This window comes from Streptomyces sp. NPDC046261, assembly GCF_040646235.1.
GTDB lineage: Bacteria > Actinomycetota > Actinomycetes > Streptomycetales > Streptomycetaceae > Streptomyces.
The window spans coordinates 122,307-236,141 of sequence record NZ_JBEYZU010000006.1; the positions used below are offsets into that span (position 1 = coordinate 122,307).

The window sequence follows — 113,835 nt, forward strand, 5'->3', positions numbered from 1 at the left end:
GCGCGCTGACGCAGCCGCGCCTGTCCGAGCGCCGCCGAGACCAGCTCCGCCGGGTGCTCGCGGCGCAGCCGGGTCGCCGTGGCCAGCTCCTGGGCGGGGTCGTAGTCGCGCAGCCCGTCGAGGAGGGCGCGGCCCTCGTCGGTGAGGAGGGCGGCGAAGGCGTCGAGGGGGGTGATCGGTGCGGGCACGTGTCTCATTCTCTCTTGCGGGCCCCTGCCGCACGCGGTGGACTGCCCTGGTGACGACGACCACGAAGCGCACCCTTTACCTGGTCTGCTGCGCCGCCGAGCCGGCCGTCCGGGCCGTCGACGGAGTCCGCGCCGCGCAGGCCGCCGGCTGGGAGGTGTGCCTGATCCTCACCCCCTACGCCCGGCGCTGGCTGGAAGCGGACGTCCCCGCCCTGGCCGCGCTGACGGGTCACCCCGTACGCCATGAGTACAAGCTGCCCGGGGAGCCCGACGTGCTGCCGCCGCCGGACGCGATCCTGGTCGCGCCCGCCACCTTCAACACGATCGGCAAGTGGGCCGCCGGCATCTCCGACACCCTCGCGCTCGGCCTGATCACCGAGGCGATCGGCCTCGGGCTGCCCGTCGTCGCGCTGCCGCACCTGGCCGACGCACAGGCCGCGCACCCCGCCTTCCCCAAGAACGTGGCGTTCCTGCGCGAGGCGGGCGTGACCGTGCTGCTCGGCGAGGACGGCCGCGACCCCGGGCAGGGCGACAGCGCGGAGTCGTACCCATGGGCCGCGGCGGTGGCGGCGCTGCCCGCGCCCTGAGGCCCGTCCGGGGGGCCATCCGGCCGTCACCCCGCGCCCACAGCGGCATCGAACGCATGCACAACAATCGTGCGCGTGAGCCCGTCTGTTTCCGGCCGCCTCCGCGCCGCCGCCCTCGCCTCCGCCGCCGTGCTGCTGACCGGCGTTCTCGCCGGGTGCTCGAACTCGTCCTCCGGCGCTCCGAAGGCCTCGCAGAAGCCCGGCCGCTCCGGCCCCTCTGGCACGGCCGCGCCCGTCACGCCCACCGCACCCGACGACGCGTACCGCCGCTGGGGGCTGGACAAGCCGCTCGCCGCGCCGCCAGCGCCCCCCGCCACGAAACTGCTGCAGGGCGTCAAGCCGGGCGCGACGCCCCAGATCGTGCGGCGCATACCGACCAAGGACAAGGTCGTCTTCGTGACGATCGACGACGGGGCGGAGAAGGACCCCGAGTTCCTGAAGATGGCCAGGGAGCTGAAGCTGCCCTTCACGATGTTCCTGACGGATGGCATCTCCCGCGCGGGCAGCGGCTACGGCTACTTCGACCAGCTGCGCGCCCTCGGCAACGGCGTCGACAACCACACCCTGACCCACCCCAACCTGCGCACCCTGTCCCCCGACGCCCAGCGGCGCGAGATATGCGGGCAGCAGGACGCCCTGGAGAAGCGTTTCGGCACCCGGCCCGCGCTCTTCCGGCCGCCGTACGGCAACTACAACGACGCCACCCTCGCCGCGGCGGGCACCTGCGGGGTGCGGGCCCTCGTGCTGTGGGAGGTGACGATGCAGATCAACGACATGCGCTACGCCCAGGGCGGCGGGCTGCGCCCCGGCGACATCGTCCTGGCCCACTTCCGCGGGCCGGGGGAGCTCAAGGGCACGACGATGACGCGGATGGTCACCAACATGCTGCGCAGCATCCAGCGGCAGGGCTACACGGTGGCGCGCCTGGAGGACTACCTGTAACCCACTGTCTGTATCCCCTCCGGGGTCGGCCGCTGGGCTCGGGTGAAGTCCCAGGAGTACCTCCCCGGCACAGGGGGTAGCCAAAGCTCGCCGCACGGCGAATTGGCACTCCGCTTGACCGAGTGCTAACCGCGTCATAGTCTCGGCTCCGTTGGCACTCTCCACCGGCGAGTGCCAAACACAGCGACGGGCAGATCCGGCACCCGCGACGACGGATCTACCAGGTCGCCACCTCAGACAGTTAACCCCGTGAGATCTCCGAAGGGGGAGGTCGGATCGTGACGACCGCCAGCTCCAAGGTTGCCATCAAGCCGCTTGAGGACCGCATCGTGGTCCAGCCGCTCGACGCCGAGCAGACCACGGCCTCCGGCCTGGTCATCCCGGACACCGCGAAGGAGAAGCCCCAGGAGGGCGCTGTCCTGGCCGTGGGCCCGGGCCGCTTCGAGAACGGCGAGCGCCTGCCGCTCGACGTGAAGGTCGGCGACGTCGTGCTCTACAGCAAGTACGGCGGCACCGAGGTGAAGTACAACGGCGACGAGTACCTCGTCCTCTCGGCCCGCGACGTCCTCGCGGTCATCGAGAAGTAGTTCACCCAGGCTTTCGAAGCTTTTGATCTGCGCCCCTGGTTCCCGTGCCTGCTAGCCGGGCGCCCGGGGCGCAGGTCGTTTGAGAGATACGGCGAAGGATACGTAACCCATGGCCAAGACCCTGAAGTTCGACGAGGACGCCCGTCGCGCCCTTGAGCGCGGCGTCAACAAGCTCGCCGACACCGTGAAGGTGACGATCGGCCCCAAGGGCCGCAACGTCGTCATCGACAAGAAGTTCGGCGCCCCCACCATCACCAACGACGGTGTGACCATCGCGCGCGAGGTCGAGCTCGACGACGCGTACGAGAACCTCGGCGCCCAGCTCGTCAAGGAGGTGGCGACCAAGACCAACGACATCGCGGGTGACGGCACCACCACCGCGACCGTGCTGGCCCAGGCGCTGGTCCGCGAGGGTCTGCGCAACGTCGCCGCGGGTGCCTCCCCGGCCGCCCTGAAGAAGGGCATCGACGCCGCGGTCAAGGCCGTCTCCGAGGAGCTGCTCGCGACCTCGCGTCCGATCGACTCCAAGTCCGACATCGCCGCCGTCGCCGCGCTCTCCGCGCAGGACAAGCAGGTCGGCGAGCTCATCGCCGAGGCGATGGACAAGGTCGGCAAGGACGGTGTCATCACCGTCGAGGAGTCCAACACCTTCGGCCTGGAGCTCGACTTCACCGAGGGCATGGCCTTCGACAAGGGTTACCTCTCGCCGTACATGGTCACCGACCAGGAGCGTATGGAGGCCGTCCTCGACGACCCGTACATCCTGATCCACCAGGGCAAGATCTCCTCGATCCAGGACCTGCTGCCGCTGCTGGAGAAGATCATCCAGGGCGGTGGCTCCAAGCCGCTGCTGATCATCGCCGAGGACGTCGAGGGCGAGGCGCTCTCCACCCTCGTCGTCAACAAGATCCGCGGCACGTTCAACGCCGTGGCCGTCAAGGCCCCCGGCTTCGGCGACCGCCGCAAGGCGATGCTCGGCGACATGGCCACCCTCACCGGTGCCACCGTCATCGCCGAGGAGGTCGGCCTCAAGCTCGACCAGGCCGGTCTGGACGTGCTGGGCTCCGCCCGCCGCGTGACGATCACCAAGGACGACACCACCATCGTCGACGGTGGCGGCAACTCCGAGGACGTCGCGGGCCGCGTCGCCCAGATCAAGGCCGAGATCGAGACCACGGACTCGGACTGGGACCGCGAGAAGCTCCAGGAGCGCCTCGCCAAGCTCGCCGGTGGCGTCTGCGTCATCCGCGTGGGCGCGGCCACCGAGGTCGAGCTCAAGGAGAAGAAGCACCGTCTGGAGGACGCCATCTCCGCGACCCGCGCCGCGGTCGAGGAGGGCATCGTCTCCGGTGGTGGCTCCGCCCTCGTCCACGCCGCCAAGGTGCTGGAGGGTGGCCTGGGCAAGGACGGCGACGAGGCCACCGGTGTCGCGGTCGTCCGCCGCGCCGTCGTCGAGCCGCTGCGCTGGATCGCCGAGAACGCGGGCCTCGAGGGCTACGTCATCACCTCGAAGGTCGCCGAGCTCGACAAGGGCCAGGGCTTCAACGCCGCGACCGGCGAGTACGGCGACCTGGTGAAGGCCGGCGTCATCGACCCGGTCAAGGTCACCCGCTCCGCCCTGGAGAACGCCGCGTCCATCGCCTCCCTGCTGCTCACGACCGAGACCCTGGTCGTCGAGAAGAAGGAAGAGGAGCCCGCCGAGGCCGGTCACGGCCACGGTCACGGCCACGCGCACTGACGCACCCCGTACGACGGTCCGGCCCGGTCTCCCCTCGCGGGGAGGCCGGGCCGCGGCCGTTCATGGGGGCCATGCGCCCGCCGCGGGGTCATGGGGGCCATGGGCCCTCCGCGGGGTCCGCTACGAACTCACCGCGCCCAGCTGGCGCAGCAGCCCCAGCAGGTCGTAGGTCCACCAGCCCTCACAGATCTTCCCGTCGTCGAAGCGCCAGACGGTCGTGCCCCTCATCGAGACCTCCTGGCCCGTCGGCTGCAGGCCCATGAAGTCGCCCTGATGGGTGCCCCGCCACGTCCACAGGGCGCAGACCTGGTCGCCCTCGGCCAGCTCGCTCTCGAGGGTGAACGTGAAGTCGAAGGCGTCGCGCCAGCCGGCGACGTCCTGCTTGATGACGTCGGAACCGACCGTGGTCTCCTCCGCCTTGACGATGTCGTGGTCGCGGTAGTCGGCGGTGAAGAGCTCGTCGACGAGGTCCAGGTCGCCGCCCATCGCCACCTCTTCGTAGAAGCGGCGGGCCGTCGCCTTGTTCAGCTGCTCGTCGCGGACCACGTCCAGGTCGGTGAAGGTCGGCATCCCGTCGCAGAGCGCGACCATCTCCTCGAAGATCCTGTTGGTCTCCGGAAGGTTCGAGTTCTCCATCGCCTTGGCGTAGGAGGGGAACTCGATGATCTCCACATAGTGGTCGTTGTCGGTGTGGTCGCGGCCGACGATCGAGTGGGTGGCGGTGCGCTTGCCCTCGGTGGCGGCGACCCAGTCGTCCATGAGCCGGTTCATGTCGTCGTACCGGCGCGTCTTGCAGTCGATTACTTGTACGAAAGTCATGGCGCCTCCCGGGTGATATGTCCAGGCTAGTCCTGGATCAGCCCACCCGAGAGGCCCGCTGTCGCATCGGTCCGGGTCGGTCCGGGTCAGTTCGGCCCGTACCTGCGGCCCGTCGTCGCGCTCGCCCGCGAGACCGCCCGGCGCGGGGCCAGCTTCATCAGGCCCGTCAGCGCCTTGTACCGGGGGTCCGGGATCGACAGCGACTTGCCGCGCGCCAGGTCCTTGAGCGCCGCCTCCACCAGCTTGTCCGCGTCCAGCCACATCCAGGCGGGCACGTTGTCCACCCCCATGCCGGCCCGCTGGTGGAACTCGGTCCGTACGAAGCCGGGGCACAGCGCCATCAGCCGCACCCCGCTTCCCGCCAGGTCCCGCGCGGCCCCCTGGGTGAACTGCACCACCCACGCCTTGCTCGCCCCGTACGTCCCACGGGGGACGAACGCGGCCACCGACGCGACGTTGACCACGCCGCCGCGCCTGCGCTCGCGCATGCTCGCCGTCGCGGCCGAGGTCAGCCGCAGCACCGCCTCGCAGTGCACCTTGAGCATCATCAGCTCATCGGCCATCGGAACCTCGAGATAACGGCCCTTGTTGCCGAAGCCCGCGTTGTTGACCAGCAGGTCCACCGGGTTCTTGCGGTCCGAGAGCCGGGCCTCGACCGTGGCGATGCCGCTCTCCTCGGAGAGGTCCGCGCGGAGCACCTCCACCTCCACCCCGTGGCGGTCGTGGAGTTCGGTCGCCTGCTCGCTCAGCCGCTTCTCGTCGCGGGCCACGATGACCAGATTGTGTCCATCGGCCGCCAGCCGCCGTGCGAAGGCCGCGCCGATGCCGGCCGTGGCTCCCGTGATCAGTGCAGTCGTCATACAGGAACGTTAGTGCTCCGCACCCCGTCCTGACTGCCTTCCCCCTCCTCTCATCGCCCCTGTGGGCGCCCCGCGGACTCCTCCTGACGCTCCCTGTACGCCAGCGCCTTCGCCCGCGTCTCCGGATGCAGCGCGTCACCGGCGGCCAGCACGCCGGGCAGCAGGGCCCGTTCACCCGTCAGGGCGCGGAAGACATAGGAGACGCTCACGTCGTGGGCGGGGCGGTGGACGACGGCGACGGCATCGCCCGCGCGGATCCGCCCGGGCTCGATGACACGCAGATACGCGCCGGGCGCCGCCTCCTGGGTGAACCGGCGCATCCAGCCCGTCTCGCCCAGCCAGGTGGCGAACGTACGGCAGGGGATGCGCGGCGCGCTGACCTCCAGCACCAGATCCGTACCTATGCGCCAACGCTCTCCGATGCGCGCGCCGTTGACGTCGACACCGCTCGTGGTGAGGTTCTCCCCGAACGCGCCGTCCGGCAGCCGGCGGCCCAGCTTCCGCTCCCAGCCGTCGAGGTCCTCGCGCGCGAACGCGTACACCGCCTGGTCGTCCCCGCCGTGGTGACGGAGGGAGACCACCGCGTCCCCGGCCAGTCCGCTGCCCGCCGTGCCCTTCGGGCCCGGGGCGGCCACCGCGACGGGCCCCTCGACCGGGCGCTTGTCGATGCCGCTCTCCAGGCCCTCCGCGAAGGCGCCGGGCAGGCCCGGGCGGTCGTCGGCGGTGCGGGGGAGGCCCACGTTCACGGAGATCAGGTGCATGGGCACCAGGGTAGGCGGGCCTGGCTCAAAGCAGCCAGTGAATATTTAGCGATCGCCCCAAGGTGGGCTTATGCTCGGTTCTATGATCGAGGCTCGTCATCTGAGGGTGCTGCGCGCGGTGGCCGCCACCGGTTCGTTCTCCGCCGCGGCGCGCGACCTGGGCTGCACCCAGCCCGCCGTCAGCCAGCAGATGAAGGCCCTGGAGCAGTCGACGGGCACGCCCCTGCTGATCCGTACGGGCCGCGAGATGCGCCTGACCGAGGCGGGCGAGGCCCTCGTGCGGCACGCCACGGGCATCCTGGCCGGCCTGACCGCCGCCGAGGAGGAGATCGCGGCGATCGCGGGGCTGCGGGCGGGGCGGGTGCGGCTGGTGTCCTTCCCCAGCGGCAGTTCCACCCTGGTGCCGTCCGCGCTCGCCGAGATGCGGGCCGCGTACCCGGGCACCCGCGTCTCCCTCGTCGAGGCGGAGCCGCCGCGCTCGGTGGAGATGCTCCGCGAGGGCGACTGCGAGATCGCGCTGGCCTTCCGCTACCCCGACGTGCGCGGCGCCGACCCCGCCGCGGGCGCCGAGTGGGACGACCTCGTCGTACGGCCGCTGCTGACCGACCGCCTCATCGGCGTGGTGCCCGAGGGACACCGGCTCGCCGGGGCGGAGCGGATCGGGATCGCCGAGCTGGAGCGCGAGCCGTGGATCGCGGGCTGTCCGCGTTGCCGGCGGCACTTGGTGGAGGTCTGCGAGAGCGCGGGCTTCACCCCGCGCATCGACTTCGCGACGGACGACTACCCGGCCGTGTTCGGGCTCGTCGGGGCGGGGCTCGGGGTGGCCGTGATGCCCGAGCTGGCGCTGGAGTCGGTGCGCCCGAAGGGGGCCCGCACGGTGCCCGTCGAGCCGGTGGTGCAGCGCGAGATCGTGGCCCTCACGCTGCCGGATCTGGCCCGGGTGCCGGCGGTCGCGGCGATGCTGGACCGGCTGGTGGAGGCGGGGCGCCGCTGAGTGCCGCCGGCTGAGCGGGCCCCGCTCAGCTGAAACGTTTCGTCACTCCTGGGGTGCGCCCCGGGCGTTCAGGCGGTCATCGCGCCGGCGCCCGCGCCGCTCGCCGTGATGGACCGATGCCGCGCGCGCCCCATGAGCTCCTCGCGCTCGTCCTCGGTCAGGCCGCCCCACACGCCGTAGGGCTCCCGTACCGCCAGCGCGTGCGCGGCGCACTCGGCGCGCACCGGGCAGCGCATGCACACCTCCTTCGCGGAGGTCTCGCGGGCGCTGCGGGCCGCGCCCCGCTCGCCCTCGGGATGGAAGAACAGCGAACTGTCGACCCCTCGGCATGCCGCCAGGAGCTGCCAGTCCCACAGGTCGGCGTTGGGACCGGGAAGGCGGGAGAAATCTGCCATTGCTTATCCCCTCGAGGCGATCTGTCGAAGCGATGTGTCGATGTGACCTGTCGAAGCAATCTGCCGGAGTGCCCGGATCGATCCGATCCGGAGTGATCCGTTGCAGTACCCGTCCATACCTCTGCCATGCATCTGTCGTGTGAGCAGATGAAAATATGACTCATTGCGAATCTAGCCACAGACACCAGCAAATGGGAAGAAAAACAGGCCCGACTGGGCAAATGGGGCATAGCTTGGCTGGTGAACAGGGCGCCCCCTGTGCGCCCTGCTCCGTGTCCGCGCCCTCACGTAGAGTGCCGAACACGGCCGACCGAGCCCGTAACTCTTTCGGGTGACCGTCGTTGAGAGTGCGGAGGCGGTTGACGCGTGAAGCAGTCGGGCGGGTGGCAGGTGCCCGGGCTCGTCAATCGCACAGGTGACGATCAGTACCAGCCTCTGGAGGCTCAAGGTGACGCGCATCAGCTGCGGAGGGCGGCCATGACATCCGTCCTCGTCTGCGACGACTCCCCGCTTGCCCGAGAAGCGCTCCGTCGCGCGGTGGCGACCGTGCCCGGCGTCGAGCGCGTGACCACGGCGGCCAACGGCGAGGAAGTCCTCCGCCGCTGGGGCGCCGATCGTTCGGACCTCATTCTGATGGACGTACGCATGCCCGGACTGGGCGGCGTGGAGACGGTCCGCCGGCTGCTCTCCGCGGACCCCGGCGCCCGCATCATCATGCTCACGGTGGCCGAGGACCTCGACGGGGTCGCGCTCGCGGTCGCCGCCGGGGCGCGCGGCTATCTCCACAAAGACGCCTCGCGCGCCGAGCTGCGCGCCACCGTGACCCAGGCGCTCGCCGACCCGACGTGGCGGCTCGCCCCGCGGCGGCTGCGCTCGGCGGAGATGGGCGCCGCGCCCACGCTCACCGCGCGCGAGATCCAGGTGCTCGAGGGCATGAGCCACGGCCGCTCCAACGCCGAGATCGGCCGTGAGCTGTTCCTCTCCGAGGACACGGTCAAGACCCACGCCCGCCGGCTGTTCAAGAAGCTGGGCGCCTCGGACCGGGCGCACGCGGTGGCGCTCGGCTTCCGCTGGGGCCTGGTCCGCTAGGGCGGCGGCGGGCAGTTCCGGACGGTACGTGCCGTGCGTCGACGCGGGGGACTGACGTACCCCGCCCGCTGGGGAGCGGGCGGGGCGGGCTGCTGTGGCCGCCCGTCCGGGAGGCGCCGTTTCCCGGCCCGCTGCACGTTTCCCGCGCGCTGCCGCATCCTTGGAGTATGGAGTTCCTCGGGGACGGCTCGGGCAGGCGTGATGGGAAGGTGCGGGAGATGACCGCCGGCGCACCCGCTCATAACGCTTCGGTGCACAACTACGGATGCGGTGCCACGGACAATCCGGCGTCAAGGCACCATGGACCGATGCGCGACGACGACACCACGGCCATTGGCGCGCTCGTCGCCCGCGCGGTGGAGGGTGACCGGCAGGCCACCCACGACCTGCTCGCCCTGGTGCACCCGCTCGCGCTGCGCTACTGCCGCACGCGTCTGTCGCGGCTGCCGGGCGACGCCCGGCACTTCGTGGACGACCTCGCGCAGGAGGTCTGCCTCGCGGTGCTCTGCGCCCTGCCGCGCTACCGCGACACCGGGCGCCCCTTCGAGGCCTTCGTCGTGGCCATCGCCGCGCACAAGGTCGCCGATCTCCAGCGGGCCGCCATGCGGCACCCGGGGAGCACGGCCGTGCCCTCCGACCAGATGCCGGAGCAGCCGGACGACTCCCTCGGACCGGAGGAGCGGGCGCTGCTCAGCAGCGACGCGGAGTGGGCCAAGAAGCTGCTCGCCAACCTCCCGGAGAACCAGCGCGAGCTGGTCCTGCTGCGGGTCGCCGTGGGGCTGACGGCCGAGGAGACGGGACAGATGCTCGGCATGTCGCCGGGCGCCGTCCGCGTCGCCCAGCACCGCGCGCTCAGCAGGCTCCGCGCCCTCGCGGAGCAGTGAGGGAGCGGCTCGCGGGCGGCTCCGGGCGGCGACCTTCAGCTGTATTCGTACGAATCTCCAAGTGACGCGAGCCTCAGTGCTCGTGGAATGGGACACCCATAACGGCCGTTAGCATGGGAGTCCTCGCTGGGGCAAGACCATTTGGGAAGGTGTCATGACTGACAACGTCGACGGAATGCCCGGGAAATTCGCGATGCTCGGTCTGACATACGACGACGTCCTGCTGCTGCCGGGCGCCTCCGAGGTCCTGCCGAACGCCGTGGACACCTCCTCCCGGGTCTCGCGGAACGTACGGGTCAACATCCCGCTGCTGTCCGCCGCCATGGACAAGGTCACCGAGGCGCGCATGGCCATCGCCATGGCCCGTCAGGGCGGCGCGGGCGTGCTGCACCGCAACCTCTCCATCGAGGACCAGGCCAACCAGGTCGACCTGGTCAAGCGCTCCGAGTCCGGCATGGTCTCGGACCCGATCACGGTCCGCCCGGACGCCACGCTGGCCGAGGCGGACGCCCTGTGCGCCAAGTTCCGCATCAGCGGCGTGCCGGTCACCGACCCCGCGGGCAAGCTGCTCGGCATCGTCACCAACCGTGACATGGCCTTCGAGCTGGACCGCAGCCGCCAGGTGCGCGAGATCATGACCCCGATGCCGCTGGTCACGGGCAAGGTCGGCATCTCCGGCGAGGACGCCATCGAGCTGCTGCGCCGCCACAAGATCGAGAAGCTGCCGCTGGTGGACGACGCCGGCGTGCTCAAGGGCCTCATCACGGTCAAGGACTTCGTCAAGGCCGAGAAGTACCCCAACGCCGCGAAGGACGCCGAGGGCCGCCTGGTCGTCGGCGCCGCGGTGGGCGTCGGCGCCGAGGCCTTCGAGCGCGCCCAGGCGCTCGTCGAGGCCGGTGCGGACTTCCTGGTCGTCGACAGCGCCCACGGCCACAGCCGCGGCATCCTCGACATGATCTCCAAGGTGAAGTCCAACATCAGCGTCGACGTCGTCGGTGGCAACGTCGCCACCCGTGAGGGCGCCCAGGCCCTGATCGACGCGGGCGTGGACGGCGTCAAGGTCGGTGTCGGCCCCGGCTCGATCTGCACCACCCGCGTCGTCGCCGGCATCGGCGTCCCGCAGGTCACCGCGATCTACGAGGCCGCCCAGGCCTGCCACGCCGCCGGCGTGCCGCTCATCGGCGACGGTGGTCTGCAGTACTCCGGCGACATCGCCAAGGCGATCGCCGCCGGCGCCGACACGGTGATGCTCGGCTCGCTGCTCGCGGGCTGCGAGGAGTCGCCGGGCGAGATGGTCTTCATCAACGGCAAGCAGTTCAAGTCGTACCGTGGCATGGGCTCGCTGGGCGCCATGCAGTCCCGCGGTCAGGCGCGCTCCTTCTCCAAGGACCGCTACTTCCAGGACAACGTCCTCTCCGAGGACAAGCTCGTGCCCGAGGGCATCGAGGGCCAGGTGCCCTACCGCGGCCCGCTGGCCTCGGTCGCCCACCAGCTCATCGGCGGTCTGCGGGCCTCCATGGGCTACGTCGGCTCGGCGGACGTCCAGGAGCTCAAGGACAAGGGCCGCTTCGTGCGGATCACGTCGGCGGGTCTCAAGGAGAGCCACCCGCACGACATTCAGATGACGGTCGAAGCGCCGAACTACTCCCGCCGGTAGTAGTCGGAGCTTCGCACAGCGCCGTAGGAGCCCGCGACCGATAGGCCGCGGGCTCCGCCGCGTCGGGGATACTGGATGCGGCAGACGGAGCGCCAAGGAAAGTGAAAGGCCACACACGTGACTGAGATCGAGATCGGGCGCGGCAAGCGCGGCCGCCGGGCGTACGCCTTCGACGACATCGCCGTCGTCCCGAGTCGCCGTACCCGCGACCCGAAGGAGGTCTCGATCGCCTGGCAGATCGACGCCTACCGCTTCGAGCTGCCGTTCCTGGCCGCCCCGATGGACTCGGTCGTCTCGCCCGAGACCGCCATCCGCATCGGTGAGCTGGGCGGCCTCGGCGTGCTCAACCTCGAGGGTCTGTGGACCCGCTACGAGGACCCGGAGCCGCTGCTCGCCGAGATCGCCGAGCTGGACGAGACCGCCGCGACCAAGCGTCTGCAGGAGGTCTACGCCGAGCCGATCAAGGAAGAGCTGATCGGTCAGCGCATCAAGGAGGTCCGCGACTCCGGTGTCGTGACCGCCGCCGCGCTCTCCCCGCAGCGCACCGCGCAGTTCTCCAAGGCCGTCGTCGACGCCGGCGTGGACATCTTCGTGATCCGCGGCACGACCGTCTCCGCCGAGCACGTCTCGGGCGCCGCCGAGCCGCTGAACCTCAAGCAGTTCATCTACGAGCTCGACGTGCCGGTCATCGTCGGTGGCTGCGCCACGTACACGGCCGCCCTGCACCTGATGCGCACGGGCGCCGCCGGTGTCCTCGTCGGCTTCGGCGGTGGCGCCGCGCACACCACCCGCAACGTCCTGGGCATCCAGGTCCCGATGGCGACCGCCGTCGCCGACGTCGCCGCCGCCCGCCGTGACTACATGGACGAGTCCGGCGGCCGCTACGTCCACGTCATCGCCGACGGTGGCGTGGGCTGGTCCGGCGACCTGCCGAAGGCCATCGCCTGCGGTGCCGACGCCGTGATGATGGGCTCCCCGCTCGCCCGCGCCACCGACGCGCCGGGCCGCGGTTTCCACTGGGGCATGGAGGCCGTTCACGAGGACGTGCCGCGCGGCAAGCGCATGAACCTGGGCACGGTCGGCTCCACCGAGGAGATCCTCACCGGTCCCTCGCACACCCCGGACGGCTCGATGAACATGTTCGGCGCCCTGCGCCGTGCGATGGCCACCACGGGCTACAGCGACCTGAAGGAGTTCCAGCGGGTCGAGGTGACGGTCGCGCCGTCGCAGCACGACAACCGCTGACCTCGCGTCGGCTTCGGGCCCGGACCGCCACGGCGGTCCGGGCCTTTCGCGTTACCTGTCAGCCTGTGAGCGCCGTATAAACATTCGATCATAGGGAATACTGGCGACTTATGGCGCAAAGCAAGTCGTTCAGCGGCAGGGACATGGGTATCGACCTCGGCACCGCGAACACGCTGGTGTACGTACGGGGGAAGGGAGTGGTGCTCAACGAGCCCTCGGTCGTCGCCGTCAACGCCGAGGACGGCAGCGTGCTGTCGGTCGGCTTCGAGGCCAAGGAGACCATCGGGCGCACCCCCTCGACCATCGTCGCCATCCGCCCCCTGCGCGATGGCGTCATAGCCGACTTCGAGATAGCCGAGCGGATGCTGCGGCACTTCATCAAGAAGGTGATGGGCAACCGTCTCTTCTCCCGGCCGCGCGTCGTGGTGTGTGTGCCGTCCGGCATCACGGGCGTCGAGCGACGTGCCGTCATCGAGGCCGCGTCCCAGGCCGGTGCCCGGCAGGTGCACCTGGTCGAGGAGCCCATGGCGGCGGCGATCGGCGCGGGGCTGCCGGTCAGCGAGCCCACCGGCTGCATGGTCGTCGACATCGGCGGCGGCACCACCGAGGTCGCGGTGATCTCGCTGGGCGGCATCGTCACCGCCCGCTCGGTGCGGACGGCGGGCGACGCGATGGACGCGGCGATCATGTCGTACATCAAGAAGGAGTACGCCCTCGCGATCGGTGAACGCACCGCCGAGGAGATCAAGATGAGCATCGGCTCGGCCTCGCCCACGGGCTACTGGTCGGAGGCGGGGCTCGCGGCCCTCGCCCGCCGGGTCAAGAACGGGCAGGACGAGGCGGGCGGCGATCCGGAGGAGACCCAGGGGCTGCGGCCCGGCGACCGCTGCACCATCCGCGGCCGGGACCAGGTCAGCGGGCTGCCCAAGACGCTGGAGCTGACGGCCGACGAGATCCGGCACGCGCTGTCGGAGCCGGTGGACGCGATCGTCATGGCCGTGCGGCAGACCCTGGACGAGACCCCGCCGGAGCTGTCGGGCGACATCATGGACCGCGGCATCGTGCTGACCGGCGGTGGCGCGCTGCTGCGCGGCCTGGATGTGCGGCTGAGCTCGGAGCTCGACATTCCGGTGATCATCGCGGACGACCCGCTGGACTGCGTGGCCGTCGGTACCGGGCGCTGTGTGGAGAACTTCGCCTCCCTGCGGACCGTGCTGGACGCACAGCCGCGGCTGCTGTCGACCGGGCGGCTCTAGGCCGGCACTCGCCGGCTTCTTGTGCCCTCCCGGCTGCCGGGAGGGCCGGGGTGGGGGCCGACGCCGGAGCGGCGCTAGAGGCGGTGTGCCGCTCCCGCCGGGCTCGCGCCGCGGGTGTCCAGCAGCAGCTGGGCCTTGACCGAGAGCCCCTGCAGGTCGTACTTGCGGTGGTGCTGGAGAAGGACCGTCAGATCCGCGGCGGCCGCGGCCTCGTGGGGGCAGTCGGCTCGGGGCACGGGGTGGCCCAGGACGCGCCACTGCGGAACGTAGGGGTCGTGGTAGGTGAGCTGGGCGCCCATCTCCATCAGCCGGGAGGCGATCTCGCGGGCCGGTGAGCCCTCCTGGTCGCCGACGTCGGGCTTGTAGCTGACGCCCAGCAGCAGCACGCGGGCGCCGCGCGCCGACTTGCCGTGTTCGTTGAGGAGCGCCGCGCAGCGCTGGATGACGTAGCGCGGCATCCGCCCGTTGACCTCCTGGGCCAGTTCCACCATGCGCAGCGGGTAGCCGAGGCTGCGGCCCTTGTAGGAGAGGTAATTGGGGTCGATGGGCACGCCGTGGCCGCCCACCCCCGGTCCCGGGCGGAAGGCCTGGAAGCCGAACGGCTTGGTCTCGGCGCAGCGCACGACGTCCCAGAGGTCGACGCCGATGTCGTGACAGAAGACCGCCATCTCGTTGGCGAGCGCGATGTTGACGTGCCGGTAGTTGGTCTCCAGGACCTTGACCGCCTCCGCCTCGCGGGGGCCCCGGGCGCGGACGACCCGCTCGCACACGCGCCCGTAGAAGGCGGCCGCGGCCTCGGTGCAGGCGGGGGTGAGGCCGCCGATGACCTTCGGGGTGTTGGCGTAGGCGTGCTGGCGGTTGCCGGGGTCGAAGCGGCTGGGGGAGTAGGCGAGGTGGAAGTCCTGCCCGGCGCGCAGCCCGGAGCCCGTTTCGAGGAGGGGGCGCAGGAAGTCCTCCGTGGTGCCGGGGTAGACGGCGGATTCCAGCAGCACGGTGGTGTGCGGGCGGAGCCGGGGCGCGAGGGTGCGGGCCGCCTCGGCGATGGCGCTCAGGTCCAGGGCCCGGTCCTCGCCCAGCCGGGTGGGGGCGCAGATCACGGCCGTACGGACCCGGCCGAGCTCGGCGTCCTCGGTCGTGGCGCGGAAGCCGGCGGAGAGCATGCGGCGGATCCCGGCGGCGGTCAGGCAGCCGTCGGCGCCCTCGGAGGGCAGCCGCCCGGCGCGCAGGTCGGCGACGGTGCGCGGGTCGGGGTCGTAGCCGACGGTGGGGATGGCGGCGGCGGTGGCGGCCTGGGCGAGGGGGAGCCCGAGGTGGCCGAGGCCGATGACGGCGAGATCTGCGGGCATGTCGGGATGCGGTCCTTCCCGGAGGGGATTTCCGGCGGGGATCGGCCGTTACATCAGGTTAGGCGGATATATGACTGTTATCCGGTATTGCCGCGGCGTGGCATGCCGTCCGGGGCCGCCCCGGCGTGGTTCCGGTGGGCTCCGGCGCGGCCGAAGCGGCGGATCTGGGGCAGCATCGAAGGAGAACGGGTGCCCGCCCGGCGCGGCGCGGCCGTGGCGCGGGCGCGGCGCCGGTACGGCGTAGGGCGTCGCGCGGACGCGATCGCGGGTGCGGTGCGGGCACGGCAGGGCGTGACGGGACCAGCGGCACACCGGCGGCAGCGGTTCACCGGCAACGGCGGCGAGAGCGGCCAGGCGGGAGGCAGTGGTGAGGACAGCGACACTCGGGCCGGCCGAGCGCGGACAGGCGCTCGCCCGGATGGCGGAGCGGGAACTGGACATCCTGGTCGTCGGCGGCGGCGTGGTCGGCGCCGGCACCGCGTTGGACGCGGCCACGCGCGGCCTGGCGACCGGGCTCGTCGAGGCGCGGGACTGGGCGGCCGGCACGTCCAGCCGGTCCAGCAAGCTCATCCACGGCGGCCTGCGCTATCTGGAGATGCTCGACTTCGCCCTGGTGCGCGAGGCCCTCAAGGAACGCGGGCTGCTGCTGGAGCGGCTCGCCCCGCACCTGGTCAAGCCGGTGCCCTTCCTCTATCCGCTGCAGCACAGAGGCTGGGAGCGCCTCTACGCCGGCTCCGGTGTGGCCCTCTACGACGCCATGTCCGTCTCCTCCGGCCACGGCCGCGGCCTGCCCACCCACCGTCACCTCACCCGTAAGAAGGCGCTGCGGGTCGCGCCCTGCCTGCGCAAGGACGCGCTGATCGGCGCCCTGCAGTACTACGACGCCCAGATGGACGACGCCCGCTACGTCACCACCCTGGTACGCACCGCCGCCGCCTATGGCGCGGACGCCGCCAACCGGGCCCGCGTCGTGGGCTTCCTGCGCGAGGGCGAGCGCGTGGTCGGCGCCCGGGTGCGCGACCTGGAGCAGGGCGGCGAATTCGAGATCCGGGCCCGGCAGGTCGTCAACGCCACCGGGGTGTGGACGGACGACACGCAGCAGCTCATCGCCGAGCGCGGCCAGTTCCACGTGCGGGCCTCGAAGGGCATCCACCTGGTCGTACCGAAGGACCGCATCCACTCCACGACCGGGCTGATCCTGCGCACCGAGAAGAGCGTGCTCTTCGTCATTCCATGGGGCAGGCACTGGATCATCGGCACCACGGACACGGACTGGGACCTGGACAAGGCCCACCCCGCCGCGTCCAGCGCGGACATCGACTATCTGCTGGAGCACGTCAATTCCGTGCTCGCGGTGCCGCTCACCCGCGACGACGTCCAGGGCGTGTACGCCGGGCTGCGCCCCCTGCTGGCCGGCGAGTCGGACGCCACCAGCAAGCTCTCCCGCGAGCACACCGTGGCGCACCCGGTGCCGGGGCTGGTGGTCGTGGCGGGCGGCAAGTACACCACGTACCGGGTGATGGCGAAGGACGCGGTGGACGAGGCGGTGCACGGCCTCTCCCAGCGGGTGGCGGAGTGCGTGACGGAGGACGTGCCGCTGGTGGGCGCGGAGGGCTACCGCGCGCTGTGGAACGGTCGGGCACAGATCGCCCTCCGCACGGGACTGCACGTGGCGCGCGTCGAACACCTGCTCAACCGGTACGGCTCGGTGGTGGACGAGGTGCTCTCCTACGTCACCGCCGATCCGGCGATGGGCGAGCCGCTGGCCGGTGCGGAGGACTATCTGCGGGCGGAGGTCGTCTATGCCGCCTCGCACGAGGGAGCGCGCCATCTGGACGACGTGCTCACGCGGCGCACCCGGATCTCCATCGAGACCTTCGACCGGGGCACGCGCTGCGCCCGTGAGGTCGCCGGGCTGATCGCGCCCGTACTGGGCTGGGACGCGGCGCAGGTCGACAAGGAGGTCGAGCACTACGAGAAGCGCGTGGAGGCGGAGCGCGAGTCCCAGCGGCAGCCGGACGACCTGACGGCGGACGCGGCGCGGCTGGGGGCCCCGGAGATCCAGCCGATCTGACCGGACGGGCGCTCAGTCGCAGAACTCCTGCCGCAGAAGTCTGGCTTCTGTCTTCTGCGGCAGGCGGGAGTCGCTGTTGACGCGGTAGCTGACCAGGTGCCGCCCGTCGGCGGTGGCCAGCGTCTGGACGTACGAACCGTTGATCTCGCCGTTGTGGCCCCACACCGTGCGCCGGCAGGGCAGCCGGACGGGGAACACGCCCATGCCGTAGCAGCCTCCGGTGGCCCGGGTGTCCAGCATGGCGCGGAGCTGGGACGGGGGCAGCAGCGCGCCGCCGAGCAGGGCCTGGAAGAAGCGGTTGAGGTCGGGGAGGGTGGAGACCATCTCGCCGGCGGCGCCCGCCGCGGACGGGTTGAGTTCGGTGACGTCGTGGGCGGTCCCCGGCCCTGACGCGCTGTAGGCCCGGCCGTGCGGGGAGGGCAGCGTGGCCCGGGTGCCCGGAAAACTGGTGCCGGACAGGCGCAAGGGGGCGATGACGCGGCGGCGGGCCTCGGCGGCGTAGGAGCGGCCCGTGACCTGACGGATGACCATGCCGAGCAGGAGGTAGTCGGTGTTGGAGTAGCGGTAGCGCGTCCCGGGCGGCGCGTACGGGGGATGCGCGAGCGCGGTCCGTACCAGCGTGTCCGGGGAGTGGGACACGAAGCGGTGGGCGGCGAAGCCCCGGCCGAAGAAGTCGCGGTGGAAGCCCCGGTCGTCGGTGTAAGAGAACAGGCCGCTGGTGTGGGTGAGGAGTTGGCGGACCGTGACGTAACGGCCGTACCGGGCGCCGGCCAGGGCGTTCGCGGTCGCCGGAGGCAGGTGTCCGATGACCGGATCGTCCACGTTCAGCCGGCGTTCGGCCGCCAGCTGGAGGGTGACCGTGGCGATGACCGTCTTGGTGACGCTCCCGGCGCGGAACCGGTCCGTGAGCCGGATGCCGCGTCCGGTCCGCACGTCCGCCACGCCCGCCGTACCGAACCGGACCACCCCATGAGCATCCTGTGACAGCTCGGCGGCACCGGGAACCGTCCGCTGCGAAACCAGGTCCTGTAGAGGGGAGCGGGCGACGACGCCGCCGCGTCCCGTCGTCACCGACGCCGTCACGGCGCAGCACAGCGCGGCCATGGTCGCGGTGAGGCGCGGGAAGGCGGAGCACGTCGGCATGCGCCCATCATCCATGGCCTCTCGGACCCTGGCCTTCCACTGGTCTGCGGATGAGAGACAATGGTCGCTCTGCCAGGGTCGGTTGGTCGCAGAGCTGATTGCCAGAGGGGACGCATGTCGGAGGCGGAGCAGACGCAGGGCACGACAGGGCGCCTCCTCGCCGGGCGTTACCGCCTCGGGGACGTCCTCGGGCGCGGTGGCATGGGCACGGTCCACCGGGCGACGGACGAGACGCTGGGCCGTGTGGTCGCGGTGAAGGAGCTGCGTTTCCCGGCCAACATCGACGAGGACGAGAAGCGCCGGCTGATCACCCGGACGCTGCGTGAGGCGAAGGCCATCGCCCGCATCCGCAGCGCTGGCGCGGTCACCGTCTACGACGTCGTGCACGAGGACGACCGTCCGTGGATCGTCATGGAGCTCATCGAGGGCCGCTCGCTGGCCGAGGTCATCCGCGAGGACGGCCCGCTGAAGTGGCGTAGAGCCGCCGAGGTCGGCCTGGCCGTCCTCGACGTCCTGAGCGCCGCGCACCGCGAGGGCATCCTGCACCGCGACGTGAAGCCGTCCAACGTGCTCATCGCGGACGACGGCCGCGTCGTCCTGACCGACTTCGGCATCGCTCAGGTCGAGGGCGACCCGTCGGTCACCTCGACGGGCATGCTCGTCGGCGCCCCCTCCTACATATCCCCCGAGCGCGCGCGGGGCCAGAAGCCCGGCCCTCCGGCCGACCTGTGGTCCCTGGGCGGCCTGCTCTACGCCGCCGTAGAGGGCGCCCCTCCGTACGACAAGGGGTCGGCCATAGCGACCCTCACGGCCGTCATGACCGAACCTCTCGGGCCGCCGCGCAACGCCGGTCCCCTGGAGGGCGTCATGTACGGGCTGCTCGCCAAGGACCCGCAGAAACGACTCGACGAGGCAGGTGCGCGCGCCCTGCTGACGGACGCCGTCAACGCCCCGGACGAGCGCCTGCCCAAGCCGCCCGCGCCCACCCCGGACCTGGACGCCACCCAGGCGCTCGCCATCCCGTCCATACCCGAGAAGCCCTCCCGCCCGGCGCCGACTTCCCCGCCGTCGTCGTCTTCTGCTTCCTCCTCTTCTTCGTCCAGGGCGAAGAAGAGCGGCTACGGCTATGGCGACCGGTCGTCGTCCTCACAGGCTCCCGCCTCCTCCCGCTCCACCTCCTCCGCTTCCGCGCCGGCCCCGGCCAGGAGCTCGCGTGCGGGCGAGGGGCGCGCGGCCACGCAGCGGACGCCGGGCGCCTTCAGGCCCCTGCGGGACGACACTCCGGCGAGCTCGTCGGCCGCGCAGGCGGACGGGTCCGCGCAGCAGGTGAAGCTGCGGGTGGGCAGTGTCGCCGCCAGTGCCCGGGGTCGCGTCGGCTCACGGACCGGCACCTACGGCCGGGCGTCCCTGACGGACGTCGTGCCGCGCCGCGTGCTGCTCATCGCGGCGGTCGTCGTCGTCCTGGCCGTCATCGGCACCGTGCTCGCCCTCAACCTGGGCGGCGGCGAGGAGAAGGACGGCAAGGGCGGCCCCTCGCACAAGAAGGCCGAGGTCGTGACCACGTCGGTCTTCGACGCCCCCGACGGCTTTCCCCGCGCACGCTGACACGACCGGCGCGCGCCGACCCGGCCCGCGCTCCACCTCAGACGCATAACGGGCGGCGTGCTGGGGACGTACTGAGCCGTACGGGCCCGAAGGGGCGGCTTCGGCACGTATCGTGAGTCATCGTGGACGGTAAGCAACCGCAATAAGCAGCCGAACGACCGGCTTTGGTAGTTGTTCGGGGCAATGGTGCTGCATCCCACGATGGGTCGGATCGCACGATTGGGGAGGCGTCGTGGACGACTACGCGGGCCGGGTGCTCGCCGACCGTTACCGCCTGCCGTTGCCCCCCTCCGACGCCTTCGAGCTCGCGGAGACCCGGGCCTTCGACACCTACAGCGGCCAGGAAGTCCTGGTCCGTCAGATTCCGCTGCCCGAGGTCGTGGACGCCGAGGTCCTCGGCGACGAGACCTCGCGAGCCGCCGGCCCCGCATACGGGGCGGGGCCAGGGGCCGGGAGCGCGTCCGGCAGCGGGGCAGCGGGCGCGTCCGGTGCGGGCGGCAGAGCCATGGGCGGAGGCGCGGGGCGTACGGGCCAGGGCGCGGGCGACCCCGCGGTGCGGCGTGCGCTGGCGGCCGCGACCGCCGCTGCCCAGGTCCCCGACCACCCCCGGCTCGACCAGGTCTTCCACGTCTTCGCCGAGGCGGGCAGCCTCTGGATCGTCAGCGAACTCGTCTCCGCCCGCCCGCTCGCCGCGCTCCTCGCCGAGCGCACCCTCTCCCCGCACCGTGCCGCCGAGGTGGCCGCGGACGTCCTCACCGCCCTGCGGGCCCTGCACTCCCAAGGCTGGACCCACCGCAACATCACCGCCCGCACGGTCCTCATCTGCGACGACGGCCGCGCCATCCTCACGGGCCTGGCCGCCGGCGCGGCGGAGGAAGCACTGTGCGGTTACGACCCCGTTCCCGCGACGCAGGCGGCGCCGGGGGCTTCGGGAGCCGGTGCCCAGACCTACGGTGCGGGCGCCGCCGGCGGCTCTGCCGCACGGTCGGGCGGTGTACCGGCGCAGGGCAGGCCCGCCTCTCGCGACCAGGGCTCCGGGGGCGGGTTCGTCCGCCCGAACACCACCGACGCCGCCGAACAGGGCGGTGCGCGGAACCCACGAGCGGTGCGGTCCGGTGCCATCGCCGCGTACCACGCGGCCGCCCGTGCCGCCGCCGCGCGCGCGGCGGCCGACGCCGGCCCCCGCCCCCCGGCCGGGGCGTCCACCTGGGGTGGCGGCAGCGCCGCCAGCGGCACCGCCCCCGCGCCCGGCTCCACTCCGCCGTGGAGCGCGGAGACCCTGATGACCGGCGCCACCCCGGGCCGTGCGGCGGAGCCGAGCGCCGCCGCACCGCACAGCACACCCCCGGCCCAGGGCGGACAGAAGACCGCCGCCGCGACAGCGCCCCCGCCCGGGCGCCCCTCGGGCAGCTGGGCGCACACGGGCGGCCCCGGCAGCGCCCTCGCCGCCGAACGGGCCCGGCAGGCCCGCATGGTCGTGGTGGGCGCCGTCACCGAACGCTGGGCGCCCGAGCAAGCCTGGCCCGTCCAGGAGAACTGGCAGCTCGCACCCCCCGTGGGCCCCGCGGCCGACCTGTGGGCGCTGGGTGCGCTGCTCTTCCGCGTCGTGCAGGGCCACGCCCCCTACCCCGAGGACAACACGGCCGAGCTGGTCCAGGTCGTCTGCGCCGAACCGCCCGCGTACGCCGAGGAGTGCGGCGCGCTGCGGCCCGTCGTCGAGTCGCTGATGCGCAAGGACCCGACCGAACGCCCGGAATTCGAGGAGCTCCGGGGCTGGCTGCGTTCGCTGATCCGCTCCGCCCCGGAGCCGGACATCGGCAGCCGCACGGTCACCGTGCCCTCGATCGGGACCCCGGCCCCCGCCGACCCGCGCCGGCTGCCCGTCATCCGCCGGCGCGGCGAACTGGTCCGCCGACGCCGCGCCCGTGCCTCCGCCTCCTCCGCGGAGCCGGCCGCCGCGCACGGGCGGCACAAGAAGACGGTCAAGGAGCGCGGCAGGACGCCCCAGGCCCACGAACAGGCCGGCTTCCACAGCACGGGACATCTGCGGGAGACGCGCGTACACACGGCTCCCGCACCGCAGCGCCTGGGCCGACTGCTCCTCGGCCTGATCCTGCTCGCCCTGGTCGGGGCCGTGCTCTATGCCCTGCTGTTCATGCCGAGCGCGGAGGAGAGCGCCGGCCAGAGTCCGGCCGACCGCACCGGCTCCGCCGGAGCGCTGAGCGCGGCACCCAACAACCCCGGCTCCAACGGCAGGATGGGCCAGACCGCCGCCGCCGGTGCGCAGACCGACCGGGCCGAGGAGACTGCCGACACCCAGGGGTTCACCTCCCGCAAGGACCCCAAGGGCTTCACCGTCGCCGTCGCCAAGGACTGGCAGCGGCGCGGTGAGAACGAGCGCGGCCAGGTCGTCTACGTCGGCGGCGACTACGAGCTGGTCGTGGTGCCGGGCCGCGACAAGACCTCGGAGTTCGGCAGCGACCCGATGGCCTACCAGCAGGACAAGGAGCCCGAGCTGGCCCCGTACCGCTCCTCCTCCTGGTCGGGCGCCTCCGGCCTGCGGCGCAGCGATGTCGGCGGCAGGGCGACGGCGGAGGGCACGTTCCACTGGAACGACAGCAGCGGACGCCAGGTGTATGCCCGCAACGCGGCGATGATCCTCGGCGGTCGCTACCACCTCGTCCAGGTGCGCGGCCCGATGAACGAACAGCGCTCGGTCGACCGCTTCTTCGAGCAGGCCATCTCCACCTACCGGACGCACGGCTGAGCGACGGCCGCGCTTCGCCTGCCGAGCCCGGTGTTCAGTCGGAGAAGCGCTCGCGCAGCTTGTACTTCAGTACCTTGCGGAGCGTGTCGTTGCGCGGCAGCTCTTCGACGATCTCCAGCTGCTCGGGCAGTTTGTGCACGGCCAGGCCCGCGCCGCGCAGATGGGCCGTCACGGCGTCGAGGGTCAGGGGCATGGCACCGGCTGGCTGCTGGACCACCGCGCACACGCGCTCGCCGCGTGTGACGTCGGGGAGGCCGATGACGGCCGCGTCCTCGACACCGGGGTGTCCGTAGAGGAGCTGTTCGATCTCCTGCGCGGAGATGTTCTCGCCCTTGCGGATGATGACGTCTTTCGCGCGGCCGGTGAGGACCAGGTAGCCGTCCTCGGTGAGGTGGCCGAGGTCGCCGGTGATGAGGAAGCCGTCCCTGTCGAACGCCTCGGCGTTCTGGGCCGCGTCGAGGTAGCCCCGGCAGACCGCTTCGCCGCGCAGTCGTATCTCCCCGTCCGTACCGGCGGGCACCGGCCTGCCGTCCGCGCCCACGACGCGTATCTCCATCCCCTCCGGTGGTCTGCCTTCCGTGCAGGCCAGCCTCTCCCCGGGATCGTCCGGAGACCCCATGGTGATCATCGGTGCCTCGGTCATGCCGTAGCCGTGGGTGAGCCGGCATCCCAGTTCGCGGACGACCTCTTCGTAGAGCTCGGGCGGCTTGGGCGCCCCGCCGCCCGCCATGAGCCGCAGCGTGGGGAGAAGCCTGCGGGTGGGGTCTTTGCGCTGCTCGGCGAGGAACATCGCGTAAAAGGCGGTGGATCCGCCCGCCACGGTGACGCCGTGACGCCGGTAGGCATCGAGTGAACCCGGCAGCGCGAAGTGCTCCAGGAGCACCGCCGGGAAGCCGCGCAGCAGGGCCATCACGGTGTAGTCGGGCCCGGCCACGTGCGCGTACGGGAAGGCCATGGAGCCGACGTCGTCGGGAGTCAGGCCGAGCGCGTCGGCGAGAGCGGTCCCGGCGGCGATGAGGCCGCGGTCGGTGTGCAGGGCGCCCTTGGGGTCGGATGTCGTGCCGGACGTCCAGTAGATCCAGCGCACGGTCGTCCCGTCGGCCGGTGGGGGCGGAAGCCGGGCGGGATCCGCCTCGGGGAGGGCGTCGTAGGCCGGGAACACCAGGGGCGGGTGGGGCAGGGTCCTGGCGAGGCGGTGAGCCATCGCGGTGTGGTCGAAGCCCCGCCAGACGCCCGGTACGGCGAGGAACCCGGCCTCGGTGGCCCGCAACGCATGCCCGACCTCGCGGTCGCGGTAGTGGGGGATCAGGGGGGTCTGGACGGCGCCCAGGCGGGCCAGGGCGAGCGTCAGGACGACGGTCTCGAGGCGGGTGGGCAGCTGCCAGGCCACGCGGCTGCCGGGGTGGATGCCGAGGGTGTGCAGCCAGGCGGCCACCCGCTCGCAGCGGCGGCGCAGCTCGGCGAAGGTCAGCCGGCGGTCGTCGCCGCCCGGTCCGGCGGGTTCGTCGGCCTGGATGAGCGCGGGTGAGCCGGGCGTGAGGTCCGCCCGACGTTCGAGGAGCTCCCACAGCGTGCGCGAGCCGGCCAGTTCCCGGGAGGCGGTAGCGGGCGCCATGGCGGTCCCCCTCTGCTAGCTGATGCGGCGTCATGTGCTGCGGGAGCGTAGGTCCGGCGCGCTTGTCGGTCCAGGGGGGCGGGGCTAGCCTCCTTGAGAAAGCTGACGACTCGTCAGAACAGCGAGGGAGCCAGCCCATGGACCTGCCGCGCATCGTCAGTGTCGACGACCATGTGATCGAGCCCGCCCATCTCTTCGAGACCTGGTTGCCCGCCAAGTACCGCGACCGTGGCCCCCGCCCCGTGACCGCCGGCATCGGCGAGCTGGAGTACGTCGGCGGGAAGTACCGCGTCACCATGGACCCGGACGGCCCGCCCGCCGACTGGTGGATCTATGAGGACCTGCGGTTCCCGTACAAACGCAACATCGCGGCCGTCGGCTTCCACCGGGACGACATGACCCTGGAGGGCATCACCCGGGCCGAGATGCGCCGCGGCTGCTGGGACCCGGCGGCGCGCCTGAAGGACATGGACCTCAATCACGTCGAGGCCTCCCTGTGCTTCCCCACGTTTCCCCGCTTCTGCGGACAGACCTTCGCGGAGGCGCACGACAAGGAAGTCGCCCTCGCCTGCGTGCGGGCCTACAACGACTGGATGGTCGAGGAGTGGTGCGGCGACAGCGGCGGCCGGCTGATCCCGCTGTGCATCATCCCGCTCTGGGACATCGATCTCGCCGTCGCGGAGATCCAACGGAACGCCTCGCGCGGGGTCCGGGCCATGACCTTCAGCGAACTGCCCACCCACCTCGGCCTGCCCAGCATTCACACCGGCTACTGGGATCCCCTCTTCGCCGTCTGCCAGGAGACGCGGACGGTCGTCAACATGCACATCGGCTCCTCCTCGCAGATGCCCGCCGCCTCACCCGACGCCCCACCCGCCGTCCAGGCGACCCTGTCCTTCAACAACGCCATGGCCTCGATGTCGGACTTCCTCTTCAGCGGCGTCCTCGTGCGCTTCCCTCGCCTCACCCTCGCCTACAGCGAGGGACAGATGGGCTGGATCCCCTACGCCCTGGAACGCGCGGACGACGTCTGGCGGGAGCACCGCGCCTGGGGCGGCGTCCGCGACGTCATCCCCGAACCGCCCTCCACCTACTACTACCGGCAGATCTTCTGCTGCTTCTTCCGCGACAAACACGGCATCGCGTCACTCGATGCGGTGGGCCGCGACAACGCCACCTTCGAGACCGACTATCCGCACGTGGACTCCACCTTCCCCCACACCAAACGCGTGGCCCTGGACCATGTGAGGGGCCTCGACGACGAGACCGTCCACAAACTCATGCGCGGCAACGCCATCCGGATGCTCGGCCTGGACCTCGACGACCCGGCCACGTGAGCCATGGACCTCGGCAGCACCACGGAAGAGGACGACTTCCGCCACCGGCTCCGGGCCTGGCTTCACGAGACGCTGCCCCGGCTGCCCGCCAAGCCCCCGGCGACGGACTGGCCCGCCCGCCGCGCCTACGACTGCGCGTGGCAGCGGGCGCTGTACGACGCCGGATACGCGGGCCTGCACTGGCCCACCGACGCCGGCGGGCGGGGCGCCACACCCACCCAGCACCTGATCTTCCTGGAGGAGACCGAGCTGGCGGGCGCGCCGTATGTGGGCGCCAACTTCGTCGGTCTCCTGCACGCCGGGCCCACCATCGCGGCGGAGGGCACGGCCGTCCAGCGAGCGCGCTGGCTGCCGCCGATCCTGCGCGGCGAGGAGGTCTGGTGCCAGGGCTTCTCCGAACCCGAGGCCGGCTCCGATCTCGCTTCCCTACGCACCCGCGCGGTGCGTGACGGGGACGCGTACGTCGTCACCGGCAGCAAGATCTGGACCTCGCACGCCGAGGTCGCCGACTGGTGCGAACTGCTCGTGCGCACCGACCCCTCGACCCCCGGCCACCGGGGCCTGTCCTGGCTGGCCATGCCGATGGACACCCCCGGAGTGACCGTCCGGCCTCTGCGGACCCTCGCCGGATCGGCGGAGTTCGCCGAGGTGTTCCTCGACGGCGTACGCGTGCCGGTCGCCAACCGCTTGGGCGCCGAGAACGACGGCTGGCGCGTCACCATGGTCACCCTCTCCTACGAGCGCGGCACCGCGTTCGCCGGAGAGGTCGTCGCCTGCCGTCGCACCCTCGCCCGGCTGGCCCGTGCCGCACGGGAGAACGGACGGTGGGACGACACCGTCCTGCGGCGTCGTCTCGGCCACCTGAACGCCGTCTTCGCAGCCCTGTGGCGCCTGGTCCAGTGGAATGCGAGCGAAGCCGAAGCCTCACTGCGCTCCGGAGGCGACGGTGTGCCGGGCACCGGCGGGTCGGTCTTCAAATTGCGCTATTCCCAGGCGCGGCAGGAGTTGTACGACACTGCCGCCGAGATCCTCGGCCCGCTGGCCCTGGACGCCGATCACGAGTGGACCGTCGAGCGTCTGTCCTCCCTCGCCTACACCATCGCCGCGGGCACCTCCCAGATTCAGCACAACATCATTGCCGAGCGCATCCTCGGCCTGCCCCGGGGACGGTGAAAGAGATCATGGATTTCCGGCTCAGCGACGATCAACGCGCCCTGCGGGCAGGAATACGGGAACTTCTGGCGGCACGATTCCCACGGGAGAGGCACCGCGCGGCAGTGGATGCCGAAGAACCGGAAAACCACTTCGACCACGCGCTGTGGCGCGAGTTGGGAAAAGCCGGTTTGTTCGGTCTGAGGCTGCCGGAGGAGGCCGGCGGGGTCGGTCTCGGGCCGGCGGAGGCGGTGCTCGTCTTCGAGGAGGCAGGGCGTGCCCATCTGCCCGGCCCGCTGGTCGCCACGCACCTCGCTGCGGGCCTCGTGCCCGGCGCCGCCGAGGGCACGACGGTGGTGACGGCCCTGGAAAGGCCCGGCATGGTCGAACACCTCGCCGCGGCTGACGCCGTGTTGCTTCTCGACGGCCCGGCCCCCCGGGTGCTCGAGACGAGCGGAGGCAGAGGACCGGTCCTGCTCGCGGCGCGGTCCGTACGGTCGGTCGACCCCACGACGCCACTGCATCTCGTGGAGCGGCTCCCCCCACCCCAGGAGACAAAGCCGACCCCCGGACCCCGCCGCTCCGCCGACCTCAGCCAGGCGGCCATGCTGCTGACCGCCGCCCAGCAACTCGGCAGTGCCGGCCGCACCCTGGAAATGGCGGTCTCCTATGCGAAAAGCCGTACCCAGTTCGGCCGCCCTATCGGGGCTTTCCAAGCGGTGCAGCACCTGTGCGCACAAATGCTCGTCCGTACGGAACTCGCACGCAGTAGCGCGTACGCCGCGTCATTGATTATGACTCTCCGTGACATATCCGTGGCCAAACTGCTCGCCGATGAGGCTGCCGTCCGTAATGCCCGTGACTGTTTGCAACTGCATGGAGGGATGGGCTTCACATGGGAGGGTGACATCCATCCCCACCTGAAGCGGGCATGGCTGAGGGTCGAACAGTGGCAGACGGGGGCGGAGGCCGAGGAGGTGCTGGCGGCAGCGCTCCTTGGTCGTCCGGAAAATTGCTCGACGGAAATCGCGAATCACCCGAATGGCGCTGTGTAATCGGTGTGGGTGAAATATACGCCTTGCGGCCGATAAATGATCACGCTGCGTCGATATCGAGTTGTGTTCTTCGCGTTACTCGTCACAGTGCGGAGTCGGGCCGGGCCTCGGGTACTCTCCGTGGGATGCGAGTGGTTCAGGGGCTCAACAAAACCGGTATCGCGGAAGCCGCCGTGCCGGGTGCGGGAATGCCCTCCGCTCGTGTCGTCACGGGGTTCGAAAGACCCTGTTGTTCGAGCCCCGACAGCGCGCGTCGCACAGTATGCAGCACGCATACTCCTTTGCGCCGGAATATGCCTGAAGCGCTTGTTGGGGTAACTGTACGTCAACCATGCTGTCTCGGAAGGGGCTCACGTTCCGTGATCCCCCTGAGACGCGAGGCGTTGTGTCCGCCGGTTCGGATGGTGTGAGCGGTGCAGGTGCTTCAGATGCAGATGGAGGTTCGGGCCGACCCCGCGGAGGTGGGGCGGGCCCGCAGGTGGGCGCGGTCGCGGCTCGCCGGATCGGGCATAGGGGCCGATGAGCCGCTGGCCGAGACGCTGATCCTGCTGATCTCGGAGTTGGTCACCAACGCCGTCGTGCACACGGGGTGTCCGGCCGTCCTGCGGATGCTCTTCCCCGGCGCGGGTGCCGCTGTCGGCGCGGCCGCGGGGTCGCGCATCGACACCGTCCGGGTGGAGGTGGCCGACATCAGCGCCCGCCCGCCGAGGCGGCGGTGCGCCGAGGGCGACGACACCGGCGGCAGGGGCCTGGAGCTCGTGGACGGCCTGGCGGACCGCTGGGGATGGCACCGGGAGGGTGCCGGAAAGCGCATCTGGTGCGAGGTCGATCGCGGGGCGCCGCTCTGGAGCGGCACTTTTGAGCCACAACACGCCGCGACAAATCGGGCTTAGTCGACAAAGTCCAGACCAGGTGTTGACGTGAAGTGTTCACGTGATCACCCTTGGATGCAGCGATTCGTTGCGAGGGGACGTCGAGAGGCCCATGTGCCCAGGGCTGCCTTGGCGAGTGCGGGTCGCGGCCCGGCGCGACAACAGGGCTCAGGCGCCGGAGCTGGGTGGCGGCGTACGGTGCCGTGCTCGGGGTGCGCATCTGTGCGCCGCCGCCCGCCCGAACCGTCGACGGGCCCACGTGCCCACCTGCCGCGTGCGTGACGCGTAGCGGGCTCCTTTCAGAAAATCGCCACGGGTGAGACCGGTGTCCCGACCCCGCCGACGAACGGCTCGGGCATGGCTGCCAGCAGAAACGCGTAGCGCCGCTCTTCCGCGCAGGCTTTCGAAAGACCTTCCAGATTCCAATTCTGACCCTGCGGCATGCCCATCTCGACGAGGTCGAGAGCATGCACCGGCAGCCAGAGGTCATCGATCTCCGGCGGGAAGATCTCGAAGGTGAGGGTGTCGTTGGCGACAGCCGCGACATCGCGGGCATGAAACCACTCGGGAGTGCGGATCGACAGGCCGGGCGAAGGATAGGCGTACGCCTGTTTGTCACCCGTCAGATACCGCTGAATCTGGCCAGTTCGCACGAGCACGATGTCGCCGGTCCCGACCGAGACGCCGGCCAGTTCCTCCGCCGCCTCGAGGTCCTCGGGTGTGACGACGTGACCGCTGTCGAGCCGGTCCACGTCCCTGGCGCGCGCGACATCGAGCAGTACCCCGCGCGAGACGATGTGCCCGGCCTTCTCGATGCCGTTGAAGGCGGCGCGCCCGTGTGCGGTGATCGAGTCCGCCGGCCGTCCGTTGTAGAGCTTCCCGCTGTGCGAGACATGGCACAGCCCGTCCCAGTGGGTGCCGGCCTGAAGGCCCATGGTCACGGTGTCGTCGCTGGTGGCAACCGTCCCCGGTCCGAACAGCTCCACATTGATCGCGACCATGGTGTGCAGGGGATTGACCCTGCCCGGTATCACCCCCGTCTGCACTCCGTCCTGCTGCAGCGGAAGGGCCAGGGGAACGCGGCGTCCGCTGGAGACGGTCGCGGCCGCCGCGCGGACGACCGTGTCGGTGATGAGGTTGAGGGTGCCGATCTCATCGTCCGCACCCCAGCGTCCCCAGTTGTTGACTCGCTTGGCCAGCTCGTGGAACTCGCCCGGCAACGGCATGGAATCCTCCCGGATCGCGATCTGGTGTGGTTCGCCTTTGCTCGCCTACAGGTCTTGTGCTCGCGCTCGCGCTGCCCAAAAATCTAACGGGCCGTCAGAAACTGCGGGAAGGGGCACACCGTGGGGAACTTCTTGGCCGGCAAAGTGGTCGCCGTCACCGGTGCGGGACGGGGCATCGGCAGAGCCGTCGCCCTGGCCTGCGCTGCCGAGGGGGCCAAGGCCGTCGTGAACGATCACGGCGTGTCCGTCGCGGGCGACAAGCCCACCACCGAGGTCGCGACCATCGTGGCCAAGGAGATCGAAGCCGCAGGCGGCGAGGCCACCGCCCTGGCGGATGACGTGTCGACCATGGCCGGCGGCCAGCGGATCGTGGATACGGCACTGGCGCGGTACGGGCGCCTCGACGGCGTCGTCTGCGTCGCCGGAATCCTCCGCGAGCGCATGCTCTTCAATATGACCGAAGAGGAGTGGGACCCGGTCATCGCCACCCACCTGAAGGGCACCTTCACCGTCTTCCGCGCAGCCTCCGCCGTCATGCGCCGGCAGCGAAGCGGCACCCTCATCGGCTTCACCAGCGGAAACCACCAAGGCAGCGTCGCGCAGGCCAACTATGCCTCCGCCAAGGGAGGCGTCATCTCCCTCGTCCGCAGTGCCGCACTGGGCCTGCACCAATACGGGGTCACCGCCAACTGCGTCGCCCCCGTGGCCCGGACACGCATGTCCGCCAATGTGCCGATGGAGCTCAAGGAGATCGGTGAGCCGGAAGACGTGGCCGCGCTGGTGGTCTACCTGCTCAGCGAGCGTGCTCGCGAGGAGCGGATCACCGGACAGGTCTACACGGTCGCCGGCCCCAAGATCGCGGTCTGGGCGCAGCCGCGCGAACTGCGGGCCGCCTACGCGGAGGGGCCTTGGACCCCCGATCGGATCGCCGACATCCTCCCGGGAACGGTAGGAGTCGACCCCATGCCCATGCTGGACCGGCTCCAGGCCATGGCCGACGCGGCCGCCGCCGGACAACGCCCCAACGCGTAACGCGCCGAGCGCCGACGGGAGAGGGCATGGACTTCGCATTCGGACCGGAGGACGAGGCGTTCCGCCGGGAGGCGCGGGAGTGGCTGGCCGAGCACACCACCGGTGATCCGTCCCGCGCCGCCGGCCGGGCCTGGGAACGCGAGCTCGGCAACGACGGCTGGATCGGCCTCGGCTGGAGCCCCGCACGCGGCACCTACGGCAACCGCACCACCACCCTGACCGGGCAGGTCGTCTGGGCCGAGGAGTACGCCCGCGCCCAGGCGCCCGCCCGCCTCGGCCACCTCGGCGAGAACCTCCTGGGCCCCACCCTCCTCGCTCACGGTGACGACGCCCAGTGCGCCCGCTTCCTGCCCGCCATCGCCCGGGGCGAGGAACTCTGGTGCCAGGGCTACAGCGAACCCGGAGCGGGATCCGACCTGGCAGCCGTGCGCACCACGGCCGTGCGCGCCGACGACGGACGCACGTACCGCGTCAGCGGACAGAAGATCTGGACCTCCCTCGCCCACGAGGCCGACTGGTGCTTCGTGCTGGCCCGCTCCACCGAGGGATCCCGGCGCCACCACGGACTCTCCTTCCTGCTGGTAGCGATGGACCAGCCGGGCCGGATCGAGGTCCGTCCCATCCGGCAGATGTCCGGAGCCGCCGACTTCAACGAGGTGTTCTTCGACGGAGCCGAGGCCCGCGCCGAGCACCTCGTCGGCGGCGAGGGCAACGGCTGGCGTGTGGCCGTAGGGCTCCTGGCCCGGGAGCGCGGGGTTTCCACCCTGGTTCAGCAGATCGGCTTCGCCGCCGAGCTGGCCCGCGTGATCCGCCTCGCCGTGGAGGCCGGCGCCGCAGCGGAGCCGGCGGTACGGGACCGGCTCGTACGGCAATGGGCCGACCTGCAGAGCATGCGCTGGAACGCCCTGCGGACCCTGGGCGCGGCCGACGACCCCGGGGCGCCCAGCGTGGCCAAGCTGCTGTGGGGCGGCTGGCACAAACGGCTCGGTGAACTGGCGATGCAGGTGCGGGGCGCGTCCGCCGCCCTGGGACCGGACGACTGGCGCGCCGACAGGCCGTACCGACTGGACGCCCTGCAACGCCTGTTCCTCTTCAGCCGGGCCGACACGATCTACGGCGGCTCGGACGAGATCCAGCGCGACATCATCGCCGAGCGCGTCCTCGGCCTGCCGAAGGAGCCACGACCATGACGGCGTACGGGCACTGGATCGCCGGCGCCTGGCGCGCGCCGGAAAAGGGGCACTATCCAGTTGTCAATCCGGCGACCGAAGAGGTCGTCGGGGAGGCCCCGGAGTCGACTTCCGCCGAAGTCGCCGACGCCGTGGCCGCCGCACAGGCCGCACAGGGCGGCTGGTCGCGTACCGATCCGCGCGAACGCGCGGCCGTGCTGGAGCGGATCGCCGATCTGCTCACGGAACGGAAGGGAGAGCTCGTCCCCCTTCTCCAGGCCGAGACGGGCGCTACCATGCGTGTCGCCTCGTCCCTGCAGGTGCTCCCGGCAGCCGATCGCTTCCGGCGCTACGCGCGCGGGGCGATGGAGCCGTCTGTCATCCCGCTCGCGCCGCGGGTCGTCGCCTCCGGCCCGCTGGCGCCCGGCGGCCTGCTCGCTGCCGCCGCGGTCCGTCGTCCCGTGGGCGTCGTGTGCTGCATCACCTCCTACAACTTCCCGGTCGTCAATCTCGCGGGCAAGGTGGCACCCGCTCTGGCCATGGGCAACGCGGTCGTCGCGAAGCCCGCGCCGCAGGACCCTCTCTGCTGCCTGGAGCTGGGCCCGCTGTTCCGGGAGGCCGGCCTCCCGGACGGGGTGTTCAACGTGGTCACCGGCTCGGGACCGGCCACCGGCGAGGCGCTCGTGGCGCACCCGGCCGTCGACATGATCAGCTTCACGGGCTCCACCGCCGTGGGAAAGGAAATCGCCGAAGCCGCGGGGAGGTCGATGAAGCGCGCCTTGATGGAACTGGGCGGCAAGGGCGCGGCCATCGTCCTGGAGGACGCCGACGACACAGTGCTCAAGTCGGCGATCGAAGCGGTCGGTTCGGTCTGGTCGTTCCACAGCGGGCAGATCTGCACGGCGCCGACCCGGGTGCTCGTCCACCGATCGCTGTACGAGCAGGTCGTCGCCGGTCTCAAACAGTACGCCGAGTCACTGACAATCGGGGACCCTGTGGATAACTCCACGATCGTCGGCCCGTTGATCTCCGCCGCGCAGCGCGATCGCGTCGAGGCGTACATCGCCGGGGCCCGCGAGGAGGGGGCCCGGATCGTCGTCGGGGGCGCCCGCCCCGGCATCCGGCCCGGGTTCTACGTCGCTCCTACCCTCATCGCCGAAGTCGCGCCCGGCATGACCGTCGCCCGCGAGGAGCTCTTCGGTCCCGTGGTGGCCGCCATGGCCTTCGACGACGAGGACGAGGCGGTCCGTATCGCCAACGGCACGTCCTACGGCCTCTACGACTATGTCTTCAGCGCCGATACCGCGCGGGCCTGGGCGCTCGCCGCACAGCTGCGCAGCGGCAACGTCGGCATCAACACCGCGCAACGGCACCCCGAGACGCCCTTCGGCGGTTTCAAGGACAGCGGGATCGGCCGGGACGGCGGTTCCTTCGCCCTGGAGGCGTACAGCGAGCTCCAGTCGGTCGTGTGGCCGTCCTGACCGCTCAACCCCGCTGCGGAGAGGACAACACCATGAGAGGCGTCATCTTCGACGGGAAGCGGCCGCAGGTCGTCGACGACCTGGAGGTCCGCGCTCCCGGCGCCGGCGAGGTGCTCGTCGCCGTGGCCGCCGCGGGACTGTGCCACAGCGACCTGTCGGTCATCGACGGCACCATCCCCTACCCCGTCCCCGTGGTCCTCGGCCACGAGGGCGCCGGGATCGTCGAGGCGGTCGGCTCAGGAGTCACCCACGTCACGCCCGGAGATCACGTCGCGCTCTCCACTCTGGCCGGCTGCGGAGTCTGCGCCGACTGCGACCGCGGCCGGCCGACCATGTGCCGCCGGTCCATCGGCAGGCCGACCAGGCCGTTCTCCCGGCGCGGGGAGAGACTGTTCCACTTCGCGTCCAACTCCGCCTTCGCGGAGCGGACGGTCGTCAAGGCCGTCCAAGCGGTGAAGATCGACGAGGACGTCCCGCTGATCCCGGCGGCGCTCATCGGCTGCGGCGTCCTGACCGGAGTCGGCGCCGTCCTCAACCGTGCCCGGGTGGGGCAGGGTGAGTCCGTGCTCGTCATCGGCGCGGGCGGGGTCGGGCTCAACGTCCTGCAGGGGGCCCGGCTCGCCGGTGCCTCCACGGTGGTCGCCGTGGACGCCAATGCGGCGAAGGGGCCGCCGGCGCGGCGCTTCGGCGCGACACACTTCATCGACGCCTCCGCCGTCCCCGACACCGAGGCCGCCGTGCGCGAGATCCTGCCGACAGGCGTCGACCACGCCTTCGAGTGCGTCGGTGACACCCGCCTCATCCGGACGGCAGTCGATCTCCTCGACCGGCACGGCCAGGCGGTGCTGCTCGGCGTCCCGCCCGCCGACGCGGAGGCGTCCTTTCTCGTCTCGTCCCTCTATCTCGACAAGTCGATACTCGGCTGCCGTTACGGTTCCTCCCGCCCCCAGCGCGACATCGCGCTCTACGCACGGCTCTACCGCGAAGGACGGCTCCTGCTCGACGAGCTGATCACCAAGGTCTACCCGGTCGAAGATTTCGAGCGGGCGGCGGCCGACGTGAACAACCGTACGGTGGCGCGCGGCGTCCTTTCGTTCGATCGGTGACCCGGTCCGCCCCCTTATGTACTGCCGGCGCAGGTCTTGCGCCGGCCGCTGCCTGAGTGTGGGGTTGGCTCGTACCTCCTGCGGTCCGGGCAACCCTGATTCAGGCTAAGTCGCACCATTTGGTAAGAATGGTGCGACTGGGCGATCAGTGCTGGTGTGGCGGTATATCCGGACCTCGTTGTCGATGGAATTCGGTGGACCGGTGGGTTGAGTGCGGTCTTGGGCCTCTCGCGACGGAACCTCTCGGCCTCCGGGGGAATCATTCTTGGAGAGAGGGGCGCAAATGACGCAGAAGGCTGAGCCGCACGCGATACCGGACGAGACGACCGACGCCATGCCCGAGAAGTCCTCCGCGACGCCGAAGCGGACGGACGGCGACGGCTTCGGTGCCGCGTTCTGCGCGTCGATGGCCACCCTCTGCGCGGAGGTCTTCATCGCCGGCACGGCCAGTGTGCTTGTCCTGCTCTCGCGTGAGCACGACGGCATCCCCAGCAGCCCCCTCCTGATCGTCGCGCTCGTTCTCGGTGTCCTCCTTCTGACTGTTCTTGTCAGCGGCTTCGTCACTGCCGCAGCCGTGATGCCGGGCCTGACGCTGGCCCGCCGGGCGGCGGAGGCCCGGTGGCGTGGCGAGAGCCGGCTGTGGGTTCTCGCCGCTGTTCCGGTGGTCGCGGCGGCAGCAGTGGCCGTCTTCGGTGCCGTCGCGGCACTGGGCAGCCTCTCTTTCGCGCCTGCGCTCAGCTACCTGCTGTGGTGGGTGTCCCTCACGATCGGGCTGCTGCCCGCGACCCTGGCGGGTCAGGCGGCGGCGCGACGGGTCCGTGAGGCCCGCCGGGGGAGCGTGGCCCGGCGGGTGACGCGTCTCGGGGCGATCGCCTGGCTGGCCGTCGCGACACTGGGCGGCGGAGCCTACGCCACCGGCCTGGTGAAGGTGTACGAGCCGCCGCGGCTGACCACGTCGGACCTCACCGGCACCTGGACCGACAGCCGCGGAGGCACCGTCCGGCTCACCGCTGACGGCAACGCGGTCGCCGACGGGCTCGACAACTTCATCTGGGACGGCACCGGCAAGGACAAGCCCAAGGATTGCGACGGCTCCGGCACATGGAAGGCGATCAAGGACGACGGGCGGGTGCGGAGCGTCTCCCTGCGGATCGGCGCCTGCGAACTCGCCCGGGACTGGAGCGTCATCGGTACGCGGAAGGCGCCGCGGATCTACCACGAGATCGGCAAGCCCGGCTCCGGCAAGCGCTACACCTTGACCAAGGTGGCCGAGCACAAGAAGTGAAGTCGACCTCGCGGCCCCCTCAGTCGCCGTGCGGGCCGAACCCGTCGAAGGTTCCGAAGGTTCCCCGGTGGAAGAGCAACGGTCCGGCGCCCGCCGCGCTCTCGTCCACTCCGAGCGCTTCCACACGCCCGACGACGATGAGATGGTCCCCGGCCGTGTGCACGGCGTGGATCGTGCAGTCGACCCAGGCCGGTACGTCCTCGATCCTCGGCGAACCGGTCACCGGAGCCCCTTCGTAGCGCACACCGGTGAACTTGTCGGCTGTTTGTGAACTTCTGACCGCGAAACCCCGGCAGAGCGGCCCTTGCCCGGAGCCGAGGATGTTGGCGCAGAACACTCCCGCACGGGCGATGCGCGGCCAGGTGGTGGACGTACGGGCCACCATGAAGACGACCAGCGGGGGGTCGAGGGACAGCGAGGAGAAGGACTGACAGGCGAAGCCCGCGGGCGGCTCGCCTTCCGCGGCCGGAGCGGTGATGACAGTGACTCCGCTGGCGAAGTGGCCAAGTACGTTCCTGAACTCCTCCGGGGCGGGTGGCGGCCGCTCGTCCGCTCTGACGGCGCGCAGTCGTGGGCGGGCCTGCGGGGTGAAGGGCCCAGCGGTGGCCGGCCTGTCGGTCGGGCGAAGGCGGCGCACGGCGATGGCCGCCATCCCGGCGTGTCCCATCATGGAGCCCATTGAATCTGATGTGGCGTCAGCTGGGAAGTGCCCGTACGCGCAGCGCCGGCGCCGGAGCTTCACCGGCCTCGGAACGCCGGGTCGCGGCGCTCCACGAAGGCGCGCACGCCCTCGGCCGCGTCCGCCGTCGTGGCGTTGATCTCCTGTGCGGCTGCCTCGGCGGCGAAGGCGGCTGCCCGGTCGGCCTCGAGCGAGGTATTGACCAGCTGTTTCGTCAGGGCGAGAGCGCGCGTGGGCCCGGCCGCCAGCCGCTCGGCCCACGCTTGTGCCGTCCCACTCAGCTCCGCATCCGCCACCACGCGATTGACCAGGCCGAATCGTTCCGCCTCGGTCGCCGAGAGCACGTCGCCGAAGAACATCAGCTCCTTCGCGCGCTGCGGCCCGGCCAGGCGGGCCAGCAGATACGCGCCGCCACCGTCGGGGACCAGCCCGCGCCGGACGAACACCTCGATGAACCGCGCGGATTCCGCGGCCAGGACCAGGTCGCAGGCCAGCGCGAGGTGCGCGCCGATCCCCGCGGCTGCGCCGTTCACGGCGGCGATCACGGGTTTCTCGCAGTCCAGCACCGCGCTGATCAGCCGCTGCGCGCCGTTGCGGATCGTACGGGCCACATCGCCCGGAACACGTGTGGTGACGGCCGCCACCGGGCCCGCCCGCAGGTCGGCGCCCGAGCAGAATCCCCTGCCCGCGCCGGTGAGGACCACGGCCCGCACGGCCGGGTCGGCGGAGATCCGGCCGAATTCTGAAACAAGGCGTTCGCGCAGGTCAGGGGTGATGGCGTTGAGCGACTGGGGCCGGTTGAGGGTGATCGAGGTGACGCCGTTGTCAGTGGCGTGCAGTACCAATGAGTCATCGGAGCCGACGGGCACGACGGAGCCGTCCGGCTCGTCGTGCCCACTGGTCTCAGGGGATGTCTCACGGGGGGAGAGATTCATGGGGGAGCTCCTATTCCTACGGGCGCCTCGCGCGCGGTCGGCCGACCGGGGGAGGGGTCCGGTCCCGGCCGCCGCGTCAGCGGCAGAAGGCCAGCGCGTCGAGTGCCACGGCCCCCTGGCCGCGCTCGAGAACGACCAGCGGGTTGAGGTCCAGCTCGGCGAGGTCGTCACCGAGTTCCAGGGCCATGCGCTGGACGCGCAGAACGGTCTCGACGAGGGCGTCCACGTCGGCCGGGGGAGCCCCCCGGACGCCGTCGAGCAGGGCACGCCCGCGCAGTTCGCCGAGCATCGCCCGCGCCTGGTCCTCGCCGAACGGCGGTACGCGTACGGCCGTGTCGTCCAGGACCTCCACGAGCACGCCGCCCAGGCCCACCGTCACCGTGGGCCCGAAGAGAGTGTCGTGGGTGATGCCGACGGCCATCTCCACACCGCGCCCGACCCGCTGGCAGACGAGGATGCCGTCCAGGGGGAGTTCTTCGTAGCGGGCGATGTCGATGAGCTCGCGATAGGCGTCGCGGACCTGGCTGGCGGAAGTCAGCCCGATCTTGACCAGGCCCAGTTCCGACTTGTGGGCGAGCCGGGGGCCGGAGGCCTTCATGACGACCGGATAGCCGATCTGGGCGGCGGCGCGCACGGCCGCGGCGGCGCTGGTCACCAGGTGTTCGCGGGGCACACGTATGCCGTACGCGCGCAGGAGCTGCTTCGCCGCGTGCTCACTCAGCTGCTCGCCTGGACGCAGCAGTGCATGGGCCTTGCGGGCCGAGGGGGACAGGGAGCGGGGCGCGTCGTCGAAGGGGGAGCGGTAGCCGGCGGCGAAGCGGTGGTGTTCGAGGTAGGCGCGCAGGGCGGTGACGCAGTTGGCGAAGGTGCGGAAGGTGGCCACGCGGGAAGAGCCGAGAAGGGTGGTGCGATAGGCGTCCTCGGTGCCGACCGGGGAACCCCAGACCACGCACACCAGCTTGTCCGTCTTCTCCGCCGCGTCCACGAGGTCCTGGGCGAGTCTGTCGCTCAGCGGAGGGAAGGGGCCGGTGATCGGGCAGACGAGGATGCCCACGGAGGGGTCGGCGAGGATGGCGTCGATGATCTTGCGGCCGCGCCAGTCGCCCACAGGGTGACCACCGTTGTCGATCGGGTTGGCGGTGCTCAGATAGTCGGGTATCCACTGGTGGAGCTCGGCCTGTTTCGCGGCCGGCAGGACGGGGATCTCGAGCCCGGCCGCTGTGGCGAGGTCCGCGAAGTGGGCGCCCGTGCCGCCGGAGATCGAATACACGGCGACGCCCTCGGCCCGGGGCGGGCGGGCGCGGGCGAGCAGGGCGGAGGTGTCCTGGAGCTCGTCCAGACCGGCCACGCGGATCACGCCGAACTGCCGCATGGCGGCGTCCACCACGTCGTCGCCGCCGGTCAGCTTGCCTGTGTGGGTCGCGGCGGTGCGGGCCCCGACCTCGGTCCGGCCCACCTTGACGGCGACGACCGGCACGTGGTGGCGGGCGGCCCGGTCGGCGGCGAGGAGGAAGGAACGGCCGTCCTTGAGCCCTTCCACATAGGTGGCGATGGCCCCGACCTCGGGCCGGGTGGCGAAGTAGGAGATGAAGTCGGCGCATTCCAGGTCCGCCTCGTTGCCTGTGGGGGCCCAGTGCGAAAGCCGGATGCCCAGCTCCTGCAGGCTGAAGACCGGCCTGCCCTGGTGGCCTGACTGGGTGATCAGCGCGATGGCCGGCCCGTTGAGGTCGTCGCGGACGGGCTCGAAGGCGTTGAGGTTGGTGTTGGGTCCGAGCAAGCGGGTGCCGGTGCCCTGAAGGGCGGCGGTGAGCCGGACCTGTGCCGCGGCCCCCTCGGCGCCCGTCTCCGCGAAGCCGGAAGCGAAGACGACGGCGAACGCCACGTCGCAATGGGCGAGTTCCTCGACGACCGGCACGGGGTCGCCGATCAGGACGGCGGCGACGTCGATCCGGCCGGGTACGTCGCGGACGGACGAATGGCAGGGGAGGCCGAAGACGGTGGTACGGGTGGGGTGGACAGGGTGGACGCGGGCGCCGACGCGCTCGGCCCAGGCGATGAGCTGCCGGGTGACCCCGGTATTGGGTCGCCCCTCGGTCTCCGAGGCGCCGATGACGGCCACGGTCTCGGGGCGGAAGAAGCGGTCCAGGTCGGGGACGTCGGAGCGCAGGGGGCGCCCGCTGACGTCCAGGTCGTCGCCGGCGGGAGAGGCCGTGCCGTGGACCATGGGGCCTGGTCGTCGGCCACAGGCCACTACACGGGCCGTACGGGAGGTGGTGGTGAGGGTGCCGTGAGTCGATCCGAGCATCGTTCTCGCCCACTCCTGCTCAATGGCCGATAAGCTGACGTTGAGTCAGATTACCGATCTGATGAGCCGTCAGGAATGGTTGTGCGCCGAACCACGGCACAGCGACGCCGCGGCCGGGCAGGAGTGCCGTCCGAACGGCGGCGCGGTAGGGGGGCGGCACAGCAGCGGCGGCCGGGGCGGTCAGGAGGTGGAACCGTTGCCAGGAGTGACGCGCTTCGACGTTCCGGAGGTCGACGACTTCACGCGGCCCTACTGGGACGCCGCGGCCCAGGGGAGGCTGCTCATACGCCGGTGCCGTGCCGACGGGTGCGGAAAGGCGCACCACTACCCACGGGAGTTCTGTCCGCGCTGCTGGAGCGCGGACGTCGTCTGGGAGGAGGCGAGCGGTCGCGCCACGCTCTATACCTGGTCCGTCGTCCACATGAACGACCTCCCGCCCTTCGGCGCGCGCGTCCCCTACGTCGCGGCGGTGGTCGATCTCGAGGAGGGGCCGCGCATGATGAGCGAGGTGACCGGTTGCTCCGGGAGCGAGCTGCGGATCGGTATGCGGCTGCAGGTCGCCTACCGCGGTGACCCTGAGGGTGCCCTGCCCGTGGTGCCGGTCTTCCGGCCGTCGGTGGCAGCCAGGTCCAGATAGCCGCTGCCGGGGCCTGAGCCGTGCGCTCGGCCGTAGCGGCCGTGCGCTCGGCCGTAGGGCTGGCCTCGGGCCTGGCGTCAGGCGGCAGGGGTCGGCCTCAGGCCTGGTGCCAGGCGGCAGGGCTGGGTCCGGCGCCCCCTGGGCGTCAGTCGCGGGCCAGGATCACCGTGCCCGACGAGCAGAACCACCCTCCTGTGCCCGAGGCGACGGCGAGCCGGGGTGGCCGACCGCCCGCCTTGCGGACCTGGCGGCCCTCCTCCGCCTCGCCGCGGAGCTGGCGCACGGCCTCGACCAGGAGGAACAGGCCCCGCATGCCGGGGTGGCAGGCGGAGAGGCCGCCGCCGTCCGTATTGACAGGCAGGTCGCCCCCGACGGTCAGCCGGCCCTGCGCGGCGAAGGCGCCACCCTCGCCCTTGGCGCAGAAGCCGAGGTCCTCCAGCGTCACCAGGGTCATATAGGTGAACGCGTCGTACAGCTGCGCCACCTCGATCTCTTGCGGGGCGATTCCGGCGCGCTCGAAAGCCAGGCGCCCGGAGGTGGCCGCCGGGGTGGTGGTGAAGTCCTCCCACTCGGACATCGTGGTGTGCGAGACGGCGGTGCCGGTGCCCACGACCCACACCGGCGGTTTGACCGTGTCCGGGACGTACTCCGCCGCGGCCAGCAGCACGGCGCAGCCGCCGTCGGAGCGGATGCAGCACTGGAGCCGGGTGAACGGATCGGCGATCAGCGGTCCGTTGAGTACTTCGTCGACCGTGATGGGCGTGCGGTACATGGCGTGGGGGTTACAAGCGGCGTTGGCGCGGGTTTGAACGGCGATGTCGGCTAACTGTTCCAGCGTGGTGCCGTACTGGTGCATGTGGCGGCGGGCCGCCATCGCGTACTTGGCGATGAGGGTGTGCCCGTACGGAACCTCGAACTGTGCGGGGCCGCGGGCGCCGAAGGGCAGGCCGGCGGTGCGGCGGCCGGCCTTGATGTCGGCGCGAGCGGTGGAGCCGTACACGAGCAGGACGGCGTTGGCGTGGCCCGCCGCGATGGCATCGGCCGCGTGGGCGGCCATGACCTCCCAGGTCGAGCCGCCGACCGACGTCGAGTCCACCCAGGTGGGCCGCAGCCCCAGGTACTCCGCGACGTCGACGGGAGCGAGCGCGCCGAGCCCGGCCGAGGCGAAGCCGTCCACCAGGGACTTGTCGAGCCCGGAGTCGGTGACCGCGCGGCGGGCGGCCTGTGCGTGCAGGGCGTACGGCGTGACCGAGTCGAGCCGGCCGCAGTCGGAGAGGGCGACGCCGACGACAGCGACCTTGCGCTTGCCTGGAGTCATAGACCTGACGGTACATCAAGTCCTTTTGGATGCCGGTGGCTTCCTGCTTGCCCTTCCCCTGGGAAACGCCGTCCCCCGAACCTAATATGACGCACCATCAGAACAGCTGAAGGGAAGGCTGCCGATGGACGCCGCGTTCAGCGTGGAGCAGGTGGAGATCCGGCGCACCCTGCGCGAGATGCTGCTCAAGGAGTCCGGTCCGGGCGAGGCCAGGGCGGCCGTGCTGACCCCCGCCGGTTACGACGAGAGACTGTGGCTTCGTCTCGCCGATCAGCTGGGGCTGCCGGGGCTGGCGGTGGAGCGGCGGTACGGCGGGGTCGGCTGCGGCCTCATGGAGCTGGCTCTGGCCTGTGAGGAGGCCGGACGGGCGCTCCTGCCGTCGCCCCTGACGGCCACCGCGGCGGTGACCATCCCCCTTGTCGCCGCCCTGGGCACCCCGAAGCAGCGCGCGAAGCTGTTGCCCCGCCTCGCCTCAGGCCGGCTGACCGGCACGTTCGCCGTGCCGGACGGCACGCTGGCGGACGCGTTCGCCCTGACCGCGACTGTGGGACCCGACGGCGCCCACTGGGCCGGTGGCGGCCGGGCCGGCGGTGTGCAGGCCCACCGGACCAGCGACGGCTGGCGGCTCTACGGAGAGGCCGGGCAGGTGCTCGACGGGCACAGTGCCGGTCTGCTGCTGGTCGCCGCGCACACCGGCGGCTATCCGCGCAGTCGCACGGTGGTGTTCGCCCTGCAGCCGGAGGCGTTGCGCCGGGTGTCCTGTACGCGGCTGACGGCACTGGACGAGACGCGGCCCCAGGCGCGCGTCGAGCTGCGGAACGCCGAAGCGGAACCGCTCGGGTCGCCGGACGACGACGTGCGGGCCGCGCTGGCCGGGCTCGGCGGCCAGGTGGCCGCCGTCCTCGCGGCCGAAGCGGTGGGGGCGGCGGGACGGGTGCTGGAGCAAACCGTCGAGTACGCGCGCGTGCGCGAACAGTTCGACAGGCCGATCGGCTCCTTCCAGGCCGTCAAGCACCGGCTGGCGGACCTGTACGTGGCCGTGCAGACGGCCCGTTCGGCGGCGTACTACGCGGCATGGTCCGCTCAGGCCGCCGTTGGGGGACTCGCGCTCGCACAGGCCCTGGAAACCGCCCGGGTGGTCGCCGGAGAGGCGATCCAACTGCATGGAGGCATCGGAGTGACGTGGGAACACGATGTGCAGAGGTACTTCAAACGGGCGGCGTCGGACGAGCTGCTGTTCGGCCCCGTACACCGGCTGCGGGAGCGCGCGGCGGGGTTGGCCGGACTGTTCGACACCGCAGGAGCCCGGGAAGCGGTGGTGCTGTGATGGCCGCCGTCGAACGCCTGGTGCGCACGGTCTCCTCGACCCGCGCGTTCGCACGGATCGCACCGCACTTCGTGCCGGCCGCCGACCGGGCGATTCACCGGATGACGCACGGCAAGAAGCTGCTGAGCTCCTACATGCTTCCCTCGGTGCTGCTGACCTCGACGGGAGCCAAGAGCGGCCTGGCGCGGCGGACGCCGCTCGCGTGCATGCCGGACGACCGCACCGACAGCGCCTGGACCCTGATCGGCAGCAATTTCGGGCGCCCCGGTCACCCCGCCTGGACGGCGAACCTGATGGCGCACCCGGATGCGCGGATCAGCTGGAAGGGGCGGGACATTCCCGTACGGGCACGGCTGTTGCGCGGCGCGGAGCGGGAGAGGACATGGGCGGCGGTGCTCGAGTTCTGGCCGCCGTACGCGCGCTATCAGGCGCGTGTGGAGCGTGAGATCCGGCTGTTCCGGCTGGAGAGGCGGTAGGGGCGGCGGCGGCAAGCGGCTGCCGGGTCGCGGCGGTACCGGGACGGAAGCTGGGCCGGCGGACGTGTTGCGGTGCGCCGCGGCGGGCCGTCCGGGGCCGAGCCCGAGCGGCCCGCCGCTGCGATGACAGGACGTGCGAGGAATGCGATGTGGTGCGCTGTCGCGCTGTGGGTTACCTCGTCGGCTTCTTGCCGGTGATGCCCAGATGCACGAGCAGTGCGAGGTTGGGCTTGAGCTCGGCCTGCTTGACGCCCCAGCTCTGGAAGCCCTTCTGGTGCGAGGCCACGGCCGCGAGCATCGCGACGAGCGAACCGGCCACGGCGGCCGGGCTGACGTCCTTGTCCACCTTGCCCTTGGACTGCAGTTCCTTGACGGACTCCGTGAGGGAGTTGGTGACGGCGTTGAGGATCTTCATGCGGATCTTGTAGAAGCGCTTGTCGCCCTCGGCCGCTCCCAGGTCGACGACGCGCAGGATCGCGTCGTGCTTGCGCCAGAACCCGAGGAAGCCGTCGACCAGTTCCTCGGCCGCCTGCGCGCCGGACTTGCCGACCCAGGAGCGTCCGGCGACCAGGTCGGTGAGGCTCGCGCCCTCCTTCGCCATCTCCTCGGCGATCTCGAGGACGGCGCCCTCGACGTCGGGGAAGTACTGGTAGAAGGTCGCGGGCGAGGTGCCGGCCCTGCGGGCGACATCGATGACCTTGACATCGCGGTAGGGGGATGAGCTGAGCATTTCGCTGAGGCAGTCGAGCAGCTTCTGCCGCGTCGCCTGACCGCGCCGACCGGCCACGCGGCCGTCGACGGTGCGTACTTGTCCTGTCATGCCGTCAGCTTACCGAGGGGTGATCGGAGCGCGATTCGGCCGCATGCAAATGGGGGCGGGGGTGTTGGGTGGGGTGTAAGCGCAGGTCAGAGGGGGTGTGAAGGGGTTCGGAGACGGTAGGAGCGGATTGGCCCGTACCGGTGAATTGTCCTATCAATGAGCTGTGGACGGCGTTCCCCGCGAGGCGTTCGCGAGGCCGTCCGGCAGTTATCCACAGGCCGCGCGGGATCGGCGTTCCACCTCTACCGTGGCAGCGAGAACACTCCGAGCGAACCGGGCGCCGCGCCCGACCCGCGGAAGGAGGCCGGACCATGAGCACAGCCACGGACGGGTTCCCGGAAGGCGCCCCGTGCTGGGCGGACGTCATGCTGCCGGACGTCGCGGCGGGCAAGCGCTTCTACGGCGAGATCCTCGGCTGGACGTTCGAGGACAGCGGAGGGGAGTACGGGCACTACACCCATGCGTTCCACGAGGGGAAGAACGTCGCGGCGCTGGCGCCCAAGCCGGACGGCCGGATGCCGACGGCCTGGTCCGTCTACTTCGCCTCGCCGGACGCGGCGGCCACCGCCGACCGGATCCGGGCCGCACACGGGCAGATCGTCATGGGGCCGATGGCCATCGGCCCGTTCGGCACGATGCTGATGGCGGCCGATCCCGGAGGCGCCGTGTTCGGGGTGTGGCAGGCCGGTAGCCACAAGGGGTTCGAGAAGCGGGGCGAGCCGGGCGCGTACGGCTGGGCCGAGGTGTACACGTGGGACGCCGCGGCGATCGACCCCTTCTACGAGGAGGTCTTCGGGGTCAACGTCCACGACCTGAGCGAGGAGGCGGGTATCGAGTTCGCCATCTGGACGCCCGCCGGGGTACCGGCCACGCCCGAGCACGCGGTCGCGGGTCGGGCCGTCATGGACGACCGGTTCCCCCGGGAGATGCCCGCCCACTTCCTGGCCTATTTCGTGGTCGACGACTGCGACGCCGTCGTGCAGGCGACCCTGCGGCTGCACGGCCGGCTCCGCTGGGACCCGCAGGACACCCCGTACGGGCGCTTCGCGGTGCTCGCCGATGACCAGGGCGCCGACTTCGCCGTCATCGACGTCTCGCAGCCGGTGCAGGCGTAGCCGGCCATGGGAGGGGCGGTGGGGGGCGGTATGGGGCAGCGAGAGGCGGAGAGCGGGCGGAGAGGGCAGGAGGAGGCACATGAGGCGGGTGGGTCCGCGTATAGCGGGATATGGGCCTATTTGGCGGAGACACGGCGAAGCGCCCCCGGGTTCGCAACCGCGGGCTTCGCCAGGAAGAATCAGGGTGCGTACCCCGGGATAATTCGCGGTGACGCGCTGCACGGGGCTGAAACCCTTCAAGCCCCCACGGGGAGGTGGCAGGTCAGTGGTGGAGCAGCTTACGCAGCACGACCCGAGACGGATCGGCCCGTTCGAGGTGCTCGGCCGGCTCGGTGCGGGCGGCATGGGGCTGGTCTATCTCGCCCGCTCGGCGTCCGGCCGACGGGTCGCGATCAAGACGGTGCGCACGGAGCTCGCGGAGGACCAGCTCTTCCGGGTCCGGTTCACCCGTGAGGTGGAAGCGGCCCGGGCGGTCAGCGGCTTCTACACGGCCGCGGTCGTGGACGCCGACCCGAGGGCCGCCGTCCCGTGGCTCGCCACCGCATACGTCCCCGCGCCCTCCCTCGAGGAGATCGTGACCGAGTGCGGGCCGCTGCCGGCCCAGGCCGTGCGCTGGCTGGCCGCCGGCATCGCGGAGGCGCTGCAGTCCATCCACGGCGCGGGGCTCGTGCACCGCGACCTGAAGCCGTCCAACGTGCTCGTGGTGGAGGACGGCCCCCGGGTCATCGACTTCGGCATCGCCTCCGGCGTCTCCAACACCCGACTGACCATGACCAACGTCGCCGTCGGTACGCCCGCGTACATGTCGCCCGAACAGGCGCGTGACTCGCGCAGTGTGACCGGGGCCAGCGACATCTTCTCCCTCGGCTCCACGCTGGTCTTCGCCGCGACCGGGCACGCGCCCTTCCACGGCGCGAATCCGGTCGAGACCGTCTTCATGCTGCTGCGCGAAGGGCCCGACCTGGGCGGCCTGCCCGACGAGCTGCGCCCCCTGATCGACTCCTGCATGCAGATGGCGGCGGAGAACCGGCCGAGCCCGGCCGACCTGCAGTCGCAGCTGGCGCCTCACCTGTTCGCCTCCGGCGGGGGCGACGACAGCGGTACGGCCTCGGCATGGCTGCCCGACAACGCGGTCACCCTGATCGAACAGCGCCGCGCCGGCCACCGTCCCCCGGCCGCGGGCGGCGGGTCCCGGGGCCGCGGCCGTTCCGCCCCGCCGCCCCGCCCCGTCCAGCCCCCGGCCCCGGAGCCGGTGGCGTCCTACGAACCGCCCGCGGGTGCCCGTAGCGGCACCGGCTGGGGCGACGGGCACGTGAGCGCGGGCGCGGGGCGCTCCGGCGTCGTCGCGCCCGATCCGCGGGGCGGCCTGAGCGGCCCGCACGGCGTACGGCCCGCGGGCGCCGCCGCTGCCCAGGGGCGGCACGCGGGGGCTCCCGCCGCGCCCGCGCCCGAGGGGACCGTACGGCTGGCCGGATCGCAGGTGCCGATCGGGCCCGGCCCGCGGGTCGCCGACGCGCGGGAGCCGCACGCCCAGACCGGGGCGGGTCCCACGACCGGCTGGGTACGGCCCCCGGCCGGGGCCTCGGCGGCGGTCGTGCCCGGCCAGGCGCCCGCCTCGGCGCCGGCGCCCGACGGCGGCACCAGCGCCCACAGCGACCCGGGCCGCTGGCGGCCGTGGCGGTTCCGTATGTCCAACGACGTGTGGGGCACGCCCGTCGTCTCCGACGACCTGCTGTACGTCACGTCCTTCGAGGTGCACGCGCTCGACGTGGCGAGCGGGCGGCGGCAGTTCAAGACCCGGGACGTGGCCTGGGCGATGGCGGTCGCAGACGGCCGCATACACGCCTCCGACGGGCCCACGCTGTACGCGCTCGACGCCGCGGACGGCGCGGAGCGGTGGCGCCTGGCCACGGACGGCTGGGTCTACTCGCTCAAGGCGGACCGAGGCACGATCGTGACGGGTACGCGCGGCGGCGGCGTCCAGGCGTGGGAGGCCGCCAACGGCGAGCTGCTGTGGGAGATGACCGGCGCCCAGACCGACTTCGAGACGCCCGACTGCGGTCCGGTCGTTCACGACGGCACGGTCTACGTCTGGGCCGACGCGCGGCTGCGCGCGCTCGAGGCCCGTACGGGCGTGGAGCGCTGGTCCTATCCGGTCGGCGACGCGGCGTCCTGCGGCGGTGTGCCGGTGCGGCTGTCGTCCGCGCCGGACGGGATGGTCTACGTCGCCGCCGGGACGCGGGTGCTCGCCATCGACGTGGCGCGTGGTGACGTGCGCTGGCGGTTCGAGGCGCCGGCGGTCTTCCTGAGCCCGCCCGCGTTCGCTCCCGGGCCCGCGGTGACGGGCGGCGGCGTCTACATCGCCGACTACCTGGGCACGGTGTACGCCCTGGACGCGGCCACCGGACGCGACCGCTGGCGCATCGCGACGGAAGCCCGCCAGTCGACGGAGCCCGTTCTGGTCGCCGCGGGCGCCGTGCACCTGGGCAGCGGTGGGGCGCTCTACACGCTGGACGCGGTCACCGGTACGCCCAAGTGGCGCTTCGCCGCGGGCGGCGACATCGTCGGCGCCCCCGTCGTCGCGGACGGCCGGGTCCACTTCGGCTCCGCGGACCACTGCCTCTACACGGTGGACTCCGCGGGCGGCCAGCTGCGCTGGAAGCTCGCCACGGGCGGCGAGATCACGGGCTCCCCGGTGGCCGTGGCCGGCGTGGTCTACGCCTGCAGCAAGGACCGGTGCGTCTACGCCCTGGACGCGGCGAAGGGCACAGGCCACTCACGGCGCTGACGTCCGGCCGCCCCGGCCCCGGTACCCGCCCCGGCCCCGTATCCGCCCCGGCCTGCGGTCAGCGCAGCCGGTAGGGGTGGGCGCGGTCGCGGGCGGCGAAGCGGGCCGCCTGGTCGGCGGGGGGCAGGTTGCCCAGCGAGACCAGGTGCGGCGCCAGGGCCAGGGCGTGCGCGCGGGCGGCTTCCCGGGCCGCCCACAGGGCGCGGACGGTGCCCTGGACCGGTTCCGTCGGCTGGGAGGCGATGACGGCGGCGGCGCGCAGGGCGGCGGCTGTGGCCTCGCCGGGCGGAGTCACCTCGCTGACCAGGCCGATCTCGTGGGCCCGGCGGGCCGAGAGGCGTTCGGCGGTGCCCATCAGGGCCATCCGCGCGGCTTCGCCCGCCGGCATGCGCTGGGCCATGAGAACGGACTCGTACGCGCTGACCATGCCGTACGACGTGTGCGGGTCGAAGAAGGTCGCGTTCTCGGAGGCGACGATGAACTCGGCCTCGCCCAGCAGGTAGAACGCTCCGCCGCACGCCATGCCCCCGACCGCGGCGACGACGGGTTTCCACAGGTCGGCGGCCTTGGGCCCGACCGTGCGCAGCGGGTCGTCCACCGAGTACGGGGAACGTGGCTGCGGGACGTCGGCGGAGCGGTCGATGCCGGTGCAGAAGGCACGGTCACCGGCGCCGGTGAGGACGATGGCCCGTACCGTGTCGTCGGTGCGGAAGTCCCGCCAGGCGTACTGCAATTGCCGTGCGGTGGCGAGGTCGATGGCGTTGTGCCGCTCAGGGCGGTTCAGGGTGACGAGGGCGACGCCGTCCGGGCGTCGTTCCGTGTGGAGGGTCATGGGCGCTCCAGAAGCCAGCGGGGCAGGGTGACGCCCGGTGCGATCTCGGCGAACGTGACCGTGACGGACGCGCCGATCCGCAGCGCGGCCGGGTCGACGGAGTCGAGCGCGGCGTCGGCGTGGGCCACGAGATTGCCGACGAGGCGGATGCCGGGGGCGTCCGCGAGCTCGACGACGATGACGTTGTACGGGGCCTGTTCGGCATAGCCGGGCAGCAGGGGCGGGTGGGGCAGGACGTACGACCAGATGTGGCCGCGCCCGGACATCCGGCGCCACTCGCCGGCGAAGGACTGGCAGTGCGGGCAGCAGGGCCGGGGCGGGAAGCGGAGCCGGTGGCAGTCGGCGCAGGACTGAACGCGCAGCTCACCGCGGGCGGCGAAGTCCCAGAAGGGCTGCCCGTCCACATCCGCGACGGGCAGCAGAAGGCCGTTGTCAGTGGTGCCCCTCATCATGGAGGACATGAGCACTCAACTCCTGAGCAGCAGTGCCGAAGTGGGGACGCCCTCGCCCGCCGTGACCAGGCAGGTCGAGGCGCCGGGCACCTGCGCGGTGGAGGTGCCACGGAGTTGTCTGACCCCCTCGTTGATGAGGTTGAAGCCATGGACGTAAGCCTCGCTGAGTCCGCCGCCGGCGGTGTTGATCGGCAGCCGGCCGCCGAGTTCGAGCGCGCCGCCTTCGGAGAAGGCCGCGCCTTCGCCGCGTCCGCAGAAGCCATAGCCTTCGAGGGACAGCGGGATGAGCGGCGTGAACGCGTCGTAGATCTGGGCGACGTCGACGTCGTCGGGGCCGAAGTCGGCGCCCTTCCACAGCTGTCGGGCAGCCGTCCAGGACGGCCCGGACAGCGGGTCGTCGGTCCAGTAGTTGACCATGCCGTGGTGCTGGGACGGCAGGCCCTGGGCCGCGGAGTGCACATAGACCGGGGGGCGCCGGCAGTCCGCGGCGCGCTCGGCCGTGACGAGGACGCAGGCCAGTGCGCCGTCGGTCTCCAGGCAGTTGTCGAAGAGACAGAGCGGCTCGCTGATCCAACGGGAGGTCATATACGTCTCGCGGGTCAGCGGGCGCTCGTACATGATCGCGGCGGGGTTCTGGTTGGCGCGGTTGCGGCAGGCCAGGGCGACGTTGAAGAAGTGGTCGCGGGTCGCGCCGTACTCGTGCATATAGCGGCGGGCGAGCAGGGCTATCTCGTCGGCCGGGCGCAGGAGGCCGAAGGGCCGGGTCCACTGGCCGGGTGTGGGCAGCTGCGTCCGGGTGTCGCGCCAGGGGCGCGGGCCCGATCCGCGCTTGCGTGAGCGCCAGGCGACGCCGACGGTCGCCTGGCCGGTGGTGAGGGCGGCGGCGAGGTGGGCGACGGTCGCGCAGGAGCCGCCTCCGCCGTAGCCCACCCGGGAGAAGAAGGTGACGTCGCCCGCGCCGATGGCCTTGGCGATCTCGACCTCGTCGGTGGTCTCCATGGTGTACGAGGCGAACGCGTCCACGTGGGAGGGGGACAAGCCCGCGTCGTCGAGGGCGGCGAGGACGGCGCGGCAGGCCAGGGTTTTCTCGGATTCGGGGAGTTGGCGGGCGAAGGGGGTCTGACCGATGCCGACGATCGCAGTGGTGTCCTTGAGCGTCGTGGTCATCGCCACCTCCGTGTTGTCGGTGCTGACAGCGCGGAAGGCTATCGCTAATCTGACGCCACGTCAGCTATGGGTGGCGATGTGCTGCGGGCCGGGGGCTGGGGAGGGCGTGCCATGCGTGGTGACCTGGAATTCGGCTCCATACCGGGCCTCGTCCGTGCGGCCGCCGAGCGGTACGCGGGCCGCGAGGCCGTGGTCGACGGACGGGCCCGGATCACCTACCGGCAGCTCGGCGAGCGGGTCGAGCGGGCCGCCGCCGCGTGCCTCGCCACCGGCATCGAGGCCGGCGACCGGGTCGCGGTCTGGGCCCCGAACACCCTGGACTGGATCGTCTCCGCCCTGGGCGCCGTCACGGCCGGAGCGGTGCTCGTGCCGGTCAACACCCGCTTCAAGGGGGCCGAGGCGGTCCGGGTGCTGGGGCGCACGCGGGCCCGGCTGCTCTTCGTCACCGGCACCTTCCTCGGCACCTCCTACGTGGCGGCACTGCGCAGCGCCGCGGGGGCGCCGCCCGCGCGGCACTCCGCGACGGCCGGGGAGACGGGGCCGCTGCCCGGGCTGCCGCACCTGCGTGACGTGGTCGTCCTGGCGGACGACGCGCCCGCCGATTTCCGCACCTGGAAGGAGTTCCTCGCCGCCGGGGACGCCGTGCCCGGGCGGGCCGTACGGGCCCGCGCCGATGCCGTCGGGCCGGGGGCCGCCTCGGACATCCTCTTCACCTCGGGCACCACGGGCGAGCCCAAGGGGGCTGTGATCACACACGCCCAGACGCTGCGCGCGTTCGGCGTCTGGAGCGAGCTGGCCGGACTGCGGGAAGGAGACCGCTATCTGATCGTGAACCCGTTCTTCCACACCTTCGGCTACAAGGCGGGGGTCATCGCGTGCCTGATGCGGGGCGCGACGATGGTTCCGCAGTCCGTCTTCACCCCGGAGGCCGCGCTGCTCACGATCGCAGGCGAGCGCATTTCCGTCCTGCCCGGTCCGCCCACGCTCCTGCAGTCGCTGCTGGACCACCCGGCCCGGGCGGCGTACGACCTCTCGCCGTTGCGGGTCGTGGTGACGGGGGCGGCGGTGGTGGACCGGCGGCTGATCGACCGGCTGCGGGATGAAGTGGGCATCCCCACCGTGCTGACCGCGTACGGCATGAGCGAGGCCACGGGAGTGGTCACGATGTGCCGACGGGGCGACGCGGCGGAGGTGGTCGCGGGTACGTCGGGACGGGCCATACCGGATACCGAGGTCAAGGTGGCCGGGGCCGGTGGGGCCGCGCTGCCGCCCGGCGAGCCGGGGGAGATCCTGGTGCGCGGCTATCAGGTGATGGCCGGCTACTTCGAGGATCCGCGGGCCACGGCGCAGGTGGTGGACGCCGAGGGGTGGCTGCACACGGGTGACATCGGCGTGCTGGACGCCGGGGGCAATCTGCGCGTCACCGACCGGGTCACGGACATGTTCATCGTGGGGGGTTTCAACGCCTACCCCGCCGAGATAGAGCAGGTCCTGCTGCGGCACCCGGGCATCGCGGAGGTCGCCGTCGTGGGAGTGCCGGACGCCCGGCTCGGCGAGGTCGGCAAGGCGTTCGCGGTGCGGTGCGCGGAGCGGGGGAAGGCCACCGGGGTGACGGCGGAGGAGCTGATCGCCTGGGCGCGCCGGGAGTTGGCCAATTACAAGGTCCCGCGCGAGGTGGAGTTCGTCCGGGAACTGCCGCGTAACGCCTCCGGCAAGGTGTGCAAGGGGCTGCTGCGGGGGCACACCCCCCGATAGGCCCGGTGCGGGACCGCGGCCGCCGATCCCGGCCGGCCGCGGCCCCGCGGGCGGGGGTGCCGTGCGGCACCCTCACCGTCCGGTCGCCGGTCAGCGCAGGCGCAGCAGCGCGGTGGTGCCGGTGATGTGGTCGTCGGCGCCGCCGTTCAGCTGGTCCATGGCCGTGGAGTGGTCGTCGAATATCTCCACGGCCGACGTGGGCGTCTGCAGGGAAGGCACGGAGGTCGAGTGGTCGTCGGCTGCCGCCGGGATCGCTCCGAGGATGGCCGCGGCCGCCGCGACGCCGAATACGACGAGGGCCCTGGTGCCCTGTCCCTTGGTGCGGTGCGTCATCGTCTGGTTCATTGCGGCTCCTCTACTCGGGGGCACAGTGCGTGAGTTGGTCGTGCTTTGTCAGAGAAAGTACCGGTTGGCGGCGCGGGCGTACGGCGTTTGGCCGAAAACGTCCGGACAGCCGCAGGGGCCGACGCCGACGGCTCCCCCTCCGCGCCGTCGTCGCCGGCCCCTGTCGTTCCCCCGTCGCGGGCACCCCCGTTGGACCGTGTCCGTCCCCCCGGGCGGTTCGTGCTCCCCCGTTGGACCGTGTCCCCCGTGTCCCCCGTTTCCCGACGGGCCCCCGTTGCTACCCCCGTAGCACTACCCGTCGGCTTTCCCGCTGAGGCCGTTCCCCCGTGTTCCCCCTGTGGCCTCCGGGGATCCGGTGAGTCCGGGAGCTTCCGGCCGATGTCTGGCGGAAGCTCCCCGACCCACAGACCGGATCGGTCAGTACGGCTTCTCCGTGGTCGCGTGGTCGTCCTTCATAGCGAACGCCGGAGCGCCGGTCGCGTGGTCGTCCTTCATCACGAAGGCGGGAGTGCCGGTGGCGTGGTCGTCCTTCAGGGCGAACGCCGGGGCGCCCGTCGCGTGGTCGTCCTGCGGCGAGAGCGGTGCCTCGCCCGCCGCGACCCCGGACTGCTGCGCCGCGGTGAGCGGCGTGCCGGTCGCGTGATCGTCCTGTGGCGTGGTCACTACGGGCGGCTTGAGCTTGTCATCGCTCATGGTGTCACTCCGATGGTCAGTGCGAGTCGTTCGGCTAGTGGGGACTGCAGAACCCGCCCGGCGACTCCCCCGAGGACCGCCGGACGGGCACATTAGGGCTGTTCACCCTAAAGGTGAGGCCTCACCCACGACCCGCCTGCCCCCCGACGCGACGGATCGACATCTCTTAGAGTGGAGGGTCGCGATAAACGATCGATGAACGGGCACGTGAAAGGGTTTTTCCGGGCCTCCGCACGGGAACAGCGCCGCGGTTTCACGCGCTCCGCGCGCGCGGACACGGCGGGCGCATACGGACCCACTGTACGGACCTTCACGTAATTTCCACGGAAAGCCGGAAGGCGGAAGCCGGAAGCCGGAAGCCTCAAAGCCTACGCGGCCGCCACCGGTGCCAGCAGATCGCGCACCTCTGCCGCCTCGGACGAGCCCAGCTGCTCGAAGATGGCCAGCGCCTCGGTCCAGCAGGCGTGGGCGCGCCCCGACTGTCCGAAGGCGTCCAGGGAACGGCCCAGGACCGTCAGGATGTTGGCCCGCCGCCATTCCCCGCCGATGCCCCGCAGCTGCGCCAGCGCCTGCTCGGCGTGGGCCGCGGCCTTGGCGGGCTTGTGCGTGGCGAGGTACAGCTCGGCCATGCGGAAGAGCGTCATGCCCTCCCACAGCCGCTGCCTGTTGTCCCGGAAGACCGGCAGGGCCTCCATGAGTCGGGCCATGGCCTCCTCGTGGCGCCCGGCGTGGGTGAGGGCCACCGCGTAGGCGTACAGGGCGTTGGCGAGCCGCCAGGAGACGTTCGACTCGCGGTACAGGGCGATCGCCTGCTCGGCCAGGTGCACGGCCGACTGGACCCGGCCGGTGGCCAGGTGGGTGCGCGAGAGGTTGCTCAGCGCGCTGGCCTCGCCGGGCCGGTTGCCGTCGGCGCGGAAGGCGGCGAGTGCCTGGCCGATGTAGGCCTCGGCGTCCTCATGGCGGTGCTGGTAGATGGAGATGATGCCGCGGTTGTTGGCGGCGTAGCAGCAGGGGATGGGGTCCTCGCAGGCCCGTCCCAGCAGCACCGCGTGCCGTGCCTGCTCGTCGGCCTGCGCGAAGCGCCCGGCGAGGCTGTGCACGTGCGTGAGGACCGTGCGCGCGCGCCCCTCGGCGCGGGCGTCGCCGGCGGCCTGGGTGGCGTGCAGCAGGGCGGTGGCGGCCTGCTCGTACTGCCGGGAGTCGGCGCCCGACTCGGCGAGGTCCTTCGCCGCGAGCAGCAGGTCCACGGCGCGGCGCAGCGTCTCGCCGGTGGTGTCGCAGTGCTGGCGCACGCAGGCCAGCAGGCAGCCGGCCTCGGCGAACAGCCAGTCGCCCGCCGCGCTGCGGTCGGTGAAGGTCAGCCCCGGGTGGGTGGTGGGGGTGAGGTGGGCCAGGAGCTGGTCGCCGGGGCGTTCGAGGACGTACACGCCCGCTGCCGTGGCGAGGTAGAAGTCCAGCAGGCGCGACAGGGCGGCCGTCCGCTCGGCGGGGGGCTGCTCGTCGCGCTCGGCGCAGGAACGCGCGTAGAGGCGTACGAGGTCGTGATAGCGGTACCGGCCCGGTGCGGCGGACTCCAGGAGCGAGGTGTCGACCAGCGACTCCAGCAGCTCCTCGGTGGCGTCGAGGTCCAGGTCGAGGACGGCGGCCGCGGCGGCCAGCGAGATGTCGGGGCCGTCGGCGAGGCCCAGGAGGCGGAAGGCGCGGGCCTGGCCGGGCTCCAGCTGGCCGTAGCCGAGCTCGAAGGTGGCCTTCACGGCGAGGTCGCCGGCGCGCAGCTCGTCCAGGCGGCGGCGTTCGTCGCCGAGCTTGCGGGCCAGGACGGAGACGGTCCAGGTGCGCCGGGCGGCCAGCCGGGAGGCGGCGATGCGGATGGCGAGCGGCAGGAAGCCGCAGGCGGCGACGACGTCCATGGCGGCGTCGCGCTCGGCGCCGACCCGTTCGGTGCCGACGATGCGGGTGAACAGGACGAGCGCCTCTTCCGGGCTCATGACGTCCAGGTCGACCAGGTGGGCGCCGGCGAGGTCGACCATGCGGGAACGGCTGGTGACGAGGGCGGCGCAGCCTTCGTTGCCGGGCAGCAGGGGGCGGACCTGGGCGGCGTCGCGGGCGTTGTCCAGCAGGGCGAGGACCCGGCGGCCGTCGAGGGTGGAGCGGAAGAGGGCGGCGCGCTCCTCCACCCCGTCCGGGATGCCGGAGTCGGGTATGCCCAGGGCGCGCAGGAAGGAGCCCAGGACGGCCTCGGGCTCGGCGACCACGGGCCCGGTGCCCTGGAGGTCGACGTAGAGCTGGCCGTCGGGGAAGTGGTGGCGGGCGGCGTGGGCGACGTGCACGGCGAGGGTGGTCTTGCCGACGCCGCCGATGCCCGCGACGGCGGAGACCGCCATGACCCGTCCCTCGGCCGTGGCGAGCTGGTCGCTGAGCTCGTCCACGAAGGCGGTGCGGCCGGTGAAGTCGGAGACGGTGGCCGGGAGCTGGGCGGGCCGGATGAACGTGGGCCCGGCGATGGGGCGGTCGGCGGTGGAGAAGTGGACGTTGAGGTCGGTGTCGGCGTTGAGGATGCGCTGCTGGAGCTCGGAGAGCTCGGGGCAGGGGTCCACCCCCAGTTCGTCGGCGAGCAGCCGCCGGGTGTCGGCGTAGACGGCCAGGGCCTCGGCCTGGCGGCCGCTGCGGTAGAGGGCGAGCATCAGCAGTTCGCGCAGCCGCTCGCGCAGCGGGTGGGCGGCGGTCAGGGCGGTGAGCTCGGAGACGGCCTCGGCGTGGCAGCCGACCTCGAGGTCGAGGTCGAGCCGGGTCTCCAGCAGGCTCAGGCGCCACTCCTCCAGGCGGGCGCGCTGGGTGTCGGCGTACGGGCCGGACAGGCCCGCCAGCGGCTCTCCGTCCCACAGGTCCAGCGCCTGGTTGGTCAGCTCCCGGGCGCGGCCGCGGTCGCCCGCGCCGCGTGCCTTGTCGGCCTCGGCGGCCAGCCGCTCGGCGGTGTCGATGTCGAGGCCGTCGAGTCCCACGCGTATCGCGTAGCCGCCCGACTCGCTGACCAGGGCGTCGGCGTCGGGGCCGAACGCCTTGCGCAGCCGGCTGGCGTACGTGCGCAGCGCGGCGAGGGCCGCGTGCGGGGGTTCCTCGCCCCAGAGGGCGTCGACCAGTTCGGGCGCGGTGGCGGTGCGCCCGCCGCGCAGCAGCAGGGCGGCGAGCAGCGCCCGCTGCTGGGGCGATCCGGTGTGGAGCGGTTCGTCCCCGCGCCAGGCGCGGACGGGGCCGAGCACGGTGAAGCGCAGCCGCTGCCCATGCCCTGTGTCGTCGGCCATCGTGACCCCCTGCCTGTCCTGCTCGGTCGCACCGGCCAGTCTGCCTTGTTCAGGGCCTCTGCGTCAGCAGGGGTCCGGCCTCTCGCAAGGGCCTTTCGGGGGCCGGTCCGCCAGCTTGCTGACGGCTCGTCAGATCGGCGCTACCGTGTCGGCCATGGCGAGCTTCCCCAAGATAATCTCGGTGGACGACCACACGGTCGAGCCCTCCGACGTCTGGCGGAACCGGCTTCCGGCGCGATTCCACGATGTCGGACCGCGGATCGTCAGGGCTCCCGTGAAGGACATGACCTTCGCCGGCGGGCGCTTCGCGCCGACCATGGGCGCCCCCGGGGACGACGGTCCGGTGGCGGACTGGTGGGTCTATGAGGATTTGTGCCGTCCTCTCACGCGGCTGGATACCGCCGTCGGATGCTCCAGGGATGAGATCCGGCTGGAGGGAATCACCTACGAACAGATGCGGCCGGGTTCGTACAGCGTCCCCGAGCGATTGGCCGATATGGATCTCAACCATGTCCAGTCCGCGCTCTGCTTCCCCACGTTCCCGCGCTTCTGCGGCCAGACCTTCACCGAGGCGGCCGACCGCGAACTGGCCCTGCTGTGCGTACGCGCCTACAACGACTGGATGGTCGAGCAATGGTGCGGCCCCGACGCGCAGGGCCGGCTGATCCCGCTCATCATCGTCCCGCTGTGGGACGCCCGCCTGGCCGCCGACGAGGTGCGGCGCAACGCCGCGCGGGGCGTCCGGGCGGTGTGCTTCTCCGAGATACCGCCGCACCTGGGCCTGCCGTCGGTCCACGGCGACGACTGGGACCCCTTCCTGGCCGCCTGCGAGGAGACCGGGACCGTCATCGCGATGCACATCGGTTCCTCGTCCCGGATGCCGTCGACCTCCGCCGACGCGCCGCCCGCCGTCGGGTCCGTGCTCACCTTCGCCAACTGTTGCTTCTCGCTGGCCGACTGGCTGATGTCGGGCAAGTTCGACCGCTTCCCCGGCCTGCGCGTCATGTACGCGGAAGGACAGATCGGCTGGATCCCGTACATCCTGGAGCGGGCGGACGTGGTGTGGGAGGAGAACCGCGGCTGGGGCGGCATCGCGGAGAAGGTGCGCACCCCGCCCTCCGAGCTCTTCGCCCGGCACGTGTACGGCTGCTTCTTCGACGACGCCGCCGGCCTGCGCAACCTCGACGCCATCGGCGCCGGGAACGTCCTGTACGAGACCGACTACCCGCACTCCGACTCCACCTGGCCCAGATCCCGGCAGGTCGCCGAGGAGCAGATGGCGCATCTGGAGCCGGCGACCGTCGAGCGCGTCGTCCGCGGCAACGCCATCGAGCTGCTCGGCCTCACCGCGGAAGGACTCTGGCCCGGTGCCTGAGGGCACGCCGCAGGGCCTGCGGGTCCTGCCGGAGGGCGAGCTGTCCTACGGGCTCCAGCTGCCCGTCCAGTCGCAGAGCACCCTCTACGCCGAGCCCTGGGAAGCGGGCGCCGGCCCCGACGAACTGCGCCGGACGGCCAGGGCCGCCGACCGCCTGGGCTTCGCCTACGTCGCCACCTGCGACCACGTGGCCGTCCCCGGGCGGCTGGCGGCCGCGATGGGCACCGTCTGGTACGACCCGGTGGCCACGCTCGCCCACCTCGCCGCCGTCACCGAACGCGTCCTGCTGCTCAGCCATGTGGCCGTCGCCGCGCTGCGCCACCCGCTGCTCACGGCGAAGCAGTACGCGACGGTGGACCGGCTCGCGGGCGGGCGGCTGGTCCTGGGGGTCGGCGCCGGGCACGTACGGGAGGAGTTCGAGGCGCTGGGCGTGGACTTCCGGCGGCGCGGCGCGATCCTGGACGAGACGGTCGACGCCCTGAAGGCGGCGCTCGGGCCGGAGGAGTTCCCCGAGTTCCAAGGGGAGCGCTTCGCCTTCCGCGACCTGGGCCAGGCACCCCGTCCCGTCCGCACGCCCCGCCCGCCCCTGTGGGTGGGCGGCTCCTCGCCCGCCGCGCTGCGCCGGGCGGCGCGGCGCGGGGACGGCTGGCTGTCGCAGGGCGACGCGCGCGAGAGGCTGCCGCGGCACATCGCGGACCTGCGGCAGCTGCGCGAGGAGGCCGGGCGCGGTGGCCCGTTCGCGGTCGGCGCCATCACCGAGGCGCTGTACGTCGGTACGCCCCGCTGGGACACCGGCCCGCGCACGCTGACCGGCGATCCGGACGTGCTCGCCGCGTCGCTGCGCGCGTACCGGGACATGGGAGTGGACCAGATACAGGTGCGCTTCCGCTGCCGGAGCGTCGACGAACTTCTCGACCAGATGGCCGCATTCGCCGCCGACGTGGCGCCGGAACTCAACGCATAGGAGAAGCCGGCAGGCGGACGACGGACAGGAGGGGACATGGGCAAGCTGGACGGCCGGGTCGTGCTCATCACGGGCGCGGCCCGCGGACAGGGCGAGCATGAGGCGCGGCTCTTCGCCGCCGAGGGCGCGAAGGTCGTCCTGGCCGACGTGCTGGACGACGCGGGAGAGGCCCTCGCCAAGGAGCTCGGGGAGGGTGCCGCGCGCTATGTCCACCTCGATGTGGGCGAGGAAACGGGCTGGGCCGAGGCTGTCGCCTTCACCAAGAGGGCCTTCGGCAAACTCGACGGGCTCGTCAACAACGCGGGGATCGCGCCCCGCGGCGATCTCGTGGACACCTCGCTGGCCCAGTACGAAGAGGTGGTGCGGGTCAACCAGACCGGCACCTTCCTGGGCATGCGCGCGGCGGCCGGCGAGCTGGCGGCGGCCGGCGGCGGCACGATCGTCAACACCGCCTCGTACGTCGCCCTGGCGGGCCTGGCCTCCTGTGCCGCCTACGCGGCCACCAAGGGCGCGGTCCTGGCCATGACCCGGGTGGCGGCGCTGGAACTGGCCGGACAGGGCATCCGCGTCAACGCCCTGTGCCCCGGCGGCGTGGACACCGCCATGATCAACCCCGGCGGCCGGGTGGCCCGGGAGGAGATGGACGCCTACTTCGGCACGCTCGTGCCCCTGGGGAGGGTCGGGCGGCCGGAGGAGATGGCGCGGGTGGCGCTGTTCCTGTCCTGCGACGACTCCTCGTACATCACCGGACAGCCGGTCGTCGTGGACGGCGGCTGGCTCGCGGTGGGCCAGGTGCGCACCTGACGCCTCCGGGCCTCAGGTCCGCACCTGACGCCTGCCGGCCCCGCGGGGCCCTTGACGGCCCGAGGGGCCGGTGCCAGAGTCGCTTCAGCTTCATCTGACGCTACGTCAGAAAACCTCGAAGACGGGCGGTGACCTCCGTGGAATTCGGGATCTTCGTGCAGGGCTATGTGCCGGCGAGCCGCTCGCGCACCGACAGCCAGGCCGAGCACCACGCGCTGATGGAAGAGACCGAATACGTCATCCAGGCCGACGCGTCGGGCTTCAAATACGCCTGGGCCTCCGAGCACCATTTCCTCGACGAGTACTCGCACCTGTCCGCCAACGACGTCTTCCTCGGCTACCTCGCCCACGCCACCGAGCGCATCCACCTCGGCTCCGGCATCTTCAACCCGCTGCCCCAGGTCAACCACCCGGTCAAGGTCGCCGAGAAGGCCGCCATGCTCGACCATCTCTCCGGCGGCCGCTTCGAGTTCGGCACCGGACGGGGCGCGGGCAGCCACGAGATCCTCGGCTTCCTGCCGGGCGTCACCGACATGGACGCCACCAAGGAGATCTGGGAAGAGACGATCGCCGAATTCCCCAAGATGTGGCACCAGGGCGAGTACCAGGGCTTCGCGGGCAAGCACTGGTCGCTGCCCCCGCGCACGGTCCTGCCCAAGCCGTACGGCCCCTCCCACCCCGCCATGTGGTACGCCGCCGGGTCGCCCTCCTCGTACGCGATGGCGGCCCGCAAGGGGCTGGGCGTCCTCGGCTTCAGCGTGCAGAAGGTCGCCGACATGGAGTGGGTCGTCGACTCGTACAAGACGGCCATCGAGGAGGCGCGGGCCGTCGGCGACTTCGTCAACGACAACGTGATGGTCACCTCCACCGCCATCTGCGCGGAGACGCACCAAGAAGCCGTCGAGGTCGCCGTGAACGGCGGTCTGCACTACCTGCAGTCGCTGCTCTTCCGCTACCACGACACCTTCCCGCGCCCCGACGGCATCCCGCGCTGGCCGGAGCTGCTGCCCGAGTACACCGAGGAGATCATCGAGCTGCTCATCGCCGAGGAGCTGATGATCTGCGGCGACCCGGACGAGGTGTTCCGGCAGTGCAAGCGCTGGGAGCAGGCGGGCGCCGACCAGCTCTCCTTCGGGCTGCCGATCGGTATCCCCCGCGAGGACACCTTGAGGACGATCCGGCTGATCGGCGAGCACGTCATCCCGAAGATAGACACGGACCCGGTCCACCGCACCACGCGCTACCGCCAGGCCGCCGCCAGGGCCTGAGCACGCGCCTCCACGCACCGGGGCGGCGCCTCCCGGGCCGCCGCCCCGGCCCTGCTCGCCGTACGTCCCCAGGCCCGTACCGCCGGAACGTCGAGTGAGAGGACCCGAGATTCGTGCTGGACCATCTCATCCGCCGCGCCACCGTCGTCGACGGCACCGGAGCACCCTCCTACGTCGCCGACGTCGGCATACGGGACGGCCGCATCGCGCTCATCGAACGCGGCAGGGCCACGGTCAAGGCGGGCGGGCGCCTCGGCGAGCGGGCGCGCACCGAGGAGGACGGCGCCGGGCTCGTCCTGGCCCCCGGCTTCGTCGACCCGCACACCCACTACGACGCCCAGCTCTTCTGGGACCCCTACGCCGCCCCCTCCATGAGCCACGGCGTGACGACCGTCGTCGGCGGCAACTGCGGCTTCACCCTCGCGCCGCTCAACCCCGCGCGGCCGGCCGACGCCGACTACACGCGCCGGATGATGAGCAAGGTCGAGGGCATGTCGCTGACCGCCCTGGAGGAAGGCGCGCCCTGGACCTGGTCGTCCTTCGGCGACTACCTCGACGCGCTGGACGGCCGCATCGCCGTCAACGCCGGCTTCATGGTGGGGCACTGCGCCCTGCGGCGGTACGTGATGGGGCCGGACGCCATCGGCGGCACCCCTGACGAGGACCAGTCGCGGCGGATGCTCACCCTGCTCCACGAGGCCATGGACGCCGGCGCCTGGGGGCTGTCCACCACCCGCTCCACCACCCACTCCGACGGCGACGGCAACCCCGTCGCCTCCCGCCACGCCCTGCCCGGCGAGCTCCGTGCCCTCGCCCGCGCGGTCGGCGAGCACGAGGGCACCCAGCTCGAGGCCATCGTGTCCGGCTGCCTGGACCGCTTCACCCAGGAGGAGGCCGACCTCCTGGTCGAGCTGACGGCCGCCGCCGGCCGGCCGCTGAACTGGAACGTCCTGACCATCGAGTCCGCCGCCCCCGAGCGGGTCCCGCACCAGCTGGCGGCGAGTGAGCGCGCCCGCGCGGCGGGCGGCCGGATCGTCGCCCTGACGATGCCGATCCTCACCCCCATGAACATGTCGCTGGGCACCTTCTGCGCCCTGAACCTCCTCCCGGGCTGGGGCGAGGTTCTCGCCCTGCCGGTGCCCGAGCGCATCACCCGGCTGCGCGAGCCGGCCGTCCAGGCCGCCCTGCTGCGCGGCGCCACCAGCCCGGCGGCCGGGGGCTTCCGCCGGCTCACCGACTTCGGCCGGTACGTCATCGGCGACACCTACGCCAAGGACAACGACGGCCTCACCGGCCGCGTCGTGAGCGACATAGCCGACGAGCGCGGCACCGACCCCTTCGCCACCCTGGTCGACATCTGCGCCGCCGACGAGCTGCGCACCGTCCTGTGGCCGATGCCCACGGACGACGACCCCGCCAGCTGGGAGCTGCGCCGCCGGGCATGGGACCACGAGGACGTCCTGCTCGGCGGCTCGGACGCCGGCGCGCACCTGGACCGGATGTGCGGGGCGCCCTACACGACGCGCTTCCTCGGCGACTGCCTGCGGGGGCGGAAGCTGGTGCCGCTGGAGCGGGCGGTGCGGATGCTGAGCGACGAACCGGCGCGGCTGTTCGGGCTGCGCGGCAGGGGCCGCATCGCCGAGGGCTGGTGGGCGGATCTGGTGCTCTTCGACCCCGAGCGGATCGAGGCGGCTCCGGCGACGTTGGTCCGCGACCTGCCGGGGGACGGAGCGCGCCTGGATTCCCGGGCGGTGGGGGTGGTGAGCGTGCGCGTGAACGGCGTGGAGACGGTCCGGCACGACGTGGTCACCGGGGCGGTGCCGGGGCAGGTGCTGCGGTCGGGGCGGGACACGGAGACGGTGGCGACGGGAAATTTTTGAACCGGGACAAAACGGGTGCCGCTGCGGATGCCGCAGGGGTGACAGGGGGGAATTCTCCTTGGTGTTACCGGTCGTAACCCATCGAGTGGCTTGCTTTGCAAGGTCAACTGGCGGTGATGGCGGGCATGTTCAAGGGGCGGCGCTCGGAGGTTGAACCTCCGGATGCGGAAACAGCAGCGCTTAACGTCCTCGCCATGGTTCAGGTACAGCCGCGGCCACAGGCCGGAGACACGGTAATGAGCGTCGCGGGCAGCGACGCCGGAGAAGTGCGCGCCAAGGGCCTCAGCGGCAATTCCGTCGGCCTGCTGGGCAGCGCCGTCATCGGGATCTCCACCGTCGCGCCCGTCTACTGCCTGACCTCCACCCTCGGCCCGACCGTCGGCCAGGCCGGGGTGCAGATGCCCGCCGTCTTCCTCGCGGGCTTCCTCCCGATGCTGCTGGTCGCCTTCGCCTACCGCGAGCTGAACAGCGCCGTCCCCGACTGCGGCACGTCCTTCACCTGGACCGTACGGGCCTTCGGCCCGCGGATCGGCTGGATGTGCGGCTGGGGCCTCGTCATCGCCACCATCATCGTGCTGTCCAATCTCGCGGGCGTGGCGACCTCCTTCTTCTATCTGCTGCTGGGCGAGATCACCGGCAGCGACGCGATCGCGGCCCTCGACGACAACCGGCTCGCGCACGTCGCGACCTGCCTGGCCTTCATCGCCGTCGCCACCGCCGTCAGCTACCGCGGCATGACCGCGACCAAGGGCGTGCAGTACGCGCTCGTCGGCCTGCAACTGGCCGTGCTGGCGGTGTTCGTCGCGATGGCCATCGGCAAGGCACGCTCCGGCGAGCTGTCCGGCTCCATCGACTTCTCCTGGACCTGGCTGAACCCCTTCGGCGTGGAGTCCTTCAGCGCCTTCACCGCCGGACTGAGCCTGTCGATCTTCATGTACTGGGGCTGGGACGCCTGCCTGACCGTCAACGAGGAGACCGAGGGCAGCGCCAAGACCCCGGGCCGTGCCGCGCTCCTCGCCATGGTCGTGCTCGTCGGCTCGTACCTGCTGACCGCCGTCGCCGCACAGATGTTCTCCGGCGTCGGCGACCAGGGCACCGGCCTGGGCAACCCCGACACCTCCGGCAACGTCTTCGCCGCCCTCGCCGACCCGGTCATGGGGACGGCCCTGGGCGTCCTGCTCTTCGTTGCCGTGCTGGCCTCGGCCGCCGCGAGCCTGCAGACCACCTTCCTGCCGGTGGCGCGCACGGTACTGGCGATGAGCACGTACCGGGCGCTGCCGCCGTCGTTCGCGCGCATCCACCCGCGCTTCAAGTCCCCCGGCAGGGCCACGATCGCGGCCGGAGCGGCCACCGGCGTCTTCTACGCCGTGATGAGCTTCCTCAGCGAGAACGTCCTCATCGACACGGTCTACGCGCTCGGCCTGATGATCTGCTTCTACTACTCCATCACGGCGTTCGCGTGTGCGTGGTTCTTCCGCAGCGAGCTGCGCAAGTCACCGCGCGACGCATGTTTCAAGGGCGTCTTCCCACTGACAGGCGGACTGTTGCTGGCGGCCGTCTTCTGCAAGACCCTCTACGACATGTGGGACCCGGAGTACGGCAGCGGCAGCGCGGTGTTCGGCGTCGGCTCGGTCTTCGTCATCGGCGTGGGCCTGCTGGTCGCCGGCGCGGTGCTCATGGAGCTGATGCGGCGCCGCGATCCGGCGTTCTTCCGGGGCGAGGTGCTGACGCGGTCGACGCCGGTGCGGGGGGCCGGGGACTAGCGCCCCGGCGGATCGGACGGTGCCCCGTACGGACCGCGCCCGCCGGGTGGACCGGGCGGGCGCGGCGCGATGCGGCGGTGGGCCTCAGCAGCCCTTGGTCCAGGTGTGGGAACTGCCCCTGTCGTTGGCCCCCTTGTTGTAGTTGACCTCCTGTCCCGGAGCCAGGCAGATGGTCACGGCTCCCGTCAGCTTGCGGCCGTCGTACACCTTGACGTGGTCCTTCACGCCCGGCCCGGAGACGCCGTGGTTCGCCCACGAGGAGTCCTGGTTGGACATGTTGCCTTCCCACCAGTGGTCGTCGCCGCTGTGGTCGATCTTCATGCCGTCGAAGTTCGCGTGCGTCCAGACGCAGAAGTAGCCGCTGCGGCACTCCGCCGCCTGGGCGGTGGCCGAGGTGGCCAGAACGGTGCCGGCGGAGATCAGGGCGGCGGTGAGGAGGGCGGCAAAGCGCTTCATGGGCGTGTGTCTCCCGTCGGTGGAGGGTTGGTCAGCAAGGTGGTGGCTTCGGCCAGTGCGTGCGCGCGCAGTGCTTTCCAGTCGGCGATCTCGGCGTGGTGCCGGGCGCGGACCTCGGCGAGGCTGCGGTGGGTGTGCGCGGCTTCGGGCCCGAGGTTGTTGACGACCACCGATGCCCGGAACCAGCGGACCTGGTCGCCGTACAGGCGCCGCTGAGCGGCGGCCAGACAACCGTCGGTATGGGCGCGCACGACATAGCCCGTGGGCAGGGCCACGGACAGCTCCGCCGGGCCCGTGCCGAAGAGCGCGGCGCTGACGCGCCGATGCTCCTCGGCCGGCGGGCTCTGCCCCGCGCGCGGCGGGGTCAGGCCCTGGCGGACCAGGCACGCATCGGTCATCAGACCCGTGGCCGCCTTGATCACATCGTCCGGGGAGGGCCGGGGCGCCGGAGCCGCACAGCCGGTCAGGACGAAGACACCGGTGAGCAGCGTGAGCAGCCCCGGGGCCGCCCGCATGCGAAGACGCATCCGGCGATCAGCCCGGCTCGCGCGGGGTGAGTGCGGCGAACGCCGGGCTGACGACGGCTGGTTGACGCATGCGGGTGGTCCCCCGGGTGGCGGTGATGTTCGGTCGGAGCACGGTCACCCTCCCCACCGTTCGCCCCGGCATGCGGCCCCCACGCCATATCACCTGTAAAGGTGACGACCTCCGCTCCGGCCGGTCACGGCCACCTCAGGGGCGTACCCCCGCCACGCCCCCACCCGCGTCCAGCGGGGTGACGCGCCGCTGCGCGGCGAACGCGGCGGCCGGGTAGCGGGGATCGGGCCGCAAGGCGTACTCACGCAGGCACGCCTCGGTGAACTTGATGACGTGCTCGTCGCCGTGCTCGGCCGCCCGTGCGCCCAGTTCGTCCATCGGCGGCAGCTCCGGCACCTCCGACCGCCAGGCATCCGTCCCCTCCTCGCGCCGGTCGACGGTGAAAGCCAGCAGGAACGCCGCCTGCACCTGCCAGACGCGGGCCAGCGTCGGCTCGTGCAGCGCCTGCGGCAGATGCGGCAGGAGGATGCGTACGGCGGCGGGCGCGGTGACACCGTGGATCAGCGGCACCGGATAGACCTCCGGGTGGCCCAGGTAGACATCTGCGAACTGCAGCGTCATCTCGCTCAGCAGCCGCGGCGCCTGCTCCGGCGCGAGCGACCCCAACGCCGAGCCGTACAGCGGTGATTCGCCGAGCGCCTCCAGACGCCGCCGTGCGGTGTCCGGCCCCATCGGGCCGTCCGGTGTCGCCCGGGGCAGCGTCGCCACCGCCGCGGACAGCTCGTGACGGCCGCGCAGTCCCGGCGTGCCCGGCAGTTCCGTGTAGCGGGCGGCCCAGTACGCCAGGCCCCGGGCCAGCTCGGTCAGCTGGAGCGGCGTCGGCTTGTCCCCGGCCGCGTACAGACCACGCACCGCGTGTGCCGTGCGGATGAGGCCATGGGTCAGGCCGGCGAACAGCCCCGGCAGCAGCCGCGGCCACCAGCGGCCCAGGACCTCCCGCCAGTGCGCCTCGGCCAGTTCCCGCACGAACAGCCGCTCCCAGTCCCCGGCCCGCCCGATCTCCCCGAGCGCCTGCCGCCAGGACGACTCGTCCGCACCGTCCAGCGCGAAGCGCGCCGCCGGCGGCCCGTGGTGCTCCATCGCCTTCCGGTACCGCCCCACCCACCGCGCGACCTCGTCCTCCTGCCCCAGCAGCGCGAGCGCCTCGGCGGCCATCGGGCCGTGGTTGGCGAGATCGACGCCCTGCCCCCGCTCGTACCCGAGATCGTCCATCCGTTCCAGAGCGTCGTTGACCGCATCGCTGTAGCTCACCGACGGCATGACAAGACCAACCTTTCGGATGCCCCAACAGTTTGGATATCCAAACCATCTACACTCGCAGTATGCCGCACCCCGACGAGCCCGTGAAGGCGCCCCGGAAGCCGACGCCCGACGAGTTCCGGGTCGTCGGCCTCGTCCCGCTGCTCGAACCGTTCTTCCGTGCAGCGGTGGTACGCGACCTCATGCCGGAGCCCCTGCGCGACGCGATGGAAGCCCACGGCCTGACCGCACGCCACGGCGCGGTGCTGCCGCAGCTGCTGGCCGGACCGCCGCTCACAGTGGGGGAGATCGCCCGGCGGCTGCACGTCTCCCTGCCGACCGCCAGCGAACTGGTCGGTGCGCTGAGCCGGGCCGGCATCGTGGTGCGGGCCGAGGATCCGGCGAACCGTCGCCGGATCCTGGTTTCGCTCGCCGACGAGTACCGACCGTTGCTCGAAGTCTTCGTCGCCCGCCGCGGCGAGCCGTTGCTGCGCGCGCTGGACGGGTTGTCGCCGGACGAACGTGCCGGGTTCGTGGCCGGCCTCACGGCGTGGGTGGCGGAAGTCCAACGCTGAGGCGTCCGTGCGTCCGTGCCAGTGCCAGAAGGCGGGGTGCGATCGTTGTGCCCTGCATGAACTATCGCCCCTGCCGAGGCCGGTGGCTTGGGCGGCGGTTTGCTCTCCCCGGCCATCGGCAACGGCTGTACCAACCACGCTGGCGCCACGACACGGGGCTCGGCCACCGCGCCCGGCGGTGGCGCCGGGGGGAACCAGCTCCTCGGGCAGTGCGCTTGAGGGGGCACCCGGCCGGGTGCCCCCTCCGGGGCGCGGGAGGGGCTGTCGTTGTCAGCCGAGTCGGCCGGACCGGAGCCCGGCGATGAACGAGGCCCAGGCCGATGCCGGTGTGACGAAGGCGGGGCCGTTCTTCTGCTTCGAGTCGCGTATGCCGACCTGTCCGGGCAAGGGTGCGACCGAGACGCAGCCACCACCTCCGTTGTCTGTGCTGTAGGAGGACTTGAACCAGCGGCTTTCGTCGGCAACTTCCAGGGCGGTTGTGCAGGCGCTAGTTTTCATCGATCTCTCTTGCTAGTCGGTGCAGGAATTCGGGCGTCTTGGCCGGGGCCAGAGCGCCCTCCCGCATGGCGTCGAACTTCCGGGCGTGTTTCCAGACCTCGCGTGGCTTGTCGGACACTGACATCACAGCTGGGCTCTCCTGCATCACGACGGGTTCGAGTCCCGCTTCGAAATCCAGGATGACGAAGTTCTCGAAGGCGCGATAAGTGGCGAGACTGAGCGGGAGGATCTGCACGGTCACGTGGTCCAGGGCGGCTGCCTTCTCGATCGCCTCGTACTGCTCGCGCATGACGTCTGGGCTGCCGACTACGCGACGGAGCGCTGCCTCATCGAGGATCACGCGGAGCTCGACCGGATCGTCGGCGTGGATGATCGCCTTGCGCTTCATGCGGAGGTCCACGTTCAGCTCGACGTACTCGGTCGTTCTCTCGTCGACCGGTTTCGATGTCGTGTACAACGCACGGGCGTAGTTCTCCGTCTGCAAGAGCCCGAAGACCACCTGCGAATGCCAGGCCCGCATTGCTGACGCGTCCGACTCAAGCCCCACGTAGAGCAGTTGGCCGGAGGGCATGAAGTTCTGGTACGGCCTGTACCAGTCTGCGCTGAGTGAGTCGCGGTGCAGCATGAGTAGCTGCTCGCGTTCCGTTGGATCCGTGATGCCGTACAAGGTGAGAAGGTCGTCCAGATCGCGAACGCGCGGCAGCTGATTGTGACCGGATTCGACTCTGTTGAGTTTCGATTCCGAGCTTTCGATGGCTTCAGCCGCTGCTTTCGTGGTGATCCCCCTCCTCTCCCGCAGGCGGCGGAGCTCTTTACCCAGCTCCCTCCGGCGAAACGTCGGACCCCGTCGTGCTGCCACGCCTGACCCCTTCTGTCCTGTACCCGTTGCTGCGCGCCAGTACCCGGTAGGCATGGCCCTGTTGGTGCACCGCACGCCCCTGTTGCCGCTGGCGGTGACCTAGTTGGCAGTCTTGCAGCTCGTGTGTGTGCTCGTGGAAGCCTTGCCGGGGTTTTGGCATATTCCAATCTCCCTCGATTTATCGGATAGCTTGCGGCCGAAGTTTCCGCTGCGGGAACGTGGTTCCGTCGGCAAACCCCCACGTCGCTCGAAGGAGCCGCCATGCCTCCCTACCCGTACACCGGAAACACCGGCGGTGGGATCACGTCCAACCCGCCCCAGGCGGCACCCGGCATCGAGGCGGCCATTCACGAGACAACCGCCACCGAGCGGTGGCTGCCGGCGCCCGGGCGGGTGCGGGCGCTCACCAACCGGCTGTGCGCCTTCGTCAACGCCACCGCGTTCGACGTGGAGGCCGCCGCCGCGCGGCGGCCCGTGGGGGACCCGGTCCGGGTCGGCGCCCTCGCGGCGGTGCGTGAGGCCCGGCACCGTCTCCGGGTCGGGCCCGGCAACGGTTATGTCTCCGCGATCAGCTACGTCAGGGGCCTCGGCCGTACCGCCGAAGACCTTCTGCGGCACCAGAAGCAGCTGCGGCCCAAAGCAGGGGCGCCCGTGGCCACCGCGGGGGTGTCAGGGTTCAGCGCCCTCGCGGCGGTGCGTGAGGCCCGGCACCGTCTCCGGGTCGGGCCCGGCAACGGTTATGTCTCCGCGATCAGCTACGTCAGGGGCCTCGGCCGTACCGCCGAAGACCTTCTGCGGCACCAGAAGCAGCTGCGGCCCAAAGCAGGGGCGCCCGTGGCCACCGCGGGGGTGTCAGGGTTCAGCGCCCTCGTCCTCGGGCCCGCCGAGACCTGCCCCGTGTGCCTCGGGCTCACCGCGCAGCGGCACGCGTCGGAGCGGCGCCACGACTGGGCCGGCATGAGAAGGGCGAACGCCCGGCTGGGGGAGCATCGGGACACCGAGCACACCCATCGGTAGCCGCGCATGAAAAAGGGCAAGGGGGAATGCCCGCTCCTTGCCACTCTCAATGTATAGCGCACTGGGGGCCTTGCGGCAAGGCCCCGGTCATGGCGCAGAATCGTCGGCCTCGGCCAGAACCTGACGGTGTGAAGCGGCTGGCCGAACATTTCATTGCGCTACATGGGGGGACTTCATGATCGACGTCATCGTGGCCGGCGGCGGACCGACCGGCCTGATGCTGGCCAGTGAGCTGCGGCTGCACGGCGTGCACGTGGTCGTGCTGGAGAAGTTGACCGAGCAGACGCAGCAGTCCCGCGGGCAGGGCCTGCACGCGCGCAGCGTCGAGATGATGGACCAGCGCGGCCTGCTGGACCGGTTCCTCGCGGTCAGCGAGAAGTTCCAGGTCGGCAGCCTCTTCGGTGGCATCGCCAAGCCGTGGCCGGACCGGTTGGACACCGCGCACCCGTACGGCGTCGCCGCCCCGCAGCCGGTCACCGAACGCCTGCTCAACGAGCACGCCCTCGAAGTCGGCGTGGAGGTGCGGCGTGGCTGCGAGGTGGTCGGGTTGAGCCAGGACGAGGACGGGGACGCGGTGACCGTCGAGCTGGCCGACGGCACGCGTCTGCGCTCGCGCTACCTCGTCGGCTGCGACGGCGGCCGCAGCACGGTGCGCAAGCTGATCGGTGTCGACTTCCCCGGCGAGCCCGCCAAGGTGGAGACGCTGCTGGGCGAGATGGAGGTGACCGAGGATCTGGCGACGATCGCCGCCGTGGTCGAGGAAGTCCGCAAGACGCAGCTGCGGTTCGGCGTCGTCCCCGGCGAGAACGGGGTGTGCCGCGTCGTCGTGCCCGCCGACGGGGTGGCCGAGGACCGTGCGACGGCGCCGACCCTCGAGGATTTCAAGCGGCAGTTGCGGGCCTTCGCGGGCACTGATTTCGGTGTGCACTCGCCGCGCTGGCTGTCCCGGTTCGGCGATGCCACCCGGCAGGCGGAGCGTTACCGCGTCGGCCGGGTGCTGCTGGCCGGCGACGCGGCGCACATCCACCCGCCGACCGGCGGGCAGGGCCTCAACCTCGGCATCCAGGACGCGTTCAACCTCGGCTGGAAGCTGGCCGCCGCGGTCCGCGGCTGGGCGCCGGAGGGGCTGCTGGACAGCTACCACGCCGAACGCCACCCGGTGGCCGCCGCCGTGCTGGACAACACCCGCGCGCAGATCACGCTGATGGGCACCGACCCGGGTGCCACCGCGCTGCGGGAGCTGTTCACGAAGCTGCTGGACTTCGAGGAGGTCAACCGGTACGTGACCGGGATGATCACCGCGGTCGATGTCCGCTACGACTTCGGCGACGGCCACGAGCTGCTCGGCCGGCGCATGCGGGACGTGCGGCTGAAGCACGGGGGCCGCCTCTACGAGCTGATGCGCGGCGGCCGGGGCCTGCTGCTCGACCAGACCGGCCGGCTGTCGGTGGCGGGCTGGGCGGACCGGGTCGACCACGTCGTCGACGTCAGTGAGGAACTGGACGTACCGGCGGTGCTGCTGCGGCCGGACGGCCACGTGGCGTGGGTCGGTGACGAGCAGGAGGATCTGCTCGGCCGGCTGTCCACGTGGTTCGGCGCCGCAGCCGGCTGACCGCGCGGGCGGGGCGTGGGGCGGGGCCCGGCTACGGCTGCCTCATGCCCCCAGGAACACCGGGTTCGTCATCGCCGCCATCGCCCCCGGCAGCTCGGCCGGGGAGCCGTCGGCCGGTGGGCGGCGGACCTCCGCCCGTACGTACGCCGAGCGGGCGGCCGTCGTATGCCATTCCACGCGGCCGTCCGGCGGCAGTGGGGTGGTGAACAGGCGGCCCTGGTCCGTGACGAAGGACGCGGCGCAGCCCGGGGCGCCCGTCACCTCCAGACGCAGCGTGACGTCCGTGTCGGGGGCGACGCGCAGCCGTCCGCCGATGCCCGCGTGCTCGCCCCGCCCGCCCGTGGCCGTGAAGGAGAGGCCGATCGCCGAGGACTCGGCGATCCAGCTGCGGCCGGCCCGGATGCCCGCCAGGAGGGCGGGGCGGGAGAGGTCGTCGGCCAGGACGACCGTCTGGGAGAGGCCGACGACCTGGGGTTCGCGGTGGGCGTCGCTGTTGCCCATCGCGGGCAGCCAGCGGTGGCCCTCACGTACCGACGCCACCAGCATGGCGTCCCACGCGGCGAGCGCCATCTCGTCGTCGGCGGTGTACGGCCCGTTCCAGACCTCCACCGCGTCCGCCTCGGCGAAGCCGAACTTCCAGGCGCAGCCGACACAGGTGGCGTACGGGTGGGCCGGGACGACGAGTCCGCCTGTTTGCCGGATTCTGCGGGCGAAACGTCCGAAGGCGTCGTCCCGGGCGCGGTAGCGCCAGTCGATGAAGGTGCCCGGGTCCGTGCCGAGGGCCAGGACGTGGCCGTTGCGGGTGGTGACCTCCTCGCCGGTGAGGATCAGCAGGTCGTCACCCCACAGGCCCTGCCACGCGCCGTGCGAGGAGGTGGTGTTGTGCTCCGTCGTCGTGATCCAGTCCAGGCCGGCCGCGCGGGCCGCGGCGGCGATCTCGGCGGGGGTGCGCCTGCCGTCGGAGTGGACGCTGTGCAGGTGGTTGTCGCCCCGGTACCAGGCGCGGCCCCGCCCCTTGGCGCGCTGCGGAGGGTGGACGACCGCGGGGGTCACCCCCTGACGCCCGTAGCGCAGGGTGACGCTGACCTCGTAGGCCATGCCCTGCGGTGCCACGGTGTACGGGCCCAGGATGACGTGCCAGGTGCCGGGGCGGACGGGGCCGGCGAGGTAGCCGGGCGTGGCCCGTTCGGCGCTGATGGCGAACTCCGTGCGGGCACCGCCCGACCAGCCCCGGAAGCCGGGGCCACCCGGCGCGGTGCCGCGCTCGTCGAAGATGCCGATGTCACAGGCGTTGCCCTGGGTGCCCGGTGGAACGGTGGGCCGGTCGTACGTATAGGAGACGGCGATCTCGCGGACGCCGCGCGGTACTTCCACGGGGAGGTGGATGTAGTCCGGAGCACCGGCCGGCAGCCGGCCGGTGACCTTGCGGGTCTCTTCGCCGTCGGTCCTCTCCGGTCCGCCGGCATGGGCGAAGCTCACGCCTTCCAACGTAAGCACACCCGTCGCCGCGGCGATAGCCGTCAGCCTCATTACGTCGCGCCGGTGCATCGCCGACCCCCTCGCGTGTGCCGCCGGAGACCACAGTTGTACGCCCGGGTGGCGGGCAGCGGAACGCATGCGGTCGTCCTTATGTCCGTCTGTTGTGTGTCGGCCGATTGTCGTGGGGCCCAAAGGGGAACTTCAGGGCATACCTTTGGTCCCACGCGACGACGGAGGTGCCCCCGCATGCGCATCGCCACCACGATCTTTCTCACCGATGAGACGATCAGCCCGGTCCGGCTCGCCCGTGAGCTGGAGCAGCGCGGCTTCGCCGGGCTCTTCCTGCCCCAGCACACCCACATCCCGGTCAGCCGGCAGACGCCGGCGCCCACGGGCGACCCCCTGCCGCCGGAGTACGGGCGCGCCCTCGACCCGTTCGTCGCGCTCGCGCAGGCCGCTGCGGTCACGCACCGGATCGTGGTCGGCACGGGTGTGGTGCTGGTCGCCCAGCACGACCCGATCGTCCTGGCCAAGCAGGCGGCCACGCTCGACTTCCTCAGCGGCGGCCGGTTCACCTTCGGCATCGGCTACGGCTGGAACGTGGAGGAGGCCACCGACCACGGCGTGGACTGGCACAAGCGCCGCGAACTGGTGCGGGACCGCATGACCTTGATGCGGGCCCTGTGGTCCGGGGAACCGACGGCGTACGAGGGCGAGTTCGGCTCGGTCAGCGCGAGCTGGGCCCACCCCAAGCCCGTGCACCCGCCCCGGGAGCGCAAGGGCGCGCAGCCGCTGGTGGGGCCGCGCACGCTGATCGGCGGGGCGGCCGGGCCCAAGCTCTTCGCGCACATCGCGGAGTACGCGGACGGCTGGATCCCGGTGGGCGGCAGCGGGTTGCGGGAGACGCTGCCGGAGCTGCGCCGGGTGTGGACGGAGGCGGGGCGCCCGGGGGAGCCGGACGTCGTGCCGTACGCCGTGCACCCCTCGGCGGGGAAGCTGGCGCACTATGCGGAGCTGGGCATCGAGGAGGTCGTGGTGGGGCTGCCGTCGGCGCCCGAGTCCGAGGTGCTGCGGGCTCTGGACGCGCACGCCGAGTTCCTCTAGGCCGCCGCCGGTGGGGGCCGGGGGAAAGCCGTCCGGAGGGTGCCTCCGTATGACGTGATGAGAGGCACACGGAACCGGCGCTTTCGGTGCGTGGCGGTGTCAGTGTGCGCTCGTATGCTCGGACAATGACTTCGAGTGCACAGGGACCCGAGCAGACCGCACCGACCGCCAACGCCATGCGGCGCGCGCTCAAGCGGGCCCGTGACGGCGTCGCGCTGGACGTCGCCGAGGCCGCCGTGCTGCTCCAGGCCCGCGGCGCGGACCTGGAGGACCTCTCCGCGTCCGCCGCCCGCGTCCGGGACGCCGGCCTCGCCGCGGCGGGCCGCCCCGGCGTCATCACGTACTCGAAGAGCGTCTTCATCCCGCTCACCCGCCTGTGCCGCGACAAGTGCCACTACTGCACCTTCGCCACCGTCCCCGGCAAGCTGCGACGCGCCGGCCACGGGATGTTCATGTCCCCCGACGAGGTCCTCGACATCGCCCGCCGGGGCGCCGAACTGGGCTGCAAGGAAGCGCTCATCACCCTCGGCGACCGGCCCGAGGACCGCTGGCCCGAGGCGCGCGAGTGGCTCGAGGCCGAGGGGTACGACGACACCATCGCCTACGTGCGGGCGATGGCGATCCGCATCCTGGAGGAGACCGGGCTCCTGCCGCACCTCAACCCCGGCGCCATGAGCTGGACGGACTTCCAGCGGCTCAAGCCGGTCTCCCCGTCGATGGGCATGATGCTGGAGACCACGGCCACGCGACTGTGGAGCGAGCCCGGCGGCCCGCACTACGGCTCCCCCGACAAGGAGCCGGCCGTCCGGCTGCGGGTCCTGGAGGACGCCGGCCGCAGCTCCGTCCCGTTCACCAGCGGACTGCTGCTCGGGATCGGCGAGACGTACGAGGAGCGCGCCGAGTCGCTGTTCGCGCTGCGCCGCGTCTCCCGCGCGTACCACGGCATCCAGGAACTGATCATGCAGAACTTCCGCGCCAAGCCGGACACGGCGATGCGCGGCATGCCCGACGCCGAACTGGACGAGCTGGTCGCCACCGTCGCCGTCGCCCGCCACATCATGGGCCCCTCCGGCTGCCTCCAGGCGCCGCCCAACCTCGTGGACGACGAGTACGGCCGGCTCATCCGCGCCGGCATCGACGACTGGGGCGGCGTCTCCCCGATCACCCCGGACCACGTCAACCCCGAGCGCCCCTGGCCGCAGATCGAGGAGCTCGCCGCGCGCTCCGCCGCCGAGGGCTTCGAGCTGCGGGAACGGCTCGCCGTCTACCCGGAGTTCGTCCAGCGCGGCGAGCCCTGGCTGGACCCGCGCCTGCTGCCGCACGTACGGGCGCTGGCCGACCCGGAGACGGGCCTGGCCCGCGAGGACGCCGTGGTCGAGGGCCACCCCTGGCAGGAGCCCGAGGAGGCGTTCGTCCCCTCGGGCCGCACCGAACTGCACCGCACCATCGACACCGAGGGCCGCACCGCCGACCGCCGCGAGGACTTCGACGACGTCTACGGCGACTGGGACGCGCTGCGCGAGGCGGCCGCCCCCGGCATGGCCCCCGAACGCATCGACGCCGACGTGCGCCAGGCGCTGAAGCAGGCCGCCGAGGACCCCACCGCGCTCACCGACGCCGAGGCCCTCGCCCTCCTGCACGCCGACGGGCCCGCGCTGGACGCCCTGTGCCGCGTCGCCGACGACCTGCGGCGCGACGTGGTGGGCGACGACGTCACCTACATCGTCACGCGGAACATCAACTTCACCAACGTCTGCTACACCGGCTGCCGCTTCTGCGCCTTCGCGCAGCGGCGCACGGACGCCGACGCCTACACCCTCTCCCTCTCCCAGGTCGCCGACCGCGCCGCGCAGGCGTGGGACGTCGGCGCGGTGGAGGTGTGCATGCAGGGCGGCATCCACCCCGACCTGCCGGGCACGGCCTACTTCGACATCGCCCGCGCGGTGAAGGAGCGCGTGCCGGGCATGCACGTGCACGCCTTCTCGCCGATGGAGGTCGTCAACGGCGCCACGCGCACCGGCATGCCCATCCGCGAGTGGCTCGCCGCCGCCAAGGAGGCCGGGCTCGACTCCATCCCGGGGACGGCCGCCGAGATCCTGGACGACGAGGTCCGCTGGGTCCTCACCAAGGGCAAGCTGCCCACGGCGACCTGGATCGAGGTCGTCAAGAGCGCCCACGAGCTCGGCATCCGCTCGTCCTCCACGATGATGTACGGCCACGTGGACCAGCCCCGGCACTGGCTGGGCCACTTCCGGCAGCTGGTGGAGGTCCAGAAGTCGGCCCTGTCCCACGGGGTGGAAGGCTTCACCGAGTTCGTCACGCTGCCCTTCATCCACACCAACGCCCCCGTCTACCTCGCGGGCATCGCACGCCCCGGCCCGACGACGCGGGACAACCGCGCGGTCACCGCCATGGCCCGGCTGCTGCTCCACCCCTACATCCCCAACATCCAGACGAGCTGGGTCAAACTGGGCGCGGAGGGTGCGGCGGAGATGCTGCGCTCGGGCGCGAACGACCTGGGCGGCACGCTGATGGAGGAGACCATCTCCCGCATGGCGGGCTCCTCCTACGGTTCGTACCGCTCGGTCCAGGACCTGATCGCCATAGCGCGGTCGGCCGGCCGGCCCGCACGGCCCAGGACCTCGACGTACGGGGAGGTGCCGCGGGAGCGGCAGGAGGTCGCGATGGCCTCGGACGGCCATCTGCCGGACCTCCTGCCGATCCTGGGGAACGATTGACCGCTTATCGCGTAAGTGTTGCCGATCTGTCGCCTGCCCCCGATCCGGCGGCGACAGGCGGCGCATAGGGTGTCCCGCATGTCTTGGCCCCAGAACCCTCACCAGCCTCAGCAACCCGAGCAGCCGCAGAACCCTCCGACGCCCCCGCAGGGCGGCTTCGGGCCGGCGCCCACATGGGGCCCGGACGGTTCCGGCCACGCACAGCCCACCGTCGTCTCCCAGCCCGCAGTGCCCTCGCCGCCGCCCGCGCCCGGCCCGGCGCCCACCCCCGGGCACGCGCAGCCCACGGTCCTCTCCCAGCCCGCGGTGCCCGCCCCGGGCCAGGCGGGCGGCCCCGGCATGCCGCCGCCCCCGCCGCCCGCGCCGGGCCCCGCGGCCGGCCCCGTACCGCCGTCGGTGCCCGCGCCCGGCATGGTGCCCCCGGGAGCGACCCCGCCCGGCATGAACCCGCCCGGCATGAACCCGCCCGGCATGAACCCGCCCGGCATGGCGCCGCAGTACGGCATGCCCCCGGCCCCCGCGCCGGCCCCGCGGCAGCCGAAGAAGAACACCACCCTCCTCGCCGTCATCGGCGGCGTCGTGGCGCTGGCAGTCATCGGCGGTGGCGCGGTGTTCTTCCTCAACAGCGGTGACGACGACAAGAAGGCCGACGACGCCAAGGGCGCCTCCCAGGCGCCGGCCGCCCCCGGCCAGGACCAGAAGCCCGACCAGCCGGCCCCGCAGGGCAGCGGCCAGGCGAGCCCGAACGCCGCACAGCCGATGGTCGCCGGCTGGCAGACGCAGGTGCGCGAGGAGCACTACTTCCAGTACGACGTGCCCGGCACGGGCGACAAGTGGAAGGTCTTCCCGACCGACACGGCCATCTCGTACACCGAGAACGGCAAGCCGGTCGTCGTGATGACGGGCGCGGCCAACTTCCGTGAGGGCGGCTGCTCCTCGAAGGCCAACCCCAACTCCATCGGCGAGGCCGGCTCCGGCCAGCTCGCCACGGTCGGCACCACCGGCGGCGGCAAGGACGGCGACCTCAAGGAGAACGCCCGCAACTGGGCGGGCAACTGGGGCTTCATGGCCTACGGCGGCAAGGACAACAAGCCCAAGATCGAGATCACGGACGAGAAGGCCTGGAAGCAGAACGGCATCGACGGCTGGACCGCCACCGCCAAGGTGACGGTCAACAACCGCCCCAGCCCCTGCGTCCCGCCCACCGCGATCGTCAAGAGCATCGCCCAGAAGATGCCCGACGGCACCTTCCACGGCTGGGTCATCTACGCCGACCAGGGCGTGCCGGACGCCCTGTCCACCGAGCAGATCGACAAGATCATGAAGACGGTGCGGCCGGCCAAGAAGTCGGACTGAGCGGACGGTGTCCGCCGGGACCGGTGCCTGACCGGCGGTAGCCGATTACAGTGCTGAGCCGACCACGAGCACAGGGGCGAAGGCCCCGGCCCGCACCCACTCCGACGCCGGGAGGCCGGACAACGTGACCACGACCGCCGGAACGGGAGGCGCGGGGTCGCTCCCCCGGGGCCGCGCCGAACAGCAGGACTACCGCAGCCGCGTGCGGGGCTGCCTGCTCGGCGGGGCGATCGGGGACGCGCTCGGCGCGGGCATCGAGTTCGACTCCCTCGACGCGATCCGCGCCGCCCACGGGCCCCAGGGCGTCACCGACTACGTCCCGGCCTACGGGCGGCGCGGCGCCGTCACCGACGACACCCAGATGACGCTGTTCACGGCGGAGGGCCTGATACGGGCGCAGGTGCGCCGGGACACCGGCGCCTGGCAACCGCAGGCCGACGTGCACCGCGCCTACCTGCGCTGGGCCGCGACCCAGCGCGGCTGGGGGCCCGACGAGCGCGTCCGGGACGCCGGCTGGCTCGCCCGCGAGGAGTGGCTCTACGCACGCCGGGCACCCGGCAACGCCTGCCTCGGCGGGCTCACCGACGACCGGATGGGCACCGTCGCGGACCCCAAGAACCCCGGCTCCAAGGGCTGCGGCGCCGTCATGCGCTCCGCGCCCTTCGGGCTGCTGGCGGACTGGGACGCGGAGGCCGTCTTCGAGCTGGCCGCCGAGTGCGCCGCCCAGACGCACGGCCACCCCTCCGGTTATCTCGCGGCGGCGGCGTTCGCGGCCATCGTGCACGGCGTCGTGCGCGGCGAGGCGCTGGAGGTCTCCGTCCACCGGACGCTGGGCATGCTGGCGGTCCGTCCCGGCCACGAGGAGACCAGCGAGGGCCTGCGCAAGGCCCTGATCGCCGTGCGCCAGGGGGTGCCGACGGCCGAGCGCGTCCAGACACTGGGCGAGGGCTGGGTGGCCGAGGAGGCCCTGTCGATGGGCCTGTACTGCGCGCTCGTCGCCCAGGACGTACGCCACGGCCTGCTGCTCGCGGTCAATCACGGCGGCGACTCCGACTCCACCGGGTCCATCTGCGGCAACCTCCTCGGCGCGGTGCACGGCGAGACCGTGCTGCCGCCGGGGTGGCTGGCCGAGCTGGAGGGCCGGGCGACGATCCTCGAACTCGCCGACGACTTCGCCATGGAGCTGACCCACGGCCCGTCGCCGCACGGCCCGGACGGCCGGTCGGCCGCCTGGCTGGCGCGGTACCCGCGCGCGTAGCCGACGTAGCCGACGCGGCCGCGCGCGCAGGTCGACCGAACGGGCTATCCACGGCCGGCGGGGTGCGTTGACAACACCCCGGCCGGCCCGGGACATGACCGAGCCCTCTCGGCCGGGACGGCGTACCAGGCGAGAGGGCTCTGTGCGGGAATATCGATGCGGCGGCGGTGCTATCGCCATTGCCGGGCGATCCGCGGTCAGTCCAGATGTCAGACGGCGTGGGTACCGTTGTCGACGATCGCCACGAACGCGGACCAGGACTCCGGGGTGAAGGCGAGGGACGGGCCCTGGACGTCCTTCGAGTCACGGACCGCGATGGACCGCTGAACCGGGGAGGCGACCTCCACGCAGTCGCCGTTGGCCAGCGAGTAGGAGGACTTCTGCCACGTGGTCTTACCCTGCTGAATCGCCATGATCGCTCCGATGCATGTGAGTACTAACGTCGGTTCCTCGAGGTGCGATCGACGTTACGCGCCAACATCAGCTGATGAATGGGTGCTTCACTCGACCGGATGGCGTATCCCGTTTACCCCTTCCCCGCAGGGTGGGAGGGGTGTACTTTTCCGCCCCCGCACGACCGGTAGCGCTCACCTCCTTCAGTCCTCCTTCAGTCCTCCTCCAATCTCCTTCAATCCTCCTTCAGTCCCCTTCGGCCGCCTTCGCCCAGTCCTCGGCGACCTGAAGGATGAACCGCCGGGAGTCCTCCGCGTTGAGCGCCTGCATCCGCAAATGCTCGTACATCACGCTGTACGCCTGGACGTCGTTCGGCTTCTCCAGATAGAGGTCGCTGGTGATTCCCTCCAGATAGACCGTGCTCGCGTCCTGCGGGTCGTGGAATTCGAGGATGGAGAACTTTCCGTACATGCCCGGATGCGCGCCGACGGCATAGGGCAGCACCTGAACGGTGATGTGCGGCTGCAGGCTGAACTCCACCAGATGCTCCATCTGCTCGCGCATGATGGCGTTGTTGCCCACGATCCTGCGCAGCGCCGACTCGTCGATAACCGCCCACAGGCGCAGCGGATTCTCCGGGTCCGTGATCCGCTCCTGGCGCCGCATGCGCACCTGTACCCGCCGCTCCACGTCCGCCGCGGTGGCCTCCGGCCAGGAACCCTCCGTCACGGCGCTGGCGTAGTTCGGCGTCTGCAGCAGCCCGGGAACCAGCGAAGCCTCGTACACGCGCAGGGACGCCGCGTCGGTTTCCAGACCGATGTAGACGCTGTAGGGAATGTCGCCGAAGGCATGCCACCAGCCTTGCTGTCGTGACTCCTTGGCCATCTGCATCAGCGAATCGACGATGCGATGGTCCTCGACGCCGTACACCCCGCACAGGTCGCGGACATCGCGTTGGCTGATGCTGCGGCGGCCGTTCTCCAAGCGGCTGATCTTCGATTGCGAGACCAGTAGCCGCTCGGCTACCTCCTCGGCGGTCATGCCTTTGAGTTCACGGAGCTTGCGCAGCTCCTGCCCCAATCGGCGCCGCCTTACGGTGGGGTTGACACTGGACGCCACGGGACGCACCTCCGGCTCCGTCATGCTGCTTCTCTCCTGCTCCGCAGCCTGCCACCACTGGCCGGGGCGCCGCTGGAAAATGCTTACACCAAGTCGGCTTCCGGCGCCCGCCACTTGGGCACGACTGGCGTAGCCCTTGTACGTACGTCCGCGCGCGGGCCGCGCACCGCCCGGCGCTCGCGCACACGCACGCGCGGGGCGGTGGGCCGAACGCCGTCCGGGACGGGCCGGCCCACCACCCCGCGCGCTGCTGCGGCTCCCGAACCGGTTCAGTGGGGACTGCGGTGCGGTCTGTGGAGCGGAAGGTGATGCGTGTGGTGCTTCAAGGGATGCGGACGCTCCCGGCGGTGATTCGTGCTTCCGGGGAGCCGTCCGCGACTAACGGGCGTGGTCGGCGACGCGCGTGCCGAACCGTTTCACGAAGCGCCCGCGCGGGCCATCACGCCGCCGTGGTGCGTCGTCGGCCGCGCGGCGGCGACCCCGGCGGACTCGGCCGGAGGCCGCGCCGCCGCCCTGCGCCCCGCTCCGCCGCCGTTGCCCGCGGAGCCGGCCGTGGCCGGTGCCCGGCGCGGCTGCGCGCCGACGCCGTTCTGCACGTCCATCACCGCGTGCGCCACGAGCCCGCCCATCGGGTCGTGCCTGATCAAGTCCCGGAGCCGGGACCGCGAAGAGCGTCCCTCATTGCCCGGGTACAGGTGCTTTCCCAGCCCGACGGCATGCGCCAGGGCGGCGAGCGCCGCGGTCCGCGGGTCCGGCGGCACGCCGGTGCGGATCGCGCTGTCCAGCCGGGTTCTGATCTCCCGGCTGATGGCGGTGTCCGTCGCCTGGTAGCGCGTCGTCGGCAGCACCCCGCACATCTGGCCCGCCACGGCATGCACCATGCCGCACCGCTCCAGGTGCGTGAGATACGTCTGGCGCAGCCCCAGCCGGGGCCCGCCGATCCAGTGGACGGCGCGCACCGGGCTGCCGCGGCGGCGCAGCAGTTCGAGCGCGGAGTCCAGGGTCGGATCTCCTGTGGGCCGTGGGTGCACCACGGCGATACGATCCCCGTCTGGGGCTATCCGTCCGGCCAGAGCCAGCTCTACTAGCTGGGCTCCGGCAAGACCGAGGTCGAGCGACTGCGGCTGCGCCGTGGTACCCGTGGCCGGGTCCAGGGCGAGCAGCAGAAGCTCCTCCGGAATTGTTCTGCGGCTCCTGCCCATCCATGCCTCCCCGCGTGGATGAGTGACAGGGTGACCCCTCTCACATTGGTCTGTCGAGAGTGCGTGGTGGCTTCGGGTGGGAACCGGTAGGTATGTCGTCTCGTCTTGCACGTGGGTGAAGGCACACAACGCCCTCTCGCCCTCTGGCCGTGCCCCGGCGCGGCGGCGGCAGAGGACACTGGTAAGACGTTGAGAGAATCGGGCAGCGGGGCGGCTTGTCGCCCCGCCTCGGCGTATGGCGCGGTAATTCGAGGAGGCATCGGTGGCGGGCGAGTCCCCCGACAAGTCGGAGCAGCTGAAGTCGTCGGGGGAGACGACCGGCACGACTGGCAGTGAACGCGACCCGCGACTTGGGGTCATCCGGGAACCGGCGGCGTCGGCGGCCGGGACGGCCGAAAGCCGCGAGGGCGACCGCGCGACGGCCGTCTTCCGCACCGTGCGTCCGAAGGACGGCGAGGCGAAGGCTGCCGCCGGCGGTGACGGCGACGGCGGCAGCTCTGCCCCGGAAGTCGATGCGGATGCAAAGGCCGAGCCCGTCGGCGGCGCCGGCGCGGTCAAGGGTGACGCACGGCTGAAGGCCGCCGTGGCGGCCTGGGTGGCGAGCGCGGACGAGGACGCGGACGCCGACACGGACGTGGACGCGAACGCGAACGAGGCGGCCCGGGCCGACGACGAGGACGGCGAGAAGCCTGCCGCCCGGACGGCGGGTCAGGCGACCGCTGAGCCGACCGATCAGACGGCCGGTCAGACCGGTGACGCGGCCACGAAGCCCGCCGCCGACCGGCCGACGGCCGTCTTCAAGACGGCGCGTCCGAAGACCGATGACGCGGACGAGGCGGACGCCTCCGCCGACGCCGCTGGCCGGAAGGCCGGGACGGCGGACGAGAAGTCCGACGCGGGCCAGAAGGCTGACGAGGCCGGCAAGCCCGCCGCGGCCGGCAAGCCCGCTGCCGCGGACCAGCCGACGGCGGTGTTCAAGACGGTGCGTCCCAAGGACGAGCCGAAGGCTGACGCCAAGGCTGAGCCCGAGGCCGGCGCCGGCGATCAGCCGACGGCCGTCTTCAAGACGGTGCGCTCCAAGGATGAGCCCAAGGCTGACGCCCCTAAGGCTGACGCCAAGGCCGACCCCAAGGCCGGTGCCGACCAGCCGACGGCCGTCTTCAAGACGGTGCGCCCCAAAGACGAGCCGAAGCCCGAGCCCAAGGCTGACGTGAAGGCTGACGCCCCTAAGGCTGAGCCCAAGGCCGACGCCGGCGACCAGCCGACGGCCGCTTTCGGCGCCGTACGCCCCAAGGACGAGCCCAAGGCTGACCGCAAGGCCGGCGCCGATCAGCCGACCGCCGTTTTCGGTGCCGTACGCCCCAAGGCCGGCGCCAAGGGCGAGCCCAAGGCCGACGCCGGTGATCAGCCGACCGAGCTGCTCAAGGCCCCGGCCCCGGCTCCGGCCCCGGCCCCCGCGCCCAAGGCCGGGCAGGAGCGCAAGAGCCAGTTCGTCCCGCTGAAGGACGACGCCCCGGCCAAGCCCGACGCCAAGCCGGGTGCCAAGCCCGGTGCCGCTCCCGCCAAGCCCGGGATTCCGGTCTCGGTCACGCCCCCCAAGGCGCCCGCGGCGCCGGCCGAAGCCGAGCGGGCCAAGCAGGCGCCCTTCCCCGGCAAGCCGGCGGGCGCCGCACCGGGGACCGGCACCGACGCGGAGGCCGGGCGTCCCGCGGCACCGCTCGACCTGCTCGCGCAGCTGACGAACACCCCGCCGCCGCCGGAGACCCCGGTGCGCACGGCGATGCGCCGCGTGAAGATCTGGACGCCGCTCGTCGTGCTGCTCGGGATCATCTTCGTGGTCGTCCAGTCCTTCCGGCCGCTGCCCGAGCCGAAGCTGGCGCTCGGCGCGAAGAAGGCGTTCACCTTCACCGGCGCTCAGCCGGACTTCGCCTGGCCCGCCGAGGGCCAGTCCGCGGCCAAGGTGCTGGGCGCGGGAGAGGTCGGGACGTCCGGGGCGCAGAAGGCCGTGCCCACGGCGAGCGTCGCCAAGGTGATGACCGCGTACGTGATCCTCAAGGACCACCCCCTCAAGAAGGGCGAGAAGGGCGCGGACCTCGTCATCGACGCGCAGGCGGCGAAGGAGTCGCAGTCGAAGGACGAGTCGCGGCTGACCGTGACCGAGGGCCAGACGTTCTCGCAGTACGACATGCTGCAGATGCTGCTGATCCCCTCCGGCAACAACATCGCCCGGCAGCTGGCGCGCTGGGACGCCAAGTCCGAGGACGAGTTCGTCAAGAAGATGAACGCGGCCGCCAAGGACCTCGGCATGAAGAACACGACGTACACCGACCCCAGCGGTCTGATGGAGACGACCAAGAGCACCGCCAGTGACCAGGTGAAGCTGGCCGAGGTCGTGATCAAGAACGACGTCATCCGTGAGATCGTCGGCAAGCCCAACGCCAAGATCCCCGGGCTCGCGGAGCCGATCTACAACAACAACGACAAGCTGCTGACCAAGGGCACCGGCGTCCTCGGCGTGAAGACCGGCTCCAGCGGTCCGGCCGGCGGTGCGCTGATGTGGGCGGCGAAGCGGACGATCGACGGCAAGGAGCGGCTGATCGTCGGCGCGACCATGGACCAGCACTTCAAGGGCGGCCCCGACATCAACGCCGAGAACAGCCTGAAGATGGTGCTGGACAACAGCTACAAGCAGACCCGCGCCATCCAGGACGCCCTGATCTCGGCCGTCGTGGTGAAGAAGGGCGACGTCGTCGGCTCCGTCGACGACGGTCTGGGCGGGAAGACGCCGGTCGTCGCGACCAAGGACGTCAAGGCGATCGGCTGGGCGGGCTTCGCGACGAAGTTCACGCTCTCCGCCAACGGCCACAAGATCCCGCACACGGCGAAGGCCGGCACCGAGGTCGGCGAGCTGACCGTGGGCACCGGCGTGGACGCGGTCAAGGTGCCCGTGGCGCTGAAGACGGCGCTCGCGGAGCCCTCCTTCGGTGCGAAGCTGGGCCGCCTGGGCTGATCCACGGCCGCCGGCCGGCCGTCGTCGACGGCTTCTGGACCGTACGAGTGGGTACGGTCCGGGAGCCGCTTCGCGGCCGCGGTGGCGGGTGGGCGGCGTGTTAGCGTCGCGGGGTTTGCTCGCCTCAGCTCGAGCATGCGTGAAGATGGGGGAGATGGACCAGGGGGAAGACGGGGAGAGCCGCAGTGACCACCGTGGGGCCGGCGCGGGCCGGAAAGCCGGGAGAGCCCGGCAGCGAAGGCGACGACGCCAGGTCCGGTGCGCCGGACGGCTCCGTGCCTTCTCATGCGTCCGGGACGACCGGTGCGTCCGGCGTGCCCGGAGCATCCGCCGCCGGGAGACCGGCGTGGCGGCGGCCCTCCTGGGCGGTCGTGCCGGGGCACCGGCGCGGTGGCCGGCTCCAGGCGCTCACCGGGACCGTGCCCGTCACCCTCTTCGTCGCGGCCGTGCTGCACGTGGTGTGGGTGTGCCTGTTCGCGAACAGCGGCGGTGACCTGGCCGCTCAGGACGCCTGGACGGAGTTCGCGCTCCAGCACCCGGCGTCGGCGTACAACCTCGCCTGGTACGGCGGGATGCACCCCGTCTCGTACAGCGCGATCTCCCCGTATCTGATGGCCCTGCTCGGCGTGCGCACCACGATGATGATCGCGGGCACGCTGTCGGCCGGGCTGATCGCCCTGCTGCTGGTGCGCAGCCGCGCCGTGCGGCGGCCGCTGTGGCCCGCCCTGTACGGCGTCTTCGCGCTCACCTGCAACGCCATCTCGGGGCGGGTGACGTTCGGGCTCGGCATGATGTTCGGGCTGGCGGCGGTGGCCACGATCTTCGCGTGGCCGGTGCGCTGGCGCTCGGACGGCCGCTACCGCTGGGCGCGGGCCGCGCTGGCCGGGCTCATGGCGGCGCTGGCGACGGCGTCGAGCCCGGTGGCGGGCCTGTACGTGGGCGTCGTGGCCGCGGCGCTGTGGCTGAGCAGGCGGCGCCCGGCGGCGTACGCGCTGGGGGTGACCCCGGTGCTGGTCGTGGCGCTGTCGGCGTGGCTGTTCCCGTTCTCCGGGCAGCAGCCGATGGGCTGGCTCTCGATGATCCTGCCCCTGCTCGCGGGCGTCTTCGGGATGACGATGACGCCCTCCTCCTGGCGCACGGTGCGGATCTGCTCCGCCCTCTACGCGCTCGGGGTGGTGCTGGTCTGGCTGATCCCCTCGCAGATCGGTACGAACATCTCCCGGCTCGGCATGATCTTCGGCGGTGTGGTGGTGGTCGCCGCGCTGACCGACAAGAAGATGCCGCCCCGCGCCGAGCTGCTCCGGCGCGGCCGGGTCTGGACCGCGATGGTGCTCGCCGTGCTGACCTGCACGGTCTGGCAGCTGGCCAACTCCATCAGCGACATCGTGCACACCACCCCGGCCGCCTCCTGGGCCCGCGCGCTGGCGCCCCTGGTGGACCGGCTGCAGCGGGTCGACGCCGCGCGCGGCCGGGTCGAGGTCGTTCCCGCGCGCAGCCACCGCGAGGCGTCCGCCCTGGCCCCGTACGTCAACCTCGCGCGCGGCTGGAACCGGCAGGCGGACCTCAAGCGCAACCCGCTCTTCTACGAGGAGGGCAGGCTCACCCCGGACAGCTACCGCGCCTGGCTGAGCCGCTGGGCGGTGCACCACGTGGTGCTGCCCACCGGTGAGCCGGACAACGCCGCCGTCGAGGAGGCCAAGCTGGTCCGCCAGGGCCTGCCGTACCTGCGCGAGATCTGGTCGGACAAGAACTGGCGGCTGTACGAGGTGCAGAACCCCACCCCGCTGGCCGAGCCCCCGGCGATCGTGGACCACGCGGACGCCGGCGAGCTGACGATCACGGTGCACCAGGCGGGGCCGGTGCTGATCCGCATCCCCTACTCGCCGTGGCTGGGTCTGATCGACAAGTCCGGCAAGGCCGTGCAGCCGCCGAAGGCCGGGCCGGGCGGAGAGCCGCCCGTCAACGTCAACGGATGCCTGACCAAGCAGGTCCAGCCGTCGCAGAAGGGCGAGCCGGAGGACGACTGGACCCTGCTGCGCGCCCCGCACCCCGGTACGTACCGGATCGCGGCGCCCTACAAGCTGCCGCGCGGCACGGGCTGCCCGGACGACCTGGCGCGCTAGACCCTGGCGCCACAGCGAGGCGGGTGACCGAACGTAGCGTCCGGTCACCCGTTCGCCGTCTTCCGGCGGGTCCGTCCGGATGATCTCGCGCCACCCCGATGACCTGCCCGTTCGGCCCCGCGCCGGGCTGTGACGAGCGGCGATGGCGCAGGGCCGCCGGGGTGCGGACGCCGCGCAACGCGGTTTCGCTCGGCAGGAGAGGAGCGCGGAATTCCGACTCCTGCTGCGGCGCATCGGCGTGCCGCGTCCGCGCTCACGGAGGAAGCATGCGTACTGCACGAGTGCTCACCGGGGCCGCCCTGACCATAGCCGCGCTGGGGCTGCCGTACGTCCCCGCGCTCGCCGACACCTTCGGGAAGCTGGAGGTCAGCCCGAGCACCGTCCGGCCGGGCGCCGTGGTCACGGTGAGCACCACCGCCTGCGGCCCCGACGGCCGCGGCACGGGTGACGCCAGCGCCGTCGGCGGCCCCTCGTCGTTCGAGCTCGGCCCGGGCACCCACAAGGACGTCGTCGTCGGCGAGTTCAAGGTGCCCGACTCGGCCAGGCCCGGCACCTACGGCATCGGCGCCAAGTGCGACAACGGCAAGGAAGCCACCGGCGACGTGGTCGTCACCTCCGGCTCGGCCCCGGCCTCGGCACCCGCCTCGGCCGCGGCCTCCGTCATGCCGAGCACCCCGGCCTCGCCCCCCATGGGCGGCGTGAAGACGGGAGCCGGCGGGACGAGCGCGAGCTCGGGCACGGTCGAGATCGTGGCCGGCGCCGCCGTCCTGGCCACCGTCGCGGTCGCCGGCACCGTGTTCCTGCGCCGCCGCGGCGGCGGCCACCGGGCCTGACCGGGGGCCGTCCCCGTGCCGGCCGGTCCGCCCCTCGGCCCCCGGACGCGCGCCCTGCGCCCGGGGGCCGGGGACGGCCGGGGGCGCGAGCGATGGCCGGGCCCGCCGGAGCCCGTGGGTGCCCGCCTGCGCAGCGCCTACCTGGGGGGCGCCGCCGTGGGCCGGTGGGGGCACCCGGCGGGCCCGGCACACGTGGTGCGTCAGGCGCGCGAATCGCGGCGCAAGAGCGTGCTCGCCGCGGTCCTCGCGGTCGCGGTGCTGACGGGCAGCTGGCTCATCGAGCACGGCGCCAAGGACCAGGCGCCGCCACCGCAGCCCTCCAAGGCCGAGGCGTTCCCGACGCCCGGCGAGCCCCTGTTGTCCCCGCCGCGCCGGGAACGGTCCATTCCGCCCCTGCCGCCGGCCGCCCCCACGCGCGTGCGCGTCCCCGCCATCCAGGTCGACGCCCCGCTGATGCCGCTCGGGCTGCTGCCGGACCGCACCCTGGCCAGCCCGCCGGACGCGGACAAGAACCTCGCCGGCTGGTACGCGGGTGGCACCCCGCCCGGCGCGGCCGGCACCGCCGTCGTGGCCGGCCACGTCGACACCGAGAACGGGCCCGCGGTCTTCTACAACCTGGGCGCCCTGAAGAAGGGCGACACGGTGGAGATGGCACGCGCGGACGCCCGCACCGCCGTCTTCACGATCGATGCCATCGAGGTGTACGAACGCGACCGCTTCCCGTCCGCGAAGGTCTACGGCACCACCGGACGGGCCGAGCTACGGCTGATCACCTGTGGCGGCGGCTTCTCCCAGGAGGCGGACGCCTACCTGGGCAACGTCGTGGTCTACGCGCACCTGACGTCCGTACGCAACACGCCCCAGCTGATGCGCGGTTAGGCCCCGGCCCCGCTTCTAGTGCTCCTCCCAGGGCGGTTCCTCGTCCCAGGACGGCTCCTCCTCGGGCCACGGCGCCTCGTCCCCGGCCCGGGACGCCGCGGGGGCGCCCTGCCGCGCCGCCGCCCTGGGCGCCGGAACGGCCGCCGGCGCGGGCGGCTCCTCCGGCTGGGGAGCGGGCAGCTTCGCGAGCACGTCGAGGATGGGCTGCCCGTACTTGGCCAGCTTGTTCTCGCCGACGCCGCTGACCGAGGACAGCTGCTCCAGCGAGCCCGGCAGGGCGGTGGCGATCTCGCGCAGCGTCGCGTCGTGGAAGATGACGTACGCGGGCACGCCCTGCTCCTTCGCGGTCGCCGCCCGCCAGGCGCGCAGCTCCTCGAAGACCGGCACCGCGGACGCGGGCAGATCGGCGGGGGCGCCACGCCTGGCCGCACCGGCCCCGCCCGCCTTGGCGGCCCGCGCGGCGCGGGCCGGCTTCTCCGGCTCGCGGCGCAGCAGCACCTGCCGCCGCGAGCCCAGCACGTCGGCGCTGGCGTCGGTGAGCACCAGCGTGCCGTACTCGCCCTCCACGGCCAGCAGCCCTTGCGCCAGCAACTGCCGCACCACGCCCCGCCATTCCGCGACGCTCAGCTCCGTGCCGATGCCGAAGACGGAGAGGCCGTCGTGGTCGTGCTGGATGACCTTCGCGGTCTTCTTGCCCAGCAGGATGTCGATGATCTGGCCCGCGCCGAACTTCTGCCGCCGCTCCCGGGCCAGCCGGAAGACGGTGGACAGGAACTTCTGCGCGGCGATCGTGCCGTCCCAGGTGACCGGTGGCGTCAGGCACGTGTCGCAGTTGCCGCAGGCGGCGTCCTGCCGCTGACCGAAGTAGGCGAGCAGCTGTCCCCGGCGGCACTCCACCGTCTCGCACAGGGCCAGCATCGCCTCGAGGTGGGTGGCGAGCCGGCGGCGGTGCGCGTCGTCGCCCTCCGAGCCGTCGATCATCTTGCGCTGCTGGACCACGTCCTGCAGCCCGTACGCCAGCCAGGCCGTCGACGGCAGCCCGTCACGCCCGGCGCGGCCGGTCTCCTGGTAGTAGCCCTCCACGGACTTCGGCAGGTCCAGGTGGGCCACGAAGCGCACGTCCGGCTTGTCGATGCCCATGCCGAAGGCGATCGTGGCGACCATGACGACGCCGTCCTCGCGCAGGAAGCGGGCCTGGTTGGCGGCGCGCGTACGGGCGTCGAGGCCCGCGTGGTACGGAAGCGCCTCGATGCCGTTCTGCGCCAGGAACGCGGCGGTGTCCTCCACGCCCCTGCGGGACAGGCAGTAGACGACGCCCGCGTCGCCCGCGTGCTCGGTGCGCACCAGCTCCAGCAGCTGCTTCTTCGGGTCGTTCTTCGGCGCGATGCGGTACTGGATGTTGGGGCGGTCGAAGCTGGCGACGAAGTGCCGGGCCTCGCGCAGGTTCAGCCGGGCCGCGATCTCGGTGCGCGTCGCGTCGGTGGCGGTCGCGGTCAGGGCGATGCGCGGCACGTCCGGCCAGCGCTCGTGCAGCGCGGACAGGGCCAGGTAGTCGGGGCGGAAGTCGTGGCCCCACTGGGCCACACAGTGCGCCTCGTCGATGGCGAAGAGGGAGATCTTGCCCCGGTCGAGCAGCCGCAGCGTGGCCTCCACGCGCAGCCGCTCCGGCGCCAGGTAGAGCAGGTCCAGCTCGCCCGCGAGGAACTCGGCCTCCACCATGCGGCGTTCGTCGAGGTCCTGCGTGGAGTTCAGGAAGCCGGCCCGCACGCCGAGCGCGCGCAGCGCGTCGACCTGGTCCTGCATGAGCGCGATCAGCGGCGACACCACGACCCCGACGCCCGGCCGGACCAGCGCCGGAATCTGGTAGCACAGCGACTTGCCGCCACCGGTGGGCATCAGCACGAGCGCGTCACCGCCGGAGACGACGTGCTCGATGATCTCTTCCTGCTCGCCGCGGAACGCGTCGTACCCGAAGACGCGGCGCAGGCAGCGCAGAGCCTCACCGGCGTCGTCGCCGGCCTCGCTGATCACTGTGGTGTCGGCCATTCGAGAAGTCTACGAGCCGCCACCGACAAAGCCGGGTGGATCAAGAAAGCCGGCCGGACCGGCCGGCGCCCGGCGGATCACGCCACCTCGATGCCGTACTCCCGCACCAGCGCCTCCAGCCCGCCCGTGTACCCCTTGCCGCCGATCACGAAGTCCCAGTCGCCGCTCGCCCTCCTGCGGAACGAACCGAGCACCAGCGCGGTCTCGCCCGGCCGCCCGTCGGAGACCTCCAGCTGTCCGAGCTCGCCGCCCGAGGCGTCCGCGAGCCGGATGCGGGCACCGGTGAACTCCGAGAGGTCGGCGTGCGGATCGACGGCCGGGTCTATGGCCGCGACGAGCACGAGCCGGTCGGCGGGGGAGGGCAGCGCCTCGAAGGCGACGTGGAGGGCGGCCTTGTCGGCGGGGGAGGGGTCGACGGACCGCACGGCTCCGTCGGGGGTCTGCCGGTTGTTGTAGAAGACGAAGTGATCGTCGCTGAGGACGCGCGACCCCTCGCAGACGAGCGCGCACACGTCCAGGGCGACGCCACCGGACCAGGACATGCCCAGCACGTTGTGGTTCCCGGCCGGCCCGGGCTCCTGCCGGGCCGCGGGAGCCGTACGGGCGCCCCCGCCCAGCCGCCCCCGCAGCCCGTGCCGCGCCAGCAGCTCCACCAGCTCCTCGCCGGAGACCAGCGTCAGCGGCTTGCCGTTGGCGAAGGCGTACGAACCGGGCCCGAACCCCGAAGTCGTCACCAGCACGCCCTTGTTGGCCCCGGCGCCCTGCACCGTCCCGTACAGATCGCGCACGGCGGTCGGCGGCACCGTCTTGCGGTACCGCTTGACCTGCACGATGATCCGGCCGCCGCTGATCGGGTCGGGGTCCAGCGCCTCGACGTCCACGCCGCCGTCGTTGGAGCGCTGCGTCATCACGGCCTGCATGCCGCGGGCCCGGAAGAGCTCGGCGACCAGCGCCTCGAAGGCGACGGGGTCCATCTCGAAGAGGTCCGGGTCGTCGCCCCCGCCGTGCGAGACGACCCCCCGGCCCACGTCGTCGGGCTGCCGACCCGGCCGTACGGCGGCCAGTTGGTCCGGACGGGCGGACAACAGCCCGCCGAGCCCCTCGGTGAGGCACTCCACGGCGCTGACCTGCTCCAGGCGCAGCTGTGCGAAGACCGCGCGGGAGACGGTGACGGCGGCCAGGACGATCCGGGCGGGCCGCCCGGTCGCCGGATCGTGGTCGTCGACGAACCCGTTGAGGACCACGGACTCCAGCGTCCCGAACTCGTCCGCCGCGAAGAGCTCGCGCAACGCCAGCAGCACGCACTGCGCCAGCACGTCGCGGTAGACGGACCGCCGCTGGGTGACGGGCCGGGCGATCTCCTTGTGCTCGTCCGCGGTGACCATGTACCGCACCGACTTCGTCTCCGGGACGATGCCGAAGCCCGGCAGCTCCCAGTTCAGCACCAGCTGCCGGGCCGCCGGGTCGTAGGCGGCGGATATCTGGTGCGGGAAGTCGTCGGGCCAGGCCCCGGAGGCGTACAGGGCCGCGGAGAAGTACTCCACCACCGCCTCGGGGTCCGCCTCCCGCAAGGCCGCCGCCATGTCCGCGATGCCGGCGTTGTACTCCCGGGTCTGCGCCAGCGTGGCCGCGGCCCACTGGTCGTACTGCTGCCGGTAGGCGGCCAACTGCCGCAGCCGCCGCTCCTCGGCGGCCTGCGCCGCGTGCCAGTCGCTCTCGAACTGCGGCCGGTTGCCGCGGTAGCGGAAGTCATAGGGGTCCGGCATGGCCACGGGCTGCCCCAGGTGCCCCGGACTGAACGGCTCCAGCCGCTCGGACCGCGCCAGCGCGCCCGTACTGAACGCGGGCGCCCCGCAGCCCGCCACCAGCAGCCCCTCCAGCGCCCCGACCCGGGCCTCCAGCTCCTCCGTCCGCTGTCGCGCCTCGGCCTCCCGGGCCTGCCGGTACGCCCGCTGACGCTCCCGGTCCTGCCGCGCCAAGTCCCGCTCGTGCGCCCGCTGTCGCCGCTCCAGCTCGCGCTGCTCGGCCGCCGCCGCCCGCTGCCGGGCCTCGTGCTGCCGCTGCTGCTGCCGCTGCGCCTCGGCCCAGATCCCCATCAGTCCGCTGGAGCGGCGACTCATGGATGCGTTCCTCCCCCGACGACTTCCGCTGCCCTGCCGACTTTAGCCGCCCGTACGACAAAACGATCACCGCATCGCAAATGTCCCCCCATGCGGAAGAGCCCCTCCGCGGGTTCACGGAGGGGCTCTCTCGGCTGTGCCCCCGGGCAGATTCGAACTGCCGACACCCGCTTTAGGAGAGCGGTGCTCTATCCCCTGAGCTACGGAGGCGGGGCAGCCGTCAGTGTAGCGGGTGCCCTGCCCGCGGGGGCAGGGCGGCGGGTGACGGTGACACGCCAGGCGCCGGTCGGGGTGCGGTGCAGGACGTCGATGGTGACGCCCGCGGCGGTGCAGCGCTGGCCGGTGCGGTAGGGGGCGTCGGTGAGGGAGGCGGTGACGTTGGGGTCCTTGGTGTAGCAGCCGGCGCTGGCGGGAGTGGCGTCGGAGGCGCGGACGGGGCCGGAGCCCGAGGGGAGGTCGGTGGCGACGGAGGTGACCAGGACGCCGGGGCGGCAGACGGCGTGGTCGAGGCGGCCCGGGGCGCGGGCCTCGAGGGTGATGGCGCGGGTGCGCGAGAGCGGGACGACGACCAGCTTCACGCCGCCCGGGACCGAGGTGGGCGTCAGGGTGAAGGTGCGCACGCCCAGGCCGGGCAGGCAGCGGACCTGGGAGGGGGCCAGCCAGCCCAGCTTCCACTTGTGCCAGGCGAGGAAGTCGTTGGAGGGGCCCCAGTCCTCGTCCATCGGGTCCCAGTGGCCCACGGGCGTGGTCACCGCACGGCCGCGGCCCGCGTAGTAGAGGTCGGGCAGGCCGAAGCTGTGGGCGTTCTCGTGGCTGAGGACGCGGAAGGGGCTGTCGCCGGTCTGGCGGCTCCAGATGAAGGAGACGTTCTTGACGGGGACGCCGTCGCCGGTGTTCAGGCCCGTGGACGCGCCGGCGAAGGTGACCGAGCGGACGTCCTGGGTCGCGGGCGGGCCCGCGTTGGGGGTGGCCAGGACGTTGATGAGGTCGTAGCGGCGGAAGTCGACCAGGTGGTCGGCGGCGTCGAGGATCTCCCGGGTGATGGCGTGGTAGCCGTCGCCCCGCGGGTCGAAGGCGGCGCCGCGCCGGATGCCGTACGAGCGGTACGGGCGCGCCATGCGGATCCAGCGGTGCAGGGGAGTGGAGCGGTAGTCGAGGCGCCCGTAGGAACTGGCGCGGTAGTAGTTGGGGACGGCCGGGAAGAACTCGGCGTAGCGCTGGCGCGTGGAGATGCGGGCGGGGGCGTCGGGGAAGTCGATGAAGAAGGTGACCGCCCGTACCGTGCCGCTGGACCGGGCGTAGCCGCGCGGGGTGCGGGCGCCCTCGGAGACGTTGGCGGTCAGGGTGCGCAGGGCGCAGGGGCCGGAGGGGGCCCGGCCGGCGAGGCGGAGGTCCGGGGGCGGCCCGGCGGCGTGGGCGGCCTCGGCGTCCCCGGCCTGCGAGGGCGGCGCGGGCGAGGTGAGCACCAGTGCCGTGGCCGCCACGGCCGCGATGGCCAGGGGTTTCATGCCGGTCACCTCCAGGGCGGGCGGCCGCCTGCCCCGGGCCGCGCGTTGTGTTCACCCTGTTCCCGGCCGGCGCGGGTACGCGCCCTGGACTGCGGCAGATGGAGGCGTCGGCTCCCACGTCCGGCGGTGTGAGTCGGTTCACACGCGGACGCGAAATTTCCGGGGAGGTTCTCCCCGTTTAACTGAGCGTCGCTGTCAAACGGGGAGCGGATCCCCGCTTATCCCTTCCTCAGGGAAAGGAGCGCCGGCCATGCCAGACGCGCCGCAGCCCCGCCTCCGCGCCGACGCCCTGCGCAACCGCGAGCGGATCGTCGCGGCTGCCCGTGAGGCGTTGGTCGAACACGGGGCCGAATCCTCGCTCGATGAAATCGCTCGACGCGCCGGGGTCGGCAATGCCACGCTGTACCGGCACTTCGCGGACCGCCGCGAGCTGATCCATCACGTCACCCTCTCCGTCATGGCCCGCATCGCGGACCGGGCCGAGACGGCACGAGCCGAGGAGCACGATGCTTTCCTGGCGCTGAGGCGCTTTGTCCATGCCGCGGCGGACGAGCGGATCGGGGCGCTCTGCCCCCTGCTCGCCGACGGCATCGACAAGGACCACCCCGACCATGTCGAGGCACGCGACCGGCTGGAAAGCGCGATCGAGGCGTTGATGGCCGCCGCCCGTGATGCCGGACAACTGCGCTCCGACATCGCCATCGGTGACCTGATGGTGGCCATCACCCAGCTCACCAGGCCGCTGCCGGACACCGGCTGCATGGACTTCGACCAGTTCGTGCACCGGCACCTCCAGCTGTTCCTGGACGGCCTGATGACGCCCGCCCGGTCACAACTTCCCGGATCGCCCGCGACTTTGGAGGACCTGCGCCGCAAGTTCCCGTCCTCCACCCACGACTTGTCCCACCGGTAGTTCCACCGCCCTTCGCTAGGTAGGCCCACGCATGCCCGATCTGACCACGCAACCCGACCCCAGGCGCTGGAAAGCGCTCATATTCATCGCCCTGGCCCAGCTCATGGTCGTGCTCGACGCGACCATCGTGAACATCGCGCTCCCCTCGGCCCAGACCGACCTCGGCATCTCGGACGGCAACCGGCAGTGGGTCATCACGGCCTACGCCCTCGCCTTCGGCGGCCTGCTGCTCTTCGGCGGCCGCGTGTCCGACCTGTGGGGCCGCAAGCGCGCGTTCGTCATCGGCCTGATCGGCTTCGCGGCCGCCTCCGCCCTCGGCGGCGCCGCGGTCAACACCGGCATGCTGCTGGGCGCCCGCGCCCTGCAGGGCGTCTTCGGCGCGCTGCTCGCGCCGGCGGCGCTCTCGCTGCTCGCCGTGCTGTTCACCGAGGCCAAGGAGCGCGCCAAGGCGTTCGGCATCTTCGGTGCGATCGCCGGTGCCGGCGGTGGCGTCGGCCTCATCCTCGGCGGCCTGTTCACCGAGTACCTCAACTGGCGCTGGACGTTCTTCGTGAACATCCCCTTCGCCGTCGTCGCCGCGATCGGCGCCATCGCCGTGATCCACGAGCCGGCCGAGGGCCGCAACCCCTCGAAGCTGGACGTCCCCGGCGTCATCCTGGCCACCCTCGGCCTGGTCTCGCTCGTCTACGGCTTCACCCGCGCCGAGTCCGACGGCTGGACGGCGGGCGCCACCATCGGCCTGTTCATCGCCTCGGCCGTGCTGCTGGCCGCGTTCGTGGTCGTCGAGAAGAAGGTCAAGGCCCCGCTGCTGCCGCTGCGCGTGCTCACCGACCGCAACCGCGGCGGCGTCTACGTCTCCCTGGGCCTGGCCGCCATCGCGATGTTCGGCCTGTTCCTCTTCCTGACCTTCTACCTGCAGGTCGTCCGCGGCTACTCGCCGGTCAAGACCGGTCTGGCGTTCCTGCCGATGATCGCCACGATGATCGCCGGTTCCACGCAGATCGGCACCCGGCTGATGACGCGCGTCCCGGCGCGCTGGCTGATGGGCCCCGGCTTCCTGCTCGCCGCCGTCGGCATGGTGCTGCTCACCCAGATCGACCTGGACACCTCGTACACCTTCGTGGTGCTGCCCGGTCTGCTGCTGATGGGCCTCGGCATGGGTACGGCCTTCATGCCGGCCATGAGCCTGTCCACCTACGGCGTCCAGGCCCGTGACGCCGGTGTCGCCTCGGCGATGGTCAACACCTCGCAGCAGGTCGGCGGCGCCATCGGCACCGCGCTGCTCAACACCATCGCCGCCAGCGCCACCACGGACTACTTCAAGTCCCACATGGCGCCCGGTGCCAACCAGAAGGTGCTCACCTTCCAGTCGATGGTGCACGGCTACTCCACCGCCGTGTGGTGGGCGGTCGGCATCCTGGCGCTGGCCGCGCTGATCGCGGTCGTCTTCGTCAACGCCGGTCACCAGGGCGGCCCGGCCGCCGCCTCCGGCGACGGCGAGAGCGCCGAGGACTTCGTCCCGGTGATGGCCCACTGAGGCAGCGGCCGCGGCCGGATCACCCGTAGGGGTGCCGGTCCGTTCCCCGAAGGCCCCCGCCGGTGACGGCGGGGGCCTTCGCGCGTCCGTGGGCGGGCGGCCCGGCGCTCAGCGCAGCCAGGGCAGGTCCGCGCCGGCCGGCTGCAGGCCCGTCGCGATGATGCGGCAGGCCTCGCCGAACTGGGCGGCCTGCTCCGGGGTGAGACGGTCGAAGATCGCCGCGCGGACGGCCGCCACATGGCCCGGCGCGGACCTGCGCAGCATCTCGAATCCCTCGTCCGTGAGGACGGCCAGCTGTCCGCGCTTGTCGGAGGGGCACTCCTCGCGCCGCACCCAGCCGTTCTTCTCCAGCCGGGCGATGGCGTGGGAGAGCCGGGACCGGGTGATCTTCACGTGCTGGGCGAGCTCGGTCATCCGCAGCCGGCGGCGCGGCGCCTCGGAGAGCTGCACCAGCAGCCCGTAGTAGATGTGCGGCATGCCGGCGTCGCGTTGCAACTGCCGGTCGAGATGGTCCTCCAGGAGGGTGTAGGCGTGCAGGTATGCCTGCCAGGTGTCCTGTTCGCTCTCGGTGAGCCAGCGGGGTTCGGCAGCGGCCTCCCGGGCCTCCGCGGCTACCGCGCTCTCCGCGGGTCGGTTCGTCATGACATCCACTGTTCCACCCGTCGGTTCTCGCACGTCCACAAGGCCAATGCTTGAAGTCTAAATAAGTCGCGGTTAAGGTCGGTGTCGAGCATAAAGCTTGAGAGTTCAAGCAATGCGCGATACCCCGTACCTCGAGGAGGCCCCCGATGCAGGTCACCGGCGCCCCGGCCGACGGGCGCATGCCCGCCCTCTACCTCTCGCACGGCGCTCCGCCGCTGGCGGACGATCCCCTGTGGCCCGGCCAGCTCGCCGCCTGGGCCGCGGACCTGCCCCGCCCCTCCGCGATCCTGATGGTCTCCGCCCACTGGGAGGAGGTCCCGCTCGCCCTGGGCGCCACCGAGGCGGTCCCGCTCGTGTACGACTTCTGGGGCTTCCCCGAGCGCTACTACCAGGTGCGGTACCCGGCCCCGGGCGCCCCCGGCCTGGCCGAACGGGTGCGCAAGACGCTGCGGGGCGCGGGCACGCCCGTGCAGGACATGCCCGGCCGGGGGCTCGACCACGGCGCGTACGTGCCCCTCGCGGAGATGTACCCCGGGGCGGACATCCCCGTCCTGCAGATGTCGCTGCCCACCCTCGACCCGCGGCGGCTGCTGGAGATCGGGCGCAAGCTCGCGCCGCTGCGGGACGAGGGCGTGCTGATCGTCGGCAGCGGCTTCTTCACCCACAACCTGGCCGCCCTGCGCCACACGGGGCCCCAGCCGCCCGCCTGGTCGGCCGAGTTCGACGCCTGGGGGCGCGAGGCGCTCGAGGGACAGGACGTCGACGCGCTGCTGGACTTCGGGAACAAGGCCCCGGCGGCCCACCTGGCTCACCCCCGCACCGAGCACTTCGCGCCGCTCTTCGTCACCCTGGGGGCGGCCGAGGGAGAGCTGGGCAGCCGGCGCAGCGTCATCGACGGCTTCTGGGGCGGTCTGGCGAAGCGCTCGGTGCAGTTCGGGTAGGGGCCTCTCCCGCCTCTTTCGCAAGTGCCTGCATCTGCCATGCAGTTCACGCTAGGCGGGTGGGCGCGCATGCGGAACCGTCCATGGTCCTACGACCGGTCCCGGGCGCGGGGGTCAGTGTTCGTGCCAGTAGAAGACGTAGTACGCCACCAGGCCCATGCACAGGCCGAAGACGAGCCCCATCCCGGCAGAGCGCAGCACCGAGACCTCCGTCAGGCTGCGCAGGAAGCCGATGCTCGCGCCGAAGAGCGCACCGTACGCGACCGCCCGCACCTCCGTGATCATCCTGTCGCGCCCGCGGATCAGCGCGTAGCCCAGGCCCATGGAGACGACGGCCGCCGCGAGCCCCAGCAGCCAGCCGTGCAGCTGGGAGAAGCCGTTGTCGTGGGAGAGGAAGACGGTGTACAGGCCGAGGACGACGCCGCCGGTGACGGGGACGGCCCAGGTCCAGCGCTCGGCGCGCTCGCCGACGTGGACGTGGCCGGTACGGGGGACGGGGCCGGGGCCCTCGTGGGCGTGGTGCCGCCCGGGCAGGATCGAGTGCGTGGGCATGGCGAGGCTCCTCTCACTCACCCCCCGTCCCACCAGGTCACACCCACCCCGGACCCCGGGCAACTCGATCAGCGGACCGGGCGGCGGCCCGCCCACTCATGCCTGGCCGAGCCTGCGCTCGTAGCGCGTCACGTCCCAGTACCGGCCGAACTTCCGCCCCACCTCGCGGTACGTCCCCACGACCGAGAAGCCGAAGCGCCGGTGCAGCCGGTCCGAGGCCGGGTTCGGCTCGGTCACGCCCGCGTACGCGCGGTGGACGTCCTCGGTGGCCAGCGCCTCGAAGAGCGCCTCGTACAGCAGCGTGCCGATGCCCCGTCCGGCCGCCCCGGGCGCGCAGTACACGCTGACCTCGACGGAGGTGCTGTAGGCGGCCTTGGCCTGAAAGGGGCTGCTGGTGGCGTACCCCAGAATCCGGCTTTCCGGGCCTTCCGTGGCAACCAGAAGCCGGTGCGGGCCGTCTTCGGAGTAGGAGAGCAGCCACCGGCGGCGCTCCTGCGGGGTGAACGGGGTGACGTCGAATGTGATGGCCGTCTCACGGACGTAGTGGTTGTAGAGCTCCGTGAGGGCCCCGAGGTCGGCTTCGGTACCCGGCCTGACCTGCACTTCCCCTGGCTGTGACGGCATACGGCCCTCCTCTGTGGCCGGACAGGGTACTGCATGATCACAAAAAAGAAGACGCATCAGGGGAATTCTGTCCGGATTCCGGCCGTTCTTTACTTCGGATGGGGCGCCCGCCCGGGTGTCCGGTCCGTCCCGCGACCGTCTCATCGCAAGGGAGCACGCATGGCAACCCGTGCCGTCGCCCGTCGTCAGACCTCCTCCACCAAGGGCGCTGACGAGGCAAGCAGTGTTCGCGCCACAGGCGGGGAGATCGCCGATCGCGACCTGGTCGGCATGTACCTCGACGAGATCGCGCGCACGCCCCTGCTCGACGCCGCCAAGGAAGTCGAGCTGTCGCAGACCATCGAGGCGGGCGTCTACGCCCAGCAGATACTCGACGGTCTCGAGGACGGTGGCGCCAAGGCCGGCGAGGCCTCCCGCGAGGAGCTCGAGGCGATAGCCGCCGAAGGCGCCCGGGCCAAGGACGTCTTCATCAAGTCCAACCTGCGCCTGGTCGTCGCCGTCGCCCGCCGCTACCCGCGCAGCGGCCTGCCGCTTCTGGACCTGATCCAGGAGGGCAACGCGGGCCTGGTGCGCGCGGTGGAGAAGTTCGACTACACCAAGGGATTCAAGTTCTCCACGTACGCGACGTGGTGGATCCGCCAGGCCATCACGCGCTCGATCGCCGACCAGTCCCGGACGATCCGGCTCCCCGTCCACCTGGTGGAGGAGCTCGGCCGCATCCGGCGGGTGCAGCGCGAGTTCAACCGGGAGCACGGCCGCGAGCCCGAGCACGCGGAGATCGCCGCCGAGCTGGACACCACGCCCGAGCGCGTCGGTGACGTGCTCGACTGGGCCCGTGACCCGGTGAGCCTGAACATGCACGTGGACGACGAGGGCGAGACCCAGTTCGGTGACCTGCTGGAGGACACCTCCGCCGTGTCGCCGGAGCAGTCGGTCATCGCGCTGCTGCGCAGCGAGGAGCTGGAGGGGCTCATCGGGCGCCTGGACCACCGCACCGCCTCGATCATCAAGGCGCGCTACGGCATCGAGGACGGGCGCGAGCGCACGCTCACCGAGGTCGGCAAGCAGCACGGCCTCACGCGCGAGCGCATCCGGCAGATCGAGAAGCACGCGCTGCTGGAGCTGAAGAAGATGGCCCACGACACCGGATTCGACGCAGCGGCTTAGACGCGGCGCCTCAGGCTTAGACGCGGCGCCTCAATTGGGCATAACCTAGTCATAACCCCCTAGAGCGGGCCCCGGCGCACTCCCCCCCTTGCGCCGGGGCCCTTCCCCTTTCCCGGCCCTGCGGCGCGGCTGATGCGGGCGCCCAGCTCGACCAGGTGCTCGACCAGCTCCGGCGGCTCGTGCGCCTCGAACTCGCAGTCCACGAGTGCCAGCCGGAAGGCCACCCACTCCAGCGAGTCGGACGTGGTGACGTCCAGCCGGCAGGTGTCGTCGTCGATCCGCGCCGGCGTGCCGAGCCAGTGCGGCAGCCGGGAGGCGACGAACTCCGCCGGGGCCCGGAACGTCGTCACGACCCGGTACGTGGGCTGGAGCCGGGCCATGGACCCCTTCAGGAACTCCCTCGCGTCCGCCACCGGCAGCTCGCGCGGGGTGAAGCGCGCGCCCGTGGCGAACGGCTCGCTCACCCGGTCGACGCGGAACGTGCGCCAGTCGCCACGGTCGATGTCATAGGCGACCAGGTACCAGCGGCGCCCGGTGCTGATCAGCCGGTGCGGCTCCACCAGGCGCTTCATCCGCGTGCCGTCGCCCTTGCGGTAGGCGAACCGCAGCCGCTCGTTGCCCGTGGCGGCCGAGGCCATGACGGTCAGGGTGTGGGGGTCGACGGTCGCGCCGTCGCCGCCGGCCAGGGGCACCATCGCCGTCTGCAGCGCGGAGACCCGGTGCCGCAGCCGGGACGGAAGCACCTGCTCCAGCTTGGCCAGGGCCCGTACGGACGCCTCCTCGATGCCCTCCACGGCATGGCCCGCGCCCGCCCGCAGGCCGACCGCGATGGCGACCGCCTCCTCGTCGTCCAGGACGAGCGGGGGCAGGGCGGCTCCGGCCGCCAGCCGGTACCCACCGTCCGCTCCCATCGTTGCCTGTACGGGGTAGCCGAGGTCGCGGAGCCGCTCGATGTCCCGCCGGATCGTGCGCGGACTGACACCGAGCCGCTCGGCGAGCTCGCTGCCGGGCCATTCGCGAGGTGTCTGGAGGAGCGACAGAAGATTCAGCAGCCGTGCCGGGGTGTCGGTCATGACCTCAGATTGCCAGCGATCTAGGACACATCCTGACCTATACGCGGGTTAGCTTCTGGGACGACCCCGGCGAACCGTCAGGAAGGCAGTACCCCTGTGACCACCACAGCGACCACCGATCCGCCCCTCGAGGGCGCCGCCGACCGCCGCCGCTGGCTGGCGCTCGCCGTGGTGATGACCGCGTCGTTCATGGACCTCGTCGACGTCACCATCGTCAACATCGCCATGCCGAGCATCCAGAAGGACATCGGCGCCTCCTTCAGCGTCCTGCAGTGGATCACCGAGGGCTACGCGCTCGCGTTCGCGGCCGGACTGATCACGGGCGGGCGGCTCGGTGACATATACGGGCGCAGACGGGTCTTCCTCCTGGGCATGAGCGGCTTCACCCTCGCCTCGATGCTCTGCGGCATCGCCGGCGACCCGCACCTGCTCGTCGCCGCCCGCGTCCTGCAGGGCGCGACGGCGGCCCTGATGGTGCCGCAGGTCCTGGCCATCGTCCACGCCACCTTCCCCGCGCACGAGCGCGGCAAGGTCTTCGGCATGTTCGGCGCGATCGTGGGCCTGGGGGCCGTCTCGGGACCGATCCTGGGCGCCCTGCTCACGCAGTGGAACCTCTTCGGGCTGGAGTGGCGGCCCATCTTCCTGGTCAACCTGCCGGTGGGCATCGCGGGCCTGATCCTCGGACGCAGGTACATCTCCGAGTCCAAGGCGCCGCAGGCCCTGAAGCTGGACCTGGTGGGCGTCGTGCTGGCGACGGGCGGCGTGCTGATGCTGCTCTACCCGCTGACGCAGGGCCGCGAGCACGGCTGGCCGCTGTGGGGCAACCTGTGCATGGCGGGCAGCGTGCTCGTCTTCGCCCTCTTCGTCCTCTACGAGCGCCACAAGACCCGCAAGGACGGCTCGCCGCTGGTCGAGCTGTCGCTGTTCCGGGTCAAGAGCTTCGCCGCCGGTATCGGCGTGGAGGTCGCCTTCGGCATCGCCTGCGGCATCTTCTTCCTGATCTGGACCCTCTACATGCAGATCGGTCTGGGCTGGAGCCCGCTGCGCGCCGGCCTGACCGGTATCCCGTTCTCCATCGGAGTGTCGGTGGCCGCCGGCATCTCGGTGCAGAAGCTCGTACCGCGCTTCGGGCGCAAGGTCCTGCAGGCGGGTGCGGTCGCGATGATGGCCGGCGTCATGCTCTACATCTGGGAGTCCCACCACTTCGGCACGGACATCCAGCCCTGGCAGATGGCGCTTCCGCTGACCGTCATGGGCATCGGCATGGGCCTGATCGTCGCGCCGCTGACCGAGACGGTCATCGCCAAGGTGCCCCACGAGCACTCCGGTTCCGCCTCCGGGCTCATAAACACCACGCAGCAGCTCGGCAACGCGGTCGGCCTCGGCCTGGTGTCGGTCGCCTTCTTCAACGTGCTGGACGAGCGCGCCGTCGCCCAGGGCCGCGCCGGAGAGGCATTCGGAGAAGCGTTCCGCCACGGCATGTGGTGGGTCGCCGGAGTGCTCGCCGTGGTGCTGGCGCTGATGTTCGCCCTGCCGCGCACCTCCGCCGCCCCGGCCCCGGCCGCCGAGACCGACGCGCCCTCGGAGCCGGCCAAGGAGCCCGCGGAGCCCGCCGCCGCGCACTGACCCGCCCCGGTCCTCACCTCTCTCCCGTCGGCCCCCGCCTGTACTCCAGGCGGGGGCCGACGGCCGTGTGCGGCACCTCGCGTCCGCCGCCCACGACGCGCGGCGTACGGGGGCAGCGGTGACAATCGCCCTATGAGCGAGGACTCGTCCCCCGCCCGGCCACCCTCCGGCCTGCTGCGCCGGATGACCGAGCGCGGCCGCGACGAGGAGCACCGGGCGGCGACACCGCTGGAGCTCTTCTTCGACCTGTGTTTCGTGGTCGCGGTGGCGCAGGCGGGCAGGCAGCTGGTGCACGCGCTGGCCGAGGGACATCCGGGCCATGGCATCCCCGGCTATCTGATGATGTTCTTCGCCATCTGGTGGGCCTGGGTCAACTTCACCTGGTTCTCCTCCGCCTACGACACGGACGACGTGCTGTACCGCGGGGTGACGCTGGTGCAGATCGCCGGCGTGCTGATCCTGGCGGCGGGCATCCCCCGGGCGTTCAACGACAGCGACTTCTCCCTGGTCTGGTTCGGCTATCTGGTCATGCGGCTGGCGCTGGTCTCCCAGTGGCTGCGCGCCGCGCACGCCTCCACCGGCGCGGAGCGAAGAACCGCGTCGCGGTACGCCATCGGCGTCGGCCTCTGCCAGGTCGGCTGGCTGGGTCTGCTCCTGCTGCCCGACCACGCCAAGCCATGGGTCTTCCTCACGATGGCGCTGGTGGAGATGGCGGTGCCCGCGGTCGCCGAGCACAGCCGGCCGACCGCCTGGCACCCGCACCACATCGCCGAGCGCTACGGCCTGTTCACCATCATCGTGCTCGGCGAGACGGTCGCGGCCGCCACGGCGGCCGTCCAGTCGGCGGGCGACGAGCAGGAGGCACTGGACGCCCTGCTGCCGATCGCCGCGGGCGGTCTGCTGCTCATCTTCGCCGCCTACTGGATCTACTTCGCCGTGCCCATCCACCTCCACCTCGCCTCCAACCGCCAGGCGTTCCTGTGGGGTTACGGCCACTACCTGATCTACGGTTCGGCCGCCGCCATCGGCGCGGGCATCGAGGTGGCGGTCGAGCAGGCCATCGGTAAGGCCCACATCAACTCCTTCGCCGCGGCGGCCTGTGTCACCGTCCCCGCCGCGCTGTTCATGTTCTGCGTCTGGCTCATCCACTCCCGCCACCACAAGCGGGGCCCGGCCCAGCAGTCGGTCCTGCCGCTCGCCGCCGTGGCCGTGCTCGCCTGCACCTTCGCGGGCGGTGCGGCGGCGGTGCTGCTGGCCGGGCTGGTGGGGGCGCTGACGGTGGCCGTGGGCGTCACGCTCGCGGCGAGACGCCAGGAAGGCGGAGAAGGGTCTCAACAGGCGGGCGGCGGTGCGTGATACGCATGACGGATGACTGATGCTCGTAAGCCGATGGATGCGCTGACGGATGTGGCCGGACTGCGGGTGGGGCATGCGCAGCGGATCGGGGGAGGGGCGCTGACCGGGACCACCGTGGTGCTCACCGAGCCCGGCGGGGCGGTCGCGGCCGTGGACGTACGGGGCGGCGGACCCGGCACGCGCGAGACGGACGCGCTGGACCCGCGCAACCTCGTGCAGCGCGTCGAGGCGATCGTGCTCACCGGCGGCAGCGCCTTCGGGCTGGATGCCGCGTCCGGCGTGATGGCCTGGCTGGAGGACGGGGGCCGCGGCTTCCGGGTGGGCCCGGACCCCGCGCAGGTGGTGCCCGTCGTACCGGCGGCCGCGCTGTTCGACCTGGGCCGTGGCGGCGACTGGCGGGCCCGTCCGGACGCCGCGCTCGGCCGCGAGGCGGCCGAAGCGGCGGCCCGTACGCCCTCCGGCGCCCCCGTGGCCCAGGGCAACGTCGGCGCCGGCACGGGAGCGGTGGCCGGCGGCCTCAAGGGAGGCATCGGCACCGCCAGCGTCGTGCTGCCCTCGGGCGTGACCGTCGCGGCTCTGGCCGCCGTCAACGCGGCCGGTGCCGTGGCCGACCCGGCGACGGGCGTGCTCTACGGGCGCCTGTACGAGGGCGGCCCCGTCGCCTACCCGGACCCGGAACGTCACCATGCGGCCCGGCAGGCCCTCGACGCCGCCCGCCAGGAGTCGGCCGAGCGCTGGGCCGGATCCGTGCGGCCTCCGCTGAACACCACCATCGCCGTCGTCGCCACCGACGCCGCCCTCACCCGCGCCCAGGCGCACAAGCTCGCCGGCACCGCCCACGACGGCCTGGCCCGCGCGGTCCGCCCCGTCCACCTGCTGACCGACGGCGACACCGTCTTCGCGCTGACCACGGGCCAGCACCCGCTGCCGGAGGAGGACCACCTCCCCGGCAGTGCCGACTTCGCGGCGGGAGCCGTCAACGAGATCCTGGCCGCCGGCGCGGACGTGCTGACCCGCTCGGTGGTCAAGGCGCTGCTGGCAGCCCGGAGCGTCGACGGCCCCGGCGGCGTCTTCCCCTCCTACCGGGAGCTTTACGAGGACTGAGCCGCGGAGGAAGACGAGGGCGGAAGCCAGAGCGGAAGCGAGGACGGAAGCAAGGGTGGATGCGCGGGCCGGGCCCAGGGTCGGCCCCAGGGCCCGGCCCAAGGCCGGCCCCAGGGCCGCGGCGAAGGCCGTGGGTCCCGGCGCGCCCGTACCCTGGAGGCATGAGTACCGCCCCCGAACCCCGCGCGCCCCGGCCCACCCCGGCCGCCGCACTGATCTTCGACGATCCGCTGTCGCAGCAGTCCTCGGACGACACGGACCGCGGCTGGGGCGACCGCCCGGGCCGGAGCGACGGCGACGGCGCCGCCGACCTGGCCCGGTTCCTGGACGAGAAGCCGCCCCACCACCTCTGAGGCGGGCTAGCGCGGCGCCGGCACGGAATCCGAGCCGGGGCCGCGGCGCTGCTCGATCAAGGTGTCCCGGATCTGGGCCAGCAGCTCGATCTCGGTCGGCTCGGCGGGCTTGTTCTCCGCCGGCGCCTTGGCCGCCTGGCGGTCCTGCCAGCGCTTCATCGGCAGCAGCATCAGGAAGTACACGACCGCCGCCGTGATCACGAAGGTGAGCGTGGCGCTGAGCACCGCGCCCCACTGGATGTAGACGCCCTTGGTCACCTCGCCCGTCGCGGCGCGGGCGCAGGGGCCCTTGAGGCAGGCCGCGTAGTGGTCGAGGTCCTTCGTGCCGAAGGCGCCGACCAAGGGGTTGATGACTCCCTTGACCACAGAGTTCACGATGTTGGTGAACGCCGCACCGATGACGACGGCGACCGCGAGGTCTACCACGTTGCCCCGCATCAGGAATGCCTTGAAGCCTCCAAGGACCCCCGTCTTCTTCTCGCTCACCGAACAGCCTCTCTCTGTGCGCACCTGTGACGGAATGGTTGATTCCATAACATACGAGAGAATCCGGCCGCCCTGTCCACTCGCGAGACACGATCAGCCCACCTGCCAGTGGGCCAGTACGGACGAGCCCAGCGCCGCCACCCCGGCGACCGCCACCGCCACCACCCCGGCCGCGGCGGGCCCCCACCGCCTGCGACCGTAGCGCCCGCGCCGCCCCACCCGCACCGGCGCGAACATCGGCACCCGGCACCCCGGAGGAGCCCAGGAGGGCGAGGAAGAGCCACCGGAGTGCGCGGAGAAGGGGGCCGGGGACGTCGTAGGGAAAGGCACAGCAACCACCGCCTGTCGTGAGGAAGCCCGATCCGGACGCCCCTCACGATCCCCGCTTCGGCCGCATCTCGCCGGGCCCTGTGGACGAACCCCGCAATGTGGAAAACCCCGTCGCCCGCACGGGTGATGCGTCAGCGACGGGGCACGACAGCGTCGGTGTTGCTACGGCAGATGCCGGCTACGGCAGCGTGATCCCCAGGTCCCAGCCGTCATGGGCACGCGTGCACAGACAGGACCGGTCCGCCGTCTTCGGCAGCGCGCCCACGGCGTCGAAGAGCACCTCGCGCAGCCGGTCCACGTTCTCCCCGAAGACCCGCAGGACATCCTCGTGCGAGACACCCTCGCCCGTCTCGGCCCCCGCGTCGAGGTCCGTGACCAGCGACATCGAGGTGTAGCAGAGCCCCAGCTCGCGGGCCAGCACGGCTTCCGGGTGCCCGGTCATGCCGACCACCGACCAGCCCTGGGCCGCGTGCCACCGCGACTCGGCCCGGGTCGAGAAGCGGGGCCCCTCGATGACGACCATCGTGCCGCCGTCCACCGGCTCCCAGCCGCGCCCGCGCGCCGCCGCCACGGCCACCGCGCGCCCGGCGGGGCAGTACGGGTCGGCGAAGGTCATGTGCACGACCTTCGGCACGGTGCCGTCCGCCAGGGGCTCCCCGTCGAAGAAAGTCTGCGCGCGGGACTTCGTGCGGTCCACCAGCTGGTCCGGGACGAGCAGCGTCCCCGGCCCGTACTCCTCCCGCAGACCGCCCACGGCGCACGGGCCCAGCACCTGCCGCACGCCGACCGAGCGCAGCGCCCAGAGATTGGCCCGGTAGTTGATGCGGTGCGGCGGCAGCCGGTGGTCGCGGCCGTGGCGCGGCAGGAAGGCGACCTTGCGGCCGGCCAGTTCGCCGAGGAAGAGCGAGTCGCTCGGTGAACCGTAGGGAGTCTTCACGGTGATCTCGCTCACATCGTCGAGGAAGGAGTAGAACCCCGACCCGCCGATGACGCCTATCTCCGCCATTCCTGCCGTTTCCGCTGGCGCTGCTGCGCTGATCATGTCGGCCATGCGTGTCACCCTAACCGCCGCGCTCCGGCAGGCGGAGGGTCCGGCGGAGGGCCCGCACGACGAAGCCCGCCGCCTCGCGGGGAGGTGGCGGGCTTCAGTGCGTACGGGGGCGCGTCAGGCGGCCGAGCTGCTGCTCGTGCTCGACGACGACGTGCTCGCGGAGCTCGCGGTGCTGGAGGAGCCGCTGGAGGCGGACGACGTCGAGGACGAGGCGGCCGACGTGGAAGACGTCGACTTCGCCGCCGGGCTGCTGCTGGACGACGAGCCGCGGCTGTCGTTCCGGTAGAAGCCGGAGCCCTTGAAGACGATGCCGACCGCAGAGAACACCTTCTTCAGGCGTCCGTCGCACTGCGGGCATACGGTCAAGGCGTCATCGGTGAACTTCTGCACCGCCTCGAGGCCTTCGCCGCACTCGGTGCACTGGTACTGGTAAGTCGGCACTTGCTCCTCCTGGCACTCTCACTCGTTGAGTGCTAACGACGATCCATAGTGCAGTATTCCGGTCCGTCAGTCCACCGAGACGGGCTCACGGTGACCCACCCCACGTGCCGCGACGACCGATTCGCCCTTCGGGGTGAGTGCCCGTCGCAGTGCCAGCAGGACCACCAGGGCCAGGACCGTACCGCCCATCGGCACCAGGAAACCGGTGCTCGCGCTGTGGGCGTCGATCAGCCGGCCGCCCACGGTGGCGCCGGCCGCCTGGCCCAGGCCGACCGCGCCGGTCAGCCAGGTGAACGCCTCCGTACGGGCGCCCGCCGGGACCAGCTTCTCGACCAGCGTGTAGCCGGTGATCAGGGCGGGCGCGATGCACAGGCCGACGATCAGGCCCAGGCCGCCCAGCAGCGGCAGCGCGTGCGCCGCCCACAGCGGGGTGGTGGCCAGGGCCAACAGCGGGTAGGCGATCAGCAGCCGGCGCTGCGGGCTGCTGCGCCAGGCGACGGCACCGCAGACGATGCCCGCGATCATGTTTCCGGCCGCGAAGACGCCGTACATCAGACCGTTCAGGCCCGGCTCGCCCAGTTCCTTGGTGAAGGCGGTCATCGACACCTGCATGCCGCCGAAGACCGTGCCGATGCCGAGCATGGAGATCGCCAGGACGCGCACGCCCGGCACGGACAGCGCCGAGACGCGCTTGCCGCCGTCGGCCGCGGCGCCCGCCGCGCCCCGGCTGGGTTCGGGCTGGGTGCGCCGCTGGGCGGCGAAGACCAGACCGCCGACCAGGGTCAGCGCGGCCTCCGCGATCAGACCGGCGGCCGGGTGGACGCCGGCGCACAGCGCGGTGGCCAGCACCGGGCCGATCACGAACGTGAACTCGTCGGTGACGGACTCGAAGGCCGCCGCCGTGGACATCAGCGGCGAGCCCTCGAGCTTGTTCGCCCAGCGGGCCCGCACCATCGGGCCGATCTGCGGGGTCGACGCGCCGGCCGGCACGGCCGCCGCGAGCAGCGCCCACAGGGGCGCGTCCGACAGGGCGAGCACCGTCAGCAGCGAGATCGCGGCGGCGTGCACGACGACGCCGGGGATCAGCACCGCGGCCTGCCCGAAGCGGTCCGCGAGCTTGCCGCTCTGCGGGGCGAACAGGGCCATGGCCACGCCCGCCGTCGCGGAGACGGTGCCGGCGGTGCCGTACGAGCCGGTGGTGTGGTTGACCAGCAGCAGGATGCCGATGGTCAGCATCGCGAAGGGCTGCCGGGCCAGGAAGCCGGGGAGCAGGAACGACAGCGCGCCGCGCGTGCGCAGCAGGCTGCCGTACCCGGGGCGTGCCCCGGCGGTGTCGTTGACCGTGGATGCCACGGCCGGGCCTTTCCGCCGCCTGGTAGCACGCCCCGACGGGATCGCCGCACGGAGCGCGCCGAGAGCTGTCCTCTCGCGCAGGACCGTGGTAGATGCCTATCCGGCCGCCTTGTGACGCGCGACCGCGGCCGCCGTGCGGTCGCGCCAGCCCTGCATCAGGCAGAGTTGGTTCGGTTTGTTCGGTAAGGGTGCGTAAACGAACGCTACGTAGCGGAAATCCTCACTACATGAGCGAATAGCTTACTTAACCTACTTCCTCTTTACCAGACCCCACTTTGCCTTCCGCTTTGCGGAAGCATCCAAAGCTGCCCCGGCTCCGGCCGTGCCCGTGCCCAGCCAGCCCGCGAGCTTGCCGCCCTCGCCCACCGAGCGCAGCCGCCGCTCGGTGGCGTCGCGCACCGGATCGGTGGCCACCACCAGCAGCTCGTCGCCGCGGCGCAGGACGGTCGTGGGCCCCGGTACGAAGCTGGTGCCGTCCCGGACGACCAGGGTGACGGCGGCCCCCGCGGGCAGCCGCAGCTCGGAGACCTCCACGCCGTGCATCTTCGAGCCGTCGGGGATCGCGACGGACAGCAGGTGCCCGCGCAGCCGCTCCAGCGGCGCCGACTCGATGCCCAGGTCCTCCGGCTCGTTCTCGCCCAGCCGCAGATGCCGGGCCAGCCAGGGCAGGGTCGGGCCCTGCACCAGGGTGTAGACGATCACCAGGATGAAGACGACGTTGAAGATGCGGCGGCTGTCGGAGACTCCGGCCACCATGGGGATGGTGGCGAGCACGATGGGCACCGCGCCGCGCAGCCCGGCCCAGGACAGCAGCGTCTTCGCCTGCCAGGACGTCCGGAAGGGCGCCAGGCTCAGGAACACCGACACCGGCCGGGCGATCATGGTCAGCACCAGCCCCACCACCAGCGCCGGCATGATGTCGTCGCCCAGCTCGTGCGGGGTGACCAGCAGGCCGAGCAGGACGAACATGCCGATCTGCGCGATCCAGCCCAGCCCCTCCGCGAAGCCGCGGGTGGCCGGCCAGTGCGGCAGCTTGGCGTTGCCGAGGATGAGCGAGGCGAGGTAGACGGCCAGGAAGCCGGAGCCGTGGGCCAGCGCGCCGGCCGCGTAGGCGGTGACGGCGATGGCCATCACGGCGATCGGGTACAGGCCGGAGGCGGGCAGGGCCACGTGCCGCAGCCCGTAGGCGCCCAGCCAGCCGATCGCGAGGCCGCAGGCGGCGCCGATGGCCAGCTCCAGCGCGATCCTGCCCAGCAGCATGTACCAGTCGTCGACCGGGCCCGCGGCCGAGAAGGCGACGACGAGGATGACGACGGGGGCGTCGTTGAAGCCGGACTCGGCCTCCAGGACACCGGTGAGCCGGCTGGGCAGCGGAATGTTGCGCAGGACGGAGAAGACGGCCGCCGCGTCCGTGGAGGAGACCACGGCGCCGATGATCAGGGCGTGCCGCCACTCGACGCCGGCCAGATAGTGCGCGGCGGCGGCGGTGACGCCCACGCTGACCGCGACACCGAAGGTGGAGAGCACGGCGGCGGCCGGCAGGGCCGGTTTGATTTCCTGCCACTTCGTGCCGAGACCGCCCTCGGCGAGGATGACGACCAGTGCGGCGTAACCGATGACCTGGGTGAGCCCGACGTCATTGAAGGAGACGCCGATGCCGTCCTGGCCGATGGCGACGCCGATGCCCAGATAGATGAGCAGGCTGGGGAGCCCGCTGCGCGAGGAGACCCGTACCGCCGCCACCGCGACGAGAAGAACGAGCGAGCAGATCAGCAGGAGTTCGTTGAGGTGGTGGACAGTCAGGGGGCGGTCCCTTCACGAGGTCTTCCACGGGCGTCGTGCGTCGGTGTCTTCACGGTATGACCGAAACGTTCCTCCTGACTTATGGCGAGAGGCCGGCGGCTCCGGCGGCAGCCCTGCGGGCACGGCCGGACGGCCGGTCAGCCGACGAGAAGTTAATTTCCTCATCTAATATTTTACGGGTTCTTGACGCCGCATCGTCGCGCCGGTGGCTCTGCACGGCACCGCGTCCGGGCGCCCGCCGCCCTGCGCCTATGGTTGCTTCCAGCATTCCAGGACCACCCTGCCCCTCTAAGGACAGCGATGCCCGCCAACAAGACCGGCCCCGCCAAGAAGAAGAAGGGGCGACGCGCCCGCCTGCTCGTGATCACCCTCGTGCTGCTGCTCGTGGCGGGCGTCGCCTACGGCTCGTACTGGAGCGTCAGCACCGTCCGCGCCTCCTTCCCGGAGACGGAAGGCACCCTGCAGCTCAAGGGCCTCTCCGGAGAGGTGAAGGTCGCGCGTGACAAGAACGGCATTCCGCAGGTGTACGCGGACAGTGCCGAGGACCTCTTCCGCGCCCAGGGCTTCGTGCAGGCGCAGGACCGGTTCTGGGAGATGGACGTCCGCAGGCACCTGACGGCCGGACGGCTCTCCGAGATGTTCGGCTCCGGCCAGGTGGAGACCGACGCGTTCCTGCGGACCATGGGCTGGCGCAAGGTCGCACAGCAGGAGTACGACTCCAAGCTGTCGGCGACCACCAAGAAGTACCTGCAGGCGTACTCCGACGGAGTCAACGCCTACCTGAAGGACCACAAGGGCAAGAAGCTGTCCGTCGAGTACGCGGCCCTGGAGTTCGAGAACGACTACACGCCCGAGCCCTGGAGCCCGGTCGACTCCGTCGCCTGGCTCAAGGCCATGGCCTGGGACCTGCGCGGCAACCTGCAGGACGAGATCGACCGGTCGCTCGCCGCCTCCCGCCTGAGCCCCCAGCAGATCGAGGAGCTCTACCCGGCGTACCCGTACGACCGGAACAAGCCGATCGTCGAGGGCGGCGCCGTCGACTCCACCGGCAAGACCTACGACCCCAAGGGCGCCGCGGGAGCCGCCCAGCCGGGCACCGGCACCGCCGCGGGCCCCGCGACGGGCGGCGCGGGAGCCGCCGGCGGCCTGCGCACCAGCCTGGCCTCGCTCTCGAGCACCCTGGAGAAGGTCCCGG

At 71.9% G+C, this 113,835-nt stretch carries 95 protein-coding genes, 1 tRNA gene and 1 pseudogene (2 of these 97 running past the window's edge); 54 read left to right on the top strand and 43 right to left on the bottom strand.

Features of this window, described 5'->3' with window-relative positions; translation table 11 throughout:
* On the bottom strand, positions 1–188 hold the 5' end (the start) of the coding sequence (locus tag ABZ956_RS13905; protein WP_361891799.1) for a methyltransferase domain-containing protein. The gene continues 1,015 nt to the left of window position 1, outside the view; the window shows 188 of its 1,203 coding nt (coding positions 1–188); it begins with the start codon at positions 186–188; the stop codon falls past the left edge of the window.
* 50 nt (positions 189–238) lie between these two features.
* Here ABZ956_RS13905 and ABZ956_RS13910 point away from each other — a divergent pair, with 50 nt between their 5' ends.
* The 4 genes from ABZ956_RS13910 (at position 239) to groL (ending at position 4,042) form a co-directional block, all read left to right on the top strand.
* The gene (locus ABZ956_RS13910; RefSeq protein WP_361891801.1) at positions 239–775 is read left to right on the top strand and encodes a flavoprotein; all 537 of its coding nucleotides are present in this window, start codon (positions 239–241) and stop codon (positions 773–775) included.
* Between the two features lie 75 nt (positions 776–850).
* Entirely contained in the window at positions 851–1,717 is an 867-nt protein-coding gene (locus ABZ956_RS13915; protein ID WP_361891804.1) for a polysaccharide deacetylase family protein, read from the top strand.
* Positions 1,718–1,995: 278 nt separating this feature from the next.
* On the top strand, positions 1,996–2,304 hold the full coding sequence (gene groES / locus ABZ956_RS13920) for a co-chaperone GroES (RefSeq protein WP_083105757.1): 309 nt from the start codon (positions 1,996–1,998) through the stop codon (positions 2,302–2,304).
* A 109-nt stretch (positions 2,305–2,413) separates the two neighbouring features.
* Positions 2,414–4,042, top strand: coding sequence for a chaperonin GroEL (groL, locus tag ABZ956_RS13925; RefSeq protein WP_361891806.1), 1,629 nt, complete (start codon positions 2,414–2,416; stop codon positions 4,040–4,042).
* Between the two features lie 120 nt (positions 4,043–4,162).
* Here the strand turns inward: groL and ABZ956_RS13930 are convergent, their stop codons facing one another.
* The 3 genes from ABZ956_RS13930 to ABZ956_RS13940 form a co-directional block, all read right to left on the bottom strand.
* Positions 4,163–4,861 carry an ester cyclase gene (locus ABZ956_RS13930; protein WP_361891809.1) on the bottom strand — a complete coding sequence of 233 codons (699 nt, stop codon included), beginning with the start codon at positions 4,859–4,861 and terminating at the stop codon, positions 4,163–4,165.
* 86 nt (positions 4,862–4,947) lie between these two features.
* Entirely contained in the window at positions 4,948–5,721 is a 774-nt protein-coding gene (locus ABZ956_RS13935) for an SDR family oxidoreductase (protein ID WP_361891812.1), read from the bottom strand.
* A 50-nt stretch (positions 5,722–5,771) separates the two neighbouring features.
* Positions 5,772–6,482 (bottom strand): MOSC domain-containing protein, encoded by a 711-nt coding sequence (locus tag ABZ956_RS13940; protein WP_361891813.1) that lies wholly within the window; start codon positions 6,480–6,482, stop codon positions 5,772–5,774.
* Positions 6,483–6,564: 82 nt separating this feature from the next.
* Here ABZ956_RS13940 and ABZ956_RS13945 point away from each other — a divergent pair, with 82 nt between their 5' ends.
* A complete protein-coding gene (locus tag ABZ956_RS13945) occupies positions 6,565–7,476 on the top strand; it encodes a LysR family transcriptional regulator (protein ID WP_361891816.1) in 912 nt (303 codons plus the stop codon).
* Between the two features lie 68 nt (positions 7,477–7,544).
* Here ABZ956_RS13945 and ABZ956_RS13950 read toward each other — a convergent pair whose 3' ends face one another.
* Complete coding sequence (locus ABZ956_RS13950) at positions 7,545–7,871, bottom strand: WhiB family transcriptional regulator (protein ID WP_099199465.1); 327 nt, start codon at positions 7,869–7,871, stop codon at positions 7,545–7,547.
* Positions 7,872–8,348: 477 nt separating this feature from the next.
* On the opposite strand from ABZ956_RS13950, the gene ABZ956_RS13955 reads away from it, so the two are divergent.
* From ABZ956_RS13955 to ABZ956_RS13975, 5 genes are all read left to right on the top strand, one after another.
* On the top strand, positions 8,349–8,960 hold the full coding sequence (locus ABZ956_RS13955) for a response regulator transcription factor (RefSeq protein WP_003948568.1): 612 nt from the start codon (positions 8,349–8,351) through the stop codon (positions 8,958–8,960).
* Positions 8,961–9,268: 308 nt separating this feature from the next.
* Positions 9,269–9,844 (top strand): sigma-70 family RNA polymerase sigma factor, encoded by a 576-nt coding sequence (locus ABZ956_RS13960; protein WP_361891819.1) that lies wholly within the window; start codon positions 9,269–9,271, stop codon positions 9,842–9,844.
* A 154-nt stretch (positions 9,845–9,998) separates the two neighbouring features.
* Positions 9,999–11,501: an IMP dehydrogenase gene (gene guaB, locus ABZ956_RS13965; RefSeq protein ID WP_361891822.1), complete on the top strand. Its 1,503-nt coding sequence runs from the start codon at positions 9,999–10,001 to the stop codon at positions 11,499–11,501.
* 117 nt (positions 11,502–11,618) lie between these two features.
* Positions 11,619–12,746 carry a GuaB3 family IMP dehydrogenase-related protein gene (locus ABZ956_RS13970; RefSeq protein WP_071964501.1) on the top strand — a complete coding sequence of 376 codons (1,128 nt, stop codon included), beginning with the start codon at positions 11,619–11,621 and terminating at the stop codon, positions 12,744–12,746.
* 110 nt (positions 12,747–12,856) lie between these two features.
* On the top strand, positions 12,857–14,002 hold the full coding sequence (locus ABZ956_RS13975; RefSeq protein ID WP_361891825.1) for a rod shape-determining protein: 1,146 nt from the start codon (positions 12,857–12,859) through the stop codon (positions 14,000–14,002).
* 74 nt (positions 14,003–14,076) lie between these two features.
* Here ABZ956_RS13975 and ABZ956_RS13980 read toward each other — a convergent pair whose 3' ends face one another.
* On the bottom strand, positions 14,077–15,348 hold the full coding sequence (locus tag ABZ956_RS13980) for a nucleotide sugar dehydrogenase (protein WP_361891829.1): 1,272 nt from the start codon (positions 15,346–15,348) through the stop codon (positions 14,077–14,079).
* A gap of 367 nt (positions 15,349–15,715) precedes the next feature.
* Between ABZ956_RS13980 and ABZ956_RS13985 the strand changes: the two genes are divergently transcribed.
* Complete coding sequence (locus ABZ956_RS13985) at positions 15,716–17,422, top strand: glycerol-3-phosphate dehydrogenase/oxidase (protein ID WP_361891832.1); 1,707 nt, start codon at positions 15,716–15,718, stop codon at positions 17,420–17,422.
* A 12-nt stretch (positions 17,423–17,434) separates the two neighbouring features.
* On the opposite strand, the gene ABZ956_RS13990 is transcribed toward ABZ956_RS13985, so the two are convergent.
* Positions 17,435–18,565 carry a serine hydrolase domain-containing protein gene (locus tag ABZ956_RS13990; protein ID WP_361891834.1) on the bottom strand — a complete coding sequence of 377 codons (1,131 nt, stop codon included), beginning with the start codon at positions 18,563–18,565 and terminating at the stop codon, positions 17,435–17,437.
* Between the two features lie 114 nt (positions 18,566–18,679).
* Here ABZ956_RS13990 and ABZ956_RS13995 point away from each other — a divergent pair.
* Both ABZ956_RS13995 and ABZ956_RS14000 read left to right on the top strand, forming a co-directional pair.
* Positions 18,680–20,092 (top strand): annotated as a pseudogene (locus tag ABZ956_RS13995) (serine/threonine-protein kinase); the annotation flags it as partial.
* A gap of 310 nt (positions 20,093–20,402) precedes the next feature.
* Positions 20,403–22,937 carry a protein kinase gene (locus ABZ956_RS14000; RefSeq protein ID WP_361891837.1) on the top strand — a complete coding sequence of 845 codons (2,535 nt, stop codon included), beginning with the start codon at positions 20,403–20,405 and terminating at the stop codon, positions 22,935–22,937.
* A 34-nt stretch (positions 22,938–22,971) separates the two neighbouring features.
* Here the strand turns inward: ABZ956_RS14000 and ABZ956_RS14005 are convergent, their stop codons facing one another.
* On the bottom strand, positions 22,972–24,552 hold the full coding sequence (locus ABZ956_RS14005; RefSeq protein ID WP_361891839.1) for an AMP-binding protein: 1,581 nt from the start codon (positions 24,550–24,552) through the stop codon (positions 22,972–22,974).
* Positions 24,553–24,689: 137 nt separating this feature from the next.
* Here ABZ956_RS14005 and ABZ956_RS14010 point away from each other — a divergent pair, with 137 nt between their 5' ends.
* The 4 genes from ABZ956_RS14010 to ABZ956_RS14025 all read left to right on the top strand — a co-directional run bounded on the left by ABZ956_RS14010 (position 24,690) and on the right by ABZ956_RS14025 (position 28,989).
* Entirely contained in the window at positions 24,690–25,889 is a 1,200-nt protein-coding gene (locus ABZ956_RS14010; RefSeq protein ID WP_361891842.1) for an amidohydrolase family protein, read from the top strand.
* Between the two features lie 3 nt (positions 25,890–25,892).
* Positions 25,893–27,062: an acyl-CoA dehydrogenase family protein gene (locus tag ABZ956_RS14015; protein ID WP_361891845.1), complete on the top strand. Its 1,170-nt coding sequence runs from the start codon at positions 25,893–25,895 to the stop codon at positions 27,060–27,062.
* An 8-nt stretch (positions 27,063–27,070) separates the two neighbouring features.
* The gene (locus tag ABZ956_RS14020) at positions 27,071–28,096 is read left to right on the top strand and encodes an acyl-CoA dehydrogenase family protein (protein WP_361892447.1); all 1,026 of its coding nucleotides are present in this window, start codon (positions 27,071–27,073) and stop codon (positions 28,094–28,096) included.
* 413 nt (positions 28,097–28,509) lie between these two features.
* Positions 28,510–28,989 (top strand): ATP-binding protein, encoded by a 480-nt coding sequence (locus tag ABZ956_RS14025; protein ID WP_361891848.1) that lies wholly within the window; start codon positions 28,510–28,512, stop codon positions 28,987–28,989.
* Positions 28,990–29,267: 278 nt separating this feature from the next.
* On the opposite strand, the gene ABZ956_RS14030 is transcribed toward ABZ956_RS14025, so the two are convergent.
* Positions 29,268–30,194, bottom strand: coding sequence for a cyclase family protein (locus tag ABZ956_RS14030; protein WP_361891850.1), 927 nt, complete (start codon positions 30,192–30,194; stop codon positions 29,268–29,270).
* 120 nt (positions 30,195–30,314) lie between these two features.
* Between ABZ956_RS14030 and ABZ956_RS14035 the strand changes: the two genes are divergently transcribed.
* From ABZ956_RS14035 to ABZ956_RS14055, 5 genes are all read left to right on the top strand, one after another.
* Entirely contained in the window at positions 30,315–31,226 is a 912-nt protein-coding gene (locus tag ABZ956_RS14035; protein ID WP_361891853.1) for an SDR family NAD(P)-dependent oxidoreductase, read from the top strand.
* A gap of 26 nt (positions 31,227–31,252) precedes the next feature.
* Positions 31,253–32,416 (top strand): acyl-CoA dehydrogenase family protein, encoded by a 1,164-nt coding sequence (locus ABZ956_RS14040; protein ID WP_361891856.1) that lies wholly within the window; start codon positions 31,253–31,255, stop codon positions 32,414–32,416.
* Complete coding sequence (locus tag ABZ956_RS14045; protein ID WP_361891858.1) at positions 32,413–33,876, top strand: aldehyde dehydrogenase family protein; 1,464 nt, start codon at positions 32,413–32,415, stop codon at positions 33,874–33,876. The genes ABZ956_RS14040 and ABZ956_RS14045 overlap by 4 nt, the downstream gene beginning before the upstream one ends.
* Positions 33,877–33,908: 32 nt before the next feature.
* On the top strand, positions 33,909–34,982 hold the full coding sequence (locus tag ABZ956_RS14050) for a Zn-dependent alcohol dehydrogenase (RefSeq protein WP_361891861.1): 1,074 nt from the start codon (positions 33,909–33,911) through the stop codon (positions 34,980–34,982).
* 283 nt (positions 34,983–35,265) lie between these two features.
* Positions 35,266–36,267: a hypothetical protein gene (locus ABZ956_RS14055; protein WP_361891864.1), complete on the top strand. Its 1,002-nt coding sequence runs from the start codon at positions 35,266–35,268 to the stop codon at positions 36,265–36,267.
* 19 nt (positions 36,268–36,286) lie between these two features.
* On the opposite strand, the gene ABZ956_RS14060 is transcribed toward ABZ956_RS14055, so the two are convergent.
* The 3 genes from ABZ956_RS14060 to ABZ956_RS14070 form a co-directional block, all read right to left on the bottom strand.
* Positions 36,287–36,937: a flavin reductase family protein gene (locus ABZ956_RS14060; protein ID WP_361891866.1), complete on the bottom strand. Its 651-nt coding sequence runs from the start codon at positions 36,935–36,937 to the stop codon at positions 36,287–36,289.
* A gap of 68 nt (positions 36,938–37,005) precedes the next feature.
* Positions 37,006–37,881: an enoyl-CoA hydratase-related protein gene (locus tag ABZ956_RS14065; RefSeq protein WP_361891869.1), complete on the bottom strand. Its 876-nt coding sequence runs from the start codon at positions 37,879–37,881 to the stop codon at positions 37,006–37,008.
* A 76-nt stretch (positions 37,882–37,957) separates the two neighbouring features.
* The gene (locus tag ABZ956_RS14070; RefSeq protein ID WP_361891872.1) at positions 37,958–40,186 is read right to left on the bottom strand and encodes an acetate--CoA ligase family protein; all 2,229 of its coding nucleotides are present in this window, start codon (positions 40,184–40,186) and stop codon (positions 37,958–37,960) included.
* Positions 40,187–40,391: 205 nt separating this feature from the next.
* On the opposite strand from ABZ956_RS14070, the gene ABZ956_RS14075 reads away from it, so the two are divergent.
* On the top strand, positions 40,392–40,823 hold the full coding sequence (locus tag ABZ956_RS14075) for a Zn-ribbon domain-containing OB-fold protein (protein ID WP_361892450.1): 432 nt from the start codon (positions 40,392–40,394) through the stop codon (positions 40,821–40,823).
* A gap of 145 nt (positions 40,824–40,968) precedes the next feature.
* Here the strand turns inward: ABZ956_RS14075 and ABZ956_RS14080 are convergent, their stop codons facing one another.
* Entirely contained in the window at positions 40,969–42,141 is a 1,173-nt protein-coding gene (locus ABZ956_RS14080) for an acetyl-CoA acetyltransferase (RefSeq protein WP_361891875.1), read from the bottom strand.
* A gap of 124 nt (positions 42,142–42,265) precedes the next feature.
* Here ABZ956_RS14080 and ABZ956_RS14085 point away from each other — a divergent pair, with 124 nt between their 5' ends.
* Positions 42,266–43,468: an acyl-CoA dehydrogenase family protein gene (locus ABZ956_RS14085; RefSeq protein WP_361891878.1), complete on the top strand. Its 1,203-nt coding sequence runs from the start codon at positions 42,266–42,268 to the stop codon at positions 43,466–43,468.
* A complete protein-coding gene (locus ABZ956_RS14090; protein WP_361891881.1) occupies positions 43,468–43,944 on the top strand; it encodes a nitroreductase family deazaflavin-dependent oxidoreductase in 477 nt (158 codons plus the stop codon). Before ABZ956_RS14085 ends, ABZ956_RS14090 begins: the two co-directional genes overlap by 1 nt.
* A gap of 172 nt (positions 43,945–44,116) precedes the next feature.
* On the opposite strand, the gene ABZ956_RS14095 is transcribed toward ABZ956_RS14090, so the two are convergent.
* Positions 44,117–44,764 carry a TetR/AcrR family transcriptional regulator gene (locus tag ABZ956_RS14095; RefSeq protein WP_071962540.1) on the bottom strand — a complete coding sequence of 216 codons (648 nt, stop codon included), beginning with the start codon at positions 44,762–44,764 and terminating at the stop codon, positions 44,117–44,119.
* Positions 44,765–45,075: 311 nt separating this feature from the next.
* Here ABZ956_RS14095 and ABZ956_RS14100 point away from each other — a divergent pair, with 311 nt between their 5' ends.
* Both ABZ956_RS14100 and ABZ956_RS14105 read left to right on the top strand, forming a co-directional pair.
* Positions 45,076–45,879 (top strand): VOC family protein, encoded by an 804-nt coding sequence (locus ABZ956_RS14100; RefSeq protein ID WP_361891884.1) that lies wholly within the window; start codon positions 45,076–45,078, stop codon positions 45,877–45,879.
* Between the two features lie 265 nt (positions 45,880–46,144).
* Positions 46,145–48,667 carry a PQQ-binding-like beta-propeller repeat protein gene (locus ABZ956_RS14105; protein ID WP_361891887.1) on the top strand — a complete coding sequence of 841 codons (2,523 nt, stop codon included), beginning with the start codon at positions 46,145–46,147 and terminating at the stop codon, positions 48,665–48,667.
* A 58-nt stretch (positions 48,668–48,725) separates the two neighbouring features.
* Here ABZ956_RS14105 and ABZ956_RS14110 read toward each other — a convergent pair whose 3' ends face one another.
* Genes ABZ956_RS14110 through ABZ956_RS14120 form a run of 3 tightly spaced genes read right to left on the bottom strand, consistent with a single transcriptional unit; the run spans position 48,726 to position 51,118 of the window.
* Positions 48,726–49,499: an enoyl-CoA hydratase/isomerase family protein gene (locus ABZ956_RS14110; protein WP_361891890.1), complete on the bottom strand. Its 774-nt coding sequence runs from the start codon at positions 49,497–49,499 to the stop codon at positions 48,726–48,728.
* The gene (locus tag ABZ956_RS14115) at positions 49,496–49,960 is read right to left on the bottom strand and encodes an OB-fold domain-containing protein (protein WP_361891893.1); all 465 of its coding nucleotides are present in this window, start codon (positions 49,958–49,960) and stop codon (positions 49,496–49,498) included. Before ABZ956_RS14115 ends, ABZ956_RS14110 begins: the two co-directional genes overlap by 4 nt.
* Positions 49,961–49,966: 6 nt before the next feature.
* Positions 49,967–51,118 (bottom strand): lipid-transfer protein, encoded by a 1,152-nt coding sequence (locus ABZ956_RS14120; protein ID WP_361891896.1) that lies wholly within the window; start codon positions 51,116–51,118, stop codon positions 49,967–49,969.
* Between the two features lie 111 nt (positions 51,119–51,229).
* Here ABZ956_RS14120 and ABZ956_RS14125 point away from each other — a divergent pair, with 111 nt between their 5' ends.
* Positions 51,230–52,873 (top strand): FadD3 family acyl-CoA ligase, encoded by a 1,644-nt coding sequence (locus ABZ956_RS14125; protein ID WP_361891899.1) that lies wholly within the window; start codon positions 51,230–51,232, stop codon positions 52,871–52,873.
* A 90-nt stretch (positions 52,874–52,963) separates the two neighbouring features.
* Here ABZ956_RS14125 and ABZ956_RS14130 read toward each other — a convergent pair whose 3' ends face one another.
* The 3 genes from ABZ956_RS14130 to ABZ956_RS14140 form a co-directional block, all read right to left on the bottom strand.
* Positions 52,964–53,218, bottom strand: coding sequence for a hypothetical protein (locus tag ABZ956_RS14130; RefSeq protein WP_361891902.1), 255 nt, complete (start codon positions 53,216–53,218; stop codon positions 52,964–52,966).
* A gap of 417 nt (positions 53,219–53,635) precedes the next feature.
* On the bottom strand, positions 53,636–53,911 hold the full coding sequence (locus ABZ956_RS14135) for a hypothetical protein (protein ID WP_361891905.1): 276 nt from the start codon (positions 53,909–53,911) through the stop codon (positions 53,636–53,638).
* A 368-nt stretch (positions 53,912–54,279) separates the two neighbouring features.
* Complete coding sequence (locus ABZ956_RS14140; protein WP_361891908.1) at positions 54,280–57,213, bottom strand: BTAD domain-containing putative transcriptional regulator; 2,934 nt, start codon at positions 57,211–57,213, stop codon at positions 54,280–54,282.
* A gap of 154 nt (positions 57,214–57,367) precedes the next feature.
* Between ABZ956_RS14140 and ABZ956_RS14145 the strand changes: the two genes are divergently transcribed.
* From ABZ956_RS14145 to ABZ956_RS14170, 6 genes are all read left to right on the top strand, one after another.
* Positions 57,368–58,588, top strand: coding sequence for an amidohydrolase family protein (locus ABZ956_RS14145; RefSeq protein WP_361891910.1), 1,221 nt, complete (start codon positions 57,368–57,370; stop codon positions 58,586–58,588).
* 16 nt (positions 58,589–58,604) lie between these two features.
* The gene (locus ABZ956_RS14150; RefSeq protein WP_361892453.1) at positions 58,605–59,552 is read left to right on the top strand and encodes a TIGR03619 family F420-dependent LLM class oxidoreductase; all 948 of its coding nucleotides are present in this window, start codon (positions 58,605–58,607) and stop codon (positions 59,550–59,552) included.
* Positions 59,553–59,588: 36 nt separating this feature from the next.
* Positions 59,589–60,356, top strand: a complete 768-nt coding sequence (locus ABZ956_RS14155; RefSeq protein WP_361891913.1) for a glucose 1-dehydrogenase — start codon at positions 59,589–59,591, stop codon at positions 60,354–60,356.
* 137 nt (positions 60,357–60,493) lie between these two features.
* Positions 60,494–61,624, top strand: coding sequence for an LLM class flavin-dependent oxidoreductase (locus ABZ956_RS14160; RefSeq protein ID WP_361891916.1), 1,131 nt, complete (start codon positions 60,494–60,496; stop codon positions 61,622–61,624).
* Positions 61,625–61,737: 113 nt separating this feature from the next.
* The gene (locus ABZ956_RS14165; protein ID WP_361891919.1) at positions 61,738–63,504 is read left to right on the top strand and encodes a D-aminoacylase; all 1,767 of its coding nucleotides are present in this window, start codon (positions 61,738–61,740) and stop codon (positions 63,502–63,504) included.
* Positions 63,505–63,698: 194 nt separating this feature from the next.
* Positions 63,699–65,267 (top strand): APC family permease, encoded by a 1,569-nt coding sequence (locus tag ABZ956_RS14170; RefSeq protein ID WP_361891922.1) that lies wholly within the window; start codon positions 63,699–63,701, stop codon positions 65,265–65,267.
* 84 nt (positions 65,268–65,351) lie between these two features.
* On the opposite strand, the gene ABZ956_RS14175 is transcribed toward ABZ956_RS14170, so the two are convergent.
* From ABZ956_RS14175 to ABZ956_RS14185, 3 genes are all read right to left on the bottom strand, one after another.
* Positions 65,352–65,723, bottom strand: a complete 372-nt coding sequence (locus ABZ956_RS14175; RefSeq protein WP_361891925.1) for a peptidase inhibitor family I36 protein — start codon at positions 65,721–65,723, stop codon at positions 65,352–65,354.
* Positions 65,720–66,250: a hypothetical protein gene (locus ABZ956_RS14180; RefSeq protein WP_361891928.1), complete on the bottom strand. Its 531-nt coding sequence runs from the start codon at positions 66,248–66,250 to the stop codon at positions 65,720–65,722. Before ABZ956_RS14180 ends, ABZ956_RS14175 begins: the two co-directional genes overlap by 4 nt.
* A gap of 205 nt (positions 66,251–66,455) precedes the next feature.
* Positions 66,456–67,580 (bottom strand): hypothetical protein, encoded by a 1,125-nt coding sequence (locus ABZ956_RS14185; RefSeq protein WP_361891931.1) that lies wholly within the window; start codon positions 67,578–67,580, stop codon positions 66,456–66,458.
* 62 nt (positions 67,581–67,642) lie between these two features.
* Between ABZ956_RS14185 and ABZ956_RS14190 the strand changes: the two genes are divergently transcribed.
* The gene (locus ABZ956_RS14190; RefSeq protein ID WP_361891934.1) at positions 67,643–68,134 is read left to right on the top strand and encodes a MarR family transcriptional regulator; all 492 of its coding nucleotides are present in this window, start codon (positions 67,643–67,645) and stop codon (positions 68,132–68,134) included.
* Positions 68,135–68,404: 270 nt separating this feature from the next.
* Here ABZ956_RS14190 and ABZ956_RS14195 read toward each other — a convergent pair whose 3' ends face one another.
* Together ABZ956_RS14195 and ABZ956_RS14200 are read right to left on the bottom strand one after the other, a co-directional pair.
* Positions 68,405–68,632, bottom strand: a complete 228-nt coding sequence (locus tag ABZ956_RS14195; protein ID WP_361891937.1) for a DUF397 domain-containing protein — start codon at positions 68,630–68,632, stop codon at positions 68,405–68,407.
* Positions 68,622–69,491 (bottom strand): helix-turn-helix transcriptional regulator, encoded by an 870-nt coding sequence (locus tag ABZ956_RS14200; protein WP_361891940.1) that lies wholly within the window; start codon positions 69,489–69,491, stop codon positions 68,622–68,624. Before ABZ956_RS14200 ends, ABZ956_RS14195 begins: the two co-directional genes overlap by 11 nt.
* 261 nt (positions 69,492–69,752) lie before the next feature.
* Here ABZ956_RS14200 and ABZ956_RS14205 point away from each other — a divergent pair, with 261 nt between their 5' ends.
* Together ABZ956_RS14205 and rox are read left to right on the top strand one after the other, a co-directional pair.
* Positions 69,753–70,508: a DUF6415 family natural product biosynthesis protein gene (locus ABZ956_RS14205; RefSeq protein WP_361891943.1), complete on the top strand. Its 756-nt coding sequence runs from the start codon at positions 69,753–69,755 to the stop codon at positions 70,506–70,508.
* A 175-nt stretch (positions 70,509–70,683) separates the two neighbouring features.
* Positions 70,684–72,120 carry a rifampin monooxygenase gene (rox, locus tag ABZ956_RS14210; RefSeq protein WP_361891946.1) on the top strand — a complete coding sequence of 479 codons (1,437 nt, stop codon included), beginning with the start codon at positions 70,684–70,686 and terminating at the stop codon, positions 72,118–72,120.
* A 42-nt stretch (positions 72,121–72,162) separates the two neighbouring features.
* On the opposite strand, the gene ABZ956_RS14215 is transcribed toward rox, so the two are convergent.
* The gene (locus ABZ956_RS14215; RefSeq protein WP_361891949.1) at positions 72,163–73,668 is read right to left on the bottom strand and encodes a CehA/McbA family metallohydrolase; all 1,506 of its coding nucleotides are present in this window, start codon (positions 73,666–73,668) and stop codon (positions 72,163–72,165) included.
* Positions 73,669–73,845: 177 nt separating this feature from the next.
* On the opposite strand from ABZ956_RS14215, the gene ABZ956_RS14220 reads away from it, so the two are divergent.
* From ABZ956_RS14220 to ABZ956_RS14235, 4 genes are all read left to right on the top strand, one after another.
* Complete coding sequence (locus ABZ956_RS14220; RefSeq protein ID WP_361891952.1) at positions 73,846–74,703, top strand: TIGR03619 family F420-dependent LLM class oxidoreductase; 858 nt, start codon at positions 73,846–73,848, stop codon at positions 74,701–74,703.
* Between the two features lie 125 nt (positions 74,704–74,828).
* Positions 74,829–77,441: a bifunctional FO biosynthesis protein CofGH gene (locus tag ABZ956_RS14225; RefSeq protein WP_361891955.1), complete on the top strand. Its 2,613-nt coding sequence runs from the start codon at positions 74,829–74,831 to the stop codon at positions 77,439–77,441.
* A gap of 78 nt (positions 77,442–77,519) precedes the next feature.
* On the top strand, positions 77,520–78,797 hold the full coding sequence (locus ABZ956_RS14230) for a hypothetical protein (RefSeq protein WP_361891958.1): 1,278 nt from the start codon (positions 77,520–77,522) through the stop codon (positions 78,795–78,797).
* Positions 78,798–78,921: 124 nt separating this feature from the next.
* Positions 78,922–80,055, top strand: a complete 1,134-nt coding sequence (locus ABZ956_RS14235) for an ADP-ribosylglycohydrolase family protein (RefSeq protein ID WP_361891960.1) — start codon at positions 78,922–78,924, stop codon at positions 80,053–80,055.
* 209 nt (positions 80,056–80,264) lie between these two features.
* Here ABZ956_RS14235 and ABZ956_RS14240 read toward each other — a convergent pair whose 3' ends face one another.
* The 3 genes from ABZ956_RS14240 to ABZ956_RS14250 all read right to left on the bottom strand — a co-directional run bounded on the left by ABZ956_RS14240 (position 80,265) and on the right by ABZ956_RS14250 (position 82,769).
* The gene (locus tag ABZ956_RS14240) at positions 80,265–80,468 is read right to left on the bottom strand and encodes a DUF397 domain-containing protein (protein WP_361891963.1); all 204 of its coding nucleotides are present in this window, start codon (positions 80,466–80,468) and stop codon (positions 80,265–80,267) included.
* Between the two features lie 226 nt (positions 80,469–80,694).
* Positions 80,695–81,567: a helix-turn-helix transcriptional regulator gene (locus ABZ956_RS14245; protein ID WP_361892456.1), complete on the bottom strand. Its 873-nt coding sequence runs from the start codon at positions 81,565–81,567 to the stop codon at positions 80,695–80,697.
* 416 nt (positions 81,568–81,983) lie between these two features.
* The gene (locus ABZ956_RS14250) at positions 81,984–82,769 is read right to left on the bottom strand and encodes a GPP34 family phosphoprotein (protein WP_361891966.1); all 786 of its coding nucleotides are present in this window, start codon (positions 82,767–82,769) and stop codon (positions 81,984–81,986) included.
* 262 nt (positions 82,770–83,031) lie between these two features.
* On the opposite strand from ABZ956_RS14250, the gene ABZ956_RS14255 reads away from it, so the two are divergent.
* The 4 genes from ABZ956_RS14255 to ABZ956_RS14270 all read left to right on the top strand — a co-directional run bounded on the left by ABZ956_RS14255 (position 83,032) and on the right by ABZ956_RS14270 (position 89,614).
* Positions 83,032–85,779 (top strand): D-alanyl-D-alanine carboxypeptidase, encoded by a 2,748-nt coding sequence (locus ABZ956_RS14255; RefSeq protein ID WP_361891972.1) that lies wholly within the window; start codon positions 83,032–83,034, stop codon positions 85,777–85,779.
* A gap of 419 nt (positions 85,780–86,198) precedes the next feature.
* Positions 86,199–87,902 (top strand): MFS transporter, encoded by a 1,704-nt coding sequence (locus ABZ956_RS14260; protein WP_361892459.1) that lies wholly within the window; start codon positions 86,199–86,201, stop codon positions 87,900–87,902.
* A 266-nt stretch (positions 87,903–88,168) separates the two neighbouring features.
* Positions 88,169–88,735, top strand: a complete 567-nt coding sequence (locus ABZ956_RS14265; RefSeq protein WP_361891974.1) for a hypothetical protein — start codon at positions 88,169–88,171, stop codon at positions 88,733–88,735.
* Positions 88,736–88,930: 195 nt separating this feature from the next.
* On the top strand, positions 88,931–89,614 hold the full coding sequence (locus ABZ956_RS14270) for a class F sortase (RefSeq protein ID WP_361892462.1): 684 nt from the start codon (positions 88,931–88,933) through the stop codon (positions 89,612–89,614).
* A 15-nt stretch (positions 89,615–89,629) separates the two neighbouring features.
* On the opposite strand, the gene recQ is transcribed toward ABZ956_RS14270, so the two are convergent.
* The 4 genes from recQ to ABZ956_RS14290 all read right to left on the bottom strand — a co-directional run bounded on the left by recQ (position 89,630) and on the right by ABZ956_RS14290 (position 95,288).
* The gene (recQ, locus tag ABZ956_RS14275; protein WP_361891977.1) at positions 89,630–91,660 is read right to left on the bottom strand and encodes a DNA helicase RecQ; all 2,031 of its coding nucleotides are present in this window, start codon (positions 91,658–91,660) and stop codon (positions 89,630–89,632) included.
* A gap of 77 nt (positions 91,661–91,737) precedes the next feature.
* Positions 91,738–93,780 (bottom strand): restriction endonuclease, encoded by a 2,043-nt coding sequence (locus tag ABZ956_RS14280; RefSeq protein WP_361891980.1) that lies wholly within the window; start codon positions 93,778–93,780, stop codon positions 91,738–91,740.
* A gap of 137 nt (positions 93,781–93,917) precedes the next feature.
* Positions 93,918–93,990: transfer RNA gene (locus ABZ956_RS14285), tRNA-Arg, on the bottom strand.
* Entirely contained in the window at positions 93,981–95,288 is a 1,308-nt protein-coding gene (locus ABZ956_RS14290; protein WP_361891983.1) for a M6 family metalloprotease domain-containing protein, read from the bottom strand. Before ABZ956_RS14290 ends, ABZ956_RS14285 begins: the two co-directional genes overlap by 10 nt.
* Positions 95,289–95,538: 250 nt before the next feature.
* Here ABZ956_RS14290 and ABZ956_RS14295 point away from each other — a divergent pair, with 250 nt between their 5' ends.
* Positions 95,539–96,201, top strand: a complete 663-nt coding sequence (locus ABZ956_RS14295) for a helix-turn-helix domain-containing protein (RefSeq protein ID WP_361891986.1) — start codon at positions 95,539–95,541, stop codon at positions 96,199–96,201.
* Between the two features lie 31 nt (positions 96,202–96,232).
* Entirely contained in the window at positions 96,233–97,738 is a 1,506-nt protein-coding gene (locus ABZ956_RS14300) for an MFS transporter (protein WP_361891989.1), read from the top strand.
* A gap of 108 nt (positions 97,739–97,846) precedes the next feature.
* Here the strand turns inward: ABZ956_RS14300 and ABZ956_RS14305 are convergent, their stop codons facing one another.
* Positions 97,847–98,380 carry a MarR family transcriptional regulator gene (locus ABZ956_RS14305; RefSeq protein WP_361891992.1) on the bottom strand — a complete coding sequence of 178 codons (534 nt, stop codon included), beginning with the start codon at positions 98,378–98,380 and terminating at the stop codon, positions 97,847–97,849.
* Between the two features lie 146 nt (positions 98,381–98,526).
* Between ABZ956_RS14305 and ABZ956_RS14310 the strand changes: the two genes are divergently transcribed.
* A complete protein-coding gene (locus ABZ956_RS14310; RefSeq protein ID WP_361891995.1) occupies positions 98,527–99,321 on the top strand; it encodes a class III extradiol ring-cleavage dioxygenase in 795 nt (264 codons plus the stop codon).
* Between the two features lie 114 nt (positions 99,322–99,435).
* On the opposite strand, the gene ABZ956_RS14315 is transcribed toward ABZ956_RS14310, so the two are convergent.
* Positions 99,436–99,873 carry a hypothetical protein gene (locus tag ABZ956_RS14315; RefSeq protein ID WP_361891998.1) on the bottom strand — a complete coding sequence of 146 codons (438 nt, stop codon included), beginning with the start codon at positions 99,871–99,873 and terminating at the stop codon, positions 99,436–99,438.
* 96 nt (positions 99,874–99,969) lie between these two features.
* Positions 99,970–100,497, bottom strand: coding sequence for an N-acetyltransferase family protein (locus tag ABZ956_RS14320; RefSeq protein WP_361892001.1), 528 nt, complete (start codon positions 100,495–100,497; stop codon positions 99,970–99,972).
* A 159-nt stretch (positions 100,498–100,656) separates the two neighbouring features.
* Between ABZ956_RS14320 and ABZ956_RS14325 the strand changes: the two genes are divergently transcribed.
* Positions 100,657–101,664 (top strand): sigma-70 family RNA polymerase sigma factor, encoded by a 1,008-nt coding sequence (locus ABZ956_RS14325; RefSeq protein WP_361892004.1) that lies wholly within the window; start codon positions 100,657–100,659, stop codon positions 101,662–101,664.
* 59 nt (positions 101,665–101,723) lie between these two features.
* Here ABZ956_RS14325 and ABZ956_RS14330 read toward each other — a convergent pair whose 3' ends face one another.
* On the bottom strand, positions 101,724–102,737 hold the full coding sequence (locus tag ABZ956_RS14330; RefSeq protein ID WP_361892007.1) for a YafY family protein: 1,014 nt from the start codon (positions 102,735–102,737) through the stop codon (positions 101,724–101,726).
* Between the two features lie 96 nt (positions 102,738–102,833).
* On the opposite strand from ABZ956_RS14330, the gene ABZ956_RS14335 reads away from it, so the two are divergent.
* From ABZ956_RS14335 to ABZ956_RS14350, 4 genes are all read left to right on the top strand, one after another.
* Positions 102,834–104,363, top strand: a complete 1,530-nt coding sequence (locus tag ABZ956_RS14335; RefSeq protein ID WP_361892010.1) for an MFS transporter — start codon at positions 102,834–102,836, stop codon at positions 104,361–104,363.
* A 132-nt stretch (positions 104,364–104,495) separates the two neighbouring features.
* A complete protein-coding gene (locus ABZ956_RS14340; protein ID WP_361892013.1) occupies positions 104,496–105,719 on the top strand; it encodes a low temperature requirement protein A in 1,224 nt (407 codons plus the stop codon).
* A gap of 12 nt (positions 105,720–105,731) precedes the next feature.
* Positions 105,732–106,823 carry a P1 family peptidase gene (locus ABZ956_RS14345; protein ID WP_361892016.1) on the top strand — a complete coding sequence of 364 codons (1,092 nt, stop codon included), beginning with the start codon at positions 105,732–105,734 and terminating at the stop codon, positions 106,821–106,823.
* Between the two features lie 161 nt (positions 106,824–106,984).
* On the top strand, positions 106,985–107,176 hold the full coding sequence (locus ABZ956_RS14350; protein ID WP_361892019.1) for a hypothetical protein: 192 nt from the start codon (positions 106,985–106,987) through the stop codon (positions 107,174–107,176).
* Between the two features lie 6 nt (positions 107,177–107,182).
* Here ABZ956_RS14350 and mscL read toward each other — a convergent pair whose 3' ends face one another.
* The 6 genes from mscL to ABZ956_RS14380 all read right to left on the bottom strand — a co-directional run bounded on the left by mscL (position 107,183) and on the right by ABZ956_RS14380 (position 112,640).
* Positions 107,183–107,662, bottom strand: coding sequence for a large conductance mechanosensitive channel protein MscL (gene mscL / locus ABZ956_RS14355; protein ID WP_361892022.1), 480 nt, complete (start codon positions 107,660–107,662; stop codon positions 107,183–107,185).
* A gap of 93 nt (positions 107,663–107,755) precedes the next feature.
* On the bottom strand, positions 107,756–107,899 hold the full coding sequence (locus ABZ956_RS14360; protein WP_361892025.1) for a hypothetical protein: 144 nt from the start codon (positions 107,897–107,899) through the stop codon (positions 107,756–107,758).
* 271 nt (positions 107,900–108,170) lie between these two features.
* Positions 108,171–109,043: an S-methyl-5'-thioadenosine phosphorylase gene (locus ABZ956_RS14365; RefSeq protein ID WP_361892028.1), complete on the bottom strand. Its 873-nt coding sequence runs from the start codon at positions 109,041–109,043 to the stop codon at positions 108,171–108,173.
* Positions 109,044–109,157: 114 nt separating this feature from the next.
* Positions 109,158–109,484: an FmdB family zinc ribbon protein gene (locus tag ABZ956_RS14370; RefSeq protein WP_361892030.1), complete on the bottom strand. Its 327-nt coding sequence runs from the start codon at positions 109,482–109,484 to the stop codon at positions 109,158–109,160.
* 66 nt (positions 109,485–109,550) lie between these two features.
* Positions 109,551–110,837 carry an MFS transporter gene (locus ABZ956_RS14375; RefSeq protein WP_361892033.1) on the bottom strand — a complete coding sequence of 429 codons (1,287 nt, stop codon included), beginning with the start codon at positions 110,835–110,837 and terminating at the stop codon, positions 109,551–109,553.
* Between the two features lie 249 nt (positions 110,838–111,086).
* Entirely contained in the window at positions 111,087–112,640 is a 1,554-nt protein-coding gene (locus tag ABZ956_RS14380) for a potassium/proton antiporter (protein ID WP_361892465.1), read from the bottom strand.
* A 300-nt stretch (positions 112,641–112,940) separates the two neighbouring features.
* Between ABZ956_RS14380 and ABZ956_RS14385 the strand changes: the two genes are divergently transcribed.
* Positions 112,941–113,835, top strand: the start of a protein-coding gene (locus ABZ956_RS14385; protein ID WP_361892035.1) for a penicillin acylase family protein. The gene runs 2,024 nt beyond the window's last position; 895 of the gene's 2,919 nt are visible here — the first part of the coding sequence; its start codon is at positions 112,941–112,943; its stop codon lies beyond the right edge, outside the window.

What these genes read in the sequence shown, in the direction of transcription:
- groL (WP_361891806.1), top strand. Translation starts at nt 2,414, where the DNA reads ATGGCCAAGACCCTGAAGTTCGACGAGGACGCCCGTCGCGCCCTTGAG.
- ABZ956_RS13930 (WP_361891809.1), bottom strand. Translation starts at nt 4,861, where the DNA reads ATGACTTTCGTACAAGTAATCGACTGCAAGACGCGCCGGTACGACGAC.
- ABZ956_RS13935 (WP_361891812.1), bottom strand. Translation starts at nt 5,721, where the DNA reads ATGACGACTGCACTGATCACGGGAGCCACGGCCGGCATCGGCGCGGCC.
- ABZ956_RS13940 (WP_361891813.1), bottom strand. Translation starts at nt 6,482, where the DNA reads ATGCACCTGATCTCCGTGAACGTGGGCCTCCCCCGCACCGCCGACGAC.
- ABZ956_RS13945 (WP_361891816.1), top strand. Translation starts at nt 6,565, where the DNA reads ATGATCGAGGCTCGTCATCTGAGGGTGCTGCGCGCGGTGGCCGCCACC.
- ABZ956_RS13950 (WP_099199465.1), bottom strand. Translation starts at nt 7,871, where the DNA reads ATGGCAGATTTCTCCCGCCTTCCCGGTCCCAACGCCGACCTGTGGGAC.
- ABZ956_RS13955 (WP_003948568.1), top strand. Translation starts at nt 8,349, where the DNA reads ATGACATCCGTCCTCGTCTGCGACGACTCCCCGCTTGCCCGAGAAGCG.
- ABZ956_RS13960 (WP_361891819.1), top strand. Translation starts at nt 9,269, where the DNA reads ATGCGCGACGACGACACCACGGCCATTGGCGCGCTCGTCGCCCGCGCG.
- guaB (WP_361891822.1), top strand. Translation starts at nt 9,999, where the DNA reads ATGACTGACAACGTCGACGGAATGCCCGGGAAATTCGCGATGCTCGGT.
- ABZ956_RS13975 (WP_361891825.1), top strand. Translation starts at nt 12,857, where the DNA reads ATGGCGCAAAGCAAGTCGTTCAGCGGCAGGGACATGGGTATCGACCTC.
- ABZ956_RS13980 (WP_361891829.1), bottom strand. Translation starts at nt 15,348, where the DNA reads ATGCCCGCAGATCTCGCCGTCATCGGCCTCGGCCACCTCGGGCTCCCC.
- ABZ956_RS13990 (WP_361891834.1), bottom strand. Translation starts at nt 18,565, where the DNA reads ATGCCGACGTGCTCCGCCTTCCCGCGCCTCACCGCGACCATGGCCGCG.
- ABZ956_RS14005 (WP_361891839.1), bottom strand. Translation starts at nt 24,552, where the DNA reads ATGGCGCCCGCTACCGCCTCCCGGGAACTGGCCGGCTCGCGCACGCTG.
- ABZ956_RS14010 (WP_361891842.1), top strand. Translation starts at nt 24,690, where the DNA reads ATGGACCTGCCGCGCATCGTCAGTGTCGACGACCATGTGATCGAGCCC.
- ABZ956_RS14015 (WP_361891845.1), top strand. Translation starts at nt 25,893, where the DNA reads ATGGACCTCGGCAGCACCACGGAAGAGGACGACTTCCGCCACCGGCTC.
- ABZ956_RS14020 (WP_361892447.1), top strand. Translation starts at nt 27,071, where the DNA reads ATGGATTTCCGGCTCAGCGACGATCAACGCGCCCTGCGGGCAGGAATA.
- ABZ956_RS14030 (WP_361891850.1), bottom strand. Translation starts at nt 30,194, where the DNA reads ATGCCGTTGCCGGGCGAGTTCCACGAGCTGGCCAAGCGAGTCAACAAC.
- ABZ956_RS14040 (WP_361891856.1), top strand. Translation starts at nt 31,253, where the DNA reads ATGGACTTCGCATTCGGACCGGAGGACGAGGCGTTCCGCCGGGAGGCG.
- ABZ956_RS14045 (WP_361891858.1), top strand. Translation starts at nt 32,413, where the DNA reads ATGACGGCGTACGGGCACTGGATCGCCGGCGCCTGGCGCGCGCCGGAA.
- ABZ956_RS14050 (WP_361891861.1), top strand. Translation starts at nt 33,909, where the DNA reads ATGAGAGGCGTCATCTTCGACGGGAAGCGGCCGCAGGTCGTCGACGAC.
- ABZ956_RS14055 (WP_361891864.1), top strand. Translation starts at nt 35,266, where the DNA reads ATGACGCAGAAGGCTGAGCCGCACGCGATACCGGACGAGACGACCGAC.
- ABZ956_RS14060 (WP_361891866.1), bottom strand. Translation starts at nt 36,937, where the DNA reads ATGATGGGACACGCCGGGATGGCGGCCATCGCCGTGCGCCGCCTTCGC.
- ABZ956_RS14065 (WP_361891869.1), bottom strand. Translation starts at nt 37,881, where the DNA reads ATGAATCTCTCCCCCCGTGAGACATCCCCTGAGACCAGTGGGCACGAC.
- ABZ956_RS14070 (WP_361891872.1), bottom strand. Translation starts at nt 40,186, where the DNA reads ATGCTCGGATCGACTCACGGCACCCTCACCACCACCTCCCGTACGGCC.
- ABZ956_RS14080 (WP_361891875.1), bottom strand. Translation starts at nt 42,141, where the DNA reads ATGACTCCAGGCAAGCGCAAGGTCGCTGTCGTCGGCGTCGCCCTCTCC.
- ABZ956_RS14085 (WP_361891878.1), top strand. Translation starts at nt 42,266, where the DNA reads ATGGACGCCGCGTTCAGCGTGGAGCAGGTGGAGATCCGGCGCACCCTG.
- ABZ956_RS14090 (WP_361891881.1), top strand. Translation starts at nt 43,468, where the DNA reads ATGGCCGCCGTCGAACGCCTGGTGCGCACGGTCTCCTCGACCCGCGCG.
- ABZ956_RS14095 (WP_071962540.1), bottom strand. Translation starts at nt 44,764, where the DNA reads ATGACAGGACAAGTACGCACCGTCGACGGCCGCGTGGCCGGTCGGCGC.
- ABZ956_RS14100 (WP_361891884.1), top strand. Translation starts at nt 45,076, where the DNA reads ATGAGCACAGCCACGGACGGGTTCCCGGAAGGCGCCCCGTGCTGGGCG.
- ABZ956_RS14110 (WP_361891890.1), bottom strand. Translation starts at nt 49,499, where the DNA reads ATGACCCTCCACACGGAACGACGCCCGGACGGCGTCGCCCTCGTCACC.
- ABZ956_RS14115 (WP_361891893.1), bottom strand. Translation starts at nt 49,960, where the DNA reads ATGTCCTCCATGATGAGGGGCACCACTGACAACGGCCTTCTGCTGCCC.
- ABZ956_RS14120 (WP_361891896.1), bottom strand. Translation starts at nt 51,118, where the DNA reads ATGACCACGACGCTCAAGGACACCACTGCGATCGTCGGCATCGGTCAG.
- ABZ956_RS14125 (WP_361891899.1), top strand. Translation starts at nt 51,230, where the DNA reads ATGCGTGGTGACCTGGAATTCGGCTCCATACCGGGCCTCGTCCGTGCG.
- ABZ956_RS14130 (WP_361891902.1), bottom strand. Translation starts at nt 53,218, where the DNA reads ATGAACCAGACGATGACGCACCGCACCAAGGGACAGGGCACCAGGGCC.
- ABZ956_RS14135 (WP_361891905.1), bottom strand. Translation starts at nt 53,911, where the DNA reads ATGAGCGATGACAAGCTCAAGCCGCCCGTAGTGACCACGCCACAGGAC.
- ABZ956_RS14140 (WP_361891908.1), bottom strand. Translation starts at nt 57,213, where the DNA reads ATGGCCGACGACACAGGGCATGGGCAGCGGCTGCGCTTCACCGTGCTC.
- ABZ956_RS14145 (WP_361891910.1), top strand. Translation starts at nt 57,368, where the DNA reads ATGGCGAGCTTCCCCAAGATAATCTCGGTGGACGACCACACGGTCGAG.
- ABZ956_RS14155 (WP_361891913.1), top strand. Translation starts at nt 59,589, where the DNA reads ATGGGCAAGCTGGACGGCCGGGTCGTGCTCATCACGGGCGCGGCCCGC.
- ABZ956_RS14170 (WP_361891922.1), top strand. Translation starts at nt 63,699, where the DNA reads ATGGTTCAGGTACAGCCGCGGCCACAGGCCGGAGACACGGTAATGAGC.
- ABZ956_RS14175 (WP_361891925.1), bottom strand. Translation starts at nt 65,723, where the DNA reads ATGAAGCGCTTTGCCGCCCTCCTCACCGCCGCCCTGATCTCCGCCGGC.
- ABZ956_RS14180 (WP_361891928.1), bottom strand. Translation starts at nt 66,250, where the DNA reads ATGCGTCTTCGCATGCGGGCGGCCCCGGGGCTGCTCACGCTGCTCACC.
- ABZ956_RS14185 (WP_361891931.1), bottom strand. Translation starts at nt 67,580, where the DNA reads ATGCCGTCGGTGAGCTACAGCGATGCGGTCAACGACGCTCTGGAACGG.
- ABZ956_RS14190 (WP_361891934.1), top strand. Translation starts at nt 67,643, where the DNA reads ATGCCGCACCCCGACGAGCCCGTGAAGGCGCCCCGGAAGCCGACGCCC.
- ABZ956_RS14195 (WP_361891937.1), bottom strand. Translation starts at nt 68,632, where the DNA reads ATGAAAACTAGCGCCTGCACAACCGCCCTGGAAGTTGCCGACGAAAGC.
- ABZ956_RS14205 (WP_361891943.1), top strand. Translation starts at nt 69,753, where the DNA reads ATGCCTCCCTACCCGTACACCGGAAACACCGGCGGTGGGATCACGTCC.
- rox (WP_361891946.1), top strand. Translation starts at nt 70,684, where the DNA reads ATGATCGACGTCATCGTGGCCGGCGGCGGACCGACCGGCCTGATGCTG.
- ABZ956_RS14215 (WP_361891949.1), bottom strand. Translation starts at nt 73,668, where the DNA reads ATGCACCGGCGCGACGTAATGAGGCTGACGGCTATCGCCGCGGCGACG.
- ABZ956_RS14220 (WP_361891952.1), top strand. Translation starts at nt 73,846, where the DNA reads ATGCGCATCGCCACCACGATCTTTCTCACCGATGAGACGATCAGCCCG.
- ABZ956_RS14225 (WP_361891955.1), top strand. Translation starts at nt 74,829, where the DNA reads ATGACTTCGAGTGCACAGGGACCCGAGCAGACCGCACCGACCGCCAAC.
- ABZ956_RS14230 (WP_361891958.1), top strand. Translation starts at nt 77,520, where the DNA reads ATGTCTTGGCCCCAGAACCCTCACCAGCCTCAGCAACCCGAGCAGCCG.
- ABZ956_RS14240 (WP_361891963.1), bottom strand. Translation starts at nt 80,468, where the DNA reads ATGGCGATTCAGCAGGGTAAGACCACGTGGCAGAAGTCCTCCTACTCG.
- ABZ956_RS14250 (WP_361891966.1), bottom strand. Translation starts at nt 82,769, where the DNA reads ATGGGCAGGAGCCGCAGAACAATTCCGGAGGAGCTTCTGCTGCTCGCC.
- ABZ956_RS14265 (WP_361891974.1), top strand. Translation starts at nt 88,169, where the DNA reads ATGCGTACTGCACGAGTGCTCACCGGGGCCGCCCTGACCATAGCCGCG.
- recQ (WP_361891977.1), bottom strand. Translation starts at nt 91,660, where the DNA reads ATGGCCGACACCACAGTGATCAGCGAGGCCGGCGACGACGCCGGTGAG.
- ABZ956_RS14280 (WP_361891980.1), bottom strand. Translation starts at nt 93,780, where the DNA reads ATGAGTCGCCGCTCCAGCGGACTGATGGGGATCTGGGCCGAGGCGCAG.
- ABZ956_RS14290 (WP_361891983.1), bottom strand. Translation starts at nt 95,288, where the DNA reads ATGAAACCCCTGGCCATCGCGGCCGTGGCGGCCACGGCACTGGTGCTC.
- ABZ956_RS14295 (WP_361891986.1), top strand. Translation starts at nt 95,539, where the DNA reads ATGCCAGACGCGCCGCAGCCCCGCCTCCGCGCCGACGCCCTGCGCAAC.
- ABZ956_RS14300 (WP_361891989.1), top strand. Translation starts at nt 96,233, where the DNA reads ATGCCCGATCTGACCACGCAACCCGACCCCAGGCGCTGGAAAGCGCTC.
- ABZ956_RS14305 (WP_361891992.1), bottom strand. Translation starts at nt 98,380, where the DNA reads ATGACGAACCGACCCGCGGAGAGCGCGGTAGCCGCGGAGGCCCGGGAG.
- ABZ956_RS14310 (WP_361891995.1), top strand. Translation starts at nt 98,527, where the DNA reads ATGCAGGTCACCGGCGCCCCGGCCGACGGGCGCATGCCCGCCCTCTAC.
- ABZ956_RS14315 (WP_361891998.1), bottom strand. Translation starts at nt 99,873, where the DNA reads ATGCCCACGCACTCGATCCTGCCCGGGCGGCACCACGCCCACGAGGGC.
- ABZ956_RS14320 (WP_361892001.1), bottom strand. Translation starts at nt 100,497, where the DNA reads ATGCCGTCACAGCCAGGGGAAGTGCAGGTCAGGCCGGGTACCGAAGCC.
- ABZ956_RS14325 (WP_361892004.1), top strand. Translation starts at nt 100,657, where the DNA reads ATGGCAACCCGTGCCGTCGCCCGTCGTCAGACCTCCTCCACCAAGGGC.
- ABZ956_RS14330 (WP_361892007.1), bottom strand. Translation starts at nt 102,737, where the DNA reads ATGACCGACACCCCGGCACGGCTGCTGAATCTTCTGTCGCTCCTCCAG.
- ABZ956_RS14340 (WP_361892013.1), top strand. Translation starts at nt 104,496, where the DNA reads ATGAGCGAGGACTCGTCCCCCGCCCGGCCACCCTCCGGCCTGCTGCGC.
- ABZ956_RS14345 (WP_361892016.1), top strand. Translation starts at nt 105,732, where the DNA reads ATGACTGATGCTCGTAAGCCGATGGATGCGCTGACGGATGTGGCCGGA.
- ABZ956_RS14350 (WP_361892019.1), top strand. Translation starts at nt 106,985, where the DNA reads ATGAGTACCGCCCCCGAACCCCGCGCGCCCCGGCCCACCCCGGCCGCC.
- ABZ956_RS14360 (WP_361892025.1), bottom strand. Translation starts at nt 107,899, where the DNA reads ATGTTCGCGCCGGTGCGGGTGGGGCGGCGCGGGCGCTACGGTCGCAGG.
- ABZ956_RS14365 (WP_361892028.1), bottom strand. Translation starts at nt 109,043, where the DNA reads ATGGCCGACATGATCAGCGCAGCAGCGCCAGCGGAAACGGCAGGAATG.